Source organism: Sphingomonas arvum (genome assembly GCF_026013565.1).
In the GTDB taxonomy this organism is placed as follows: Bacteria; Pseudomonadota; Alphaproteobacteria; order Sphingomonadales; family Sphingomonadaceae; genus Sphingomicrobium; species Sphingomicrobium arvum.
Map to the genome: position 1 here is coordinate 991,643 of NZ_JAPDOB010000002.1, position 109,252 is coordinate 1,100,894.

Genomic DNA, 109,252 nt, shown 5'->3' on the forward strand with positions numbered 1-109,252 from the left:
GGACCTCATCGTTCTGAGTTGTGACGCATTGCCTTCGCTGGCCGAAGGCGAATGGGTAAGCATCGACTTTGCATTGGAACAGGCCGCCCAGCGGAGCGGCATGTCGCAATATGAACTGCTGACGGGCCTCGGCCGCCGCTTCAACCGGGTCTGGCACTAGCGTGTCGGGGCGGGGGTCTTTGAGCGGTAGCGGCAGAGGTCCCTAACCGGGCAGCGCCAGCATTCTGGCCGGCGTGACTTGCAGACGTAGCGTCCGTGAAGGATAAGCCAGTGGTGCGCGTGCGACAGGAATAGCTCGGGGACTACCTTGAGTAGCGCGAGTTCGACATCGAGCGTCGTTGCCCCCGGAGCGAGGCCGGTACGATTGGCAACCCGGAAAACATGGGTATCCACCGCAATCGTCGGTTGCTCGAATGCGATATTCAGGACGACATTGGCCGTCTTTCGGCCCACGCCGGGCAATCTCTCAAGCTCTTCTCGCTGCTGAGGGACTTCCCCGCCATGCTGCGCGATAAGCTGCTCCGCCATCGCCATGACGTTCTTGGCCTTGGTATTGAACAGGCCAATTGTCCTTATGTGCTCTCTGACGCCATCTTCGCCGAGGGCAAGCATCTTCTCGGGTGTGTCGGCAACCGCAAACAATTTGCGAGTAGCCAAATTGACGCTGACGTCAGTAGCTTGTGCAGATAGCGCGACCGCAACCAGCAGCGTGTAGGGCGTCGTCCACTCTAGCTCCCCTTCAGGATTGGGGTTCAGTTCGGCAAGGCGCCTGAAGAACTCGAATGTTTCAGCTTCCCTCACAGCGCGGCGATGACGTCGCGCATGGTGTAAAGCCCGGGCATCCGCCCACGAAGGAAGTTCGCCGCAGCAAGGGTTCCCCGTGCAAAAACCTTCCGGCTTTCGGCCCGGTGGGAAAGAATCAGGCGCTCCTCGGGTCCAAGGAACATCACGTCGTGATCCCCGGCAACCGAGCCGCCGCGGAGTGCAGCGAAACCGACCGTGCCCCGCTGGCGCTCAAGGCCAGTCCCGTCGCGGGCGCGTTCGGCTCGCAGTGGGTGAGATCGGCCCCGTGCCGCGGCTTCACCAAGGGCAAGCGCTGTGCCCGATGGTGCATCGGCCTTGTTGCGGTGATGGACTTCCGCGATCTCGATGTCCCAATCGTCGCCGAGCACGTGAGCGGCGCGCTCGACCAAGTCGGCCAACAGCGCTACCCCGAGCGACGTATTGGAGGCCTGCAGCACAGCGACCTTCTTTGCCGCACCCTCAAGCGCAGCCTTTGCGTCACTTTCCAGCCCAGTAGTCCCGACCAGGACCGGAGTTTGGGTGTTCATCGCACGCTCCAGCGTTGCCGACAGGGCTGACGGAGCCGAGAAGTCAATCAGCACGTCTGCATCATTCTGGTCGAGAGCGAAGCGGCTGTCCTCGGCCACCGCAAGGGCGATTGCCTTTCCCATTCGCCCATCGGGCGCAACCAGGGCCAGGCGGATCGGCGCGTTGTTGACCATCATGCCGCCTGATGGCCGACAGCTCAGCCGATGCCAAGTCGTTGCTGCAAGCTCCGAGCGGCCGCGGGCGCTCGCACCTTAGCGCCGTTGATCATGAAAACATAGGCGTCTCGCCCCTTGCTCTGCCATCCCCTCACACGGTCCCCGAAGCGGTCCAGCGAGTCTTCATCATAGCCGGTAGGGCATGCCTCGCGCATGCGCTGCAACCGCGCATAGACGAAGTCGGCGGTGTCCGCCTCGATGCAGGGAAATTCGTCGGCGTCGCCGAATACAACCGCCACGTTGTTGTCACGACAGAGGTCAAAAAAGGTCTGGTCGCGGAAACTCTCGTGGCGCGGCTCGATGGCATGCCTGAGTGGAAGGCCATCGAGCTCCCGAGGCAGCAGCTCCAGAAAACGTGCAACGTCCTCCGGGTCGAACGATCGCCTGGCCGCGAACATCCAGAGAATCGGACCGAGCTTCGGGCCCAACACACTTAGCCCCTGCGCCAAGAAGGTCGTGACACCTTCCCCCGCGTCGCCAAGGTTCGGCCGGCTGACGCAATATCGGCTTCCCTTCACCGCGAACTGGAAGTTGTCGGGCACCGCCCGACCCCACTTCTCCCAACTTTCATGACTCTGCCGGCCATAAAAGGTCGCGTTGATCTCGATCGCGCCGAATTCTTGCGCCGCAAACTCCAGCTCACGCGATTGGGGCAGCTTCGCTGGGTAGAAGGTCTTGCGCCACGGCGGGAACGTCCATCCGCCGATACCGACCCGGACCTTTGCCGTCATTCGGCCTGACTGGGTGGCAGAAAGCGACTGGTGATGTCGTTCGCCAGACGGGCCGGCCGCTTGGAGACCGCGTCGAGGCAGCACCAAGTGCTTCTCACCTCCGCCAGCACATCCTCACCCCGACGGATAACGGTCGTGAAAAACGCCTTGGCGCCCGATACATGCTCCGCAATCACGTCCGCGACGACCTTGTCCTCAAGAAAGGTCGGCCGGCGAAACTCGATCTCGTGCTTCAGCGCGACCCACAGGTGCTTGGCGACGGCGTCGGTCGGCGCCACCTTCTCCCAATAGCGCACCACAGCCTCCTGAACCCACTTCAGGTAGACGCTATTGTTGACATGACCCATGTGGTCGATGTCGGCAGGTTCAATCCCAATCGCATGGCGGTACATCGTGGCTTCCATGTCGGCAGCCTGTCCGCTGCTGACAATAGTGTCAACACTCGGTTCAGCGGATGGTTGCGTCCGCCTAACGAGCGGGACCGAGCGCAAGCGCCCGCACATGATCAGTCCGCCCAATCCAGCCCGATCTCCCGATAGAGAGCGCGGTCCTCGTCCCACCTTGCGTTCACCTTGACGTGCAGGAACAGGTGGACCTTGCGGCCGATGTGCTCGCCGATGGCCTGGCGCGCGGCCGCGCCGATCGCCTTGAGCTTGGCGCCGCCCTTGCCGAGCACGATTGCCTTCTGGCTGTCGCGCTCCACCAGAATCTGCTGATGGATGACGGTGGAGCCATCATCTTTGCGGTCTTCCCACTTTTCGGTCTCGACGGCAGACGCGTAAGGCAACTCGGCATGCAATTGCAGGTAGAGTTGCTCGCGGGTCAGTTCAGCGGCGACCATCCGATCGGTGGCGTCGGACAGCTGGTCCTCCGGGTAGTGCCATGGGCCCTCCGGCATCCCAGCCGCGAGTTGCCGCTTCAGGTCGGCCACGCCATCACCGGCCGTCGCGGATATCATGAACACGGCTTCGGGTTGCAGGCGCTCCGACAGCTTCGCGGCGATCAGCAGCAGATCTTCCTTCCTGGCTAAGTCCACCTTGTTGAGGACCACGATGCGCGGCTCGGGGCGCTGTTCCACCCCTTGCAGCACCTGCTCCACCCGGTCCCCGAGCTTAGCGGCCGCGTCGATCACCAGCAGGACCCGGTCGGCGTGCTCGGCACCTTCCCAAGCAGCCTTGACCATTGCCCGATCAAGCCTACGCCGCGGAGCGAAGATGCCGGGCGTGTCCACCAGCAGGATCTGGCTCGACCCTTCGATCGCGATCCCCATCAGGCGCGCGCGCGTGGTTTGCGCCTTGGGGCTGACGATCGCCACCTTCTGTCCGACAAGCGCATTGACGAGGGTGGATTTGCCGGCATTCGGCGCGCCCAGAACGGCGACGAGTCCGCAGCGGTTGGTCACGATATCTTCTCCAGCATGGCCTTGGCCGCGGCCGTTTCGGCCTCCTGCTTGCTCGATCCTTCCGCCTCCACTTCGCCGACGCCGGTCAGCGCGACCTTGACCCGGAAGGTCGGCGAATGGTGCGCTCCGGATCGCCCGAGCATCTCGTAGGCGGGCGGGCGCAGGCCGCGCTCAGCGGCGACCTCCTGTAGCTGCGACTTGGGATGCTGAGGCGCGCGCTTCTGGCTGTTGAGATACGGTGCCCAACTCCGGCGAACAAACGCGTCCGCGTGATCCAGCCCGGCGTCGATCAGCAGCGCGCCGAGCAGCGCCTCGACCACATCACCCACGACGTTGTCGCTGCCCGTGGCGCCATCCTCTCGCGCCTGCTTGCCCAGCCGAATGAGCGCCGGCACCTCCAGGTCGCGGCCGATCTGAGCGCAGGTCTCCCGGGCGACCAGCACATTAAGGCGGCGGCTCAGCTTGCCCTCCGGCTCGTCCGGGAAGCGTTCGAACAGCCAGCGCGCGACCACCAGCCCGAGCACCCGGTCGCCCAGGAACTCCAGCCGTTCGTAACTGTCCCGGCCCGCGCTGCCGTGGGTCAAAGCCCGCTCGAACAGCTTGAGGTCGCCCGCCTTGTGCCCCAGCCGGCGCTCGACCCAGGTTGCCAGCTCGCTCAATGCGCGTCCCCGAGCCGGTCGGTCCGCAGCGCCGTGAACCAGGTCCAGGGCAGCAGCCAAGACGCGCTTCCGTCGGTCGACCAGAAAGTCACCAGAGCGCGCCCGACCAGCGCCTCGACCGGCACGAACCCCATGCCGCCCTCTGCCGGAGCGAAGCGGCTGTCCGCGCTGTCGTCCCGATTGTCGCCCATCAGGAACACCGTCCCAGCCGGCACCGTGACCGGCCCGAATTCGTCCGCGACCGGATTGTTGACCTGGTCCAGCACCACGTAGCTGCGCCCATTGGGCAGCGTTTCGCGGTAAGCGGGATAACGGCACTCGCCAGCCCGCACGTCCGGCACTGCCGGCGGAACGGTCCGGCACGAGGTGTTCGGCGACAATGGTATGCCGAGCGGGCCAAGCGACACCCGCGGCACCGGCCGGCCGTTCAGCACGAGCTGCCCGCCCGACGTCGCCACCGTATCGCCAGGCAATCCGATCACCCGCTTGATCACGTCCTCGCCGGTCGGCCCCTGGAACACGGCCACGTCGCCTCGCTCCGGCAGGTGCGAGAACAGCCGACCGCTGATCGGCGGAAAGCCGAACAGGAAGCTGGACCGGCTGTAGCCGTAAGGCCATTTGGCCACGAGCAGATAGTCGCCGATGTACAGTCCCGGCAGCATGGAGCCGGACGGGATGCTGAACGGCGCCACCACCAGGCTCCGCAGCAGCCAGGCGAACAGCGCCAGCCACAATATCCCGCGCCAGCCGCTACCTTTGGCTTCCGCGCTCCGCTTCTTCAATTTTTCCACCGGCCCGCTTTGTTCGGGCCGACGCCATCAGGTCAAGCAAGTCCTTGCGAGAACTTGGCCGGGATGGCTTTTGCCGGCTGCACGCTTATGTAGCCGTCATGTCTCCGCCCATTACCGAAAGCGGGATCGGCGCGGCCGATCTCCCCTCGCTCAACAACCTGTTCGCCGACCATCCGGACCGCACGTCGCGGCTGTCCGTGGCCGTTGCTGGGCTGACCTTCGACTGGTCTAAGACCCACCTGACCCCGGACCTGCTCACCGATTCCATGGGACAAGCTGGCCGCAGCACCTACCGCGATGCGCTCGGGCGGCTGTTAGCTGGCGAGGTCGTCAACCCCACGGAAGGCCGCGCGGCCGAGCATTTGGCCGAACGGGGCAGCGGCTCGGACGATTCGGTCGCTCTCGCAGCCCACCGGCGGCAGCGGATGCGCGGGCTGGTCGACGCAATCGAGGCCGGTGCCTTTGGCGACGTCACGGGTGTGCTCCACATCGGCATCGGCGGATCGGCGCTCGGGCCGCAGCTGCTGGTCGATGCGCTCGGCCGGCGCGAGCGCCGCTATAAGGTCGCGGTGCTGTCCAACATCGATGGCCAGGCGTTCGACGCCGCCGTGGCGGAGCTCGATCCCGCGACCACCCTGGTCGCCATCGCCTCCAAGACCTTCACCACCGCCGAAACCCTCCGCAATGCGGAGGCGGCGCTGGCCTGGCTGGGCGAGCATGGGGTTGGCGATCCCTACGGCCGGTTGATCGCCATCACCGCCGCCCCCGAGCGTGCCGTCGAGTTCGGCATCGATGAGACTCGCGTCCTGCCCTTCGCGGAAAGCGTCGGCGGCCGCTACTCGCTCTGGTCCGCCATCGGCTTCCCGGCTGCGCTGGCCCTCGGCGTTACCGCATTCGACGAACTGCTCGAGGGCGCCGCGGCGATGGACGATCACGTCCGCACCAGCCCGCCCGAGCGCAACGTCGCGCTGCTCGCCGCTACCGCCGACCGCCTCTATGCCGAGCGCTTCGGCGCCTCGACCCGCGCCGTCTTCGCCTATGAAGAGCGTCTGCGCCTGCTGGTCCCCTACCTTCAGCAGCTCATCATGGAGTCGAATGGCAAGTCGGTCCGGGTCGACGGCAGCCCGCTCGACGTGCCCAGCTCCGCCATCGTCTGGGGCGGAACGGGCACGGACGCCCAGCATGCCGTGTTCCAGCTCCTCCATCAGGGTACGCACCTCGTGCCCGTCGAGTTCGTGGCCGTAGCCGAGGGCGACGACGACCAGGATCCGCAGCATCACCGTGAGCTGCTGCTCAATGCCTTTGCGCAAGGCGCCGCGCTGATGGCCGGCAAGGACAGTGACGATCCGCACCGCCGTTATCCCGGCAACCGCCCGTCCGCGACCATCCTGCTCGACCGGCTGGACGCCCGCACGCTCGGTGCGCTGATTGCCTTCTACGAGCACCGCACGTTCGCCGAAGCCGCCCTGCTCGGCATCAACCCGTTCGATCAGTTCGGCGTCGAGCTCGGCAAGAGCATCGCACGGGCCATCGATGACCCCACCCAGCGCGACAGCTTCGACCCGTCCACCCGCGCCCTGATCGAGAAGGCCGGCCTGTGAGCGACTACGACTTCGACCTGTTCATCGTGGGTGCCGGCTCCGGCGGCGTCCGCGCGGCCCGCATCGCGGGCGGCTATGGCGCCCGCGTCGCCGTGGCCGAGGAGCACCGCGTCGGGGGCACCTGCGTGATCCGCGGCTGCGTGCCCAAGAAGCTGCTGGTCTATGGCGCCCACTTCGCCGAGGACCTCGACGACGCCGCCATGTTTGGCTGGGACGTGCCCGAAAAGCGCTTCGACTGGACCGTGCTGCGCGACAACGTCATGGCCGAGGTCTCCCGTCTCGAAGGCCTCTACGGCGAGACCCTCGGCAACCACGACGTCACCGTGTTCAAGGAGAGGGCGGTCGTCACTGGCCCCAACCAGCTCCGTCTGGCCAGCGGCCGCACCGTCACCGCGGGCAAGATCCTGATCGCCGTTGGCGCTCGCGCCGCCCTGCCGGAGATCCCCGGCATCGAGCACGCCATTACCTCCAACGAGGTCTTCCACCTCGAGCGCATGCCCAGGCGGGTGGTCATCGCCGGCGGGGGCTACATCGCCAACGAGTTCGCCGGCATCTTCCACCAGTTCGGCGCCCACGTCACCCTGGTGAACCGCTCTGACACTATCCTGCGCGGCTATGACGAGCAGATCGTCGACCGCTTGGTGAAGATCAGCGTCGCCAAAGGCATCGACATGCGGTTCAACTCGGGCTTCTCCGCCCTCGAGGAGCGCGACGACGGCACGATCCTGTGCCGGATGAAAGGTTGCGACGACATCGAGGCGGACGTTGTCCTGTTCGCCATTGGCCGCCTGCCCAACACCGACGAACTCGGCCTGGAAAACGTCGGCGTCGAACTGACCGAGCGCGGCGCGATCAAGGTCGACGCCGATTATCGCTCCACTGTTCCGTCCATCTTCGCCGTCGGCGACGTTACCGATCGGATTCAGCTCACCCCCGTCGCCATCCGCGAAGGCCAGGCGTTCGCCGACACCCAGTTCGGCGGCAAACCAGCTCGGGTCGATTATGGCTGCGTGCCGTCCAGCGTCTTCTCTCACCCGCCGATCGCCGCGGTCGGGCTCACCGAAGGACAAGCCAAGAACAAGCTCGGCGTGGTCCGCACCTACACCTCCGACTTCCGGCCGATGAAGAACGTGCTGGCCGGCCGCAACGAACGCTCGCTCTACAAGCTGGTGGTGGACGACGGCTCGGACGAGGTGGTCGGCGTTCACCTGATCGGCCCCGACGCGCCTGAGATCATGCAGGCCGCCGCCGTCGCGGTGAAGGCGCGCCTCAAGAAATCCGACTTCGACGCCACGGTTGCCCTTCACCCGACCATGGCCGAAGAACTGGTGCTGATGCGTTAGCAGCGGCGAGGCGGCGAGGGTGACGTGACGTACGACGCGATCATCATCGGTGCCGGCCACAACGGCCTCGTCTGCAGCTTCTATCTCGCGCGGAAGGGGCTCAAGGTTGCGCTGCTGGAGCGCCAGGGCACCGTCGGCGGCGCCGCGGTCACCGACGAGTTCCTGCCCGGCTTCCGCAACTCCGCCGCCAGCTACACCGTCAGCCTGCTCCAGCCCAAGGTCATCCGCGACATGGCGCTGGAGCGGCACGGCCTGAAGGTCGTCCTGCGCCGACAGGACAACTTCCTCCCGGCCGACCACGGCTACCTCCTCGCAGGCCGCGACGGCCTGACCCGGCGCGAGCTCGTGCGCCACCATGCCGCCGACGGTGAAGCCTACGACCGCTATCTGGTCGAGCTCGACACGGTGGTTCCGCTGATCCGCAAGTGGCTGCTCAGGAGCCCGCCCGAGGTCGGCGCCGGAGTCCGCGGCCTGCCGGCGCTGCTCAGCCTGGCGGGCGACCTCAAGGGCCTCTCCGCCGACGAGGTCCGCACCCTCCACGACTTCGCCACCCGCTCGGCCGGCGACATCCTCGACCGCCACTTCAAGGATGACCTCGCCAAGGCGTTGTTCGGCTTCGACGGCGTGGTCGGCAACTTCGCGTCGCCCTACACGCCCGGCACCGCCTACGTTCTGCTCCACCACCTGTTCGGCGAAGCGGCCGGCGTGCCGGGCGCATGGGGGCACGCGATCGGCGGGATGGGCGCGATCACCCAGGCCATGGCCGCCGCGGCACGCGAGGCCGGCGTCGACATCGTCCTCAACACTCCGGTCGAGGAAGTCATCGTCGAGCGGGGCAGGGTGGCCGGCGTGGTTGCCGGCGGCCGCACCTGGCGCGCGCCGCAGGTCGCCGCGGGCGTCAACCCGCGCCTGCTGTTCGAACGGCTGGTCCCGAGCGCCGCCGTTCCGCCCGCCGCCGAGCGCCACTTCCGCCATTGGGCATGCGAGAGCGCCACCTTCCGCATGAACGTGGCCCTGTCCGAACTGCCCCGCTTTACCGTCCTGCCCGAAGCCGGCGACCACCTCACCGGCGGGATCATCATCGCGCCCAGCCTCGACTACATGGACCGCGCCTACCTCGACGCCCGCCGCGACGGCTGGTCGGCCCAGCCGATCGTGGAGATGCTCATCCCGTCGACCCTCGACTCGAGCCTCGCTCCCGATGGCAGGCACGTCGCCAGCCTGTTCTGCCAGCACTTCCGCTACCAGCTTCCGGATGGGCGCAGCTGGGACAAGGTCCGCGACCGAGTTGCCGACCAGGTCATCGCCACCGTCGACGCGCACGCGCCCGGCTTCGCCGCCAGCGTGATCGGCCGCCAGATCCACTCGCCGCTCGATCTCGAGCGCCGCTTCGGCCTCATCGGCGGCGATATCTTCCACGGCAAGATGGGATTGGACCAGCTGTTCAGCGCACGGCCGATGATCGGCGCCGCCGACTATCGCATGCCGCTACCCGGTTTGTACCTGTGCGGCTCCGGCGCGCATCCCGGCGGCGGGGTCACCGGCGCCCCCGGGCACAACGCCGCCCGCGCCATCCTCGCCGACCGCAAGCCCTGGCGCCGCTCCCGCCTGTCCTGAGCGGAGCGCAAAGCGCGCAGTCGAAGGGTCCGTCCTGACCGAGGCGCAAGGCGGCAGTCGCAGGGCCTGTCCTGAGCGAAGCGCAAAGCGCGCAGTCGAAGGGCCTGTCCTGAGCGGAGCGCAAAGCGCGCAGTCGAAGGGCGCTCCCCAATGCGCTAAGCGCGCCTCATGACCAAACCCCTCCAAGGCATCCGCGTCCTCGACCTCTCCCGAGTCCTCGCCGGCCCCTGGTGCACGCAGCTCCTCGCCGACCTAGGCGCTGACGTCATCAAGATCGAGCGGCCGGACGTGGGCGACGACACTCGCCACTGGGGCCCGCCCTGGCATGGCGACGGCGAGACCCAAGTCGCCGCCTATTTCCTCAGCTGCAACCGCGGCAAGCGTTCGGCCGCCATCGACTTCTCCCAACCGGACGGCGCCGACATCGTCCGCCGTCTGGCCGACACCTGTGATGTCGTGGTCGAAAACTTCAAGGTCGGCGGCCTCGCCAAGTTCGGCCTCGACGCCGCTACCTTACGCGCCCGCAACCCGCGCCTCGTCTACGCCAGCATCACCGGCTTCGGGCAGGACGGCCCCTACGCCGAGCGTGCCGGCTACGACTACATCATCCAGGGCCTGAGCGGCCTGATGAGCATCACCGGACTGCCCGATGGCGAGCCCGGTGGCGGGCCGATGCGGGTCGGGGTTGCCGTGGTTGACCTGTTCACCGGCATGTACACCGCCAACGCCATCCTCGCCGCCCTGGTCCGCCGCGGGGTGACGGGGGAGGGGGCGACCATCGACAGCGCCCTGTTCGACGTCAGCCTGGCCGTCCTCGCCAACCAGGCCAGCAACTACCTCGTCAGCGGCGCCGACCCGGGCCGAACCGGCGCCGGCCACCCGAACCTGGTGCCCTACCAGCCCTTCCGGACGGCCGACAAACCGCTGATCATCGCCGTCGGCAACGACCGCCAGTTCGCCCGCCTGGCGGAGATTGTCGGTGCGCCGGAGTGGGCCACGGACGAGCGCTTCGCCACCAACGCCGCCCGCGTCGCCCATCGCGCGGAGCTCGTCCCCTTGCTCCAGGCCCGCCTCGCCCAACGCTCCGCCGCTGCCTGGACCGAAGCGCTCGACGCCGCCGGCATCCCGGCCGGCCCGATCAACACGATCAGCCAGGCCCTCAGCGACCCGCAAGCCGCCCACCGCCAGCTGGTCCGCGACATGGACCGCTTCCGCCTCGTCACCTCACCCCTGCGCCTCGATGGCGCGCCCACCACCACCGACCGCCCGCCACCCCGCCTGGGCGAGCATACGGGTGAGGTGCTGGCGGACTTGGGCTGATGGGCATGGCCGAAGAGCACAAAGGGCTGCCGATCATCGCCTTTCCCTCGCTGAGCGCCCTCGAAGACTGGCTTGCGGCCCAGCCGGCCAACTCACCCGGGCTGTGGATCAAGCTTGCCAAGGCAGGTTTAGAAGTGGCCAGCGTGTCCAAGTCGGACGCAATCGACGCCGCGCTGTGCCACGGCTGGATAGACGGCCAACTTGACAAGTACGACAGCTCATACTGGCTTGTTCGCTTCACCCCGCGGAGCAAGCGCAGCAAGTGGTCGCAGGTCAATCGTACCCGTGCAGGCGAGTTGATCGAGGCTGGGCGTATGCGGCCCTCCGGCCTGGCGCAAATAGAAGCGGCGAGAAACGACGGCCGCTGGGAAGCGGCTTACGCGCCTGCCAGCACCGCCGAGATCCCGGCGGACCTGCAGGCCGCGCTCGACCGGAGCCCGACGGCCGCAGCTTTCTTCGCCACGCTTGGCGGCGCCAACCGCTATGCCATCCTGTATCGCATCGGATCAGTGAAGAAGGCGGAGACCCGCGCCCGCAAGATCGCCGATTTCGTCGCCATGCTGGAGCGCCACGAGACGGTCCACGGGTAAGCGCACCATCGCAAGCCTTGCACAACAGGACTGCGCCTGCTCCGCCTTTTCTCAAGTGCGGTGGACCGAACCGCAACATCTTGTGCGCACAAGTATGGCTGCACTAAAGTTTAGGTGTCGCCTTTGTAGCCCTCCAGGCTGATCGGCGGTTAGGCGGGTCCGTCCTCGCCGCCGTACTTGGACGTGATAAATCGCCCCTGTGTCTGAAACGCGTCCATGTCCCGCTTGGCCAACCGCTCGTTGACCTCGCCCAGCGCCGACCGGCTTGCCTCCAGTCCCTCAACCAGCCGCTGGTCCACGGTCTTGCCTTCCGCATCCGCCTCGGCCCGGTACGCCGTCGGCACGTTGGCATAGCGCTCGATCAACCCGGGCAGGTGGACGCTCATCAACCGCCGGGCGTCCTGCGCGTCGGGGTCAAGGGTGTCGACCCGCTCCAGCGTCTGCTTGAGTGTCCCCAGCTGCTCGCTGATCCCGTCGACCACGGTCTGCGCCGGGGCGGGCAGGGCGCGGCGGCTCTTGTAGAGAAAGCTGTCGAACCGCTGCACCATCTCGCCATTGGGCAGGTCGGTTGGTACCGTCGGCGCCGCTACCTCTTGCAGCACATCGTGGAAGAACAGCATGGCGGCGATCCCGCCGGCCAGCGCGACCGCCGCCACGAAGCCCATGATCCCGATCGGCACGAACAGACCGACCAGGATGGTCAGGACGCTGACCACCAGCACCACCAGCGCCGCCTTGCTGAGCGCTCGCCCATAGGTTGCCAGCGACCGCTGCCGTTGCCGGCGGGCCTGCGTGGCGACCGGGCCTTGCTTCTCGTCGACCACCGCCATGACCCGGTCGAACCGGGCTAGCGCGCGCCCGACCTTGTCGTCGACCTCGCTCACTGCACCTCAAGCGGCGATAGCGGGGAGGGCCCGTCCAGCCGGTTCTGCTGCGCGCCTTCGGCCCGCGCGATATAGCCCCGCGACTTCTCCACCTCGTTGCCTAGCGTGTTCACCGTCTGCTTCATGTTCTCGAGCGCCTTGATCTTGAACGCGTCGATCGAGTCCATGGTGTCATAGATGTTCTGGAACGCCCGCTGCAGCGTTTCCAGCGGAATGGTCGAGCTCGCCGCCTGCTCGTGGATCGCGGCCGACTGCGTCTTCAGCATCGACCCGGTCGAGTCGATCATGTTCGCGGTGGTCGTGTTCAGCGCCCCGATCTGCTCCAGCACCAGCCGCTGGTTGGTCAGCGCCTGCGCCACCGTCACGGCCGTCCGCAAGGCCGACACGGTCGTGGTCGAGGCCCGATCGACGCCCTTCACCAGCTCGACATTGTTCTTCTTGACGAGGTCCAGCGCCAGGTAGCCCTGCACCGTCACCGCCATCTGCGTCAGCAGGTCGGTCGTCCGCTGCCGCGTGTAGAACAGCGCCGTTTCACGGATCGCCTTGGCCTTGGCCGGCTCCGTCGCGTCCAGTTCGTTCGCCTTGTCCTCCAGCTTGGCGTCCAGCGCCTTGGATATGTGGATCATCTGCTCCAGCCGGTGCATGGTCTTCCACAGGTTGGCGCGCTCGGTGTCGATCGCAGCATTGTCCATCAGCAGCTCGTCCTTGCCGGACTGCAGCCGGCTGAGGATCTGCGCAATGTGGGTCTGGCTGCTCTGGTACTGCCGGAAATAGTTGCCGATCTTGTTGCCGAACGGGATGATCCCGAACAGCTTGCGGGCCGGGTTCATTGCTCCGTTCCGCTTGGGGTCGAGCGCCTCCACGGTGCGGCGAAGCTCCGTCAGGTCCGCCCCGATGCCCGTGTCGCTGTCGATCGCCTTGACCGGCCGGTCGAGGAACCGGTTGGACGCGCCGGCGGCTTCCGCGATCTCCTTGCGGCCCATGGCGGTCAGCTGGTCGACCTTCTTGCCGAAGTCCGGGCTGTTCGCGTCCAGCGCCACCAACTCACCGACGAACTGGTCGACCTTGCTTTCCAGCTGGCTCTGCTCGCCGTCCTTCAGCGGAACGAGCCCGGCGGCCTCCTGCGGCACCACCGGCTGCAGCACTTCGGGCGGGTCCAGCTTCAGCTTGGTCTCGGTGCCTTGGGTCGCGGTGGTCGCCATTCCTGTTGTTCCTCGCCGGGTGCTCTCGTCAGCATGGCCAGTGGCCCGGGCCAACGCAAGCCGATAGGGTGTATTGTAGAAACCATACACCTTGGCTTCAAGACCCGGCTCAGGACTCGGCTGAGGAACCGTTAACCATTCTCTTCAGCACTTTGCTCACCCTGTTGCGGCTAGCTGTCGCACCAAAGGCGCGTGGAACCGCGAACAGCAAGGGGAGCGAGCTTCCAGATGATGGGCTTTCTGAAACGGTTGCGGCGCAACCAACGCGGCAACACCCTGATCCTCACCGCCGCAGCCATGCCGCTACTCATCGGCTCGGCCGGCCTCGCCACCGACACCATCCAGTGGGCCTTATGGAAGCGCCAGCTACAGAAGGCCGCCGACTCCGCGGCAATCGCCGGCGTGTATGCCAGGATGGCAGGCCAGGATGCGACGGCAGCCGTCAACTACGACGTGGGCTACCCCAGCCAACCCGCAACGGGACCAAACAATAACCGCACCGGCTACACGCTGCTTAATGCGCCGGCCGTGAACACCGCACTTCCGACCACGGCCGACTACATCAACCCGGTCCAGGTAACGCTGAAGATGGAGCACACGCTTCCATTCAGCTCCATGTTCCTGACGACCACCCCCACGATCACGGCCAGCGCAACGGCAGCGGCCATCGAGACCGCAGAATATTGCGTCACCGGCCTGGTGAACACCAACGCCACCGGCATCACCGTCGGCGGCACGGTGAAGGTCAACCTCAAGTGCCCGATGATCACCAACTCGACGTCGATGGACGCGGCCGTCGCTTTTGGTAATTCAAAGGTGACGACCACCGCAGTAGCCGCGGTGGGCGGCCTGGATACGACGGACAATTGGGGCGCGGGCACCACGCTTCTGCCGTTCACCACAGCTCAGCCGGACCCATTTGCGGATGTTAATCCGCCGGCGATCCCGTCTGACTGTAACAAGCCGTTCGACGACAAGCCAGGCGACGATCAAACGTGGCCCGCGACGCGACCCGCAAGCGGCATAGTCTGCGTGACGAATTGGACCAGTCAGGGGACGGTGAACCTTCAGTCCGATACCACATACATCATCACCGGGAACATGAACGTGAACAGCAAGGCGGTCGTTAACTGCGCCCGCTGCACATTCGTTATGACGAACAGCACGCCGTCGGAGACTGGAACAGTCGACCTGAATGGTGGAGCGACGATGAACCTCACGTCCCCCGCGACTGGCCCGTATCAAGGCATCCTATTCTACTCGGATCGAGGTGCCAGCACTTCGAAGACAAGCAAGATCAACGGAGGCAGCAGTTCCATCTTCCAGGGCGCATTCTACTTCCCGCACCAGCAGCTAGAATACACCGGTAACTCAACTGTCAGCTACGAATGCGTGAAGCTCGTCGCATGGACGCTCAAGTTCATGGGCAATGCGGATTTGGAGAATACGTGCCCGAAGGACTTGTACGGCGATCGCTTTAAGGGGCGGCAAGTCCGCTTGGTGGCGTGATGGCTGTGCGACCCATGCTTGCTCGCTTGAAGGGCGACCAGCGCGGCACGGCCGTGATGGAACTCGGCCTGGCGATTCCGATCGTATTCGTCCTGCTCCTTGGTTTGATCGACATCGCCCGCGGCTACTCAATCAAGCTTCAGCTTGAACAAGTTGCGCAGCGCGCCATCGAAAAGGTGATGAACGGTCAGGCCGACCGCTCGACCATTGCTGCAATCAAGACTGAGGCCGCCACGGCAGCGGATGTGCCCGAAACGAGCGTGACCACGTCGGCCTGGCTCGAGTGTCGCACTGGCACGGGCACTCCGACCTTCTACTACTACCCGAACGAGCAAGACCAGATGTGCGGCTCCGGACAAACCTATCGGCGCTACCTTCGAGTATCGATCAACAAGACCTTCTCTCCGATCTTCGATTTCCGCTGGGCAGGAACGGACGCCAACGGCAACTACACGATCCAGGGTGCCACCTCGGTGAGGACGCAATGACCAAGCGCAAGCTCCTGCAGGGTCAGCTGATCCACCACGAGGACGGTGCCGCCGCGGTGGAGTTCGCATTCGCGCTGCCCATCCTGATCATGTTTATCTGGGGTATCGCACAGTTCGGCATGATCCTCGCGGCCGACGCCGGCATGCAGCACGCGCTCGGCGAAGGCGCCCGCATGGCAACGCTCTGGCCTCAGCCGACGAACGCCGCCGTTAAGCAGCGCATTCAGGACAATGTCTTCGGCAACTTCCTCGGCAGCTATACGGTGAGCGATCCGGTTGCGAGCACCAGCACGGCAGTGAACAACCAGTACGTCGACTTGCAGGTAACCTACACGGTGACGCCGGATTTCCTGTTCTGGCAGGGTTCACCAATCAATTTCGTCCGTAGCAAGAGGGTGTACGTGACCAAGCTTGTGACCGCTAGCTCAACGAGTAGCTGCGGCTCCACTTCAACGGGCGGCACGAGCACGAGCTGCACCACCAGCCCCAGCACGCCGTCGAGCTGACGCGCACGGCTCATTGCCGTCGGGGCACTCGAAGATAGGTTGGCTAGCTAAGCTCTTGTTCGTGCAAAGAAGGCGGCGATCGCGCCCTTGACTTCGTCCGAGGTCAAGCGCTCGGAGAAGTGCCCGTTTTCCAGCTCCATGCGCTGGAGCAACGCCTCGTGATCTGTGCCCCGGAGCAGCCGTTGGGTCAGGCGCACCGCCTCCGGCGGTTTGGCGAGCAATGAGGTGATGACCTCTTCCAGTCGCCCGGTCAGCGTACCTTCGCCAGCGCGATGGCTGACCAGGCCATAGCGCTCGGCTTCCTCGACCCCGAACGGCTCGCCGAGCAGCAGGTGCCGCGCGGCCACCCGCCGCCCCGCCATTTGCGGCAGCAGCAGCGAGCTCGCCGCCTCGGGTACCAGCCCCAAGTCCGTGAACGGCATGCGGAAGCGGGTGCCTTCCTCCGCCACCACCAGGTCGCAATGGAACAGCATGGTGGTGCCGATGCCCACCGCATTTCCGTGCACCGCCGCAATCAGCGGAACCGTGTTGCGGGCCAATCCCCGTAGCAGCCGCCACACCGGGATGTCCGCCTCTCGGTCCTGCGGCATCGCCTGCATAAAGTCCGCCAGATCGTTGCCAGCCGTGAAATCCTGGCCGGCCCCCTCCAGCGTTATAACCCGCACCGCCGGGTCCGCGGCGGCGCTTTCGACAGCGTCGGCCAGCGCGGCGTACATGGCGACCGTAATTGCGTTGCGCCGCTCGGGCCGATTCATGAGAAGCCGCAGGCGCTCGCCCTGGCGCTCAACAAGGAGGTGCTCGGTCATGGACGCTCTTGTGCCGGGCGGCTAAGCGCCATGCAACATCCCCCGACGACCGTAACGGAGCGCCGCGAGCCATGAAGTTCTTCGCCGACACCGCCGACATCAACGAGATCCGCGAACTGGCGGAGACCGGCTTGCTGGACGGCGTAACCACCAACCCAAGCCTCATTCACAAGGCCGGTCGTGACTTCGTAGAGACGGTGCGGGAGATCGCCGCCGTCGTCCCGGGTCCGGTCAGTGCCGAAGTCGTGGCGCTCGACCAGGCCGAGATGATGCGCGAGGCCGAGGTGCTGCGGAAGATCGCGGACAATGTCGCCATCAAGGTGCCGCTCACCCCCGACGGTCTCAAGGTCTGCCGCGCGCTCACCAGCGACGGCACCATGGTCAATGTTACCCTGTGCTTCTCAGCCGCCCAGGCGCTGCTCGCCGCCAAGGCCGGCGCGACCTTCATCTCGCCGTTCGTCGGCCGTCATGATGACGTCGGTTTTGCCGGAATGGAGCTGATCGCCGACATTCGCCTGATCTACGACAACTACGACTTTGCGACCCAGATCCTGGTCGCGAGCGTACGCCACCCGATGCACGTCGTTGAGGCCGCCAAGCTTGGCGCCGACGTCATGACCGCACCGGCGAAAGTCATCACCCAGTTGTTCAAGCATCCGCTGACCGACCTCGGCATCGCCGGCTTCCTGAAGGATTGGCAGGCGACCGGACAGACGATCGCCTAGGCCGGCACTGGAAATTAACCTTCGGCTGCGACATCCTGCAGCCATGGCACGGGTGATTCCCTTCCAAGACCATGCACTGGCCCGGCTCCGGGCCCGAGTCGCGGCCGCGGAAGAGGCCAACCAGGACCTGATCGCCTTTGCCCGCGGGCATTCGGGCGCGGTGTCGTCCATTCATTCGGCCGCGCTGGCGGCGATGGAAGCGGACAGCTTTGACGCGCTACTGCACGTCGTCACGCAGGAATGGCCGCTCATCCTCGGCCTTGATGCCGTGGCTCTGGCGCTGATTGTTGGCGACCGTGGTTTCCGGGTCGACACGGGCGGTGTTCAGCTGGTCGACCCGGCAATGCTCCGCCGCTTGCTCAACCAGGTCGATGCGGTGGTCCTTCGCACCGTCGAGCGCGGACACCCGTTGTTCGGCCCCGCTTGCGACCTCATTCGGGCCGAGGCGCTGATCCGGCTGGAAGGTGACGCCCCGGCGGGCCTGATCGCGCTAGGGCAGCGTACGGAACAGCCGCTGGACGGTCGGCACGGCTCCGAACTGCTGATGTTCCTCGGCCGCTGCCTCTCGGCTATGATTGGCCGGTGGAGCAGCCAAGCCTAGCCGACCTCGCCGCCCGCTTCGGCGCGCACCTCGCTCATGATCGCCGGCGCAGCGCGCATACGGTGCGCGCCTATGTGGCGACCGCTCATCGCTTCCTCCACTTCATGCACGAGCATCGCGGCGAGCAGATCGGTCGCTACGCCTTGCTCACCATTCAGCCGACCGACTTGCGCGGTTTCCTCGCCCGACGGCGCGGGGAGGGGCTGGGCGCCGCGTCCGCGGCGCGCGAACTGTCGGCCGTCCGGGCGTTCCTCAAGTTCGCGGCCGAGGACAGCGGCGAGCAGCCGCAACTGCCCCGCACACGGGCCCCGCGCCGCCCGCGCACGCTGCCTCGGCCAGCCTCCCCCGGCGATGCCATGGCGCTCGCCGAAGACGCGGGCGAGGCGGCCCTGCAACCCTGGGTTGGTGCCCGTGACCTCGCCATCCTGCTGCTGCTCTACGGCGCTGGCTTGCGCATGGCGGAAGCGCTCTCCCTTACTGCGCGGGTGCTGCCGCTGGGGCCGACCCTGCGAGTCGTCGGTAAGCGCGCCAAGCCACGGGTCGTCCCGCTGGTGCCTGCCGCGCGCGAGGCAATCGAAGCCTATGTCCGGGACTGTCCCTGGCCCCTGAAGGGCGACGTCCCGCTGTTCGTGGGCGTGCGCGGTGGTCCGCTCAACCCGGACCTGGTCCGCCGCGCGGTGCAGGGCGCGCGCCGCCGCCTCGGCCTGCCCGACACCCTCACGCCCCATGCCCTGCGCCACAGCTTTGCCACTCATCTGCTGGCGCGCGGAGCCGACCTCCGTTCGCTACAGGAGCTGCTTGGCCACGCGAGCCTGTCATCCACCCAGATCTACACGGGCGTGGATGCGGCCCACCTGCTGGACGTCTACCGCCACGCGCATCCGCGCGCCTAGCTGCGCTCCGCCGGCTTGTAGGTGACCAGTCGCCATACATAGCCGAGCACAAGCGTCACCAGGATGGCATTGCTGATCGGGCCCAGCCACTGGTCGACCTCCGTAAACCGCTCCCGCAGCTTGTAACCAGCCACTGCGATCGCCGCCGTCCACCCGGCGGTACCGAGGGTCGAGAAGAAGAAAAACGTCCGGAACCGCATGCGCAAGAGCCCGGCCGGCACCGACACCAGGCTCCGCACGGTCGGCAGCATGCGGCCAAGGAAGACGAAGAAGGTCCCATAGTGCCGGAACCAGCCCTCGGCGCGCTCCACCTCGCGCCAGGTCAGGGTCAGCCAGCGGCCGTGCTGTTCGATGAACGGCCGCAAACGGATGATGCCGAGTGCGCGGGCGACCAGATACCAGAAGATGTTGCCCAGCATCGCGCCGGCCGTGCCGCTGACGATTGCCCAAGCGAGCGACATCTGGCCCTTGGCGGCGGTCACGCCAGCGACCGACATGATCACTTCCGACGGAATGGGCGGAAATACCGTTTCCAGGAACATCAGAAAGGCGACGCCGAGGTAACCGGCATCCTCGATCAAGCGGATGACCCAGTCCGACATGGTTCAGGCGGCCAGCTTGCGTTCGATGGCGTCCCAGATCAGCGCCGCGCTGTTGGTCCGGTTGAACCGGTCAAGCGCAACGATGCCGGTCGGCGAGGTGACATTGATCTCCGTCAGGTGGCCCCCAATGACGTCGATGCCCACGAACAGCAGCCCGCGCGCCTTCAATTCCGGCCCGAGCGCAGCGCAGATCTCCTGCTCGCGCGCTGTCAGGTTAGTCTTCGCAGCCGTGCCACCAGCCGCCAGGTTGGACCGAATCTCGCCTTGGCCTGGTATCCGGTTGATGGCGCCGATCGGCTCGCCGTCCACCAGGATGATGCGCTTGTCGCCTTCGCTCACGGCGGGAAGAAAGGCCTGGGCGATATAGGGTTCCTTCCACACCTCGCCGAACAGCTCGGCCAGCGCGCGAAGGTTGGCGCCGTCTCGCCCGATCCGGAACACCGCTGCACCCGCGTTGCCGTGCAGCGGTTTCAAGACGATCTCGCCATGGCGCGTGTGGAACGCGGTCAGCTCGTCCAGGCTGCGGGTGATCATGGTCGGCGGCATGAAGCGCGCGAAGTCGAGCACGAACAGCTTCTCGGGCGCGTCCCGCACTGAGCGCGGATCGTTGATCACCAGCGTCTTTCCACGCAGCCGCTCCAGCAAGTGCGCGGCGGTGATGTACGCGATGTCGAACGGCGGGTCCTGCCGCATCAGCACCACGTCGACCTCCTCCGCAAGATCGAGCGGAGCAGGCGAGGCGGCGGTGAAGTGGTCACCCTCGACCCGCCGGACCTCGACCTGGCGGGCCAGCGCTCTGATCGCCCCGTCCTCATAGGTCAGCTGGTCGGCCGGATAGTGGAACAGCCGGTGTCCGCGCTCCTGCGCTTCCAGCATCAGCGCGAACGTCGAATCGCCGGCGATGGCGATGCTCTCCAGCGGGTCCATCTGCACGGCTATGGTCATGGGCATGCGCTCGCGCCTAGTGGAGCCCGTACGGATTGTCACCCGCGCCAGACGTCGGGAACGTGACGCGGCAAGCGCCGGGGGACGACATAGAGAGCATCGATCCGGATGATGTCGCAGCCGTGGCCGTAGCGCGTCGCCAGCCGCTCGGCCGCAACAGCTACCCGGCGCAATCGGCTGCGGTCGAGGGCCATGCCAGCTGCGCGCTCGTCGGCACGCGCCTTGACCTCGACAAAGGCCAGCGTGCCGCCCCGCCTGGCCACCAGGTCGACCTCACCCCCAGGCACTCGCGCCCGCTGCGCCAGGATGCGCCAGCCGTGCAACCGTAGCCACCAGGCGGCGATCGTCTCGGCGCGGCGGCCCTGACGCTCGGCTCTGGCCCGGCGGTTCAGCGGGACAGCTCCAGGGCCCGGGCGTAAGCTCGCTTGCGCGGGACGCCCAATTGCTCGGCGACCAGCGCGGCAGCGCGGGAGGGCGACTCGTCGACCATCGCGGTACGCAAGGCCTCGTCGAGCGCGTCCGCTCCGGCCGGCTCGGCCGCTGCCGGAGGAGCGACCACGATCACGATTTCGCCACGGGGCGGGGTTTTGCGGTAACGATCCGCAAGCTCGGCGAGAGTGCCGGTAACGCATTCCTCATGAAGCTTGCTGATCTCCCGGACGACGGCGGCATCGCGCTGTCCGAGGCGCTCCGCCAGTTCGGTCAGCGCATCGCCCAGGCGCGATCCGCTTTCATAGAAGACCAGGGTGGCCCGAAGGCTTGCCAGCTCCGCCACCGCCTCTGCCCGCGCCTTGGCCTTGGCCGGCAGAAATCCCGCAAACAGGAAACGGTCGGTTGGCAGGCCCGCCAGGGTCAGCGCCGCGATCGCCGCGGACGGGCCCGGCAGGGTATGCACGGAAAGCCCCGCGGCGCGGGCCGCCCGGACCAGCTTGTACCCGGGATCGGAGATCAGCGGCGTGCCCGCGTCACTGACCAGCGCCACGGCTTCGCTGCCCAGCCGCGCCAGCACCCGGGCCCGGTCGGTCTCACTCGAATGGTCGTGGTAGACCTGCATGGGGGCGGTCGCGCCGATGTGGGCCAGCAGCTTGGCGGTGACGCGCTTGTCCTCGGCGAGGATCAGGTTCGCCCGGCGCAGCACGTCGGCCGCCCGAACGGTGAGGTCGCCCAGATTGCCGATCGGCGTAGCGACGATGTACAAACCGGGGGGAAGAGGATCGTCCATGAGGTGGGCTGCGTGATGGCATTCTCCCCCGAGCTCCGGCAAGGCCGCCGTGCCTTTCTTCTCACCCTTGTGTCCGCGCTGGCGGTGGTTGCCTGCTCCACCGGACCTCACCGCGGCGCTCTGCCGCCGGTGCCGCAGGGCCCGGCGCGTAACCGGGTCGCCTTGCTGGCGCCGTTGACCGGCCAGGATGCGGCGCTTGGCCAGGCGCTGGCCAACGCCGCCCGGCTGGCCCTGGCTGACACTGGCAACCAGTCAATCGAGCTGAAGGTGTACAATACGGACGCGGGCGGAGCAGCGGCAGCCGCCAATCGCGCGCTCGGGGAGGGTGCGCAGCTGATCCTTGGTCCGCTGCTCAGCGACCAAGTCCGCGCTGTTGCGCCCATTACGCGGCAGGCGCGGGTGCCAGTTCTGGCGTTCAGCAATGACGAGACGGCGGCGGGCAGTGGTGTCTATATCCTGGGTTTCGTGCCGAGCCAGGCCGTGAGCCGTGCCGTTCGCCAGGCGCGGACCAGTGGCGCAGGTCGCTTCGCCGCCCTGGCGCCCGCCACGACCTACGCCCAGCGCGCAACGGCTGACCTGCCGAGGACGGTGGAACGAGCCGGCGGGCAACTCGTCGGCATGCAGAGTTATGGCAGCCTTGCCGAGGCGCGGGCCGGCCTGCGCCGGCTCAACGCCGCCGGCTACGACGCGCTGCTGATCGCCGACTCGGCCCGCACGGCTGCCACCATCGCTCCACAGGTGCTCGCAGGCGCCCGCATCGTTGGTCCGGACCTGTGGGCCGGAGAACGCGGGCTCGGCCGCACGCCGCGGCTCCGCCGCGCAGTGTTCGCAGCGCCGTCCGACGTTCGCTTCAACCAGCTCGCAAGCCGCTATCGAGCTCGCTACGGCGCCAATCCCCCGCGGCTTGCCAGCCTCGGCTACGACGCGGTGCTGCTGGGCGTTCGTGCCACCAAGAATTGGAAACCGGGGCGTCGCTTCCCCGTGGATGCCCTGAAGGAGAACGAGGGCTTCGTTGGAGTCGATGGCGTGTTCCGCTTCACCGCGGAAGGCGTGGCCGAGCGCGGTCTGGAAGTGCGTCAGGTGTCGGCTAGCGGTACCACGGTAATCTCTCCCGCGCCCGCTCATTTCTAGGGGCAAGCCCCTATGGTCAAACGATCTATTTGGAGTCATTCTTCACCCGTAACGGGAGGAGAACGGCCATGTTGTCACTGGTCTTGTTGATTGCTGCTGCCCCGGCCGCAGCGCCCAACACAGCCGCAATCGACCGCAGCCGAAGTGCGTTTGTTGCGTGCCTCAAGCAAGCAGCTACCGCTGCCAAAGCACCCGAGGTAACCGCCGACAGCTTCGCAGGTTACGCCCGCTCGCACTGCGCGGCGCAGCAGACCGCGCTGGTTGAGGCGATGGTCGCCTTTGATGTGCGCAACGGCGCGTCGCGCAAGTCCGCCGTCGAGGGAGCGGACATGGCGGTCGACGATTACCTGGAGACGGCCAAGAACAACTGGGCCGCGCGCCTCAGCAACTAGGCGGCAATCTCCGCGAGCACCCGGTCGAGCAGCAGGCGACCGGCAGGCGTGGTGCGCAAGCGCCCGGGTGATCGCTCGACCAGGCCAAGGGCAGCCAGCCGCTCGGTTGCACGCGGGTCGATCAATGGACGCCCGAACCGGCGTTCGAGCCGCTCCGGGTCGACTCCCTCCGCCAGGCGCAAGCCCATGACCAGCGCCTCGTCTGCACCCTCCTGGGCGGAAAGTGGTGCTTCCTCGACCATGCCGTGATTGTTCCGGGCAATGCCGGCCAGGAAGTTCTCCGGCTTACGGTGGCGGACGGTCCGCATGCCCAACCGCCGCCCATGGGCGCCCGGCCCGATTCCGGCATAATCGCGATAGCGCCAGTAAGTGAGATTGTGACGGCTCTCCTGGCCAGGCCTGGCGTGGTTGCTGATCTCATAGGCGGGCAGGCCCGCCGCGCCCGTCAACTCCGCCGTAGACTCGAACAGGTCGGCCGCGGCATCGGCGTCCAGCGGCTCGAACTTGCCGGCAGCATGGAGCGCGGCGAAGCGGGTGCCGGGCTCGATCGTCAGCTGGTAGAGCGACAGGTGCCCCGTCCCGAAGCCCAGCGCCCGCCCCAGCATCGCCGACCAGTCTTCCGGTGTCTGGCCGGGCAGCGCGTAGATAAGGTCGAAACTGACCCGGCCGAAGTGTCGCTGAGCCGTTTCCAGCGCACTTAGGGCTTCGTCCACACCATGCGCCCGTCCAAGAAAGCGAAGCGCCGCGTCGTCGAGTGATTGAACGCCAAGGCTCACCCGGTTGACCCCAGCCGCGGCGAGGTCGGCGAAGCGGGCGGCTTCGACTGAGCTGGGGTTGGCCTCGAGGGTAATCTCCAGGCCGTCGACGACCTGCCAATGCCCCGCCGCCGCTTCGATAACCGCTGCCGCCGTGGAGGGCTCCATCAGCGACGGAGTGCCGCCGCCGAAGAAGATGCTGGTCAGCCGGCGGCCAGGCAGCAGCCGCGCCTCGTGCGCCAGGTCGGCCAGCAGGGCGTCGCGCCATGCTTGCTGGTCGACGCGGTCGCGGACGTGGCTGTTGAAGTCGCAGTAGGGGCACTTGCTGACGCAGAACGGCCAATGGACGTAGAGCGCCAGCGGCTCGCCAGGCGACGATTTCTTAACGGTTGTGGCGGCAGTGTCCGGGGTCATGATCCGGGTCGTCCTTAGCCTTCTGCTCCTTGCCGCACCATGCACGGCCGCGACGGTTGTCGTTCCGATTCCGCCGGCGCGCCCCAACCCCAACTGGCCGGCGGCTGCCGACCGCAGCGACGGGCTGCTACGGACCACCGCCCTGGCACTGCACAACCAGACTCGTCGGGAGTTCGGGGTCGGGCCGGTCGTCTGGAACGACTGGCTGGCGAGCGAAGCGCGGGCCTACGCCGAGCGAATGGCCGCAACCGGCGTCTTCCGGCACGATCCGACGCCGGGACGTCGATCCAAGATGGGTGAAAACCTGTGGCATGGCACTCGCGGGGCCTTCTCCTATCAAATCATGCTCGGCCAGATGGTGGACGAGCGGCAGCATTTCCGTCCGGGCGTGTTCCCGGACGTCAGCGCCACTGGCGAGTGGGAGCAGGTTGCCCACTATACCCAGATGGTCTGGCCCTCCACCACGGAGGTGGGCTGCGCCGTCGCGTCGAACGCCAGCGACGATTATCTCGTTTGCCGCTACGCGCCGACCGGCAACATGGACGGCGTCGCGTTGATCCCGGCGCGCGGCGACGTGAAGCTAGCCCAAGGCCGCGACTAGTTTTCGGAACGCCTCGGCGCGGTGGCTGATCGCGTGCTTGGCGGCCGGCTCCATCTCACCGAACGTCTGCCCGCCGCCAACGGGCAGGAACATGGCGTCATAGCCAAAGCCATTAGCCCCGCGTGGAGGCCACACCAGGGTACCGTGGGCCTTGCCTTCGAAGCTCTCCGCGGTGCCGTCCGGCCACGCGAGCGACAGCACGCAGGTGAAATGCGCGTCGTGCCCGGCGTCGGGCCCAGCGGCTCCCACCTCCTGCCAGACCCGCTCCATCGCCCGGCCGAAGTCGCGCTCGCCACTCTCGTTCTCGGCCCAGCGCGCCGAGTGGATGCCCGGCTTCCCGTGCAGCGCATCGACGCTGAGGCCGCTGTCATCGGACAGGGCTGGCAAGCCGGTCAGGTCCGCCGCCGCGCGAGCCTTCAGCTCGGCATTGTCGACAAAGGTGACCCCGGTCTCCTCGGGCTCGGGCAAGTCCAGCTCGGCCGCGCCGACGCAGTCGATCCCGAACGGCGCCAACAGCTCGCGGATTTCCCGCAGCTTGCCGCTGTTGTGGGTCGCGATGACCAGCCGGGGGCCGATCGCCTTCACCGGCCGACCGCCTTCAGCTGCGCCTCGAAAATCTGCGCGCAGCCGATCCGCGCGAGGCGAAGCAGCCGCAGCAGGGCTTCCTCGTCGAACAGCGCGCCTTCGGCCGTGAGCTGGGCTTCGACGATGTTGCCGTCGCCCGTTAGCACGAAGTTGCCGTCGCTGTGGGCATTCGAGTCCTCGAGGTAGTCGAGGTCGAGCACCGGCGTGCCCTCATGGATGCCGCAGCTGACCGCGGCCACCTGGGTCTTGATCGGGTCGCCCGACAGCTGGCCCATGAAGCCGTTCACCGCCAAGCGCAGGGCGACCCAAGCGCCCGAGATGGCGGCGGTGCGGGTGCCGCCGTCGGCCTGGATCACATCGCAGTCGAGCACGATCTGGCGCTCGCCGAGCAGCTTGAGGTCGGTCACGGCGCGCAAGCTACGGCCGATCAGCCGCTGGATCTCCTGCGTCCGGCCCGACTGCTTGCCCTTGGCCGCCTCGCGCGCGCCGCGAGTGTGGGTGGCACGGGGCAGCATGCCATATTCGGCGGTGACCCAGCCAGAGCCCTTGCCCCGCAGGAAAGGCGGCACCTTCTCCTCAACGGAAGCGGTGACCAGCACGCGGGTGTCGCCGAAGCTGACGAGGCAGCTGCCCTCGGCATGCTTGGTGAAGCCGGGCTCGAACGCAAGCGAGCGCATCTGGTCGGGGGCGCGGCCGCTGGGGCGCATTGAATTTCTCCTCAGATCGAAACGGCGGCCTGCCTAGCGGCGGCGGGTGCGGTCGTCACCCCGTTGCGGCCGACGGGAAACGGAGAAAAACATACCACTGTCCACTTCGTCCACTTCGCTTCCGGAACGATCTTGTGCGGTTCGAAGGACCGGCGGAAGATCCCGGCGATGCTGCCACATCGATTGGGCAGTAGGACAGCCTTCCGTTGCCGAGGCACCCGGATTGAACGGACGGCACGGCACGCCCTACATGGGCGGCATGACCCTGCCGATCACCGAACTGACCGACCGCATGCGGGCGATCTTCGGCCTGGTGGTGGAAGCCTATCTGGAGCGCGGACAGCCGGTCGGCTCCCGGGCGCTGGCCGGCACCGTGAACCTTTCGCCCGCCTCCATCCGCTCGGTTCTGGCCGAGCTGGAGGAGCGCGGACTGCTGACCCATCCGCATACCTCGGCCGGGCGGATGCCGACCGAGACCGGGCTCAGGCTGTTCGTTGACGGGATCATGCAGTCGCACTTGCCCGGGCGCGAGGAGCGGGCGGCGATCGAAGGCCGGCTGCGCGACCGGCCGCTGGAAGAAGCGCTTGCCAACGCGACGGCGGCGTTGTCCGGCCTGTCGGCGTGCGCCGGCGTGGTGGTCGCGCCCAAGCTGGAGCCGCGGCTGAAGCAGCTCTCCTTCGTGCCGCTGGGGCAGGCGCAGGCGCTGGCGGTGCTGGTCGGCACGGACGGCAGCGTCGAGAACCGGGTCGTGAACCTGCCCGCGGGCACAACCGCCATGGCGCTGGCCGAGGTAGCGAACTTCGTCTCCGCCCGCTTGTCCGGCCTGACCCTTGGCGAAGCCGAAGCGCGGCTGCGCCGGGAAATGGCGGACCGCCGCGAAGCGATCGACGCCGCCGCGGCCGAGCTGGTGGCGAGCGGGCTGGCGGAGTGGCGCCAGGATGCCCGGTCGCGCCCGGTGCTGATCGTCCGCGGCCAGGCCAACCTCATCGATGAGAGCGCCGCCGCCGACCTCGACCGGGTCCGCCGGCTCCTCGAGGAACTGGAGGACCGGCAAGAGATCGTCCGCCTGCTTGAAAGTGCGCGGGAAGGGCAGGGCTGCCGCATCTTCATCGGGTCGGAGAACCGGATGTTCGCACTGTCGGGCTCCAGCGTCATCGCCGCGCCTTACCGCGACACGGCCGGCGAGGTGGTCGGCGTGGTCGGCGTGATTGGCCCGACGCGGTTGAACTATGCGCGGGTGGTGCCCATGGTGGATTACACAGCACAAGCACTGACGAGATTGATGGGATGATGCAGGACGATCTTCACGACCAGGCCGAGGAACTACGCGAGGACACGGCCGCCGACTCGCCCGAATTGCAGGAGCACGACCGCGTGGCCGAGCTCGAGAAAGCGCTGGAGGAGGCCAACAACAAGGCGCTCTATGCTGCTGCCGAGGTCCAGAACGTCCGGCGGCGGCTTGAAGGGGAGCGCGACTCCGCCGCGGCCTACGCCTCGACGGGCTTTGCTCGCGACATGCTGGCGGTGCGCGATCACCTGGACCGGGCGCTGGCCCATGTGCCCGTCGGCAGTGACGAGAACTTCGTGTCAGGCATCCAGGCGACGCTGCGCGAGCTCGACTCCGTCTTCGCGCGGCACGGCATCGTGCGGGTGGAGTCCAAAGGCCAGCCGCTCGATCCCAACAAGCACCAGGCCATGATCGAGATTCCGTCGGCCGACGCCGAGCCGGGAACGATCGTGGAAGAAATGCAGGCCGGCTACATGCTCAAGGACCGGCTGCTGCGGCCGGCGCTGGTTGGGGTGGCGAAGGCCGACTGAGGCTTTCGCCCCGCTTCACCGGCAATCCGGCGCGAAAGAGGAACTGCCGACGTTGGCGGCGATTAGCTTTGCCACCATCCACCCGGGAGAGTTCACCGCCATGTCCATGCTCGACGCCCTCATGCAGCAGGGTGCTGCCAATTCTATCAGCCGTGACCTCGGCGTCGACCAGCAGACCGCGCAGACCGGCCTGGCGGCGCTGCTGCCGGCCGTGCTCGGCGGCATGCAGAACCAGGGGCAGGCGCATCCGCAGGGCCTTGGCGGTCTCGCGGGCATGCTCGGCGGCCTCGGCGGCGGCGGCCTGCTCGACAACGCGCTGGGCCAGCAGCCGACCGATGTGAACCAGGGCAATCAGGTGCTGGGCCAAGTGTTCGGCAGCAAGGACACCAGCCGCACGGTGGCGACGCATGCCGCCCAGCAGACCGGCCTGTCGCCCGACCTCCTGAAGCGCATGCTGCCGATCGTCGCCATGCTGGCCGCGGGCTACTTCGCCAAGCAGGCCGGCGGCCAAGGCGGCGCGATCGGCGGGGGCGGCGGCATGGGCGGCATGCTCGGTTCGCTGCTCGGCGGCGGCGCGGGCGGGGCCAACCCGCTGAACAGCATTCTTGGCGGGCTGATGGGCGCGGGACGTTAATCCTGCCGGACGCCGGCGCTGACGACGGGCTGCCGCTACCTCGCCGCTACTGGGCGGCAGCTGCGATCTGGCTGGCGTTGGCGATGGCCGTGCTCGACGGCTCCATCGCCAACGTCGCCCTGCCGACCATCGCGCGCGAGATTGGCGCCTCGCCCGCGACCAGTATCTGGATCGTCAACGCCTACCAGCTGACCATTACCGTCCTGCTGCTGCCGCTGGCGGCATTGGGCGACCAGATCGGGTACCGCCGCGTCTACATCCCGGGGCTTGTGCTGTTCACCCTGGGGTCGCTGGGTTGCGCGGCGGCAGGCGGGCTGACCGCCCTGATCGCCGCACGGGTCTTTCAGGGTGTCGGCGCGGCCTGCATCATGAGCATGAACGCGGCGCTTGTCCGGTCGATCTATCCCGCCACGATGCTTGGGCGAGGAATTGGCTACAATGCGATGGTGCTGTCGGCTTCGGCGGCGGCAGGACCAACTCTGGCGGCCTTCATCCTCAGCGTCGGATCGTGGCCTTGGCTGTTCCTGATCAACCTGCCAATCGGCATCGCGGCTGTCGTCGTGGGCCTGAAGGCGCTGCCGAACGCGCGCGGTCAGGGCGGCCGGCTGGACGGCGTGTCGGCGCTGCTGAGTGCGCTGATGATGGGCTGCACGGTGTCCGGCGCGGAGCTGGCGACGCGGTCGAACGGAGCGCTTGGTGCAGCGCTGGTCGCAATCGGCGTGGGTTCGGGCGTCCTGCTGGTCAGGCGCGAGTGGGGCGACCCGGCGCCGCTCTTTCCTGTCGACCTGCTGCGTAGCCGCATCTTCAGCATGTCGATCGGCACCTCCACCGTCTCCTTCGCCGCGCAGATGCTGGCGTTCGTGACCTTGCCTTTCCTGTTTCAGGCGGTGCTGAACCGGAGCGCATTTGAGACCGGGCTGCTGATGACGCCCTGGCCGCTTGCACTCGGGGTGGTCGCACCGATCGCCGGGCGGCTGGCGGACAAGGTGCGGGCGGGGCTGCTCGGCGGCATTGGGCTGACCATCTTCGCCGCTGGCCTGTTCGCGCTGTCGCGGATGGGCACGGAGCCGCAGACCTGGGACATCGCCTGGCGCATGGCGCTGTGCGGCATCGGCTTTGGCCTGTTCCAGTCGCCCAACAACCGCACCATCGTCAGCGCCGCCCCGCGCGAGCGGTCGGGCGCGGCCGGCGGCATGCTGGCGACCGCGCGGCTGCTGGGCCAGACCACCGGCGCGGTGATCGTCGGCGCCGCCTTCCACCTGGCCGGCGTGCGCGCCGGGCCGGGGCTGCTGCTTGCGGCGAGCATCGCGGCGCTCGCGGCCGCCGGGCTAAGCTTGCTGCGGCTGCGAGCACCGCGAACGACGCATCGCTTGCCGGAGGCCGCGCTGGACTGAATTCGGCAAGGTTACTGACCGCGAGAAGACGCAAGCGGCTTCAGCTGATCGGTTGCCGGCTATTCGCGGGAGGGGCATGGCGCTCCAATGCATCACGCGGTCAGCCACTGGGTCGAGCAATATGGGGTGCTCGGCGTGTTCCTGGCGGCGTTCCTTGAGGGCGAGCTGGGCGTGGTGGTGGGCGGTGCGATGGCGCACCTCGGCCGGTTGAGCGGGCTGCACGTGCTGCTCGCGGCATGGAGCGCGGCGGTCATCTCGGCGCAACTGTTCTTCGTGGCCGGCCGCTCGCAGCGGGACGCGCGCTGGGTGCACAAGGTCACCGACAAGCGCGCCTTTGCCTTGGCGATCCGGTGGATCGACCGCCACCCGCGGCTGTTCTGCCTGGGCTATCGCTTCGTGTATGGCATGCGGGTGGTTGGGCCGGTGGCGATCAGCCTGAGCCACATGCCGGCGAGGACCTTTCTGCTGTTCAACCTGTGCACCGCGCTTGTGTGGGCGTGCGTCGGCGTGGGGCTCGGCTGGTGGTTCGGGCCCGAGCTGGCGCATCTGGTGCGGCGCTGGTTCACGCTACAGCGTTTCGCGGTCGCAAGTGCGGTGGCGCTGATGCTGTTCGTCGGGCTCATCGCCTGGCGTGCGCGGCGCGCCGCCCGGCGCCGGGCCGAGGCGCTGGCGGTGGCCGAGTTGCTGGATTGAATAGGCCGCGTGGTCAGGCGCGGCCTTGCCGAATGTACTCGTCGACGTTCAGTGCCAGCACGTCCATCGGCACGTTGCCGCCCAGCACCACCGCATCGTTGAAGTCGCGTAGGTCATAGGCCGCGCCGAGCGCCGCCTTGGCCTTGTCGCGCTGACGGTTGATCTCCTGGTGGCCAACCTCGTAGCCGCAGGCCTGGCCGGGCCAGCTGCAGTAGCGGTCGACTTCCGAGGCGACTTCCAGCGGGTTGGAGCCGTTGCGCTCGACGAAGAACTGAACGCCTTGTTCTCGGGTCCAGCGCTTGGCGTGAATGCCGGTGTCGACCACCAGCCGGCACGCGCGGAAGCCGATGGACTGGAGATAGCCGAGCCGACCGACCGGGAAGTCGTCGAACACGCCCAGCTCATCCGCCAGCTGCTCGGCATAGAGCGCCCAGCCTTCCGAATAAGCGTTGAAGGCGAGCAGGGTGCGGATCAGCGGCAGGTGAAAGGTGTACTCGCCCTGCCAGACGTGGCCGGGGATGGCTTCATGATGGGCCAGATCCGGCAGGCTGTACCTGCTGTGCAGGTCGGTGGTGCGCAGATTGATCCAGAATTTGCCCGGGATCTTCCCATCGGGCGAGCCAGGCCCGCCGTAGGCTCCAGGTGCGCCCGGCTCTTCTTCGGGCGGCAAACGCTTCACCTCCAGATTGCCCTTCACCAGCGTGCGGAAGCCGCGCGGCAGCTGGGCGCGGATGATGCCGAGCCGTTCCTGGATGAAGGCCATGATCTCGGCCCGGCCCTTATCGCCGGGGCTGAACTGATACTTAGGGTCCTTGGCGAGCGCCTGCATCCGCTGCCCAACAGTGCCTTTGGTGTAGCCGAGCTGGCGCAGGATCGGGTCCATTCGCCCGTGCAGCTGGTCGAGCGTGCGAAGGCCCAGCTGGTGGATTTCCTCCGGGCTCATGTTCGTGGTCGTGCTCGCCCGCAGTGCATAAGCGTAGTAAGCGTCACCGCCCGGCCGCGCCCACATGCCGGCGGCGTCGGTGGCCTGCGCGCGCTGGCGCTGCAATTCGGCGATCTGCCGCTGCAGGGCAGGGGCGACCTCGCGAGTGGCGATGGCGCGGGTGCGCGCGTCCCAGCCGCCGGAGATGTTCTTCTCCCGCGTGCGGCGGACAAGCGACTCGACCAGCCCGCCGCCCTTGGCGGCATCAGTGGCAGATTGGGTCAGTTGCTTGACGGCCTTGTCGATCAGGAAGCCGGGCGGGATCAGGCCCTTGGCGGCGGCGGCCTGCATCCGGCCGGTCTCGCCATCCAGCTGCGCCGGATATTGCGCCAGGCGCGCGACATAGGCCTCCGCGTCCGCCGCGTTCTCGATCAGGTGATCGGTGTCGAGGAACTTGGGGGTATCGAGATAGGCGCCGACATTCTGGATCACGACATAAGGCGTGTTGCGCCACCCGCCGACGGCGACGTCGCCGTAGGGCTGCGAAAAGCCAAGCAGGCCCGTCCGGTACGCGCTCTTGATTACTTCCAGCGTGGTGCGGGTCGAGTGGCTCAGGGCCGACAGGTCGTAGCCGTCGATCTGGCCAAGATCGTTGCGGATGGTCGCGGCGAAGCGCTCCTGGCCGGCCTGGCTGCGGTCCGACAGCTGGCTGCGCAAGGCCGCATATCGGCCCTTGTCGACGTTGTTGCCGGTGGCGCTCTCCGGCGAGAGCCGGAGGAGGTGGTCGGTGACGGTGTCGATCAGCCGCTTGGCGCCCGCCTCGTCTAGCGGCGCCTTGCCCGTGGCGGTCGCTGCCACAGCCGACACGGGCGAGGGAGCGGTGGCAGTGGTGCAGCCGGCGGTGGCAGCGGACGAGGCGAGGAGGCCGAGGGTCTGGCGACGGGTGAGTGCGTTCATGCGCTCAGCCTAGGCGCACCCTCCACCCGCAGGCAATTGCCTTCAGCGCCGACCACTCGCACCAGTTCGCCAGGCTGAGCAGGGCCGCCGCGCGCGGACCACTCGCTGTCGCCGACCCGAACCCGGCCGCCATGCTCGTCCACGGTCGAGACCACCGCCACCGAGCGCCCGATCAGCCGGGCGGAGCGGTCGTTCAGCAGCGGGTCCGGGCTGTCCACGATGCGATTGGCGTAGACCTTGCGCCCGATCGCAACGGCCAGGGCGGTGTAGATGGCGAACAGGACCAGCGCGGGCCCGACGCCAAGGTCGAACAGCAGCACGAAAGCGCCGGTGACCATCGCCGCGGCGCCGATGAACAGCAGGAACACGCCGGGCGCCACCAGCTCGGCCATCAGCAGCAGCAGGCCGCCGATCAGCCACCACCAACCGGGCGCAATTTCGCCCAGGTTCATTCGGCCGCTTCCTGTCGACCTGTGCGGGGCAGTCCTGCGCGGCCTGCCGGCGAGCGCAGCTCCAGCGGTGGTTCGGCGTCCTGCCCAAGCGCGGCTTTCGCCAGCTCACCGATACCGCCGAGGCTGCCGATCAGCTGGGTCGCCTCCACCGGGAACAGGATCGTCTTGGCATTGGGCGACGTCGCGAATTGGCTGACCGCTTCGACATACTTCTGGGCGATGAAGTAGTTGATCGCCTGCGCATTGCCGCCCGCAATGGCGTCCGACACTAGGGTCGTGGCCTTGGCTTCCGCTTCCGCTCCGCGCTCGCGCGCTTCGGCCTCGCGGAAGGCGGCTTCGCGCAAGCCTTCGGCTTGCAGGATCTTGGCAGCCTTTTCGCCCTCCGCTCGCAGGATCTCGGACGCGCGCAGGCCTTCGCTTTCCAGGATGTTGGCACGCTTCTCGCGCTCGGCCTTCATTTGCCGGGTCATGGCGTTGACGATGTCGGCGGGCGGGCGAATGTCCTTCAGCTCGACCCGGGTGATCTTGACGCCCCACGCCTCGGTGGCGTGGTCGACCACCTGCAGCAGGCGGACGTTGATCTCGTCCCGCTTGGACAGGGTCTCGTCCAGGTCCATCGAGCCCATCACAGTGCGCAGGTTCGTGGTCGAAAGCGCCATGATGGCGGTGTAGAGGTCGCTGACCTCGTAGGCCGCCTTGGCGGGCTCCAGCACCTGGAAGAACACCACGCCGTCGACCGCGACCATGGCGTTGTCCTTGGTGATGATCTCCTGCCCCGGGATGTCGAGCACCTGCTCCATCATGTTGATCTTGCGGCCGACCCGGTAGAAGAACGCCGGCACGAAGTTGAAGCCCGGCTCCGCCACCCGCATGAAGCGGCCGAAATGCTCGATGGTGTAGCGATAGCCCTGGTGGACGATCTTGATGCTCATCATGGTGTAGAGCACCACCAGGATCGCAACGAACAAGGTGAACGTGGTCAGCATGGTATTCCCCGCTAATTCGTCGGTTTGTTATGCCCCGTCCGTGCGGCCAAGCGAAGCGGAATCGAGATGAGCGTGAACCTGTTCGGCAGACGGTCGGCGCTGTTTCTTCCCGCGAGCAATCCACGCGCGGTCGCCAAGGCGCGGGAAGCGGGGGCGGACCTGGTCATCCTCGACCTGGAGGACGCGGTGAAGGAGGCCGACAAGGACGCGGCGCGGGTCGCAGCGGTGGCGGCGGTCGCGACCGGCTGGCCATGCCCGGTGGCGATCCGGGTGAACGGCTTCGTCACCGACTGGCACGGTGCTGACGTGGAGGCGGTCGCCGGCTCCAGCGCGGATTTCGTGGTGGTGCCACGAGTGGATGGGCCGGCCGTGCTGCAGGAGGTGCTGGCTCTGACCGGGAAACCGGTGGCGGCGATGGTTGAAACCGCGTTGGGCGTCCGGCGCGCGTGGGAGATCGCGGAGAGTGCGGCGGCGCTGATCGCTGGCACCAACGACCTGGCCGCGGACCTGCGGCTGCCGACCAGCGGCCGCCGGCCGGCGCTGCAGACGGCGTTGCAGACAATCGTGCTGGCGGCGCGCGCAGCGGGGAAGCCGTGCTTCGATGGTGTCTACAACCGGCTCGACGACCCGGACGGCTTCAGTGCGGAGGCGGGCGAAGGGCGTTCGCTCGGCTTCGATGGCAAGACCCTGATCCACCCGAACCAGGTCGCGCCGTGCCATGCCGCCTTCGCGCCTTTACCCGAGGAGGTTGCCCGCGCAGAACGGCTGGTCGCCGCGGCGAGCGGCGGAGCGCAACGGTTCGAGGGTGAGATGATCGAGCGGATGCACGTGGAGGCCGCCGAGCGGTTACTGGAGCGCGCCCGCTAGCCCTTGCCGAATCACGCCGGTCCGGCCAAAGGCGCGCATGGCCGACCTCCTCAACGCTCCTGACATCCCGCTGGGCCTGACGTTTGACGACGTCCTGCTGCAGCCGCTTGAATCCAGCGTGCTGCCGAGCCAGGCGGAGACTGCCACCCGCTTCACCCGCGACATTCCGCTGCGCATCCCCTTGCTGTCCAGTGCGATGGACACTGTGACGGAAACGGACATGGCGATCGCCATGGCGCAGCTGGGCGGCATCGGCGTGCTCCACCGCAACCTCGACGTCGAGGCGCAGGCCGCTGCCGTGCGGGCCGTGAAGCGCTTTGAAAGCGGCATGGTCGTCAACCCGATCACCATGACTCCCGATCAGACGCTGGCCGAAGCGCTGGAGCTGATGCGCTTCCACAAGATCAGCGGCATCCCGATCGTGCAGGCATCGGGCAAGCTGTGTGGCATCCTCACCAACCGCGACGTCCGCTTCGCCGAGAACCCGCGCCAGCCGGTATCCGAGCTGATGACGCGCGAGAACCTGGCGACGGTGCCGGCCGGGACAGGCCAGGAGGAGGCGCGTAGGCTGCTGCACCAGCGGCGGATCGAGAAGCTGCTGGTGGTGGACGACGGAGGCCACTGCGTCGGCCTGATCACCGTCAAGGACATCGAGAAGGCCGTCGCGACGCCGGACGCCACCAAGGACCCGGAAGGTCGCCTCCGTGTCGCCGCTGCCAGCACCGTCGGCGACAAGGGCTGGGATCGCAGCCAGGCGCTCATCGACGCCGGTGTCGACTGCATCGTGATCGACACCGCCCATGGTCACAACACGGACGTCGCCCGCGCCGTTGAGCGGGTGAAGACCGCGTCCAACCGCGTTCAGGTGGTGGCCGGCAACGTCGCTACGGCCGACGCCGCCAAGGCGCTGATCGATGCTGGCGCGGATGCCATCAAGGTCGGGATCGGCCCGGGCTCCATCTGCACCACCCGGATCGTCGCCGGGGTCGGCGTGCCGCAGCTGACGGCGGTCATGAACGCCGCCTCGGCCGCGCGGGGCAGCAGCGTCCCGGTGATCGCCGACGGCGGCGTCCGCACCAGCGGGGACATGGCCAAGGCGTTGGCGGCGGGCGCGTCGACCGTGATGGTCGGCTCGCTGCTGGCCGGCACGGAGGAAGCGCCGGGCGAGGTGTTCCTCTACCAGGGCCGCGCCTACAAGAGCTATCGCGGCATGGGTTCAGTCGGGGCCATGGCCCGCGGCTCGGCCGACCGCTATTTCCAGCAGGACATCAAGGACCAGATGAAGCTGGTGCCGGAGGGGATCGAGGGGCAGGTGCCGTTCAAGGGTCCGGCCGCGACGATCGTCCACCAGCTGGTCGGCGGTGTGAAGGCGGCGATGGGCTACACCGGCTCGCGCTCGATTGCCGAGTTGCAGGAGCGGGCCCGCTTCATCCGCATTACCAACGCTGGCCTCAGCGAAAGCCACGTCCACGACGTCGCGATCACCCGCGAGGCGCCCAACTATCCGGCCCGCTAGGTCGTGACTCCGGCCGCGCGCGCCCAGGCAGCGATCGAGATCCTGGACGAGGTTATCGCCTCGGCGCGCAGCGACGGGCCGCCGGCGGACGCGATCGTCACGGCCTACTTCAAGACGCGGCGCTATGCCGGCTCCAAGGACCGGCGCGCGGTGCGCGAGCTGGTATTCCAGGCGGTGCGCCACTCGGCCGAGGTGCCGGCGACCGGCCGCGCGGCGCTGCTGCCGATTGCCCGCGAGCTGTTCGACGGTTCGCCGCATGGTCCTGCGTCGGCCGCGAGTGAGGAGCCCGAAGCCAAGCCGGGCATCGTTCCGGCCTGGTTGCTGCCCGAGCTTTCACCACTGGCCGAGGTCACGTCCGCGTTGGTCGAACGAGCGCCGCTCGACCTGCGCGCCAAGCCGCCGCGTGAGCCGCTGCTGCCCGCGCTGCCGGATGCGGAGCCGACGCCGCATAGCCCGTGGGGGCTGCGGCTGCCGCCCGACACGCGCATCTCCGACCACCCGGCGTATCTGGAAGGCCGCGTCGAGGTGCAGGACGAGGGCAGCCAGCTGATCGCGCTCGCCTGCGCGCCCATTGCCGGTCAGCGACTCGTCGACCTATGTGCCGGCGCCGGCGGCAAGAGCCTGGCGCTCGCCGCGGCCGCCCCCGGTGCCCAAATCATCGCCTGTGACATCAGCCTGCCGCGCCTGCGGCAGCTCGGGCCCCGCGCGGAGCGGGCAGGGGCGACGATCGCGACCCGCTTGCTCGATCCGCCGCGCGAAGCCGATGGCCTCGCCGACCTCGCGGGGAGTGCTGACGTGGTGCTGGTCGACGCGCCCTGCTCCGGCTCGGGCACGTGGCGGCGCAACCCGGAGGGGCGCTGGCGACTGACGCCCGAGCGGCTGGAGCGATTGCTTGGCACCCAGCGTCGCGTGCTCGACCTCGCCGCACCGTTGGTGAAGCCCGGCGGCCGGCTGGTCTATGCGGTTTGCTCGCTGCTGGCGCGCGAAGGCGCGGGGCAGTCCGCGGAGTTCCTCAGCCGCCATTCATCGTTCGAAGCCGAGGATACAGGCATCGCCGCCGGGCGTTGTGACGGGGTGGGACGGCTGCTCACTCCCGCGCATGACGGTACGGACGGCTTTTTCATGGCGCGGTTCCGGGTTAGACCATGACCCGGGCCGAGTGGCTGGAGACGATGATGCGCGTGTTGCCGATTGCGGGTGCCTTGGGGATCATGACGGCGCTGATGGCCAGTTCGGGCCAGAGCCAGGTGCCGGATGCGCAGCTCAATCCGCTCTCCGTCCAGCTGCTGAAGCAGGGCGAAGCGGCGCTGTCGGCGGGCAACTTCCAGGCGGCCGACGATGCGCTGGAAACCGCGCTTGCGGTCGACCCGCGCAACCGGCAGGCGTTCGTCTCGCTGGCTCGGGTGGCCTCGCGCCAGAAGCTCTACGGCCAGGCGATCCGCTACACCAACAAGGCGCTGCTGCTGGAGCCGAACGACGTCAACGCGCTGGCGGTGCAGGGCGAGGCGCTGGTCGACATGGGCGCTGGCCCGCGTGCGCAGCAGACGCTGGCGAAGGTCAAGCAGCTGTGCGGCGCCAATGCGTGTCCGCAGGCGACACAGCTCGCCGCCGCCATCGCCCGCGGCCCGGCCGTTGCCGCGACCACTCCAAGGCCGGCGCCGACCACCAAGACGAATTAACTCAGCGCGCGGGCGAGGGCGACAAACTCGTCCACGCTGACGGTTTCGGCCCGGCGTTCGCCGGCAATGCCGAGCTGCTCGAGCGCATTCAGCGCACCGGGTACCCCCTTGAGGCTCTGGCGCAGCATCTTGCGGCGCTGTCCGAACGCGGCGGCGGTGACGCGTTCGAGAACGTTTGGGTCCACGCCGTCGGGCTGATCGGCGGGGACGAGATGGACGACGGCCGAGGCAACCTTGGGCGGCGGGGTAAAGGCGCTGCGATGGACCGGCAGGGCGAGACGCGGCCTGGCCCGCCACTGCGCCGCTACCGAAAGCCGGCCGTAATGCTCGCTGCCGGCGGCAGCTACGATCCGCTCCGCGACCTCCCGCTGGAACATCAGTGTCAGGCTGCGCCACCAGGGTCGCCAGGGACCTTCCAGCCAGCGCAGCAGCAGGGCGGTGCCGACATTGTAGGGCAGGTTCGCGACGACGTGGCCGCCATCCCCCACCACAGATTGTTCATCAATCTTGAGCGCGTCCTCCTCGATCACCGTCAGGCAACCGGGGAAGGCGGCTTCCAGTTCGGCCAGCGCGGGCAGGCAGCGGCGGTCTCGCTCAACGGCGATCACCCGCGCGCCGGCCGCCAGCAGCGCCGACGTCAGGCCGCCCGGGCCGGGGCCGACCTCGTAAACCGTCTGGCCCTCGAGCGGACCGGGGATTGCGGCGATCCGGCCGAGCAGCTGCCGGTCGAGGATGAAGTTCTGCCCCAGCGCCTTGGACGCGCTGAGGCCATGTCGGGCGATGACCTCGCGTAAGGGCGGCAGGCTCACAGCCCGGGAACGGGCGAGTTGGCCGCACGGTGGGCGGCGCAATCCGCCGCCATGCGCATCGCCGCCGCCATCGCCCGCGGATCGGCCCGGTCCTCACCGGCGATGTCGAACGCCGTGCCATGGTCGGGTGACGTGCGGACGATAGGCAGGCCCAGTGTCAGGTTGACGCCTTCTTCGAAATGCAACGCCTTCAACGGGATCAGCGCTTGGTCGTGGTACATGCACAACGCGGCGTCGTAGCGGGCGCGGGCGGCGGCATGGAACATGGTGTCTGCCGGGTAAGGGCCGCTGACCTGCCAGCCTTCCGCTTGCAGCGTCTCGATTGCGGGCTGAATCACCTCGATCTCCTCGCGGCCGAGGGCGCCGCCTTCGCCGGCATGCGGGTTGAAGCCGGCCACGGCCAGACGCGGCTCGGCCAGCCCGAAGTTGCGCTGCAAACCGCGCAGGGTCGCCCGCGCGCGTGCCTCGATCAAGCCGGGCGTCAGCCGGTCCGCCACCTCGCGCAGCGGCAGGTGCGTAGTGACCGGCACCGTGCGCAAGGTCGGCCCGGCAAGCATCATCGCGACATTGCCCGGCGACACGCCGCAGCGCTCGGCCACGAACTCGGTCTGGCCGGGGTGGGTGAAGCCGATGGCGTAGAGCTGCTGCTTGCTGACCGGGCCGGTGACTACCGCGGCGACCGAGCCCGACCTGGCGAGCCCGACCGCCAGCTCCAGGCTGTCGAGCGAGCAATGCGCGCCGGCCATGGTCGGACAGCCGGGCACACTGCTGCCCGCCGCCGGCACCGCCAGCAGCGGCAGGCCATGGGCGAAGGCGTCCGCGGCGTGGCGGGGATCATCGATGACAGCGATGTCGCCGTCCCAGACCTGGGTCAGGCTACGTGGATCGCCAACCGCCACGAAGGGCGGCAGGCCGAGCGCGCGGCGTCCGTCCCAGCACTTGGCGACGACCTCAGGCCCAACGCCGGCCGGATCGCCAAGCGATACGGCTAGTGGGAGCAGCAGGGGAGACGCCATCGGCTAGGCCGTTAGCCCACGCCCGGGCTGACGCGCAACGATGCGGCCGGCCCTAGCGGAAGTCGATCACGGCATCGCGCCGCAGGTCGCGCAGGAAACGGCGGGCACGCAGGTTGACGCGCTCCTCCGTCAGCTGGGCGGCAACCTGCTCGCGGTTGGGCGCGCTCGCGTCCGTCGGCTCGTCGCGACCGCAGATGACCAGCACCCGGACGCCCTCGTCGATGTTGCCGAACGGCTGGGTGGCTTGGCCGACCTGCATCGGCAGCATCATCTGCTGCAGCACCGGCGGCAGGTCGCGCAGCTTGACCGCGTCGCTGGTCACCACGTCGCCCCGGAAGTCAGCTGCGAGCTTCTCCGCGCCGCCGCAACCGCCGACGCTGCGCGCCGCTGCTGCGAAGCGCTGCACCGTCGGCTCGGCCGCGGTCCGGGCAGTGCCCTTGGGAAAGCTGATCGACACCTGCTTGAGGCTCAGTTCTGCATCGCGCGGGTCGGCGGTCAAAACCTTGCGCGTGTCCTGCACCGCGATGATCGAGAAGCCGCCCGGTACCCGGATCGGCTGGCTCAGCGAGCCCGGCTGCATCTGACGCAGCACGGCCGACAGCTGGTCGGGCAGCTGCTCGGGCCGTACCCAGCCGAGGTCGCCGCCAACCGAGGCGGTGGTCGCCACCGAATATTGCCGGGCATAGCCGACGAAGCTGCCGCCCTGCTGGATCGCCGCCACGATCTTCCGGGCGTTGGCCAGCACCTCGGCCTCGTTGGTCGGGTTCGCCTCTAGGTAGATTTCGCCGACGCGGTACTCAGCCGCGCCCTTGGACGCATTCAAGCGATCGATCACCGCCTTGACCTCGTCGTCGCCGACGTTGACCTGGCTCTCGATCTTCTGCCGCTGCAGCCGCTGCCAGGCAATCTCACCTTCGACCTGCCGCCGCATGGAGCGGATCGAGCTGCCATTGGCCTTGAGGTAGGTGGCCATCTGCTCCGGCGTCTGCTTGATGTTCTGGGCGACGCGGGCGATCGTGCGGTCCACGTCGGACTGCTTGACCTCGATTTCCGCCGCCTTGGCCGCCTGCATCTGCAGCGTCTCGTCGATCAGGTTGCGCAGCACCTGCACGCGCAGCCGCTCGACTTCGTCCTGCGGGATCTGTCCGCCCTGAGAGATCGCCAGCAGCGCCAACCTCTGGTCGATGTCGGTCTGGGTGATCACCTCGCCGTTGACGATGGCACTGGCCTTCACGACCGACGGCATGGCCGAGCCGAAAACGGTGACGTTGGTTGGGATCCGCAGGCCGGCGGTCGTGTTCGGACCCGCCGCGGCGCTCGGGGACGGCCGCTGAATGGTCTGGGCCGGCTGAGTGGTCTGGACCCGCTGAGCGGTCTGGGCCGGCTGAGTGGTCTGGGTCCGCTGAGCGGTCTGGGCCGGACGAGGTGCTGCCGCTCGCGAACGAGGTTGCGCAGCCACTGCGGCCATGCTCGCTCCGGCGATCATCGCCGCGGTTGCCAGAAACTTGATGCGCGCTGCCACTTGGCGGTAATCCCTTGTTATTGCTGAATACGCACTGCGCGAGGACCGCTGAACCGCCGATGAGCGGCGCCTAGCGGTCCAACCCCTTCAGGGTTAGGCGGAACTGGAACGTGCTGCCTTCCTTGAGGAAATTGACGCGGTCATAGTCGCGCCGCCACGAGATGCCAATTGCGAGGCAATCGTCCTCATAGTCGAGGCTCACGCGGTGGCGGACCGGTTCGAACCCGTCGGCCAGCGATAGCGGGTCTTCCTCGGTGTCCGTGAGGTCGAGCACCGTGGCGGCGAATACCGACCAGTAGCGCTTGAACTGCCAGCGTCCGGCGAGCCGCAGCTCCTCCTTGTCGCGCAGGTCCTCCGTCGTGGTGTCGATGTCGCGGTTCAGGCGCAGGTAGCCGATCCGGGCGTAGGTCTGGTCGGTGCCGACCGTCAGGTCGACTTCGTTGCGGCGGACGGCGAACGTGTCCTTGTCCACCCGGAAGCGGTGGGTGAGGTCGAGGAAGCGGCCATATTGCACGCGGGTGCGCCCGACGATGTCCGACCAGCGGTCGGTCAGGCCCGTGCCCTCCGGGTAGATGCGCTCGTCCCGGTTCAGGCGATAGCTTTGGCCGACCGTAGTGGTGATCGCCAGGCGCGGCCGGTCGAACGACCAGTCGACGCCATAGGTGACTCGGCTGCCGTCTTCCCACCGGTCGTAGCCGGGAAAACGGTTGAGCGCGAACAGGTTGCTCGCCTCCAGGTCGACCGCCCGGCTGTCCTCGTTGGGGATGGAGAAGTTGCTCGTGGGCGGCGTCAGTACCAGCTGCAGGCGCGGAACCAGCCGCTGGATGCCGCCCGCCAGCGGCCCGATCAGCGGCCAGCGCGCCTCGGCGGCGGCGGCGGCGATGGTCCGGCCATGCCAGCCCTCCTCGCCGCGGTAGATCAGGCTGGCGGTCTTCTCGACCTCGTCCGTATGGTAGACGTCGCCGCGCAGGTAGCCGGTCAGCTGCAGCTCCTGGCCGAACGACGTCAGCCAGCGTCGGTCCCAACGGGCGGCGGCGAACGCCCGCTGCGTGTCCTGTCCATCGCGGCGGAGGATGGCGAGGCTGTTGGCCTGCAGCTCGACCCGGCCGCCGATCGCCGGTGGCTCCAGCCGGAAGCGGGCGTCGATGGCGGGCAGGGCGAGCGGGATCGCCGCCTGCCGGTCGGTGGAACGCAGGCCCTGAAAGGACCAGGCGGCCAAGCTGACGTAGCTGTCGAGGTCGATCCGCTCCAGGTTCAGGAACGAACGGAGCTTGTCCTCGCGGGTGATGTCATACCGGCGGGTCAGCGTCTTGTCGGTCGATCGGCGGATCTGTCCGGTCAGGCTCCACAGCGGGTCGAACTGGAATTTGCCATTGGCGTCGACATAGGCGCGGATGCCGTTGTCGCTGTCGGGATCCGAGGCCTGGTTGTCGCCCACGGTGGCGAAGCCGCTGACCTGGAACGCGCCCAAGCGGTCCAGCTCGCGATACTTGGCCTCGATCGACGGCAGGGAACCGGTGTAGAGCCGCGGCGTGATTGTCAGGTCGCGGTTGGGCGCAAACGAGAGGTGATAGGGAACGCCCAGTTCGAACCCGTTGCGGCCCGACAGCTTGATCTCCGGGAACAGCACGCCCGATGCGCCGCCGCTGCCGCCACCCGTGCTGAGCGCGAAGATCGGCAACAGCGGGAGGGGAATGCCGAGGATCTCCAGCCGGCCCCGGCTGAAGCGGACGCGGTTGCGCACCGCATCATAGCGAACGCGGGCGGCCGTGACCTTCCAGCTCGGCCGGCGGGGGGTGCAGCCATCGTCCCGGGTGACCGGACAGGGCGAGTAGACCGCGTCGCGCAGCGTGGTGACGTCGCCCGTGCGGGTGGCGCTGCGCGCCGCCAGCCGGCCGCCATTCTCGAACACGACCAGCAGGTTCTCGACCGTGGCGTCCTTGAGTTCGTCCGTCAGGATCGCCCTGTCGCCAACGAACTTGTCGCCCTGCGGATTGAGCAGCACCACCTTGCCGGTGGCGACCACCTGACCGGTCTGGCGATTCCACACGACCTGGTCGGCAGCGACATATTGCCCATCCCGCGACGCCCGCACGCGGCCCGCGGCGGTGACCGTCTCCGCCTCGTCGTCGTAGGTGACAATATCGGCGCTGAAGTCGACGTCCTGCGCACTCGGCACCACGGACACGGGGACGGCCGTGGTTGGGGGCGCGTCCTGCGCCGCCGCCGGGACGGCGAGCGCAAGGATCAGCGGCAGCGCCGTCCAGCCCAACTTCCCCACCCTCAACGTCCTGACGCCCGCTCGCCTGTTTTGTCCTGATGCCCGGCCTATCGCACCTCACCCGAGTGGCGGCAATGCCTTGCATGGTGCGCCCCAGCGCTTAAGAGCCCGGGCCGACACGGCTTACCGACAAGGACGCTCCCCCATGCAGATCCGCTTCTCCGCCACCCGTCCCGAAGGCAGCCACGCGCTGGTCCTGCCCGTCGCCGGCATCGATCGCGCCGGCCTTGGCGTGCTCGGCGCGGCCCGGCAGTCGGTGGAGGCGGCGGCCCGGCTGCAGCGGTTCGAGGGCGAGGCGGGCGGCTCGGCGGAAAGCTTCATCGACGAGGGCGGCACCGCCCGGCGCGTCCTGCTGGTCGGCCTGGGAGCCAGCGGCGAGGATGCTGCGGAAAAGCTCGGCGGCACGGCCGTCGCCAAACTGCTCCTGTCGGGCGAGACGAGCGCGGTCATCGACCTGTCCGGGGCCAGGTTCGGCGCCGATGCCGCCGCCAAGGTCGCGCTGGCAGCGTCCCTCCGCGCCTGGCGGCATGACCGCTATCGCACGCGCCTCAAGGAACGGCAGAAGCCGACCCTTACCGAGCTCGTGATCGTCGGTGCGGCGGACGGCGCCGAGGCACGCTGGACCGAGCGCTACGAGCCGGTGCTGAAGGGCGCGTGCCTGACCCGCGAGCTGGTCGCCGAGCCTGCCAACATCATCTACCCCGAAAGCTTCGTCGAGCGCTGCCGCGCCGCCATGGACGGCACCGGCCTCGAGATTGAAGTGCTCGATGGCCCGGCCATGGAAGAGCTCGGCATGGGCGCGCTGCTCGGCGTGGCGCAGGGCTCCGTCCGCGAGCCGCGGCTGCTGGTCATGCGCTGGAACGGCGGCGGCGAGGGTGGCCAACCGATCGCGCTGATCGGCAAGGGCGTGACCTTCGACACCGGCGGCATCTCGATCAAGCCGGCCGCCGGCATGGAATCGATGAAGTGGGACATGGGCGGGGCTGGCGCGGTGGCCGGCGCCATGCTCGCCATCGCCGGGCGGAAGGCCAAGGCCAACGTCGTCGGCCTGTGCGGGCTGGTCGAGAACATGCCCGACGGTAATGCCCAGCGCCCGGGTGACGTGGTCACCAGCATGAGCGGCCAGACGGTGGAGGTGATCAATACGGACGCCGAAGGCCGCCTCGTGCTCGGCGACGTGATGACCTACGCGCAGCGGACGTACCAGCCGAAGCTGATGGTCGACCTGGCGACTTTGACCGGCGCGATGGTGATCAGCCTCGGCCATGAATATGCCGGCGTCTTCTCCAACGACGACGGCCTCGCCAACGACCTCCTCGCCGCGGGCCAGGCGACCGGCGACAAGCTGTGGCGCATGCCGATCGGCGAAGCCTACGACCGGCTGATCGACTCGCCCATCGCCGACATCAAGAACGTCGGTCCGCGCGAAGGCGGCTCGATCACCGCCGCGCAGTTCCTCCAGCGCTTTGTCGAGAACGGCACCAAGTGGGCGCACCTGGACGTCGCCGGCGTGGTGTGGAGCGACAAGCCCGGCACTACCTACGACAAGGGCGCGACCAGCTTTGGCGTGCGCCTGCTCGACGCCTTCGTCGAGGCAACGGCCGAGCGCTAAGCCGGCCGGGCATGCGCGTCGACTTCTACCAGCTGGGCGGAACACCGGCCGAAAGCATCATCGCCACGCTGGCCGGCAAGGTGGTGGGCGATGGCGGGCAGCTGCTGGTGGTGGCGGCGGACGAGGGCACGCTCGCCCGGCTCGATCGTCTGCTGTGGGACCAGGGCGACACCAGCTTCCTGCCGCATGGGATCGCCGGCGGCTCGGACGATGCGCGCCAGCCGATCCTGTTGTCCATCACGCCCGACGCACCCAATCGCGCCCGCAACCTGCTAATCGCCGACGGGGAGTGGCGCGAAGCGGCGCTGACCTTCGATCGGGCCTTCTACCTGTTCGACGAGGAGCATCTCCAGGGTGCCCGTCTCGCCTGGAAGCTGCTGAGCGGCCGCGACGGCGTGGAGCGCCACTACCACGCCCGCGAGGACGGGCGCTGGGCCCTGAAGGCCAGCGGCTGAGCTTGCCTGTCCGCCCCCGTCCGTCTAGGGGCGCGGCCAATCCCAACCCTTTCTAGCAGGAGCACCGCGACGCCATGGCCGTGACGCGCACCTTTTCGATCATCAAGCCCGACGCCACCCGCCGCAACCTGACCGGCGCGGTCACCAAGATGCTGGAGGACGCCGGCCTGCGCGTCGTCGCGTCCAAGCGCATCCAGATGAGCCGCGAGCAGGCCGAAGGCTTCTACGGCGTCCACCGCGAGCGGCCGTTCTTCAACGACCTGGTCACCTTCATGACCAGCGGCCCCGTGGTCGTGCAGGTGCTGGAAGGCGAGGACGCCGTGAAGCGCAACCGCGACATCATGGGCGCGACCAACCCGGAGAACGCGGAAGCCGGCACCATCCGCAAGGAGCTGGCGGAGTCGATCGAAGCCAACTCGGTCCACGGTTCGGACAGCGACGAGAACGCCCGGATCGAGATCGACTTCTTCTTCCAGCCGGAAGAAATCGTCGGCTGATCACCGCGCATTGCTGTTGTGAGAAAGGCCGTCGGAGCAGTCCGGCGGCCTTTTTCATGCGCGACTGAATGTCCGCAGTGGGTGAGAAGCGGACACGAGCGACGTGTCGCCCCTTCATAGGGCTTTGTCGGGGTGACTAACGGCTAGCGCCGCGCGCCGTCAGTCATCTTGCCCATATCCTTGCAGCAATCGCATCCTTCACCCTTGGCCATCTTCTCGCAGCAAGCCATTTTCTTCTCTGCCTCATGGGCCGGAGCGGATGTGGTCTGCGGTGCGGGGGCCGGCTGTGTCGATAGGATTGCCGCAAGCAAGGTTGATACAATCATGGTTCGCACTCCTTGGGATCGGTAAGTTAACGAGGTTACGAGCAAGGCCCATTGTCCGCAATGCGTCGAAAGCGGACGTCAGAACTCCTCCGCCGCCCGCATGAGCTTTGTCAGGCGCGGCGGGGCGCAGGCGCGCCAGCTGCGCTCCAGCCACTGCTCGACCTGGCTCCAGTCCACGTCCCGGCGGTTGAGCTTGAGGCCGAGCCAGCCGCTCGCGCCATAATATTTCGGCCAGTAGTAGATCTCGGGCTGCGCGTCGATCAGGCCGGTCATCTCGTCCGCACCGCTGGCCTTCACCAGCAGGCCGACGGCCTCCTCGCCATGGTGGTGATCGGCGATGATCGCGAACAGCTTGGCGGTTTTCTCGGGTCCCACTGCCCAGCCGTGCGAGCCGTGCGAGGTCTTGCGGGTGACCTCCGGCAGGGCGGCGGCCAGCCGGTCCACCTGCGCTTCGATCCACTCCGCGTCGAACGGGCGGGACACGTACCCCGCCAGCACCCGCGGGTAGAGCTGGTGCTCGGCCAGCCGCACCCGTTCGGCCAGGCTCGCAGGGGTGTCGCCCGGGTGGATCGCCACCGCCAGCTGGCCCAGCACCTCGCCCGCGTCCACTTCCTCGGTGACCAGGTGAACCGAGCAGCCGGCGTGCGAGTCGCCATTGGCGAGCGCCTGCGCATGGGTGTCGAGCCCGCGGTACTTGGGCAGGAGGCTCGGATGGATGTTGAGCATGCGGCCGGCCCATTTGCCGACGAACCCGGGCGTCAGCAGGCGCATGTAGCCGGCCAGCGCGACGGTGTCAGCGCCGACCGCCTCGAGTTCCCGGTCGATCAGCGCATCGTGCGCCGCCCGCGTGAGCCCGACGTGCGAGTGGGCGAAGGTTGCAATGCCTTCAGCGGCGGCCAGCGCCAGCCCCGGCGCGTCCGGCTTGTTTGAGCCGACGGCCACGACCTCGAACGGCGCGCCAGACAGGCGCGAGGCGTAGAGCAGGGCGGCCATGTTGGTCCCTGCGCCGCTGATCAGGACGGCGACCCGGGCCTTGTCAGCCATGGTGATGGGTCGCGGTCCAGGGCTCCCGCGCGCTCCAGGTATCGGCGGAGCCGTGCACCGTGCAGCCGCGAGTCCCGGCCTCGATCCGGCCGATCGCGAAGACCTGTTCCCCCGCCGCCGTGAGGTTGGCCGTGACGGCATCAGCATGGGCGGCCGCGACGATCGCGACCATGCCGATCCCGCAATTAAACGTTCGCGCCAGCTCGCCCGGCTCGATCGCGCCACCGGCCTGCAGCCAGGCGAACAGCCGCGGCAGGTCCCAGCTGTCCGCATCCACCACGGCGTGCGCGCCATCAGGCAGCACGCGTGGAATGTTCTCCAGCAGCCCGCCGCCGGTGATATGCGCCAGCCCTTTGATCCGCCCGGCGCGGACCTCCGGCAGCAGGCTCTTCACATAAATGCGTGTCGGCGCGAGCAGGGCGTCGCCGAGCAGCACGTCGGGATCGTAAAGGGCAGGGCGGTCCAGCTTCCAGCCATTGTCCGCGATCAGCCGCCGGACGAGGCTGAACCCGTTGGAATGAACACCCGAGCTGGCCAACCCGAGGATCACGTCGCCCGCGGCGATGTCGGCGCCGGTCAGCTGCTGCCCGCGCTCGACGGCGCCCACGCAGAAGCCGGCGAGGTCGTAATCGCCCGCGGCGTACATGCCGGGCATCTCGGCCGTTTCGCCGCCGATCAGCGCGCAGCCGGCCTGCCGGCAGCCGTCGGCGATGGACGCGACCACCTGCTCGGCGACCGGGTTATCCAGCTTTCCGGTTGCAAAATAGTCGAGGAAGAAGAGCGGCTCGGCGCCCTGCACGACCAGGTCGTTGGCGCACATGGCGACGAGGTCGATGCCGACGCCGCCATGCTGGCCCGTGTCGATCGCCAGCTTGAGCTTGGTGCCCACGCCGTCATTGGCGGCGACCAGGATCGGGTCGGTGAAGCCGGCCGCGCGGAGGTCGAAGAAGCCGCCGAACCCGCCCAACTCCGCATCGGCGCCGGGCCTGCGGGTACTCTTGGCCAGTGGCCCGATCGCCTTCACCAGCGCATTGCCCGCGGCGATGTTCACGCCGGCCTGTTCGTACGTCAGCCCCATGGGCGGATGCCGTAGACCAGTTGCCGCTTGGAAATCCACCGAACAGTCGCCAGAAGGCGCTTCATGTTGCGCCGCGGCCGTCTGCCTTCCGCCCTGCTCGCCCTCTTCCTGCTGGTCGGGGGCGGGGTCGGCTATGCTCAGCTGGAAAGCGGCGACCGCGGCATCCTTCCGCTCGACAGCTCCAACACGCTGGAAATGGGCGGCATCAAGGTCGACGTCGGCGGCAAGACGGCAGACGAAGCGCGCTACAACGGCTGGCGCATCGCCCAGCGGGAGGGCTTCAAGGCGCTGTGGGCCAAGGCCCACGGTCGCCCGATCTCCGAAGCGCCGACGCTGCCGGACGGCACGCTCGACCAGCTGGTCAGCTCCATCATCGTCGAATCAGAGCAGATCGGGCCCAACCGCTATGTCGCGACCCTAGGCGTCCTGTTCGACCGCTCGCGCGCCGGACAGTTGCTCGGCGTGGCCGGCCAAGTCAACCGCTCCGCGCCTATGCTGCTGATCCCGATCGTGGTGACCTCCGGCGCCGCGACCAGCGTCGAGCAGCGCAACGCCTGGCAGCGCGCCTGGGCGGAATATCGCACCTCGCAGAGCCCGGTCGATTACGTGCGCGTGTCGGGCCTGGGCATCGACCCACTGCTGGTGAACGCCGCGCAGACCGCTCGCCCGGGCCGCGGCATGTGGCGCAACATCCTCGATTACTATGGCGCCGCCGACGTTCTGGTGGCCGAGGTGCAGCTGCGCCGGGTCTATCCCGGCGGCCCGGCGACCGGCACCTTCAGCGGCTACTTCGGCCCAGATCGTCGGCCGCTCGGCAGCTTCACCCTGACGGCGCAGAACAGCGCCGCCATCCCCGAGATGATGACCCGGGGCGTGCAGCAGATGGATGCGCTGTTCGGCCGCTGGCAGGCGGCAGGCCAGCTCAGCCCCGACCCGAGCCTGATCGTGCCCGAGCCGCCGGTGATCGACGAGCCCGTGGAGGAGGAGGAAGCGCCCAAGCCGGTCGAGCAGGCCCCCGCCAGCTTCATCCAGGTCTATGTGACCAGTCCCTATTCGCCGGTAGGCTGGCTGCGCTCGATCCCGGGCGTGCTGGAGGTGCGCGAGTTCGGCAACGCCATCCTGTCCGTCCGCTACCGCGGTTCGCCGGCGCAGCTTTCGGCGGCGCTCAACGCGCGCGGCTGGCGGACCGACACGTCGGGCACCGTGTTCAAGATCATCGGCTATGCTCCGACCCAGCAGCCAACGCCCGCACCATCGCCTGCGCCGCGGCCCCCGGCGCCGCAGCCCGCCCAACCGGCCACCAACACGGTCGAGCCGGCCCCGGGAGGAGCCGAAGACTGATGCGCCCGCCCGACCAGATCGCGCTTCCGCTCGACTGGCCGCAGGGCAGCGACGACAGCCGGTTCATCGTCGCGGATGCCAATCGCGACGCGTTCGAGCATCTGCGCCGCTGGAGCAGTTGGCCGGTCAAGGCGACGATCCTCACCGGTCCGCGCCGCTCGGGCCGTTCCCTGCTCGCCCGCGGCTTCGTTGCGCGGGTCGGCGGACGCCTGTTCGACGATGCGCACCGCCATGACGAGGAGGTGCTGTTCCACGCCTGGAACCACGCGCAGGAGAGCGGTCGTCCGCTGGTGCTGGTCGCCGACGATGTACCGCCCGCCTGGAGCCCGGCGTTGCCCGACCTGCGGACCCGGCTGGCGGTGACGCCGGTCACCCGCATCCTGCCGCCCGACGATGCGCTGTTCGGCGCATTGATCCAGCGGCTGTTCGCCGACCGCGGTCTGCATCTTCCGGACGACGCTCTGCGTTATGTCGTCATGCGGGTGATGCGCGATTATTGGACGGCCGAGCGGGTGGTGGAGGCGATCGATCGCTTCGCCATTGCCGAGCGGGCGCGCCTCACGATCCCGACCGTCCGCCGCGCGCTCATCAGCGCCGGGCTGATCGACGGAGCCAGCGAATGAACGCGCCGGTCGAGATCAGGGTCGACGCCCCTGTCCGGGCCGACCGGCGGTACTTCAACCGGGAGTTGAGCTGGCTGGCCTTCAACCGCCGGGTGCTGGAGGAGGCCGCCAATCCCAAGCACCCGCTGCTGGAGCGCCTCCGTTTCCTGTCGATCAGCGGGAGCAACCTCGACGAATTCTTCATGGTTCGGGTGGCCGGCCTGAAGGAGCAGCAGCTCGAGGGAGTGGAGGAGCTCAGCTACGATGGCCTGACCCCGGCCAAGCAGCTGGAGCTGATCGGGGCGGAGGCTGACGCGCTGGTCGCCGAACAGCAGCGCATGTGGCTGGAGCTTGCCAAGTTGCTTGCTGGCGAGCACGTCGAGGCGGTCACTCCGGCGGACCTGACGGAGCGGGAGCGTGAGTTCCTGCGTGATCACCTCAGCGAACAGATCTTTCCGGTCCTGACGCCCCAGGCGATCGACCCGTCCCACCCGTTCCCGTTCATCCCCAACCTCGGCTTCAGCCTGGTGTTCGCCATGGTCGACACGGCCGACGGCGAGGCGGTCAACGAAGTGCTGATGATCCCCGCGTCGATCCCGCGCTTCATTCGCCTGCCCGGGAAGCGTGCCCGCTTCGTCACGATCGACGAGGCGCTGGCGGCCAACCTCGACCTGCTGTTCCCCGGCTTCGAGTTGCTCGGTGCCGGCGCCTTCCGGATCCTGCGCGACAGCGAGATGGAGATCGAGGAAGACGCCGAGGACCTGGTCCGGACCTTCCGCACGGCGATCAAGGAACGGCGGCGCGGCCGGGTGATCCGCCTGGAGTTCTCTAGTGGCACGCCGGAAGATCTGGAGAACCTCGTCCGTGCCGGTCTCCATGCCGAACATGCCATCATCGCCGAAAGCGGCGGCTTCATCGGCATCGCCGACCTTGGCCAGCTGGTCGAGGTGGACCGGACCGACCTTAAGTTCGCGCCCTATAGCCCGCGGCTGCCCGAGCGCATCCAGGAGCACGGCGGCGACTGCTTCGCGGCGATCCGCGACAAGGAAATCCTGGTCCACCACCCTTACGAAAGCTTCGAGGTGGTGGTCGCTTTTCTGCGCCAGGCGGCCGCCGACCCTGACGTGATCGCGATCAAGCAGACGCTCTATCGCGCCGGCAAGCAGTCCGCGATCATCGATGCGCTGGTCGCCGCCGCCGACGCTGGCAAGTCGGTCACGGCCGTCGTGGAGCTGAAGGCCCGCTTTGACGAGGAGCAGAACCTGCTGTGGGCCTCCCGTCTGGAGCGGGCCGGGGTGCAGGTCGTCTACGGCTTCATGGACCTGAAGACCCACGCCAAGGTGTCCATGGTCGTCCGGCGCGAAGGCGCGGTGTTCCGCACCTACTGCCATTTCGGGACGGGCAACTACCACCCGGTGACCGCCCGCCTGTACACGGACCTCAGCCTGTTCACCGCGTCCCGCCGGGCCGCGCGGGACGCGGGCAAGCTGTTCAACTTCATCTCTGGCTATGTCGCGCCCAAGGGGCTGGAGCTCATCACGCTGAGCCCGCGTGGACTGCGCGAGAAACTGGAAGGGCTGATCGACGCGGAGGTCGCGAACGCCCGCGCCGGCAAGCCCGCCGCCATCTGGGCCAAGATGAACAGTCTGGTCGACCCGCGGATCATCGACCGGCTCTATGCCGCAAGCGAGGCGGGGGTCAGCATCGACCTTATCATCCGCGGCATCTGCTGCCTGCGACCGGGCGTGCCGGGCATGTCGGCGAACATCCGGGTGAAGTCCATCGTCGGCCGCTTCCTGGAGCATAGCCGCATCTGGGCCTTCGCCAACGGAGCCAAGATGCCGCACCGCAAGGCGAAGCTCTTCATCTCCTCGGCGGACTGGATGCCGCGCAACCTCGACCGACGGGTCGAGGTGGCGGTGCCGATGGAGAATGCCACCGTCCACGCGCAGGTGCTGGACCAGGTGATGGTCGCCAACCTGATCGACAACGAGCAGAGCTGGACGCTCGACGCCGAGGGCCGCTACACCCGCGTCAAGCCGGGCAAGAAGAGCTTCAACCTGCATACCTACTTCATGACCAACCCGTCGCTGTCCGGCCGCGGCCAGGCGCTGGAGGGCAAGAAGGTGCCCAAGCTTCAGCTGGACCAGGGCGGCTGATGGCCGAACGTCCCTTCGGTCCCGTCGGGATCATCGACATCGGCTCCAACAGCGTGCGCCTGGTCGCCTATGGCGGCTCGGAACGGGTGCCCAGCATGCTGTTCAACGAGAAGGTGATGGCCGGGCTCGGCCGCGGGTTGGCCGAAACCGGGCGGTTGAGCGAGCCGGCCATGGCGCTGGCGCTGGAGGCGCTGGCCCGCTTCCGGCTGCTCGCCAGGGAGATGAAGCTCAAGAAGCTGCACGCGGTCGCCACTGCCGCCGTCCGCGACGCGACCAACGGGCCGGAGTTCCTGGAACGCGCGGCGGCGGCCGGGATCACGCCCGAACTGATCCCGGGAGAGGAGGAGGCGCGGCTATCGGCGCTGGGAGTGATCAGCGCCATTCCGCATGCCCGCGGCGTGGTGGCGGATCTGGGCGGCGGCAGCCTGGAGCTGACCCCGGTGGCGGATGGCGCGCCCTCGCCGGGCGTGTCGCTGCCGCTCGGTGTGCTGCGCGTCGGCGAGCAGGCCAGTGCCAAGGCGCTCGCAGCAACCGTTCGCAAGGGCGTGACGCCCGAGCTGCTCGGCGCGGCGCGCGACGGCAACCTCTACCTGGTCGGCGGCTCCTTCCGCGCCTTTGCCCAACTCGACCTGCTGCTGGCCGATCACCCGCTGCCCATCGTTCACCAGCACAGCATGGACCCCGCGCGCGTCCGCGACCTGCGCAACCTGGTCCGCGCGACCTCGACCGACGACCTGCGCAACCGCGTCGGCCTGCAATCGGGCCGCCTGCAGACACTTCCGGCGGCCGCCGCCATCCTCGATGCCTTGTGCCGGGTGCTCGGGGCACGCCGGGTGGTGACCAGCGCCTTTGGCCTGCGCGAGGGCATCCTGTATGACAATCTCAGCGCGGAGCGCCGGAGCGAGGACCCGCTGCTCGCCGCCGCGCTGGAGGTCGGCGAGCGGCTCGGGCGGTTCGGTGACCATGGCGCCTTGCTCGATCGCTGGATTGCGCCGCTGTTTCCGGACGACACGCCGCTTGCCCGCCGGCTGCGCCGCGCGGCGTGCCTGCTGGCCGACGTCGCCTGGAACGCGCACCCCGATTTCCGTGCCGAATGGGCCGTCGACATGGGGCTGCACGGCAACTGGGTGGGCATCGACGCGGAAGGCCGCGCCATCCTCGGCCGAACCCTGTGCAGCGCGTTTGGTGGCGATGGCGCCTATGACGACGAGGTCGGGGCGCTGGTCGAGGCGCGGGTGCTGGAACATGCGGGATATTGGGGCCGCGCCATCCGTCTGGCTCAGCGGCTCAGCGGCGGGACCGCCAGCCTGCTAAAGCGAACAACCGTGGAACAGGACGGTGAACGCCTGCTGCTGCGCATGAAGAAGCGCGACTCCGGGCTATATTCGGACACCGTGCGCAAGCGGCACAAGCAGCTCTCCGCCGCCCTCAAGCTGCGTGCGGAGCTGGCGCTCGACTAGCCGCAGCTAACGGACGCGACCTTGTTGTCGGGGCCGAGCTTCACCCGCAAGCGGTCGGAACGGAAATCCATGGTGACCATCTGTCCGGGCTGGATCCACTGAAGCACCTTGGACCCGGACGCTTGCATCATTTCCTCGCCCAGCTTGGCCGTCGCCGGCCGCCCGGCGTAGTCGGCCAGTTCGTCGGCCGAGCAGCTGCCCTTTCCGGCTACCCGCGGGCTCATGGTGGCACAGCCGGATAGCAGCAGTGGCAGTGCAAGCAGGGCAGGGCGGATCATTCGGCGGTCTCCAGCGTGCGGGTCATCTTCAGCTTGCCGTTCTCGATCGCGAACGCCAGGCGGCCCTCGACGAGGTCCAGCGCGTCGCGCCCGAACTGCTCGAACCGCCAGCCGGACAGGATCGCAAGGTCAGAACGCACACCGGCCGCCAACGACTCAAGTTCGTCGGAACGGGCGATGAGCTTGGGCGCCACGCCCGTCTCCTTTGCCCGGATCTTGAGCAGCAGCTTGAGAAGGTCGCTGACCAGCGCGCCGTCCTTGGTCAGGCCCGGGCGGCGCGGCTCGCGGTCCGGCAGCTCATCCGCGGACAGGGGCGCGGCATTGCCCAGCGCTTGCATCAGCCGGGCACCGATGTCGTTGTTGCGCCATCCCGCGGACAGGCCGCGGACCTTGGCCAGGTCCTCCTGTGTCTTGGGCGGGTGGGCGACGAGGTCGCTCAGCGTGTCGTCCTTGACGATGCGTCCGCGTGGCAGGTTCTTGCCGCGAGCTTCCACTTCCCGCCAGGCGGCGAGCGCCTTGAGGCGACCCAGCACCGCGGGGTTGCGGCTCGGCAGCTTCAGCCGCTTCCACGCATCCTCGGGCGCGAAGGCGAAGGAGGATGGATCGGCCAGCCGCTCCATCTCCTCGTCCAGCCACTGGCCGCGATTGGTGCGCTTCAGTTTCTGAACCATCTTGGGAAAGATGGTGGCCAGGTGCGTGACGTCGCCGATCGCATAGTCGATCTGGCGCTTGTCGAGCGGCCGCCGGCTCCAGTCGGTGAAGCGCGCGCCCTTGTCGAGCGTGTGGCCGAGCATGGACTCGATGAGGTTGGAGTAGCCGACCTGCTCGCCGTAACCGAGCGCCATCGCCGCCACCTGCGTGTCGAACAGCGGGTGCGGCGTCTTGCCGGTCATGTTGTAGACGATCTCGAGGTCCTGGCCTCCGGCATGGAAGACCTTCAGCACGTCCTCGTTGTTGACCAGCAGGTCCCATAAGGGAGCGAGGTCGAGGCCGTCCGCCTTCGGATCGATCGCCGCCGCCTCCTCCGTGGACGCGATCTGCAGCAGGCACAGGTCGGGCCAGTAGCTGTTCTCGCGCATGAACTCGGTGTCGACGGCGACGAAGTCGTGGGCGGAGAGGCGCTCGACCAGGGCGGCGAGGGTAGCGCTGTCGGTGACAAGTGGATGAATCTGCATGTTCCGCCAGCCTTAGCGAGGGGCGCCGCGCTTGACAAAGCGAAGAGGGAAGGGGAAGCGCCGCCCCGCTTTTTCCACCACTTTCCAGCCCAAGCGAGCTCCCCATCATGCACGCCTATCGCACCCACACCTGCGGCCAGCTCCGGGCCGACAACGTCGGCGACGCGGTTCGCCTGTCGGGCTGGGTCCACCGCAAGCGCGATCACGGCGGCGTGCTGTTCATCGACCTGCGCGACCATTACGGCATCACCCAGGTGGTCGCCGACACCGACAGCCCGGCGCTGCCGGTGCTCGACCGTTTGCGGGTCGAGTCGGTGGTCACCATCGATGGCGTCGTGAAGGACCGCGCGGCGGGGACCACCAACGCCAACCTCGCCACTGGCGACATCGAGGTGTTCGCCCGCGAGATCACCGTCCAGAGCCAGGCCGCCGAGCTGCCGATGCCAGTGGCGGGCGAGCAGGAGTATCCGGAGGATATCCGGCTTACCTATCGCTACCTCGACCTGCGTCGCGAGCGCCTGCACCGCAACATCATGCTGCGCTCCTCGGTTATCGCCTCCATCCGCCGGCGCATGATCGAGCAGGGCTTCACCGAGTTCCAGACGCCGATTCTCACCGCCAGCAGTCCGGAAGGCGCGCGCGACTATCTCGTCCCCAGTCGCGTCCACCCCGGCAAGTTCTACGCGCTCCCGCAGGCGCCGCAGATGTTCAAGCAGCTGCTGATGGTCGCCGGCTTCGACCGCTATTTCCAAATCGCGCCCTGCTTCCGCGACGAAGACGCCCGCGCCGACCGCTCGCCCGGCGAATTCTACCAACTCGACTTCGAGATGAGCTTCGTCACTCAGGACGACGTGTTCAACGCGATCGAGCCGGTGCTGGCCGGCGTCTTCCGCGAGTTCGCTGACGGGCGGTCGGTGACCGAGGGCGGCTTCCCGCGCATCCCCTACCGTGAGTCGATGCTGAAGTACGGCAACGACAAGCCGGACCTCAGGAACCCCCTGGTCATCGCCGACGTCGGAAACCACTTCCGCGGCTCGGGCTTCGGCCTGTTCGCCAAGATCGTCGACGGCGGCGGCTTCGTCCGCGCCATCCCGGCCCCGAACACGGCCGACAAGAGCCGCAAATTCTTCGACGACATGAACGACTGGGCGCGTGGCGAAGGCTTCGCCGGCCTCGGCTACGCCACCCGCAAGGGCGGCGAGTGGGGCGGTCCCATCGCCAAGAATCATGGCACCGAGGGCATGGACCGCCTCGCCGCCGAGCTCGGCCTTGGCCCGGACGACGGCATCTTCTTCGCCGCGGGCAAGGAAGCGGAAGCGGCCAAGCTCGCCGGCTTTGCCCGCACCCGCGTCGGCCAGCAACTCGGCCTCATCGACGAGAACAAGTTCGAGTTCTGCTGGATCGTCGACTTCCCGATGTTCGAGTATGACGAGGACGCGAAAAAGGTCGATTTCAGCCACAATCCGTTCTCCATGCCGCAGGGCGAGCTGGAGGCGCTGGAGACCAAGGACCCCTTGGACATCCTCGCCTGGCAATATGACATCGTCTGCAACGGCGTGGAGCTCTCCTCCGGCGCGATCCGCAACCACCGTCCCGACATCATGTACAAGGCGTTCGAGATCGCCGGCTACACCAAGGAGCAGGTGGACGAGAACTTCTCGGGCATGATCAACGCCTTCAAGTTTGGCGCGCCGCCGCACGGCGGTTCGGCCCCGGGCATCGACCGCATCGTGATGCTGCTCGCCGGCGAGCCCAACATCCGCGAGGTGGTGGTCTTCCCGATGAACCAGAAGGCCGAGGACCTGATGATGAACGCGCCTGCGCCGGTCTCGATCAAGCAGCTGCGCGAGCTGTCGATCCGCGTGGTTGGGGAGCATGCGGTCCAGGCGACCGGCTAGGCCGAGGGCGCCGGTCCGATGCAGGTGATGAAGGGCCGCTTGCTCGATCATGTGCACCTGCGCGTGAGCGACGTGGCTGCAAGCCGCCGTTTCTACGAGGCCGTTCTTGGGGCGCTGGGTCTCGCCATCAGCGGCGGCGACGAGGGCCACTTCTGGAGCGACGAGCTATACGTCGACCAGGCTTCGGACCGGCTGTCGAGTATTCACATCGCCTTTCAGGCGTCCGACCGCGCCGCCGTGCAGCGCTTTCACGCCGCCGGTGTGGCGGCGGGAGGCCGGGACAATGGCGCGCCCGGCGAGCGGAACTATCATCCAGGCTACTACGGCGCCTTTCTAATCGATCCGGATGGCAATAACATCGAAGCGGTGTTCCACGGGCCGGTGAAGCGCTCCGTCGACGCCGTCATCATCGATCGCCTATAGTTCGGGTGGCGTCAGCTCGGATAGCTGATCGCCATCACCTGATAGCCCTTCTCGCCCGCTGGCAGCCGCACCGTCCGCTCGTCGCCGACCCGCGCGCCGACCAGGGCGCGGGCGAGCGGGGAGGCCCAGCTGATGCGCCCCGACGACGCATCCGCCTCGTCCTCGCCGACCAGGGTCAGCACGCGCCGGTTGTCGTCCTCGTCCGCCAGTTCGACGGTCGCTCCGAACCGCACCTGGTCGCGCCCCCCTTGGCTCGCGGGGTCGACCACCTTCGCCGTCTTCATCACCTTGGCCAGGTAGCCGAGCCGCCGGTCGATCTCGCGCAGGCGCTTGCGGCCATAGATGTAATCGCCGTTCTCCGACCGGTCGCCGTTGCCGGCCGCCCAGCTGATCGTTTCGACCAGCTTCGGCCGCTCCTCCCCGAACAGTTGCTCATACTCCGCGCGGATGCGCGCGAAGCCCTGGGGCGTGATGAAGCGCGGCGGTCTGGAGTCGGCCATGCCCGGCTCTAGCCGAGCCGATCCTTGCCGAGGAAGTAGCTGAGGTGCCGCGGCTGCGTGGTCGGGCGCGGGTTCAGCCGATCGTAAACCACCGTGTTCTCCAGCACGCGCTGCACATAGCCCCGCGTCTCGCTGAACGGGATATCCTCGATCCAGGCGACCATGTCGCCGCCCGGCCGCCGCGGATCGCCGTTGCGATCAATCCACTTGCGCACGTTGCCCGCCCCGGCGTTGTAGCTGGCGATCGCCAGCGGATAGCTGCCGCTCCACTGGTCGAGCAGCCGCCGGAAATAGGCCGAGCCGAGCATCACGTTGTAGGCCGGGTCCGAAGTCAGGCGAGTCGGATCATAGCCGTAGCCCATCTTGCCGGCCTGCTCCGCCGCGGTGCCCGGCATCAGCTGCATGAGGCCACGCGCGCCAGCGCCGCTGACGGCACTGCGGTCGAAGCTCGATTCCTGCCGGGTGATGCCGTGCGACAGGCTCCACAGCGCCGGATCGGCCAGCGGCTGCGACAGGTTGGGATAACCCTGGCGGACGAAGAAGGCCGCGCCGTCGTTGCGGGCGGAGCGGGCGGTCCAGACCGCCAGGTCCTGGCGGCCGATCTGGTTGCCCAGCTCCATCGCCAGCATCCGGTCGCCGTCATTGTGCACCGACTCGCTCAGCGCACGGACGAACAGGGCCGCTTCCTGCCGGTAGCCGCCGGCGTTCAGCGCCTGCAGCGCCCGCACCAACCGCCGCGACTGGAACGCCTGGCGTTGCAGCGGCGTCGGCAGGACGGCAGTTGCGCCCGGGATCGGCACCGGCCGACCGAGCCGCTCCAGCGCGAGCTGGCCGTAGAACAGCTCCGGATAGGCCGCGGCCCGGCTGAAATAGCTCGTCGCCTCGGCGTAACGGCCAGCCTGGCTCGCCGCCCGGCCCGCCCAGTAGGCGCCCTTGGCCACCACCTGCAGCGAACGGCCGCCGCGGGCGTAGCGGTCGAACATCGGCACCGCGTCGGCGGGACGGTTCAGCCCGCGCAGCGCGCTGACACCCGCCAGCCAGGTCAGCGAGGTATAATCATCGCGCACGCCGTAAGGCTGCAGCGCGGGCTGAGCGCCCGCGGGCAGGGCATCATCGACTTGCCGCGCGATGTTGTAGGCCAGCGTATATTGCCGCTCGGCCGCCGCGCCCTGCGCCGCCGACAGCAGCAGCTCGTACCACTTCTCGGCGTCGACCGGCCGGTAGGCGAAGCTGTGCGGCCGGGCGAGCAGCTGGCGCATGGCCGAGTCCCAACCCGCTTCGCGCAGGTAGCGGGCGCGGTCCTGCATCAGGCCGGAATCGGTCGTCACCTGGCCCATCACCAGGTTGTACCGCTGCTCGACGTCGGGCGAGCGCAGCTGCATGGCGATGCGCGCGGCGAACGCCGGGCGGCGGACGGGGCTGGTGGACACCAGCAGGCGCTGGGCGTTCGTCGGGTCGCGGTCGATCAGCAGCCGGTCGACCCGTTGGTCATGATCGGCGGTGGTGAACTGCGCCCCGAACCGCTGGTACAGCGCCAGCTCGTCGGTGCCGGAGAGGCCGGACGCGGCCCAAGCCTCGCGTGCTGCTGCCAGCGCCTCGACGCTGCGGCCCTGGGCGGCCAGGCTCTCGGCAAACCGCGCCCAGCCATTGCCGGTGGTCGGCTTGTCCGTCTGGAAGAAGGCCAGCACGGTGGCCGGATACTCGCCCGGCCGCATCTGCTTCTCGGCCGCACGGCGCATGGCGGTCTCGCCCGGCCAATCGGGATTGGCGATCAGGAACCGCGCATAATCGGCGAAGGCATAGCCGGTCGATTGGCGCAGCCGCCGCCAATCCTGGATCGCGCCGTTGACGTCGCCAGGGTAGGCGGCCGGGCTGACCGTCGGCCGCGGCTGGGCAGGCACCAGCAGCTGCGCCGAGCTGGCGATGGCGGCCGACCCGAGCAGGCCGGTCAGGAGCAGTGCCACTCGTCTCATACTGGACATGTTCGCCCCCCGGTCCTTATCAAACGCTGAACATCGTTAATTGCTGTTGTACATGTCCGGGTGAATCCCGGTGAAGAGGGATACCCATGTTTTCCGGTTCAATCCCCGCGCTGGTGACACCGTTCACCGCTAACAAGGTCGACGAGGCTGCGTTCCGTGACTTTCTCGATTGGCAGATCGCCGAAGGCACCCACGCGCTGGTCGCCTGCGGCACTACCGGCGAATCCGCGACGCTGACCGATGCCGAGCACCGGCGCGTGATCGAACTCACGCTCGAAGTGGCGAACGGGCGGGTGCCGGTGATTGCCGGGTGCGGTGCGAACGACACGGAGCACGCCGTCGCCCTGACCCGCACGGCGCAGGAGCTGGGCGCGGCGGCGGCACTGCACGTTCCGCCTTATTACAACCGCCCCAACCAGGACGGCATCTATCTCCATCTCAGCCGGGTGGCCGAGGTCGGCATTCCCATCATCCTCTACAACGTGCCCGCCCGCACGGTTACCGACATCGCGGTTGAGACCATGGCACGGCTGGCGCAGCTGCCGAACGTGGTCGCGGTCAAGGACGCGACGGGCGCCATCGCCCGGGTCTCGGCCCAGCGCGCCGCCTGCGGGCCCGACTTCGTCCAGCTGTCGGGCAACGACGACATGGCGCTGGCCTTCAACGCCATGGGCGGCCGCGGCTGCATCAGCGTCACGGCCAACGTCGCCCCGCGCCTGTGCGCCGAGTTCCAGGAGGCGACCCTGCGCGGCGACTACGCCCGCGCACTCGAACTGCAGGACCGGCTGTTCCCGCTCCACGCCGCCCTGTTCACCGACGCCTCGCCCGGCCCGGTCAAATACGCGCTCGGCCGGGTCCGCCCCGGCTTCCCGCAGGAGTTGCGCGCGCCCATGACCGCCGCCGGCGAAGCGAGCCGCCGCGCGGTGGATGCGGCGCTTGCGCACGCCGGGCTGGTCTAACCGCTGGCAAAAGGCGGAGCGGGCCTCTACTTGCCGGCGCACATGGCCAAACCGCCCGCAGCCCCGTTCGACAAGCAGAAGGTCGTCGCCGAGAACCGGCGCGCCCGTTACGACTATTTCGTCGAGGAGCGGTTCGAGGCGGGTATTGAGCTCAAGGGCACGGAGGTGAAGGCGCTGCGTGCGGGCGAGGGGTCGATCGCCGAAAGCTACGCAACCATGCACGGCGAGGAAGTGGTGCTGATCAACAGCCACATCCCCGAGTACAAGAGCGGCAGCTGGATGAACCACGAGCCGCGCCGCCAGCGCAAACTGCTGCTGCGCAAGCGCGAGATCGACAAGCTCAATGGCGCGATCACGCGGCAGGGCCTTACGCTGGTCCCGCTTTCCATCTATTTCAACGGCAAGGGGCGGGCCAAGGTCGAACTGGCGCTCGCCCGGGGCAAGAAGGTGCACGACAAGCGCGAGACCATCAAGGAACGCGACTGGAAGCGTGAGCAGGGGCGTCTGCTCCGCGCCCATGGCTGAGCGCGCGTCATTCCTTCACCGACTCGCTGCGAAGGCCACGCCGTCCCGCGAAGAGGTACTGGAAAGCCGTTGGCTCAAGCCATTCGGCCGCCGCATTCGCCATTCCGAACTGTGGCGTTTCACCCGCCGCTCCGTACCGCGGGGCGTGTTCGCGGGCCTGTTCATCGGCATCTTCCTGATGATCCCCGGCCTGCAGATCGTCGGTGCGGCGCTGCTGTGCATGCCGCTGCGCGGCAACGTGCCGATCGCCGCCGCCATGACCTTCCTGTCCAATCCGGCGACCACGCCCTTCTTCCTCGCCGCGTCCATCTACGTCGGCAACCGGTTCGGCTTTCATGCCGACATCGCCACCTTCGACGCGCTGCTGTCGCGGGGTGCAAGCCTGGGTGATTGGATGGCCTGGTTGCTGTCGGACGCCGCGCCGGCCATGATCACCGGCCTGTTCGTGATCTCCCTGGTCGTGGCGTTCGTCGGCTGGGCCCTGTCGATTGTCGTTTGGCGCTGGTGGGTCGGGGCCAAGTGGCGCAGGCGCACGCGACCTGAATTGTTCCGTCATCACAGTTGAACTGGAGGCCGTAAGTCCATGAAGCACATGATGATCCTGCTTGCCGCGAGCACTGCCCTCGCAGCTTGCGCGACCACTCCCTCGGCGCGCGACGAGGCCGCCGCTGCGGCCGAAGCGGCCGCCACTGCCACGCCCGCGGCCACCCCGGCCGAAGCCGCTCGGCCCAAGCCGCGCTTCGGTGAGTTCGGCTTTGATACCGCCGGCATGGACCGCACCGTGCGTCCGGGCGACGACTTCTACGCCTTCGCCAACGGCACCTGGGCCAAGAACACGCCGATCCCCGCCGACAAGCCCGGCTACGGCTCGTTCAACCTGCTTGACGACCTGTCCAAGGAGCGCACCCGCGGCATCATCGAGGAAGCCGCCAAAGACCCCAACAACAAGATCGGCGCCGCTTACGCCAGCTTCATGAATGAGCAGGCGATCGAGGCCAAGGGCCTGTCGCCCCTGCAGCCCCTGATGAACCAGATCAAGGCCCTGAATAGCAAGGCCGCTTATCCCGACCTCGTTGCCCGGACCAGCCGCGTCGGCGTGTTCGGCCCGGTGGTGGGCTTCGTCGGCGTCGACGACAAGATCAACACGCAATACGCGCTCAGCCTCTACCAGGGCGGCATCGGCCTTCCGGATCGCGACTATTACCTGAAGAACGACGCCCGTTTCGCCGACATCCGGGCCAAGTACGTCCAGCACATGACCAACATGTTCCAGCTGGCCGGCGAGCCGAACGCGGCCGCCCGGGCAAAGGCGATCCTCGACTTCGAGACCCAAATCGCGCGCGCCCACTGGACCCAGGTCGAGAGCCGCGACGCGACCAAGACCTACAACAAGATGACCCTGGCCGCGCTCAACCGCTCGGCCCCGGGCTTCGACTTCGCGCGGATGCTCAAGGCCGAAGGGGTCAACGTCGACGAGGCGATCGTCGCCCAGCCGAGCGCCATGACCGGCATCGCCCGGGCGGTGTCGCGCGCGCCCTTGGGCGTGCTCAAGGACCAGCTGCTGATCCGAGCGCTGGACGGCTACTCCGACTACCTGCCCAAGAAGTTCGACGACGAGAACTTCGCCTTCTACGGCACCACCCTGTCGGGCACTCCGCAGCAGCAGGCGCGCTGGCGCCGCGCCGTGTCCTTCACCACCGGAGCGCTCAGCGACGACGTCAGCAAGCTCTATGTCGCCCGCTACTTCCCGCCCGAGACCAAGGCCGCGGCCGACGAACTCGTCAAGAACGTGGTTGAGGCGATGGGCCGGCGGATCGACGGGCTGACCTGGATGGCCCCGGCGACCAAGACCCGCGCCCGGGCCAAGCTTGCCAACTTCACCACCAAGATCGGCTACCCGACCCAGTGGCGCGACTTCTCCGGGCTGCAGATCAGCGCCGACGACGTGCTCGGCAACGCCATGCGCTCGGCCGAGTTCGAGACCGCCGACAACCTTAGCAAGCTGGGTGGGCCGGTGCGCAAGTGGGAATGGGGCATGACCCCCATGACCATCAATGCCTATGCCAACTTCGGAATGTCGGAGATCGTGTTCCCCGCCGCCATCCTGCAGCCGCCGTTCTTTGACCCGAACGCGGATCCGGCGATCAATTACGGCGGCATCGGCGCCGTGATCGGCCATGAGATCAGCCACCACTTCGACGACCAGGGCTCCAAGTATGACGAGACCGGCCAACTGAAGGACTGGTGGACGCCGCAGGACGTCGCCGCTTTCCAGGCCGCGACCAAGAAGCTCGTGGCCCAGTACGACGCCTACGAGGTCTTCCCTGGCGCCAACGTTCAGGGCGCGCTGACGCTCGGCGAGAACATTGGCGACCTTGCCGGCCTGACGGTGGCCTACGACGCCTACCATCACGCGCTCAACGGCCAGCAGGCGCCGGTGATCGACGGCATGACGGGCGACCAGCGCTTCTACCTGGGCTGGGCGCAGGTGTGGCGCTCCAACATCCGCGAGGCGAGCATGCGGCAGCGGCTGATCACCGATCCGCACTCGCCGACCATCCAGCGCACCTGGGTCGTGCGCAACCTCGATCCCTGGTACGGCGCCTACAACGTGCAGCCGGGCGAGAAGCTGTATCTGGCGCCGGACCAGCGCGTACGCGTATGGTAGGCTGATGCTGCACACCAGGCTCGCCGCGCTCGACGCGCAACCGCTCGACAGCGGCGAGTCCTGGCTCGTCCCCGCGCTGCTCGCCGCCGCCCTGGCCGGCAGCGCGGTCCTGGCGCTCGTCGCCCGGCATCCGCTGGTCGCCGCGGCGCTGCTGCTCAGCACCGCGGTCGCCGCTGGCCTGTCCTGGGCCGCGCGGCGCCGCTCCGCCCGGCTGGTGCCGGTCACCGTCAGCACTCCCGATATCGCCCTGGTCGGCTCAGCGCTCGCGCTGTCGCCGGACCCTGCCGCCCTCACGGACGGCGAAGGCAGCCTCGTCACCGCTAACGAAGCCTATGGGCAGCGCTTCGCCGGTGCCCCGCGGCCCCTCGACCTCGGCGCGAACGAAGCGGCGCTGGCGGAGCTGGGCTCGGCCCGCGCCCTGGCCTGGCGCGATGGTCAAGGCTCCATCGACGACGTCGCCACCCCCAGCGGACCGGCCCGGGTCGAGGTGCAGCGGGTGGGCGCGCTCGGCGACCTGCTGTTGTGGCGCTTCCCCCGGCCGCAGCGCGACTTCCTCGCCGTGCTCAAGGGGCGGGCGACCGGACCGGAAGGCGAGATCCTCGGCCGCAATGGCGTGCTGTCGGCGGTCACTGGTCCCCACGGGGAGCTGCTGGCCGCCAACCGCCTGCTGCGCGAGCGCGCCGGCGTCGCCGACGACTTCGCCGGGCTTACCCTGGGCGAATTGCTGCAGCAGGATGACGATGGGCGCGTGCGGCTGTCGACCGAGCTGGAGGCCAATCGTCCGCTTCGTCTGCTGCATATTCCGATCGACGCCGAGCGGTCCGGGCAGGCGGGCCTCAATCTGCTGTTCGACACGCCGGAGGCGGCCTCGCTCAGCAACGGGGCCAACCTCCAGGCACTGCTCGACATCCTGCCCGTCGGGCTGGCGCTGGTCGACCGGGACCGCCGCTTCCTGACCACCAACAAGGCGTTTCGTACCGCCGGTGGGCTCGGGGATGGCGGCATCCCCGCCTACCCGGGCGACCTCGTCGTCAAGGAGGACAAGGCGGCGGTCGCCGATACCGTTCGGCGCAACACCCGCGGGCCGGCCATGTCCAGCGATCTTGCCGTGCGGCTGGTCCACAATCCGGGCGAGCCGGTCGCGCTGACCATCGCGGGCCTGCGCGGCCTCGGCGATCCGGTGGTGCTGCTGCTGCTCAAGGACAATAGCGAGGAAGCCAAGCTCAAGCGCCAGATCGCCCAGGCGACCAAGATGCAGGCGGTGGGCCAGCTCGCCGGCGGCGTCGCGCACGACTTCAACAATATCCTGACCGCCATCATCGGTCATTGCGACCTGATGCTGATGCGGCACACGCCCGGCGACAGCGACTATGACGACATCCAGCAGATCAAGTCGAACTCGAACCGAGCCGCCGGCCTGACCCGCCAGCTGCTTGCCTTTTCCCGTCAGCAGACGCTGCGCCCCCAGGTGCTGCAGCTGCCCGACGTCGTTTCCGAAGTATCGCACCTCCTGAAACGGCTGCTTGGCGAAACGGTCACCCTTCACGTCAAGCATGGCCGCGACCTTGGCCCTGTGCGGGCGGACCCGGGCCAGCTGGAGCAGGTGATCGTCAACCTCGCCGTGAATGCCCGCGACGCCATGCAGGACACGGGCAACGGCCAGCTCACCATCCAGACCTATTCGGTGCCCGCCAACCAGGTGGCCGAGCTGGGCAGCGAGATCCTGCCGGTCGCCGATTATGCGGCGCTCAGCATCGCCGACACCGGCTGCGGCATTCCGGCCAACGTGCTGGGCAAGATTTTCGAGCCCTTCTTCACCACCAAGGAAGTCGGCAAGGGCACGGGCCTTGGCCTGTCCACCGTCTACGGCATCGTCAAGCAGTCGGGCGGCTACATCTTCGCCGATTCCAAGGTCGGGCAGGGCACCACCTTCGTCATCTACCTGCCCGTCCATCGCGAGGAGGCCGGCGCCGAAAAGGCGCCCGCCGCACCCAAGGCGCCTCAGGAGGAGACCTGGGGGAGCGGCACCGTCCTGCTGGTCGAGGACGAGGCCATGGTCCGCACGGTCGCGGAACGGGCGCTGACCCGCCAGGGCTACACCGTGGTGACCGCCAACAACGGCGAGGAAGCGCTGGAGATCATCGAGCGCGGCGATCCGATCGACCTGCTGATCAGCGATGTGGTCATGCCCGCCATGGACGGCCCGACCATGGTCCGCCACGCCCGGACCCTGCGCCCGGACGTGCCGGTCCTGTTCATGTCCGGCTATGCGGAGGAACAACTGCGCAACTCGATCGACATCGACCACGTCGCCTTTCTCCCGAAACCCTTTTCGGTTCAGGAGCTTGCCGAAGCCGCCCGTAAGGTATTGGCGCAAGAATAAATTTGCGCCCCGCGGAACTCGCCCGTATGCAGCGGCCGGTGAATACGGGGCGCGCCATACTCGTCGTTGAGGACGAGCCGCTGATTGCAATGATGCTCGAGGACTTCCTCGAGACACTCGGCCACAGCATCCACGCCAGCTGCGATTCCGTCGGCGACGCGCTCGCCAAGGCGGAAGAGGGCGGGTTCGACTGCGCCATCCTCGACGTCAACCTGAAGGGCGAGGCCGTTTGGCCGGTGGCCGAGAAGCTTCGGGAAAAGGGCGTGCCGTTCATCATCGCGACGGGCGGCCATGTCGAGCCGCCGCCGGCCGCGTTCGCGCAGGCGCCGATGCTTGAGAAGCCCTACACCATCGACCGCATCACCCCGGTGCTGGAGCGCGCGGTCAATTAGTCTGGCTCAACCGGCGTCCGCCAGGTTCGCCGGTCCGAAACCATGCGGGATTAGGTCGCCGATCCGGTGCATCTCCACCTGCTGACCATCACCGCTGGCGCAGACAATCTCCACCTCGCGGCCGCTTAAGTGTGCGGCCTCCAGGATCGCCTGGCGGCAGCCGCCGCACGGGGTGACCACGCTCCCCCCGGCCAGCTCACCGTCACCCGCCGCTCCACCGGCAACGACGATCTTGGCCACCTTGCCGAGCCCGAACGCATGCTGCGCCGCCGCAAGGCCGCTCTGCTCCGCGCAGATGCCGAGGCGATAGCAGGCATTCTCCATGTTCGCGGCGGTGACCACCTCGCCGTCGGTGCTGACGATGGCGCAACCGACATGAAAGCGGGAGTAGGGCGCATAGGCCTTGAGGGCGGCGGCGCGGGCAAGGGCGATCAATTGTTCGTTGGTCATGAGGGCGCCTTAGCGTAAGCCGCGCCCATGACCGAGGGGGTAAGAAAGGTCGAGGCGCACGTCCTGCACGGGCGGTCCTTGCGCTGGTACGACCTGACCATGGCGGCGTTCGTCGCCATCCTGTTGCTCAGCAACGTACTTGGCGCCGGCAAGGTGGCGACCGTGACCCTGCCCTGGCTCGGCGCCTGGCCGTTCGGGGCGGGCATCCTGTTCTTTCCATTGTCCTACGTGATCGGCGACGTGCTCACCGAGGTGTACGGCTATGCCCGCGCCCGTCGCTGCATCTGGGTCGGGACGGCGGCGCTGCTGTTCATGGCGTTCATGAGCTGGGTGGTGGTGGCGCTGCCGCCGAGCCCGGAGTGGACCGGCCAGGCCGCCTATGAGCAGGTGTTCGGGCAGGTCCCGCGCATCGTCTTCGCTTCCATCGCCGCCTTCTGGGCCGGCGAGTTCGTCAACAGCTTCGTGCTGGCGCGCATGAAGGTATGGACCGCGGGCAAGCACCTGTGGATGCGCACGATCGGCAGCACGGTGGCCGGTCAGGGAATAGACAGCCTGATCTTCTATCCGCTCGCTTTCTGGGGCGCGGCGGGCTTCACGCACGATCTGGTCATCCGGCTGCTCCTGACGCAATGGGCGCTCAAGGTCGCATGGGAAGCGCTGCTAACGCCCGTCACCTACGTCGTGGTGGGCGGCCTCAAGCGCGCCGAAGGATTGGATGTATATGACGAGTCTACCGATTTCACGCCGTTCGCTGCTCGCGTGTAGCGCCGGGCTCCTGCTCGCCGGTTGCGCCACGACGCCGCAGCCGCGCACGGCCCCCACCGGCTTGGTTGAAGTGCAGATCCTCGGTCTTAACGACTTCCACGGCAACCTCGAAACCCCGGCCGCCCCGGTCGACATCGCGCGCGGCGATGGCAGCAAGCTCACCACCCGCGCGGGCGGCGCGGCGGCGCTCGCCGCCACCCTGCAACGCCTGCGCGCCGGGCATCCGAGCGTCACCGTCGCTGCCGGCGACCTGATCGGCGCCAGCCCGCTCACCTCCGCCTACTTCCTCGACGAACCGTCCATCCGCGCCCTATCCATGGCCGGCCTGGAGGTCGCGTCCGTCGGCAACCACGAGTTCGACAAGGGCGCCGCCGAGCTGACCCGGATGCAGCGCGGCGGCTGCGACAAGCACACCAGCCGCGTGCCTTGCCGCCTCGAGCCGTTCGCCGGCGCCGGCTTCACCTACCTCGCGGCCAATGTGGTTACCGAACGTGGAACGACGCTGTTCCCAGCGACCACCGTTAAGCAGGTCGGCCCGGTCCGCGTCGGCTTCATCGGCATGACGCTCAAGGAAACGCAGACGCTGGTCACTCCAGCGGGCGTCGCCGGGCTGAGGTTCACCGACGAGGCCGCCACCGCCAACGCGCTGGTGCCGACGCTCAGGGCGCAAGGAGCGGACGTCATCGTGCTCCTGTTTCATCAGGGCGGGCGCGTGCCCGACGTCTATCGGGAGCACGGCTGCAACGGCTTGTCGGGCGACCTGCTGCCGATCCTGGACAAGCTTGACCCGAGTATCTCGATCGTCGTTTCCGGCCACACGCACCAGGCTTATGCCTGCCAGCTGCAGGCCGGCGGCGCCCAGCGGCTGGTCACCAGTGCCGGCAAGAACGGCTATCTCGTGACCGACATCCGCCTGACTTACGACCCGAGCGCCAAGCGCCTACTCAAGGCAACAGCCGAAAACGTGCCCGTTGTCGGCGAAGCGGCCGATCCTGCAATCACCGCGTTGGTGAATCGCTATGCCGCCGCCGCTCGTCCAGCCGCGGAGCGGCCGGTCGGCAAGCTCGCCGGACCCGCGCTCAAGGATGCCGAGGATGGCGAGAGCCCGGCCGCGGCGCTGATCGCCGATGCGCAACTCGCCGCCACCCGCCCGGCCGGCCGCGGCGGCGCGCAGCTTTCCTTCATCAACGCCAGCGGGGTGCGCACCGACCTCAAGCCTCGCGCCGATGGCACGATCACCTACGGCGACATCTTCGCGCTGCAGCCGTTCGGCAACAACCTGGTGGTGAAGACGCTCACCGGCGCCCAGCTCAAGGCGCTGCTGGAACAGCAGTTCAAGGTCGAGGGCGGCAAGATCCGCGTCGGCAGCCTGCTGGTCCCCTCCGCCGGCTTTGCCTTCGCCTACGACCTGGCACGACCGGACGGCCAACGCATCACGGCCGCGACGTTGAACGGCCGCCCGATCGATCCGGCCGCCCGATACCGGGTGACGGTCAACAACTTCCTCGCCAGTGGGGGCGATGGCTTTTCAGTCCTGGCGCAAGGGACCGACGCGTTCGACGCCGGGCTCGACCTGGACGCGCTCGAAGCCTGGCTGGCGACCAACCCGCCTCTGCCGAAGGTCGGCCGGGTGCGGACGGCAGCAACCGCTGGCTAGCAGCGCCGAGCCTGCCTAAGGCCTGCACCGCCGGATCCGTTATCACCTGCGGAGTTGCCCCATGCGCGCCCACTTGCTGCCGATCCTCGCCTTGCTGTCCGGCTGTGCCGCGCAACCTCCGGTCCGGCAGCCGACGGCGCAGGTGATACCGCCAGCGTTGGCGGTGCTCGCTGCGGCAGACGCCGCCCCGAACGGCGTGCCGGGGCGGTTCGGCTTCGTCGTTCAGCGGGCCGAGTGGGTCGGACCCCGGCTGTTCCTGAACAGCCAGCCCGACTACCGCGACCAGCGCAATCTCTCCATCAGCATCGACCCGGCCGCCATCGGCGGCCTCCGCCAGATGTTCGGCGACGATCTGCGCAGTGCGCTCCTGCACAAGCCGATCATCGTCGACGGCGTCGCCCGCCGCATCCAGATCGACTTCATCGCCAATGGGCGGCGTACGGACAAATATTATTACCAGACCCACGTGATCGTGACCGACCCGGGTCAGCTGCACGTCGGAGCCTAGCGGAATGGCGGCTCGTCGAAGCTCCTGAGCTTGCGCGAGTGCAGGGCATCGCCCTCCTCGCGCAGCAGTTCCAGCGTCTGGATGCCGATGCGCAGGTGCTGGCTGATCGCCCGCTCGTAGAAGGCATTGGCCTGGCCCGGCAGCTTGAGCTCGCCGTGGAGCGGCTTGTCCGACACGCACAGCAGGGTCCCATAGGGCACGCGGAAGCGGTAGCCCTGGGCCGCCACGGTCGCCGATTCCATATCGATCGCCACCGCCCGGCTCTGGTTGAAGCGCAGGGCCGACTGGGTGTAGCGCAGCTCCCAGTTGCGGTCGTCGGTGGTCACCACCGTGCCGGTACGCAGGCGCTTCTTGACGCTGTCCTCCGTCTCGCCCGTGACCCGCAGCGCCGCGTTGAACATCGCGGTCTGGACCTCGGCGATGGCCGGAATCGGAATCTCGATCGGCAGCACGTCGTCCAGCACATGGTCGTCGCGCAGGTAGGCGTGGGCAAGGACATAGTCGCCGATCGTCTGGCTGGGGCGCAGGCCGCCGCAATGCCCAATCATCAGCCACGCCTCGGGCCGGAGCACGGCGACATGGTCGCAAATCGTCTTGGCGTTGCTGGGGCCGACGCCGATGTTGATCAGCGTGATGCCGTCGTCGCCGTTGGGCCCGATCAGGTGATAGGCCGGCATCTGGTAGCGCCGCCAGCTGCCCGACGAGATCTCCGCTTCCGCATTCTCCAGCATGCCGCGATCGTAATGGCCGCCCGGCACCGACAGGCCCTGGTAGGGCGTGTCCGTCTGCCGCAGCGCGTCCGCCGCAAAGCGGACGAACTCATCGACGTAGCGGACGTAGTTGGTGAACAGGACGTAGCGCTGGAAGTGGGCCGGCGGCGTGCCGGTATAGTGCCGCAGCCGGGCCAGGCTGAAGTCGGTGCGCGGGGCGTCGAACAAGGCGAGCGGCCGCCCGGCATGGCTGGCGAAGTCCCAACTGCCGTCCGCGATCTCGTCGCCGATGTGGACCAGCTCGGTGGTCGGGAACCAGCGGCCGAGTTCGGCCGAGGCGATGCCGCCCAGCTGCAGGTCCTCGGACCCGTCGAGCACATAAGGGTAGGGGATCTCGCTCGCCGAGCGGCCCACCGAGATCTCGACCTGGTAATCGCGCAGCAGGTGCTCGAGCTGGGTCGTCAGATAGTCGCGGAACAGGGCCGGCCGGGCGATCGAGGCGGTGTAGATGCCGGGCTGGTTGAGCCGGGCGAAGGCGCGGTTCGGAAGCGACGGGGGCGTGTCCGGATCATAGGCGATCCGCAGCTCGGGATAGGAAAAGCGGCCGGACGCCCGCGCGTTCGGATCGGGCCGGGTACCATCGCGCACATAGGCGCCGATCGCGCGGCGGAGGTTGGCAACGGACTCGTCGTAGATGGCGGCGAGCTGGTCGAGGATGCGGGGAATGTCGTCAATGTGGGTCATTGACGGAAAGTCCTTGGGCCAGACCGGCCACCCTGGCAACCCCCGGTTGCGGCTCGCTTGGCGCTGCGCCACAAGGCCGGCGGGGCATAGCGGGGGGCAAGTGATGGCGCGTAGGCCGAAACGGCGGGGCTCGGGTCTGGCATGGGCGGCGCTGCTGGAGGCGCTGGCGGCGCTGGCCATGGCTGGCGTCGTTGGCCTGGGCGCGCAGCGAGGGTGGTGGACCTCGCAGGGCGGCGCCGACGCTCTGCCGGCAATCGCCGTCATCGCTGCTGGAGCGACCCTGCTCGGGCTTTATGCCCGGGTGTTCCGTCGCGACGGGCAGCTGATTGCCGTTGCCGCCTTCCTGCTCGGGATCGCGTTGGTCGGGGCCATTGCGCAGGGCTGGTGGCGCGATACGCAGGCGGCGCAGCTGGTCGACGTCACCACGGACCTGGAAACCCCTCCGGCGTTCACGCACCTGATGGTACGGCCTGACCGCATTACCGGCGTCCCGGTCCCAAATCGTCCCGGCTACGCCTCCCTGTCGCCCGAGGAGCGGTGGCGGGCGGTGCACACCGACGCCTATCCGGCCTTGAAACCGGTCGTGACTCGAGCCTCCCCGGCCAGCGTCGTTGCGCGGGCCCGTCGCGCTGCCGAGGGCGAGGGCTGGCAGGTGGTTGCCGCCGACCCCGGGCATGGCCATCTCGAACTGACCGCGACGAGCCGTTTTCTCGGCTTCAAGGATGATCTGGTGCTGCGAGCGCAGCCCGTGCCCGGCGGCAGCCGGGTGGACGTGCGCGGAGTCGCCCGGACCGGCACCAGCGATCACGGCCGGATCGCACGGCTGATCGGGCGCCTGCAGCAAGCCGTTCGCTAAGGTTCCGCCGAAACCATCCGCGCGGTCGAGCGTTGAAATACTAAGCACGCTTACTATATGCGGACTCTATGGAACAGCTGGGTTGGGAAATCGGCGAAACGTCGCACGCGCTGCGCCGCGCCTTCGACCGTAAGGCGGCGGAGCTTGGCGTCACGCGCGCGCAGTGGCGCCTGCTGGCGCATCTCAGCCGCACGCCCGGTGGCCGACAGGTGGAACTGGCGGAGCGAATGGACATTGAGCCCATCACGCTTTGCCGGATCGTCGATCGGCTGGAGGAAAGCGATTTAGTTGAGCGGCGGCGTGATCCCGCCGACCGCCGCGCCTGGCAGCTGTACCTGACCGACAAGGCCGGACCGCTCGTAGAGCGGCTGCACGGGCTTGCCGACGAGCTGTCCGACGACGCCTTCGCCGGCATCGACGACGCCGAACTCGCCACCGTCCGGACCGCGCTGGCCCGGATCCGCAGCAATCTCCTTTCTGCCCCGAAGGGTAGGGTGACCGCATGAACAAGATGAACAGTGAGCCGCTGACGGGCGAAGAGGTCCAGGCGACGTCCAAGCCGAAGCGCAACTGGTTGCGGCTGGTGCTGATGCTGATCGTGCCGCTGCTGCTGGTCGGCGTCGGCGGCTACTGGTGGCTGAACAGCGGCAAGACGGTGTCGACCGACAATGCCGCGGTGAAGCAGGACATCACCTCCGTCGGCGGGCAGGTCAGCGGGCCGATCTCCGAAGTGTTCGTGAAGGAAGGCGACCGGGTCAAGCCCGGTCAGTTACTGTTCCGCATCGATCCCGCACCCTATCGGGTGGCGCTGGCCACGGCCGAGGCGCAGCTTGCGGCGGCCCAGCTGGCCAAGCGGCAGGCGGTGACCCAGGCCGCCGGCACCGGCGCCGACATCACCGGCGCGCAGAACCAGCTCGCCATCGCGCAGCGGGCGCTCGGGCGTCAGTCGCAGCTGCTCGGTCGCGGCTTCACGACCCGCGTCAGCTATGACGAGGCACTGGCCAACGTGCGCCAGGCCGAAACGGCGCTGGCCGACGCCCGCGCGCGGGCCGCCAACGCCCAGGCAGCGATCGTCTCCACGGGTGAGCAGCCGGGTGAGGCCGCGGCGCGTGCCGCCATCGCCAGGGCCAAGCTCGACCTGTCCCGCACGGACGTCCGCGCTCCCGCGGCCGGGGTCATCTCCAACGCCGACCGGCTGCTGGCCGGGCAGCAGGTGGTGCCCGGCGTCGGCATGGTCAGCTTGGTGGGCGGCGAGGCCGCGTGGGTAGAAGCCAACTTCAAGGAAAAGGACCTGGCGCGCATGGTTCCGGGCCAGCGGGTCGAGATTGAGATCGACGCATATCCGGGCCGGACCTTTACCGGCCGGGTGGAAAGCATCGGCGCCGGCACCGGCAGCGAGTTCGCCATCCTTCCGGCTCAGAATGCCAATGGTAACTGGGTCAAGGTGACGCAGCGCGTGCCCGTGCGGGTCCGCTTCGATCGCAAGCCCGACAAGCCGATGATCGCCGGCCTCTCGGCGACCGTCACCGTCGAGCTGAACGACTAAAGGAAGTCCTGCCATGGCCGGTCCCACGGCCCCCACCACGTCCAACGTGCTGCCCCCGGGCGAGCGCCTGCTGGTCACGGTCGCCGTCATGCTGGCGGTGCTGATGCAGGTGCTCGACACCACGATCGCCAATGTCGCGCTGCCGCACATGCAGGCGAGCCTCGGCGCCACCCAGGACAGCATCAATTGGGTGCTGACCAGCTACATCGTCGCCAGCGCCATCGCGATCCCGATCGCCGGCTGGCTGAGCGAGCGGATCGGCCGCAAGAAGCTGATGCTGATCGCGGTGATTGGCTTCACGGCGGCCTCGCTGCTGTGCGCGATCGCGACCTCCTTGCCGGAAATGGTCCTGTTCCGCCTGGCGCAGGGCGTCAGCGGCGCCTTCCTGGTCCCGCTCGCCCAGGCGACCATGTTCGACATCAACCCGCCAGAGAAGCACGGCCAGGCAATGGCCCTGTTTGGCGGCGGCATTATGATCGGTCCTATTCTCGGTCCGGTTCTCGGTGGCTGGCTCACCGACAGCTTCGACTGGCGCTGGGTGTTTCTGGTTAACCTGCCAGTTGGCGTGCTGGCCTGGCTGATGCTGGTCCGGACCATGCCGAAAACCGAGCCATACCGGCGCAAATTCGACCTGCTCGGTTTCTTTCTGATCGCGGTGGCGCTTGGCTCGCTTCAGATGTTCCTGGACCGGGGCGAAACCAACGACTGGTTCGAGAGTTGGGAGGTGACGATTGAGGCGGGACTGGCGATCGGCTTCTTTTGGATGTTCGTGGTTCACACGCTGACCTCACGCGCGCCGATCTTTGAGCGCTCGATGTTTGCCGACCGCAACTTTGCTACTGGCCTGCTGTTTATGGCGGTCACCGGCGTGCTGCTGCTGGCCGGCCTCGCTCTGCTGCCCCCGCTGCTGCAGCGGCTTTATGGCTATTCGGTTCTCCAGTCCGGTTTCCTGACCGCCCCGCGCGGCATTGGAACGCTAATCTCCATGCTCGCGGCCGGCCGGCTGATCGGCAAGATCGACCTGCGCATCCTTATTGCCGCGGGCATCAGCCTGATGGGCATCAGCCTGTGGATGATGACCGGCTTCGCACTGGACCAGCCGTCCGGACCGGTGGTGTGGAGCGGCCTCGTCCAGGGGCTGGGCCTGGGGCTCATCTTCGTGCCGATGCAAGCGCTGGCCTTTGCCACTCTGGCACCGCCGCTCAGGACTAATGCCGCCAGCCTCCTCAACTTGTCACGCAATATCGGCGGTTCGGTCGGCATTGCCGTGGTCGGCTCGCAGCTGGTCCGCAACACCCAGATCGCCCATGCTGACATGGCCGCGCACGTCACCCGCAATGACATCCCGGCGCTCGATCCGAGCTTGCTGGAGCGGATCGGCCAGCAGGGCGACATCGCGCTGCAGGTCATCAATGCGGAGATCAACCGGCAGGCTCTGTTCATCGCCTACCTCGACGACTTCAAGCTGATGATGATCGTTACGTTCGCCGCGCTTCCGCTCATCTTTTTGATGAAGAAAGCTTCGGCACCAGCGGGCGGGCCGCCCGTTCACGCCGACTAAGCACTATACCGGAGAAAACCCATGCAGCGCCGCCGCCTTGGCCCTAACGGCCCCGAAGTTTCCGCGATCGGGTTGGGGTGTATGGGGATGAGCGAGTTCTATGGCTCCGGTGAAGAGACCGAAAGCATTGCGACCATTCACCTGGCGCTCGAGCGGGGTGTGGATTTGCTCGACACGGCGGACATGTATGGCCCGTTCACGAACGAGGAACTGGTCGGCCGCGCGATCGCCGATCGGCGCGACAGCGTGTTCCTGGCCACCAAGTTCGGTAACGTGCGCGGACAGAACGGCGAGTTCCTGGGCGTGCGCGGCGACCCGGCCTATGTGCGCGAGGCGTGCGAGGCGAGCCTCCAGCGGCTCGGTATCGAGACCATCGACCTCTACTACCAGCACCGGGTCGACCGGACGGTACCGATCGAGGATACGGTGGGGGAGATGGCACGTCTGAAGGGGGAGGGTAAGATCCGCTTCCTCGGCCTCAGCGAGGCCTCGCCCGAGACCATCCGTAAGGCGCATGCAGTTCACCCCATCACCGCCCTGCAGACCGAGTTCTCGCTGTGGAGCCGCGACGCGGAGACGGAGGTGCTGCCGACCGTGCGCGAACTCGGCATTGGCTACGTAGCCTATTCGCCGCTCGGCCGCGGGTTCCTGACCGGGCAGATTACCAAGTCGGAGGATTTCCCGGAGGACGACTTCCGCCGCTTCCACCCGCGCTTCATCGGCGAGAACTTCGCCAAGAACATTGCCCTGGTCCACGAGCTGGAGCAGCTTGCAGCGGCCAAGGGCTGCACGGCGGCGCAGCTGGCGTTGGCCTGGGTTCTGGCTCAGGGGCAGGACATCGTGCCGATTCCCGGCACCAAGCGCCGCAAGTACCTGGAGCAGAACATCGCCGCGGCCGACATGACGCTGAGCGAGGAAGAACTGCGTCGCCTGGACGAGATTCTTCCGCCCGGCGCGGCCGCCGGAGAGCGTTACCATGCAACCGGGATGGCGACCATCAACGGCTAGCCAAGCCCTTGTCGTTGTTCGCCTAATCCGCCTGGCTGCAAACTTCGGTACTCGGTCGCAACGGCGGCAACGATCCGAGGGCTAGGACATTGGTCACGTTCCCCCGACAGGAGCCACGGCCATGTTCTTCCGCGTCAAAGAGACTGCCTTTCACTGCGTGCCCGACAGGCCCGACCCGATCTTCGCGCGCCAGCTGCAGGAGGTGCTGGGCGGCCAGTGGGGCGAGATCAGCGTCATGCTCGGTTACCTATTCCAGGGCTGGAACTGTCGCGCGCCGGGCAAGTACAAGGACATGATCATGGACATCGGGACCGAGGAGATCGGTCACGTGGAGATGCTCGCTACCTGCATCGCGCGGCTGCTGGAGAAGTCGCCGGTCGAGACGCAGGAAGGAGCGGCCAAGGACGGGCTGGTCGGCGCGGTGCTTGGCGGCGCCAAGATCCAGGACGTGATCATGGCGGGTATGAACCCGCACCATGCGATCGTGTCCGGCGGCGGCGCGACCGCGTCCGACAGCAACGGCAATCACTGGTCAGCCAAGTATATCGTGTCGAGCGGCAACCTGCTGGCCGACTTCCGCTTCAACGTGGCGGCCGAGAGCCAAGGGCGGCTGCAGGTCGCGCGCCTGTACAACCTGACGGACGATCCGGGCGTCAAGCAGATGCTGTCCTACCTGCTCGCCCGCGACACCATGCACCAGAACCAGTGGCTCGCCGCCATTCGCGAGTTGGAGGAGGACGGCTTGGAGATGACTCCATGTCCTTCCAACTTCCCGCAGGAACTGGAGAATCAGGAGTTCAACTACGCTTTCCTGAACCACTCGGAAGGCAACGAAAGCTCCCAGGGGCGCTGGGCGTCAGGGCCGTCGATGGATGGCAAGGGCGACATCAAGTACGTCGAGCAGCCGCCCGCGATGGGTCAGGTGCAGGACCTGAGCCAGGTGGATCCTCGGTTGTTCGGAACGCCGAAAGCGGCACTCACCGACAAGGAGCGCGGCCTGATGTTCCAGGACGAGCAGCGCTAGGCGAGCGCCTGGGCGAGGTCGGCAATCAGGTCAGCCGGGTCTTCCAAACCGATGTGCAGGCGGACGGTTGGCCCCTCTGGGGGCTGACCGACGCTGCGCAGGCCGGTGAGGTCGACCGGGCTGGCGAGGCTCTCGTAACCGCCCCAACTCCAGCCGATGCCGAACAAGGTGAGCCGCTCGATAAAGGCGTCGCGCGCCGCCGTGGTGCCGTCGAGGACGATTGCGAACAGGCCGGTGGAACCTGCGAAGTCGCGAGCAAAATGCTCATGGCCGGGGCACGAGGGCAAGGCTGGGTGCAGCACCCGTTGCACCCGTGGTTGTTCGGCCAGCCAGCGGCCGACTTCCAGCGCGTTTTGCTCGTGCCGGCGCAGGCGGACGTCCAGGGTACGCAGGCCGCGTAGCGCGAGCCAGGCATCGTCCGGGCTGACCGCGGTGCCCCATTGCCGAACGGCCCGGTTCAGCGCTTCCCACGCGGCCGGCGAAGCGGTCACAGCGCCGAGCATCACATCCGAATGGCCGCCGATATATTTGGTGCAGGCAGTGATCGAGAGGTCGACACCGCGCGCGATCGCCGGGAAGAACAGGGAGGTCGCACAGCTATTGTCCAGCAGGGTCACGAGGCCAAGCTCCTTCGCGGCCGCGGCAAGGCCGGGCACGTCCTGGACCTCGAAGGTCAGCGAACCCGGGCTCTCCAGGAACAATGCACGGCTGTGCGGGCCGACCAGGTCGCGCAGCTGTTCCGGGGTGATGAGCGGGTGGTAGTAACGCGTGGTCACGCCCAGGCGCTTCAACTCGCCCTCGCAGAAGAAGCGGCTGGGTGCATAAGCGCTGTCCACCATCAGCAGCTCGTCGCCGGGCCCCAGCACGCTGATCAGCGCCATCGCCACCGCCGCCGCGCCGGATGGAAAGAGGCGGGTGCCGGCGGCGCCCGGTTCCAGCGCCGTCAGCGCGTCGCACAAGGCCCACTGGGTCGCCGTGCCGTTGCGCCCGTAGCTGTAGCTGCCGTCCCGGGGCGGGTAGGCGCCGCGCAGTTCCGCCAAGTTGTCGAACAGGACGGTGGAGGTCCGCTCGACCGGCACGTTGACCAGCTTGCCGCGCCACTCGCGCCGCCGGCCGCCGTGCACCAGCCGGGTCAGCGGCCCCAGTTCCTCATCGCTCATGCCGACCGTCTAGCGGCGAGGCGCCACCGCCTCAACGCCGCGTCGGCGGCTGCGCCAATAGTCCAGTGCCGCATCGGCCTTAAGCGGGCGGGCGTAGAAGAAGCCCTGACCCTGGTCGCACCCCAGCGCCGCCAGCGTCGCCGCAAGCTCGCGGGTTTCGATCCCCTCCGCGGTGGTCTTCATCGATAGAGCTTCCGCCAGGCTCAGGACGGCGCGAACGATGGCGACGCTGTCGGGATCGACCATCAGCGCCGAAACGAAGCTGCGATCAATCTTCAGCACGTCAATAGGCAGGCGCTGAAGGTAAGCGAGGCTGGAGTAGCCGGTGCCGAAGTCGTCCATCGCTAGGGTGGTGTCGAGGCTCTTGAGCGCGTCGAATACCCGCGTTGCGCGGCCGGGGTCCTGGACGATGCAGCTTTCCGTCAGCTCCAGGCTCAGCCGCTCGCCGCCGATGTTGGCCGCACGCAAGGCGTCGTCGACGACAGCGGCGACGTCGTCGCGGGCGACCTGGATGGCGGACAGGTTGACGGCGACACTTATCGGCAGCTTGTGCCCGGCCTGCTCGTCCCACTGCGCCAGGCTGGCGGCGGCACGGTGCATCGCCCATCGCCCGAGCGACAGGATCAGCCCGCTCTCCTCGGCCACCGGGATGAATTCGTTGGGGCTGATCTCGCCCCGGTCGGGGTGGACCCAGCGGGCCAGCGCCTCGAACCCGGATACCTCGCCGCTGCGCAGGTCGATGAGCGGCTGGTAGGCGAGGTCCAGTTGGTCGCTGTCGAGGGCGCGGCGAAGCTCGGTCTCGATGGAGAAACGACGGCGGGCGGCGCTGGCCTGGCTTTGCTCGTACACTTCCGCCCGTCCGCTGGCCTTGGCCTGCTTGCAGGCGAACTGGGCGTTGCGGAACAGCTCCTCGGCTTCCGACGTACCGGTCATCAGCGCGACCCCGACCGCGCATTCGACCCGGATCTCCAGCTCGGACAGGCGGAACGGGGAGGAGACGGTCTCCAAGATGCGATCAGCCGCGCGCATGGCGTCCGCGACTCCTCGGCGCAGTGACACGATGATGCCGAATTCGTTGCCGCCGGTCCGGGCGAGCCGGTCGCCCGCGCGCAACGCGGAGATCAGCCGGCGCGCGAAGGTGATCAGCAGCTCGTCGCCGGCGAGACTGCCCATGCTTTCGTTGATGCGCGAGAAGCGGGACAAGTCGACGACCAGCACCGCATGGCCGCCCTTTCCGTCGCCCTTGTCCAGCGCGGCAGCCTCGATCATTTCCGTAAACGCCAGGCGATTGGGCAGCCCGGTCAGGCTGTCGCGCAGCATCTCCTCGCGCAAGGAGCGCTCCGCCCGCTCTTCCACGGTCCTGTCGATGACGGTCAGCAGCAGCCGGCGGTTGCCGCTCACCAGCGCGGGAAGCTTCGCCAGGCGGAGCCGATAGTAGCGCGCATCGATGCCGCTGCCGTCCCGGAAGTCGAGCTCATCGGATTTCTGCCCGTCGAACCAGCCCTGGAGATGATCGTGCAGCAGGCCCGCTCGCAGGCAGGTTTCCGTCAGTTTGGAAAAACCGGGGACGGTTGATTGCTCAATCGCGGCTTCGAAATTCCGGTTGTGCGCGCCCAAGTGCAGAATGCCTGCCGGGTCTTGGCTGATGACCGCCGCGGCAATCGGCAGCGCGTCCAGCAGGGTGCTGTCCTCTGCAAGATGCTTTGCGGGCCCGAGTTCGGCCGCTGCACGTGGCCGGGGTGAAGCGGCGGTTGCCATGATGCGCCTATGCCGCGGCAGGCGTTAATCTTCTATTGCGGTCCTTGCCGGCGCACAAAGCGGGTTCTCACGCCGTTCATGCGCAAGGTAGAATAGTCGCGCCATGCTTAAGCTCACCCGCCTTGCACTGATCCTTGCCGCAGCTGCTGCGCCATTCCCGTCCGCCGCAAGCGTGCCGGGCGCCCCGGATGATCCTTATTCGCTGCCTGCCGGCGGTGAGCAGGGGTTGGACATGGCGGTGGTGGACGCCGATGCCATGCCGCAGGAGCCGGAACAGGCCAGCGATGATGCGGCGGCGGCGATGCCGGCCGAGCAGTGGAGCGGTGCGCCGGTAGATTTGATGCGTCCCGTGCATCCGCTCTATACCGAGTTGCGGCGCGCGCTGGTCCGTTATCAGCTTGACTGGGGCGGCCTGCCCAAAGTGTTCGTGCCGGATAACGGCCCAATGATGGCCCTTGGCACGACCGATCGCCGGGCTTTGCTCCTGCGCCAGCGGCTTGGGCTTGGTGCGCCGGACCCGCTGGCGCCTACGTCGTCGCCGTTGTTCGACGGAGCCCTGGAACAGCGTTTGAAGAACTTCCAGGCGGCCCATGGCTTGCCCGTGGACGGCAAGGCAGGGGCTGCGACGCTCGCCGCACTGAACCGCGGCACGGATTATTATCGCCAGCGCATCCTGCTCAACATGGAGCGTGCGCGTCGGCTGCCGGCGCCAGGCACCGCCAATGCCGCCAAGTACATCCTGGTCGATGCCGCCGCCGCCCGGCTGTGGATGTACGAGGAGGGGCGGCCAGTCGGCTCCATGAAGGTGGTGGTCGGCACGCCGCAGTCGCCAACGCCGATGATGGCGGCGCTGATGCGCTACGCCAACGTGAATCCGTTCTGGAACATCCCGCCCGACCTCGTCCAGAAGACGGTGGCACCGAACGTCATCGCCCATGGGGTCAAGTATCTCGCCGACAAGCGCTACGAGGTGCTCGATACGTGGGAGAGCGACGCCAAGGTGATCAACCCTGCGACGGTTGATTGGAAGGCAGTCGCGGCGGGTACGCAGGAGCTGCGCGTGCGGCAGCTGCCCGGCGGCGCCAATTTCATGGGCGAGATCAAGTTCATGTTGCCCAACCACTATGGCATCTACCTGCACGACACGCCGGCTAAGGCGCTTTTTGGGCAGGACGAGCGGCACCTGTCGAACGGCTGCGTGCGGCTGGAGGATGCGCGGCGGCTGGCGCGGTGGGTGTTCGGCGACATGCCGCGGGCAAGCTCGCCGGATGCGGAGCAGCGCGTCGACCTCAAGCAGCCGATCCCCGTCTACATCACCTACCTGACCGCCGGGATCACGCCGGAGGGCAGGCTGGCGTTCGCGAGCGATACCTACGGGCGGGACGGGCAGCTGCTGGCGCGGTTTGATCCGCTTGGCCCGCAACCATCGGGCGGGGGCAGATGACGAACGGGGCTTGCGTCGCTATCTGCGACTTGTGACCTCGCTCCCGACCTTGTCCGTCATTTACGACGACTATGAACTGCTCGATGCCGAGGAGCGCTATCGATTGCTGATCGAGCTCGGCCGCGAGCTAGAGCCCATGCCCGACCCGCTCAAGACCGACGCGACCAAGGTGCGGGGCTGCAGCGCCTCGGTGTGGGTCTATCCGACACGGCTCGACGACGGGCGGCTCCACTTCCTGGCCGACAGCAATGCGGCGATTACCAAGGGGATTGTGGCGCTGGTGCTGGCGGCCGTTCAGGACCGCGCGCCCAGGGAGATCGCAGGCACGGACATCGCCGCCGAGCTGGCGCCGTTCGAACTTGGCCGGCAGCTGTCGTCCAATCGCACGCAAGGCATTCCCAACATGATCGCGCTGATCCGCGAGACGGCGGAGCGGCTGGCGGCGTGAGCGAGGGCGGGTTCGACACGGAAAGCTTCTTCAAGCTGGCCCGTCGGGTCGGGCATGGCCGGGCACTCGGCCTTGGCTACCGCGCGCATGGTGACGATTGGGTGGAGCTGGCGCTGCCGTGGCGACCGGAGCTGGTGGTCATGCCCGAGAGCGGGATCATGGCAACCGGCGCGATCGTGAGTCTGATCGATACCTGCTCGGGCGCGTCGGTGTGGCGCAAGCTGGGCGGCTTCCGCCACATCGTCACGGTGGACCTGCGGATCGACTATCTCCGGCCGGCCTTCCGCGAGGAGACGGTGATTGCCCGCTGCGAGTGCTACAAGCTGACCCGCAAGATCGCCTTTGTGCGCGGGATCGCCCACGGCGGGGACCCGGAGCATGCGGTGGCGCACGCCGCGGCCACGTTCATGATGGTCGACTAGGACGAAGCGGCCCGGCGCTCCTCGGCCTTGCGCAGGACCTCGTAGGCGGCCTGGATCTTCTGGAAAGCGTCGGCCGCCGCCTTGTCACCCTGCTTCAGGTCGGGGTGGTTCTCCTTTGCCAGGCGCCGATGGGCGGCCTTGATCTCGTCGAACCCGGCGTCGCTTTCCAGCTCCAGCACGTCCAGTGCCCGCATCTCCTCGCGTGAGCGGGTGCCGTCGCCCGGGCCGCCCCAGCTCCAATGGGCCGAGCTGCGGAAGCCATTGGCCTGGGCGCGTTCCGCGCGTTCGCGGTCGGCTGCCTCGCCGGTGCCGAGGTTGGCGAAATAGTCCCAGTTCTTGTTGTAGTCGGCCGCATGAGCTTCGCAGAAGTACCACCGTTCCGGGCTGTTCGGCGCCTTCGGGGCCGGCCGGTCGCCCGGCAGGTCGCAGCCCTCGCGGTCGCACAGCCGAACGTTCGCGGCCTCGCGCGACTTGGCGCCATAAGAGCGCCAGCGGGGGAAGCCCCAGTCATCGGATCGGGTCGGACGTGCCATGGAGATACGCTAACTAGTGACGACTGCCTTCAGATGCGAGTGCCAGAGGGCCTGTAAGCCGGGTTCTGTCCACCGCCATGAAGCGGATGGGCGGCCATTCCTCTAGGCCTGCGATTGCCCGCAGGCTCAAGCAACCAACCCGGGCGGCGAGCCGGAACAGGCCCATGTACCGCCCCTATTCGGTCTTGCACCCGGTGGGGTTTACCATGCCGGTCCCGTTGCCGGTCCCGCGGTGCGCTCTTGCCGCACCCTTTCGCCCTTGCCTGGCCGAAGCCGTGGCGGTCTGCTTTCTGTGGCACTGTCCCTGACCCGCTGTCGCCGAAGCTCTGGCGGGCCGCCGGGCGTTACCCGGCACCGTTGTTCCGTGGAGCCCGGACTTTCCTCGGCGAGCCGAAGCTCGACGCGGCCGCCCGGCCCTCTGGCGAGACGGCCCCTAGCCTAGTTCTTGAGCCGCGTCACGGCTCCCCCATCGGTCGCGGCAATAGCAGGGCGAGCAGCTTGGCGCGGCACTCACCGTCCACGATCCCGTCGATCCGGTCGGGGCGGAAACGACGCTGGAAGGCGATGGTGGCCTTTAGCGGGTCGCTGACATCATAGCCGAACCGCTCCAGCGCGAGATGGAAGGCGGCATCGGACCAGAAGGGGTCGATCAGGTTGCGGGTCGGGCTGGGCAGGGCGAGGCGGCGCTTGGCCAGCGCTTCCCACGGGAACAGCTCGCCGGGATCGTCCTTGCGGCAGGGCGCGATATCGGAATGCCCGACGACATTGCCGCGGCCGATGCCGTGCCGGTCCTTGATTTGCGCCACCAGCGGGATCAGTGCGGCGATCTGCTCGTCCGGGAAGTGGCGATAGCCGAACTCGTGACCGGGATTCACGATCTCGATGCCGATCGAGGCCGAGTTCACGTCTCGCGTTCCGCGCCAGTAGCTCTTGCCCGCGTGCCAGGCGCGGCGCTCCTCGTCGACCAGGTGGTAGACGGTCCCGTCCTCGTCGATGCAGTAGTGGGCCGAGACCTTGGCCTCCGGCGAAGTCAGCCGGTCGAGCGCCCCCTGGCAGTCCGGCATGCCGGTATAATGAAGGACGATCATGCTGATCGGCTGGGCGCGCTCGTCGTGGTTCGGCGAGGGAAGATGCACGGAGTTCACGGGCAGCAATGGGCCATGCGGCTCCGCTCCGGTCAAGCCATTCTCCTTAAACGAAGATCGTGACCGTCTGGCGGGCGGCGAACAGGCGGCGTCCGCTGTCGTCCCACAGGGTCATTGCCTGGCGCGAATAGCCGTCGCCGGTGTCCTCCGCCGTCGCCTGCTGCAGGAACCAGGCGTCGGCATCGGCAGGCAGGGCATCGACCTCGATGGTCCAGGTCATGGAGGAGATGATTCCGAACTCGGGAAAGCTGACCATAGCGGCAGGCGGCAGGGCGTCGGCGAGCGCCAGCACGGCGGTCAGCGGCTCTACGCCCTGCGGGCGAGTGTACCGGGTCCAGCAGGTGAAACTGGGCTCTCCGCCGGAGAACGGGCGATTGCCGGCGGCCAGCAGCATCTCGAAATTTCGGGCGAAGCTCGGGCCGGGGCCGCCGGGGAAGAGCGGGCCGCAGTCCGCCGGCCTGGGAACGCTCGGCGCGTTGGGTGAGCGATGCGCCACGCGGCTGTCGCGCGGTGCGCCGCAGGAGAACAGGCATTCGGCCGCGGCGCCGGCCTCGCCCGTCACCGAAGTCCGGACGAAGGCGGCCGACCGCCCGCGGCGGATCAGGGTCGGAACGATCTGCAGAGAGCCGGACGCCGGGCCGACAAAGGCGATCTGAGCCGAGCGGAGCGGCGGCAGGTCGGGCAGGGTGCGGACGGTGGCCGCCCAAGCGAGCGCGGCCGTCATGCCGCCGTAAAGGGTGCGGCCCTGCGCCCAGCTTTCCGGGGCCGTGCCGGTGAGCCCGGTACCGGCGGGAACGAACGCATCGAGGACCTGGTTGAGCGTCGGACTGTCAGACATGATCGCTTCCTAGTGCGACATGCGCGCAGGTCCAGCGCCGCGACGTTGCATGCGAGTCACGCCTGCGTGGTTACCGTCCGCAGAAGGCACGGTTCACTTGTCCGACAGGGCCATCGGCATAGATAAGACCACGATGAACTCGGTTAACGGGGTGTGTTGAGTGAACAAGTTCCTGCTTTCGGCCAGCATGGCCAGCCTGATCGCCGTTCCGAGTGTCGCCGATGCGCGCAGGAAGCCGCAGCCGGCGCCGGCGCCGGCGGTGGTGCGCGTGGCGCCGACCGATCCGGTTGAACTCTACTACTTCTCGCACCAGGACGCGCCCATCTGGACCCGTTCGGCGGATAGCCGTGCGGCGCTGCCGGTGCTGGTGGAGCTGCTCCGCCGGTCGCCGGCCGAAGGCTTGGCGAACGGGTCGCTGCTGGCCGCTTCGGTCGAGCAGGCCATGCAGTCGGGCAACACGCAGGCGCTCGAGTTCGCGGCCAGCAAGGCGTGGGTGTCGTACGTCCAGCTCATGAAGAAGGCGCCGGCCGGGATGCTGTTCGGCTACCCGCACCTGGCGCCGCAGGGCAACCGTCCGGACCAGATCCTGCTGACCGCCGCCGCCGCGCCGAGCCTGGCGCAGCACCTGCAGAAGGTCAGCACGCCTAACGCTTACTATGCGCAGCTGCGCGATGCGTCCTGGAAGGCCATGCAGGCGGCGCCGGGCAGCGCGCCCGACCCGCGCATTCTGTCGAACCTGGAGCGCGCCCGGGTGCTTCCGGCGGGCGGCCGGTACATCATGGTCAACACTGCCGAAGCGATGCTGACGATGTACGACAATGGCCAGCCGGTCGGCAGCATGAAGACGGTTGTCGGCATGACCAAGTTCCCGGACGGCAAGCCGAATTACCTGCCGACTCCAATGATCGCGAGCATGATCTATTACGTGACGTTCAATCCTTACTGGAACGTCCCGCAGAACCTCATCCTGAAGAACATCGGCCACAAGGCCCGCGACCAGGGCGAGTCCTACCTGAAGGGCCAGGGTTTCCAGGTGATGAGCGACTGGACCGAGAATGCGACTGTGGTTCCCTACGACCAAGTCGATTGGAAGGCGGTGGCGGCGGGCACCAAGATTGTCCGCATCCGCGAACTGCCCGGCGCGATGAATTCCATGGGCCGTTACAAGTTCAACTTCCGCAATGCCGAGGACATCTACCTCCACGACACGCCGATGCGGGAATACTTCAAGAAGGACGTCCGCACCCTGTCGAACGGTTGCATTCGCCTGGAGGATGCCAAACGGCTAGCAACCTGGCTGCTCGGCCGTGAGCCCGTGGCGCCGAATGACCAGCCCGAGCAGCATGTGGCAATTCCTACGGGAGTGCCGGTCTACGTCACATATTTGACGGCCAAGCCGCAGCCGGATGGGAAGATCGCGTTCCTCGATGACTACTATGGGTGGGATGGCCGCCCCGACCGGCAGCTTTCCGCTGTGCCGAGCTTGAGTGGCGCGCACGTCGCACGGTAGTCGCAAGGTTCAATAACTCAAGATAGCGCAAGAGGGCCGTCGCGGGAGGACCGCGGCGGCCTTTCTTATGGCCGAAAGGCTCCACCGTTGCGCAAACGAAAAGCCCACGGGAGCTAGTCCCGTGGGCTCTTACGTCGGTCCTGTCGATCTCGCAGCTTGAAGCAGCTCGCTCGCAGGCCGTCCGGCGTCGCACTCTTTCGCGTAAGGCGGAGGTTGCTGGAGCAACCTCCTTCTTACGCTGGAGCGCTATCGCTTAGCCGCGCTCGACCGTCGGCGGCGGCGGCGGCGGCGGCGGCGGCGGGACCGGGCAGGTGTCGGTCGCCAGGATCACCGAGCCGTCCGGGCAGGTCTGCGTCGCCGGGGGCGGCGGCGGAGGCGGCGGCGGGGGCGGCGGGGGCGGCGGCGGGGGCGGCGGCGGAGCGAAGTTGAAGATCACCGACGCGAGCAGCGAGTGCGAGCGGAAGCGACCATCTACGTCGAACGCCGAGGTGCCCGTGCTGATGCTGTCCTTGATGTTGCTGGCGTTGAAGAAGCGATACTTCAGGCCGAGGTCGACATTGCTGCTGACCGGAACGCGGACACCCGCAAGGATTTGCCAGGCAAGGCCGCGGTCGGACACGCTATCGCTGCCGCCCAGCCCCAGGTCGACGGTCGTCTTGACCCGGGCGACACCGATGCCGGCGCCGACAAAGCCGTTCAGACTATCGTCGTTGCCGAAGTCGAGCAGCGCGTTGCCCATCAGAGACACGGCCCGGCTCTTGCCGTCAGCGTCGACGGCATTCGGGCCAACGAAGTTGCCGCGATAGGTGTCGTGGTTGGCGCGCTTGTAGCCGAGCTCGGCCTCAAGCCGGACGAGGCCAAGATCGTAGCCACCGACAAGATCGACGTCGTAGCCGGTCTTGTGGTCAATGGTCAGATAGTTGTCCAGCAAGGCGCCGGTCGAGGTGGTGAAGTCGATGTCCGCGTCCTCGACGAGCATCAGGCCGCCCTCGACGCCGACGTACGGCGAACCATCACGAGCCATCGCCGGCGTCGCGAACGCGGCTGCCGCGGCAGCCGCCAGAAGATATTTGCGCATGCTTTCCCCTTTTCCCGAGTTTAATGGCGCCGCCAATATCTAGAGCATCAGCCAAGTTGCCGTCTAGGCGCGGGTGTCACCCGGCGGTGCATTATCGTTGCGTCAAAGACACATTCTCAGGCCTTGCCGCTGAAAAACGTGCCTTCTCATCATCGCGCAGTCGCTATGGCCTCTGTGGCGCGCCCTGCTAATATCGGGACGGGAAGGAAGGGACCGTGTTGGCTGAACGCTCCGACGAGCCATTGATCGACTGCGTGGGGCTGAGCCCGATACCCTATGTCGTGAGCAACCCTCGGCTGCCCGACAATCCGCTGGTCGTCGCGAACCCGGCTTTCTGCGAATTGACCGGGTATCGCGAGGATGAAGTGGTCGGGCGTAATTGCCGATTTCTTGCCGGTGACGCGACGGAACCCTGGCTGACCGAGCGGCTGCGGCAGGCGGTGCGCGACCGCCGGCCGGCCCTGGTGGACATCCTCAACTACAAGAAGGACGGTTCCCCGTTTCGCAACGCCGTCCTGGTCACGCCTCTTTTCGATGATGATGGGGAGTTGCAGTTCTTCCTGGGCAGCCAGGTGGAGCTGCCGGATGAGAGCTCATCGGCCAGTTTCACCGGGCGGCGCGAGAAAGCGGTCCTGGCGGTCAAGGGTTTGCCGAACCGCCAGCGCCAGGTGCTGGAGCTAATCGCCAAGGGCCTGCTGAACAAGCAGATCGCTTGGGAGCTGGGGATCAGCGAAAAAACCGTGAAGATGCACCGCGCGCTGCTGATGGAGCGCTTGAACGTGCCCACTTCGGCGGACCTCATCCGCCTGGCCGTCGAAGCAGGCTTCTAGAGACCACTACCGGCTCACGGCCGTATCGCGTGGGGCGTCGGCTGCATTACATCGGCGCACTTCCCTGCCGTTGGACCGAGTCCGGCGGTATGGCAGTCCGCTATCCCTGCTCAGCGGCTGCCTCGAGCGCCTCGCCCACCAGCTGGGCGAGGCGCTCCTTGCCTGGGAAGCCTTCCGCCACCCAGCGCCGCTCAATCGTCTGCAGAGTGCGGGCGACCGCCGGGCCGGGAACGAGGCCGCGACGGATGAGGTCGCCGCCTCCGACTGGCAATTTGTGCGGGACGAAGTGGCTCAGGGCGGCGGCGTCCTCCGCCTGGCCGGACAGCAGGAGGCGATCCTCGGCGCCCTCGCGTCCGATCCAGTAAGCGAGCGCTTGCGCGCTGCCATTCAGCTCCGGGGTGCTCGCAACCGCCAGCCGCTTGCGGGCCTTATTCGACAGCTTGAGCCGGGCGGCGACCCGCTCCGCCACCACCGGATCTGACGGCAGCAACGCGGCGAGCCTGCGCAGTGCGTCGGGGCTGATGCCTGCGACTGTTTCCGCCCGGATGAGCGCCGCGAGCCGGTCACAGCGATCGGCCGCAATCTCCGGCACGACCGGACGCAGGATGGAGTGCCGCACCATCAGTTCCACTGTCGCCGCAGGGTCGGGAATGGCTAGCAGCTTCAGCAGTTCGTCGGCGATCCGCTCGCGGGACAATGCCATCAGATCGTTGGCCCTGGCGATGCAGGCCGCCAGACTTCTCGAATCAGGCTCGACGCCCCCGAACCGCGCCTGAAAGCGGAAGAAGCGCAGAATGCGAAGGTGGTCCTCGGCGATGCGACGCAGCGGCTCGCCGATGAACCGCACCCGCCCGTCCGTAAGATCGCGCTGGCCGTCGAAGTAGTCGATCAACCGGCGCTCGGCCGGGTCCCAGTAGAGTGCGTTGATGGTGAAATCACGACGCTCGGCGTCGGATTGCCAATCATCCGTAAAGGCGACAGTCGCGCGGCGGCCATCCGTGCTGACGTCGGCGCGAAGCGTGGTGATCTCCACTGGTTGCCGGTGGATGACTGCCGTCACCGTGCCATGCTCGATGCCGGTCGGGACCGTCTTGATGTCGGCTGCCCCGCATCGCCGCATCACTTCGTAGGGAGTAAGCGTGGTGGCGAGATCCACATCTTGAACATCGAGGCCCAGCAGGCGATCGCGAACGGCGCCGCCGACGAAGCGGCTGGTGCCGGTCCCCAGCGCCCGCAGCAGCTCGGCAATCCCAGGCCGGGCCGCGAGTTCGTCGAGGGCGCTCAGCTCCATCCGAGCCGCCGGGTCAGGTTGACCAGCATGGCGGCGGTGGCGCCCCAGATGCGCCGCCCGCGCCAATCGATCTGATAGTAAGTGCGCATCTGCCCCTGGAATTCAGCCTCCACTGCGCGCTGATTGGCGGGATCGAGCACGAAGGCAAGCGGCGCCTCGAACCAGTCCGCGACCTCATGCTCATGTGGGGTAAGGGGTAGATCCGGAGCCACTTGTCCAAGCACCGGCGTGACGCAGTAGCCGGTGACCGTCCGGTAGGGATCGGCGACACCCCAGAGCTCCACCTGCGCGGGTGGGAGGCCGATTTCCTCATGCGCCTCGCGCAGGGCCGCCGCCGTTGCGTCCGCGTCCTCCGCGTCGATCCGGCCACCGGGAAACGCGATCTGCCCCGCATGGGTACGCAAGTGCTCTCGCCTGACCGTCAGCAGCAAGCCGGGCTCGGCGCGACGGGTGATCGCGACCAGGACCGCTGCCGGACGCAGTTCGCCGGTGGTTGCTTCGACCAGGTCCCCGGCCAGCAGATGGGCAGGAGCGGGTGTCGCCAGTGATGCCCGCACTTCGTCGACCAGGGTCATGCTTGGAGTGGAAAGAACAGGCCATCGCTCCAAACGCCGGGCTGCGCCGGGTCCTCGGCCAGGGCAACTTCGGCCAGCTCGTAATAGACCGGTCGCGCCAGGATGGCATTGAGGCCCGAACGCACATGCACCAGCGGGGCACCGTCTTGCAGACGAAGTTCGTGACCGGGTCCCAGCACCACCGCGTCGCCGCTGTTGATGCCAAAGGCGATGCGGCGCTCGCGCCCGGCGCCCTCCGTGACCATGGAAGTCGCCACTAACGGCGCCAGTTCGACTTCGATGGACAACTTTTCGCCCGGTGTGACCAGGACGAAGCTGCCGTCCGGCTCCCGACGCAGGATGCGCGAGAACTGCCGTACCAACGCCTCGCGCCCGATGGGAGCGCCCTGGTGAAACCAGCTGCCGTCTCGAGCGATGCGCATGTCACTCGATCCGCAATGACTTGGGTGCCACTGCTCGACGGGCGGGAACCGCCTAGCCGCGATCGCCTCCGCGACTTCCGCAATGCTTCGTCCGGCGACGTCGATTGGCACTAGCGTTTCGGGCATGACCCCGCATGTAAGCCGCAGCCCGTCAGACGCAACGGCGCGGCGCTTTTGCGCTTCGCCCGCCTGCCCGTTAAGGGCGCACGGTGATGAAACGAACGGCGATCGTGACCGGCGGCGGCAAGCGCGTGGGGCGGGTGTTGGCCGAGCGGCTGCTCGCAGACGGCTGGACGGTGGTGGCGCATGTCCACCACGAAACGGACGAGGTCCCTGCCGGTGCGATCAGGGCGGTTGCGGATCTCGCCTCACCAGATTGCGCAGAGCCGATCCTGGCTGCTTGTCCGGCACCCCCGCAGCTGCTGGTCAACAATGGCGCGCGCTTTGCGTCCGACGACCTCGGCGGCTTCAATCCGCAGGAGTTTGCGGCGCACATGGCCGTGAACGTCCAGGCACCCACACTGCTGACGCGGGCCTTCGCCGCGGCGGGCGGCACGGGCGACCGGCTCATCGTCAACATCCTCGATGCCAAGCTGGCGGCGCCCAATCCGGATTTCCTCAGCTATACGCTGTCCAAGGCGGCGCTTGCGGCGCTGACCGACGTCTCTGCCCGGGCGTTGGCCGGGCAGGGGATCAGGGTCAATGGAATTGCGCCTGCGCTGATGCTGCTGTCGGCGGGACAGACGAAAGGCAACTTCGACCGGGCCCATGGGCTGAACCCGCTTGGACGAGGGGTTACGCCCGATCACGTCTGGACTGCGCTACGCTTTCTGCTGGACTCGGATGTGACGACCGGCGAGGTGCTCACCATTGATGGCGGCCAGCGCTTCCTCGGCTTGTCGCGCGACGTTCAATTCCTCGACCTTTCGCCCACTGGAGCGCCATGAGCGACGTTGTTCCCTTCAAGCCGCGGCTGGACGGGCTGGTGCCCGAATCACTGGCCGTGCGCTCGGTCAAGATCCACCTCGACTCGCTGGAGGTGATGGCCGACATTGGCTTTCATGAGTTCGAGATCGGCGCTCCGCAGCGGCTCCTGATCAGCGTGGAGGTCTGGCTGGAGGACTGCTACCGGCCGACCAACGACGAGGCTGGCAACGCCTGGAACTACGATCATCTGCGGATCGAGGTGGAGCGGATCGCGCGCTCGCGTCGGTTCAACCTGCAGGAAACGTTATTGGCGGAAATCTACAGCTGGATTGCTGCGCGGGACGGAGTGAAGGGTCTTCGGGTGGCAAGTTGCAAGCCGGACGTTTACCCCAACGCTCGCGGAGTAGGGGTGGAGATCGCGTCGTTCGCCGGCGTGGCGCCATGAACCGACGTCCACATCTGTATCGTCGGTGGAACATTATGATTGCGCCGCCATTATGGGGTTATTAAGGAAGCGCGCCGGTTGCCGATGATATGTTGATACGTCGGCAAACCTTACCAGTCGGAATGGCGCACGACATCGCCGTTCTGAGTGGCGGGGAGCCGGAGCCCGCTTAAGGAGATTTGCGGCAGAATGTCTTACGCCAATCGCAGGCAGATGAGTGGCAACAGGACAGTGGCGATCGTAGTCGTCGCTCTGATCCATGTGCTCATCGGGTACGCTCTCATCACGGGTCTGGCGTACAGTGTCGTCAAGAAGGCCGCCGAGGACCTGAAGACGTTCGACGTCGAGGACGAGCCGCCGCCCCCGCCGGAGGAGCCGCCGCCCCCGCCGGAGCAGCCGCAGGTGGAAACGCCGCCGCCGCCGGTGGTTTCGCCGCCGCCGCTGGTGCGAACCAACACCCCGCCGCCCCCGGTATCCACGGCTCCCGTAGCCCCGCCGCCGGTGACCACCTACACCGCGACTCCGGCGCCGCCCGCGCCGCCGGCGCCTCCGCCTCCGCCGCCGCCGCCGCGGCCGGTGATCAGCCAGGCGGCCAAGGCGCGCGGCTCGCTGCCCGGCCTGTTCTCGACGGATGACTATCCGCAGGACGCGATCCGCAACGAACAGCAGGGCACGACGTCCGTTTCGCTGACCATCGGCACCGACGGTCGGGTAAGCGGCTGCACGGTGAGTGGTTCGAGCGGCTCTGCGTCGCTGGACAATGCGACTTGCCGGATCATCCGCTCTCGGGCGCGCTACACGCCGGCCAAGGATCAGAGCGGCAATCCCATCGCGGGCACGGATAGCGCCCGGATCCGCTGGGTTCTGCCGGAAGAGTAAGTTTGAAGCCCCTTCCAACGAGTTCTAACCAAGGAAACGCACTATGAACTTCGTGACTGTGATGGCCGCCGCCGCCGCTGCACCGGCCGGGGACAGCCCGTACGGCATCACCCAGGCCCTGAAGGAGGGCGGGGTCATCTCGATCGCGACCTTCACCATCCTGGTGGGCATGTCGATCTTCTCCTTCTACATCCTCTTCACCAAGCTGTTCGAGCAGCAGAAGATCATCAGCCAGGGCAAGAAGGTCCGCTCGGGCTTCTGGAACTCGCCGAATCTCAAGGATGCAGCGACGAAGCTGGACCAGCGCAGCGCTTACCGCGCCATCGTCGACGACGCGCTGGTTGCGCAGGACCAGCACGGCAAGCTGACCAACCCGATCGACCAGCATGACTGGATGGCGAACTCGCTGGCCCGTTCGCAGGGCTCGATTGGCGCCCGTCTCGGCGAAGGCCTGGCCTTCCTCGCGACCGTCGGTTCGACCGCTCCGTTCATCGGTCTGTTCGGTACGGTGGTCGGCATCTACCGCGCCCTGATCAAGATCGGCGCGTCGGGTCAGGCCTCGATCTCCACGGTCGCGGGTCCGGTCGGTGAGGCGCTGATCATGACCGCGCTCGGCCTGGTCGTCGCGGTTCCGGCCGTGCTCGCTTACAACTGGCTGATCCGTCGCAACAAGTCGATCATGGAGGACCTCGCTGCCTTCACGAACGACCTGCACGGCTACATCATGTCGGAAGGCAAGGTTAAGCCGAGCATGAACGCGTCGGGCGCCGCTGCCGCGGGTTCGTCCTCGGTCGCTCGGGGGGCGCAGACCCGCTCGGGCACTGCTCCGACCCCGGCCGGCACGCAGCCGCTGACCACCGGCCAGACCTCGACGGGTCAGCAGGCCGGCGGCACCGGCACGACCACTGTCGACCGCCGCTAACAGGGACTGGAAACGGACCGGCGGCGGGGCGCCGCCGGTCCAACCTCTCAAGCTGAAGAAAGCCGTAACCCGATGGCAATGAGCGTAGGCAAGGAAGAGGGCGACGACGTCCCCATGTCGGACATCAACACCACGCCGCTGGTCGACGTGATGCTGGTGCTCCTGATCATCTTCCTGATCGCCGTTCCGGTGGTGGTGCAGACTGTGCCCTTGCAACTGCCCAAGACCGTCTACGAACCGCGTGAGACCAAGCCGGAGAACGTCGAGCTGACCATCCGCGGCGGCCCTGGCGATACGTGCGAGGTCTACTGGGGCATGCAGCGGGTCAGCTCCCAGGAGCTGCTCGACCGTTCGGTCAAGAAGCTCGAGGATGCGGTTGCAGCCGCTGGCGGAGCGGAAAACCTGACGGAAGAGACCATGCCCGAAGCGCATCTGCGTGGTGACATCAACACGCCGTACAAGTGCATTGGCGGGGCGGTTTTCACCATGCAGCGTGCCGGTTTTGCACGCGTGGGCTTCGTGTCCGAGCCGCCGGCCGGCGCGACAGTCGCCCGCCTGTAAGCTTCGCAGCGCCAAGAGAAGGATCCGCCAACCATGGCGATGCAGACGACGAGCAACAACACCGACGGCGAACCGATGATGGAGATGAACACCACTCCGCTCATCGACGTCATGCTGGTGCTGATCATCATGCTGATCATCACCATTCCGCCGCAGACCCATGCCGTTAAGCTGGACCTGCCGCAGAACAGCAACAGCACGCCGCCGCCGATCGATCCGATCAAGAACAAGATCGTCGTGACGGCCAACGGTTCGACCCTATGGAACGGGACGCCCGTTAATCTGGTCCAGTTGCGCCAGTACCTAGACCAGACCCAGCAAATGAACCCGGAGCCGGAGCTGCACCTGCAGCCGGAGCCGAACGCCCGCTACGAGACGGTCGATGAGGTGCTGGTAGTGACCAAGCAGGCGAAGGTCAGCAAGATGGGCTTCGTCGGCAACGAGGCCTACGGCAACTTCTAACCGTTCGATCGGGACCATCCCGATTGCGACTAGGGGCGGCGCCACCCGGTGCCGCCCCTTCTTTTTGGCTGGCCCCAGCTCAACAGAAGTGCGGTCGTTGCGCGATCGGTCCTGCACCAAACGAGGAAAGGGATGGCTGCCTCTAAGGTCCCTAGCCCCGCTCGCCGCGTCGTGCGCGATGGACATCACCCCTGATGTGAGATGTCGCTCCGCAGTAGGTCCAATCGGGTGATCGACGGCCTCATCGGCCACCAGCCTTCATCACCTTAGAACAGGCGTCCGCCCAAGGGCACCTGCTGGTCGGGAGCGACTAGCACCACCCTGCCGTCCGCGTCGGGAAAGCCGAGCGTCAGCACCTCGCTCATGAACGGCCCAATCTGACGCGGCGGGAAATTGACCACCGCAGCCACGAGCCGACCGGGTAGGTCCTCGAGCGTATAACACTCGGCGATCTGCGCAGAGGAACGCCGGGTCCCAATCTCCGGCCCGAAGTCGATGGTGAGCTTGAATGCCGGCTTGCGCGCCTGAGGGAATGGCTCGGCGGCAACGATGCGGCCGACCCGGATGTCCACGGCCGCGAACTGCTGGAAGGTAATAGCGGGCGAGCTAGTCATGGCCGACGCATGGCGGAAGCGGCGTGACCAGGAAAGTGCCGTCGTCGTCCCATGACGTGACCGACTCCAATCAGAACGACGCCCGACGCCAGGAACAGCCAATCCCAAGCGGAGACGCCAAGGGTCTCGAGCACATGATGCAGTTGGAGGATGTGGTGATCGATGACGCCCTCGACCAGGTTGAACCAGCCCCAGCCCGCAAGCAGGTAGCCCACCAGTGCGAGACCCGATGGTGGAAAATCCCCTCGCTGCTTTAGAGCGTTCCACAGCAGGGCGATGCCGGCGATCGTCGCAAGCAGGCTGAAGGCATGAAAGAGGCCATCGGCCATCATGTTCGTCTTCATGTTGGCCATCGTGGTCGGGGGCAGCCTGGCGGACAGCATATTATGCCACTGCAGGATCTGGTGGAGCAGGATGCCATCGAAAAAGCCGCCCAGGCCGATCCCCAGGACGATGCCTGCCGGTGCAAGCGAGGCCCCGTGAACTTGTGTCCTTGCCATCGCTGAGCTCCTTGCGGGTGCAGCGCTCCCGAAGGCAGGCGGTTCCTGCGGCGGGCTTCGGCCTATGCGGCCTCACCCTGGAACTGGAGCCGAGCAAGCCGAGCGTAGAGGCCACCAGTGGCAGTAAGTTCCGCGTGGGTGCCCTGTTCGACGATCCGGCCGCCATCCATCACCACGATCCGGTCGGCGGCGCGAACAGTCGCGAGGCGGTGGGCGATCACGACGGTGGTGCGTGTCTTCATCAGCCGTTCCAAGGCCTGCTGCACGGCGGCCTCGCTCTCGGCATCGAGCGCGCTGGTGGCCTCGTCCAGCAGCAGCAGTGGGGCGTCGCGGAGCAGGGCACGGGCGATTGCGATACGCTGGCGCTGGCCGCCTGACAGACGGGCGCCGCCCTCGCCGAGGAAGGTGTCGTAACCATCCGGCAGCGCGCCGAGGAAATCATCGGCGTTCGCGGCCTTCGCGGCAGCCTCGATCTCCGCGTCCGTGGCCTCCCACCGACCGTAGCGGAGGTTGTCGCGGGCCGAGGCGGCGAAGATGACCGTTTCTTGAGGAACGAGGGCGATACGGGCGCGAACCGAGGAAGGGTCCGCGTCACGCACGTCCACCCCGTCGACCAGCACGCGGCCGCCCTGCGGATCGTAGAAGCGGAGCGCTAGCTGGAACAGGGTCGACTTGCCGGCGCCGGAAGGGCCGACCACCGCCACGGTCTCGCCGGGCGAGACGTGCAGGGTAACGCCATGCAGCGCCTTGTCGTCCGGCCGGGTAGGATAGCGGAACTCGACATCGTCGAACGCCAGGCTTCCGACGGCAGGCTGGGGCAGGGCGGTGGGGCGCTCCGGTGCCCGGATCTCGGCCTGCGCCGATAGAAGCTCGCTGATGCGCCCGGCGGCGCCCGATCCACGCAGCAGGTCCCCGTACACCTCCGACAAGGCAGCAAAGGCGCCGCCGACCAGTACTCCGGTAAACACGAAGGCCGCAATCTCACCGCCGGTCATCCGGCCGGCAGCCACGTCCCGCGCGCCTTCCCAGATGACCAGGACGATCGCGCCGAAAAATAGTGCGATCAGGACCACGGTCATGATGGCGCGCAGGCGCATGCGGGTCTTGGCGGTGGCAAAGGCGCGCTCGACAGTCGCGGCGAAGCGGTCTTCCTCGCGACGTTCCTGGCCAAAGGCCTGGACGATGCGCATCGCGCCAAGCACTTCGGAGACGTTTGAGCCGACGTCGGCGATGCGATCCTGGCTGGCGCGCGACAGCGCCCGGACCTTGCGCCCGAACAGGAGGATCGGCCCGAACAGCAGGGGGATGGCGACCAGCAGCATGCCCGCGAGCTTGGGGCTGAGCGCGAACAGGTAGACGATACCGCCGATGCCGGTCACCACGTTGCGCAGGGCAACGGAGACGGACGAGCCGACCACCTGTTCGAGGATGGCGGTGTCCGCGGTCAGGCGGGAGGCGATCTCGCTTGGCCGGTTCTCCTCGAAGAAGCGGGGCGGAAGGGTCAGCAGGTTTTGCTGCACCCGGCGGCGGAGATCGGCAACGGTGCGCTCGCCCAGCCAAGATACGAAGTAGAAGCGGAACCCCGTGGCGAGCGCCAGGACCAGCACGGTGACCAGCAGCAGCTGGAAGGCTTGGGTGACGGCAACGCCGCTGACCGACCCGCCGGCAAAGCCACGGTCGATTACCTGCTTGAAGCCATAGGGGATTGCGAGGGTGGCGGCCGAGCTGACGGCGAGCGCCAGCAGGGCACCGACGATCCGCCCGGGATAGCGCCCGGCAACGGCGTAGATGACCTTGAGACTGCCGAGATTGCGGCTCTGCTTGTCGGGTGTGTCAGGGGCGCTGGCCATGGCCGGCGGTTAGCAGGGGCAGCCACTGAAACAAAGCTGTTGCACCCGCTCCACGTTGGCGGATGTAGTTACGACCGCTTAACGATCGGTCTTGCCGGGCAACCTTTTCGCTCCCACACCGGTTTGCAAGGAAACGGATCGACGAGGTCGGATGCTCTACGACGCTTATGAAGTGCAGCGCTCCTGGCTGGCCGGCGCAAGCCAGCTGGCGAACTGGGGATCCACATGGCTCAATAGCCCGGGCAACCCCCTGCGCTACTCAGGCATGAGCCCGTACATCGCCGCCAGCCTGGACGTGTTCGCCCACGCCTCGGCGCCGCGTGGCAAGCCCGCGTTCGACATCTTCGACACGACGGTCGCGGGCAAGCTGCTGCCGGTCCGTGAGGAGATCGTGCTGCGCAAGCCGTTCGGGCAGCTGAAGCATTTTGTGAAGGACGGCGGGCCGGAGGGCCAGCCCAAGCTGCTGATCGTGGCCCCGATGTCGGGGCATTATGCGACGCTGCTGCGCGGGACGGTGGAGCGGATGCTGCCGGGCCACGAGGTGTTCATCACCGACTGGCAGGACGCCAAGCTGGTGCCGCTGGAGCGCGGACGGTTCGATCTCGACGACTACATCGATTACCTGATCGAGTTCCTGGCCGCGATCGGCCCCGGCGCGCACATGCTTGCGGTGTGCCAGCCGTCGGTGCCGGCCTATGCCGCGGTGGCGGTCATGAACGCCGATGCGCATCCGTGCACGCCGGCCTCGCTGACCATGATGGGCGGCCCGGTCGATACGCGGGAGGCGCCGACGGCCGTCAACTCGCTGGCGACCGAGCGGCCCCATGCCTGGTTCCAGAACAACGTCGTCGCGACCGTGCCCGGCATCTACCCCGGGGGCGGGCGCAAGGTGTATCCGGGCTTCCTGCAGCTCGCCGGCTTCATGACCATGAACCTCGGCAGCCACCTGATGAGCCACTGGGAGATGTTCAAGCATCTGGTGGTGGGCGACGAGGAGAGCGCCGACGCGACCCGCGACTTCTATGACGAATATCGCTCCGTCTGCGACATGACGGCGGAGTTCTACCTGCAGACGGTGGACGTCGTGTTCCAACGGCACCTGCTGCCGAAGGGCGAAATGACGCACCGTGGGCGCTCCGTCGACCCGGCGGCGATCACCCGGACGGCGTTGCTGGCGGTCGAGGGCGAGCGGGATGACATTTCGGGTATCGGCCAGACCAAGGCGGCACTCGATCTGGCGACCGGCCTGGCTGAGGAGAAGAAACACTACCTCATGGCCAAGGAGGTCGGCCACTATGGCATCTTCAATGGCCGCAAGTGGCGGGAGCGGATCGCGCCCGTGGTCGAGAAATTCATCGTCGATAACAACAAGCCCTTGAACTGACAGGCGAAAGGGCCATCTCCCGCTTACTGTTCAACAACTGAAAGGAGGTGGTCGAATGTCTCATTGTCCCAAGTCGGTGAGCGTCGCCTCCAACGAGGTTCACGCCTAAGCGTCGGCGCTTGCCGAACAAGACAATGCGGAAGGCCGCTCGGGTTCGTCCCGGGCGGCCTTCTTCTTTTCGGCGACCGTGAGCCACCCGGTCAGGCCGGCCGCGATGCTGATCGCGGCGCCTGCGATCAGCGCGACGTGGAAGCTCGCGATCAGCCCCTGTCCCTTGCTGGCCAGCACCGCGCCGAGCAGGGCAGTGGCGATCAACCCGCCGGTGCGGGCCACTGCGCTGTTGAGGCCGCTGGCCGTGCCGCTGTGGCGATCGTCGACGGACGCCAGCACCGTGCTGGTCAGCGGCGCGACCGCAAGCGCCATGCCGAAGGCGAGCAGCGTGACGGCGGGAAACACCGTGGTCCAATAGTCGGGGCCGCTTTCGATCCGGCGTGCGAGGAGCATGCCGGCGCCAACCACGCAGGGACCGACGGTGAGCGGCAAGCGGCCACCGATCCGCGCGGCAAGCTTGCCCATCAGCGGCGACGCGGTGGCGATCAGCACGGCCAGCGGCAGCATCGCCAGGCCCGCCTGGAGGGGGGAGAAGCCCTTGGCCTCGATCAGCACGTAGGGCAGCAACAGCATGACCGCGCCGAAGGCACCGTAGAGCAGGAAGGTGAGCCCGGTCAGGCCGACGAAGCTTGCGTTGCCGAACATGGCCAGCGGCATCATGGCCCGGTCGCCCCGCCGCCGCTCGGCCCACAGGAAGGCGGCAAGGCCGAGCAGCCCGCCGAGCAGCATGGCCAGCGACAGCGCGGTGAAGCGCAATTGCACCGACCATAGCGTGAGGCCCCAGGTGAGGGCGAGCAGTCCCAAGGTGGCGAGGATCGCGCCGGGATAATCGGTCCGGGCAGCGTCCTTGTTCGAACTTTCCGCGGCGAAGCGGGCGGCGAGCGCCATCGCTCCGCCGGCCAGCGGGAGGTTGAGGTAGAAGATCGACGGCCAGCCGACGTGATCGACCAGCCAGCCGCCGATCAGGGGAGCAACCGCCGCCGCCGCCGCACCGGCGGACGCCCAGATGCCGATCGCCCGGCCGCGCGCCTCACCTTCGAACGTGCTATTGAGCAGCGCCAGGCTGTTGGGCAGAAGCAGCGCCGCGCCGATCCCCTGCAGGACCCGTCCGGCGACCAGCAGGGCAAAGCCGGGCGCCAGCGCGCACAGCAGGGAGGCGGCGGCAAACAGCCCGGTGCCGATCAGCAGCAGGCGCCGGCGGCCATAATGGTCGCCCAATGCGCCGCCGAGCAGCAACAACGCCGACAAGGGCAGCAGATAGGCGTTGACCACCCACTGCACGTCGGTTGCGCCCGCGCCGAAGCTGTCCCGGATCGCGGGCAGGGCGACGTTGAGCACGGAGCCTTCGACGAAGCTCAGGCTGGAGGCGAGGATGCAGGCGGCGAGCGTCCAGCGGGGATGGCCGCCGCCGCCGCGGCTGGTCACTCGGCGTCGGCTTGCGCGTCGGCGATGCTGGCCTCGACCATCTGCATCCATACCTGCGGATCGCCCGCCGCCGCACCCGCCTGGTCGGTCTCGCGGATCGCGTGGAGCACGGCCAGCGCCTGGTTGCGATGCTCAGGCCAGACCTGGTCGATCTTCTGCCCGGCGGACGGGTCGCTGCCCTCCGCATTGCTGCTGTGCGCCGCGCCGGCGAGAACTCGGGCGATGCGTTCAATGAGGCTCGTGTGGCCGCCTTCGGGCATGGTCATGTCTCCTGTTTTGGAGACCCAACCCGTCAGGCGGCGGTTGGGTTCACGAAGCCGCTGCGGCCGGGCAGTTCGCCATGCGGCGCAGCGATTGTTCGATCCGCTGCCGAAGTTCCGGGCCTTTCATCTCGGCAAGCTGCTGCAGGTTGATTGAGCGATTGAGATCGGCCGCGACCCAGGCACCCACCAGATAACCGAAGCGCGGCGGCAGATGCGGCGACAGGCGGCTGAAGGTGAACAGCGCCTTGGCGTCGCGGTCGCCGTCGAGGCGCTCCACGACCGCACAGACGGCCTCCGTCCGGTGCGCCTCAACCGCCGGCCGGATCGGTTCGGGCACAGTCAGCAGCAGGTCGGCGTCACTCGCGCCAGGGTTGAGGGTCGCCGCGACATGGGTTGCCAGCCCTTCCTCCCACAGGCTGCACCAATTGTCCTTGCAGCCGGGGAACCGCTGCGCGTGATAGATGTGGAATAGTTCGTGCTGCACGAAGGCGCGGGCGTCGCCGTCGCCATGGTATTTGGCGATCATGTCCGCACCGAACATCAGCAGCGGCTTGTCGGAACCGGGGAGGGTGCGGGTCGCACCGTCGAACTCGCCAAGGGACACGACCAGGTAGATCTTCTGCCCCGGCGGAAGTGCGCCGACCTTGCGCTCGAAATCGGTGACGGCTGGGCCGATCATCGCGTTGAAGCGGGCGCGGACCCTGGTTGCGCCGGGGCGGGTGCTAGTGCGGTAGGTGCCGATCTCACGGGCGAGGTGGGCGCGATATTTGTCGGCTGGCGCCTCGATCCGGCGTGCGTCGTAGAAGCCGGGGAGCAACGTAGCGAAGCGCTGTTGCACGGCGTCGGCCTGCTGCGGCGGGGGAAGGGACGCGGTCTGGTCGACGACCTTGTCGAACTCGCCGACGAGGTCGACGACCTGCCAGGTTTGTGCGGGCTGGGTCGCGAGGAGGGCGGCGGCGAGGGCTAGCATGGTGACATGTTGAGCGAGGCCGTCACGGGAGTAAATCCCGTGACGTCGGTCCTGTCCAGCTGTGCTGGCAGGCCAGCCGGCCTTCGCCGTCTCTCAGCTAAGCCGCCCTCGCTTCGCTCCGTTTGGCTTAGCTTCGGCGGCTACAGGACTTCAAACAATCCCGCGGCGCCCATGCCGCCGCCGACGCACATGGTGACCACGACGTGCTTGGCGCCGCGGCGCTTGCCTTCGAGCAGGGCGTGGCCGGTCAGGCGGGCACCGCTCATGCCATACGGGTGGCCGATGGAGATGGCGCCGCCGTTGACGTTGAGCAGCTCGTCAGGGATGCCGAGCTTGTCCTGGCAGTAGAGCACCTGGACGGCGAAGGCCTCGTTCAGCTCCCACAGACCGATGTCCTCGACCTTGAGGCCGAAGCGGTTCAGCAGCTTGGGCACGGCGAAAACGGGACCGATGCCCATCTCGTCCGGCTCGGTGCCGGCGACCGCCATGCCGAGGTAACGGCCGAGCGGCTCCAGGCCCTTCTTCTCGGCGAGGCTCGCGTCCATGACGACGCAGGCCGAGGCACCATCCGACAGCTGGCTGGCGTTGCCGGCGGTGATCAGCTGTTCCGGGCCCATGACGGGCTGCAGCTTGGCCAGGTCCTCGAGCGTGGTCTGGGGACGGTTGCCCTCGTCCTTGGCGAGCGTGACCTCCTGCATGCTGGTCTCGCCGGTCTCCTTGTTCTTGACCGCCATGCGGGCGGTGACCTCGACGATCTCGTCGGCGAACACGCCGTTCGCTTGCGCGGCGGCGGTGCGCTGCTGGCTCTTGAGCGCATACTCGTCACAGCGCTCTCGGCTGATGCCGTAGCGCTTGCCGACGACCTCGGCGGTCTGGATCATCGGCATGTAGATGCCGTTGTGCATGGAGAGCAGCTCGGGGTCGGGGCCGACCCGCATCTCGGGGGTCTGGACGAGGCTGATGCTCTCGACGCCGCCGGCAACGCACACGTCCATGCGGTCGACGATGACCTGCTTGGCGGCAGTGGCGATCGCCATCAGGCCCGACGCGCACTGGCGGTCGATCGACATGCCGGCGACACCGACGCCCAGGCCGGCGCGGAGCGCGGCGGTGCGGCCGATGGTGGTCTGCACGCCCTGCTGGAGGGCGGCGCCCATGACGCAATCCTCGATCTCCTGCGGCTCGACCTTGGCGCGTTCGACCGCGGCGCGGATGGCGTGCGCGGCGAGGGTGGGAGAGGGCGTAGCGTTGAACGCGCCGCGGTAGGCGCGGCCGATCGGGGTGCGGGCGGTGGAGACGATAACGGCGTCGCGGGCGGCGGTGGGCATGGTGGCTCCTTAGGTGCTCAGGTGGCGGACTTAGGCGAAGACCTGGCCGATCCAGGTGGCGGACAGCGCGGGCTTGTCCTCCCCCTCGATCTCCACGGTCACGTCATGGGCGAACTGGTACTGGCCCGGGCGCTTCTCTTCGAAGCTGACGAGCGTGAACCGGCCGCGGACTTTGCTGCCGGCGCGGACCGGGGCAAGGAAGCGAACGCGGTCGAAGCCATAATTGACGCCCATCTTGGTCGTCTCGGGCACCAGCATGACGTCGGCAGCCATCCGGCTCAGAAGCGACAGCGACAGAAAGCCGTGGGCGATCGTCCCGCCGAACGGCGTCTGCTTCGCCAGCGCCTCATCCACGTGGATGAACTGGTGGTCCTCGGTGGCGTCGGCAAAGACGTTGATGCGGTCCTGGCCGACGGTGATCCAGTCGGACACGCCGAGCTCCTGGCCGACCTTGCTCTTGATCTGGTCAATGGGTGCGATTGGCATGGGTTTTCTCTAGCGACTGGAGTGGCGCCTGCAAGCGCCAGCGTGGGTCCACGTAGACACGCGAGGCGGCTCGGTGCCCACGATGCCGCTCGCCGCGCGTCAATTGACGCTGCGTCCAGCGGCGTCCACCGTGCGGCCGAACGGGGGCTAGCGATGACCAATATGGATAAGGGCTGGCGTGGCCTGGGCCGGCTCTTCTTGCTTGCTACGGCGCTCACGCCCGTGACGATCCTCCTCCATGAGTTCGGTCATTTTGCGGTGGCCGTGCAATCAGGCCGGCCGGTCCAGCTCCACCTAACTTCGGTTACGGGTGGCGCTTCTGTCACGGACCCGGCGTGGCTGCAGGCCGCTCAGGCGGGCTCCGGACCGCTAGTAACCTTGATCCTGACCGGTGTCGGCTTGGCTGAACTGAGGCGCGGAGGTCATTTGTGGGGGCTGGCGCTCGCCGGTGCAGCAGTCAGCCGCCTCTTCACTGACCTTGCCTACCTCTGCGTGCGCTTGCTCCTGTTCGCACTCGGCAAGCCGTTTGGCGGCACTCCAAGCTTCGACGAGTTCGATTTTGCGAGGATCGTCAAACTGAACGACATCCTCGTTTCGGCCATCGCGTCCTCCGTCCTAATGCTGACGATCTGGCTGATGTGGCGGTGGACCGATCGCGCGCGACGAGCGGTTCGCCTGGCGGAGGTCCTCCTGGGGGTTGGGGCCGCCTACGTTCCCATGATGCTGTTTGGATCCGTGACGATCCTCAGCGTCTGAGTGCCTCCTCGGCTCGGCACTGCGTTTCCAGCCATTCAGCCGTTCCGGTCTGCGGCGATTGCATACGGCATCACCAGCTTGCCGTCCGGCGCGGCGGTGAAGGTGGTCTGGGTCGGGTAGGCGAACTCGATGCCCTCGTCGGCGAAGCGGCGGAGAAGGTCGATCACGATTGCCTGGCGCTTGGCAAACAGAGCTTCGGCGTCGAGGCCCTCGTGCACGAAGATGAGATCGTGATCGAGGCTGGACGCGCCAAAGCCGGTCAGGACGCAGCGGATCAGGCGACAGCCGGGCTGAGCTTCCACGACGGCGCGGACAATCGTCGCCACTCCTTCCAGCTTGTCGGGCGCAGTCTGGTAGACCAAGCCGAAGCGCAGCGTCTCCTGCCGGTCGTCGCCGGCCGCGAGGTTGCGGACCTCGCGTTCCAGCAGCTTGGTATTGGCCATGATCACCTGCTCGCCCGTCAGGCTCCGGAGGCGAGTGGTCTTGAGGCCGATCCGCTCCACCGTGCCAGTGGTGGTGTCGAAGCGAATGGTGTCACCGCGGCGGAACGGGCGGTCGAACAGGATCGACAGGGCGGCGAACAGGTCGGAAAAGATGCCTTGAGCAGCGAGGCCGATGGCGATGCCGCCGATGCCCAGACCGGCGATCAGGCCGGTGACGTTGACGCCGAGGTTGTCGAGGATGACCACCAGCGCAATGCCGAACAGGGCGACGCTGACCAGGACGCGGATGACGCCGATCGCGTTGCCGATGGCCGTTTCGCCGGGCTTCTCACCGACCTGTTGGCCGATCACGCCGAGGATCAGCTCGCGACCCCAGACCGCCCCTTGCAAGGCGGCAGCGACGGTGAAGAAGATGTCGAACAGCCGCTCGATCCGGGCCGGCGGCTGGGCGTAGTTGACGACGATGTTCAGCGCTGCGGCGGCCATGAACAGCACACCCGTCTTGGCCAGCACGCGGCCAATTACCGCCTTCCAGGTCAGGCAGGTCGGATCGGAGCGGACGATCCGTTCCCCGGCATAGCGCAGAATCAGCATCAGGCCGACCAGCCCAAGCGCGACCAGGCTGCCGACTACCAGCGCGTCGAGGTTGAGCAGCAGCCAGTCGAGGAGGCGGGTGAGTTTCGTGGGCATGTTGGCGATGAGATGGCGGGGGAGGGGAGAAACGGTCAAGCCCGCTCCGTTCAGACCACCGCCAGCTTGCCCGCTTCGACCTTGTCCGCCACTGCGTCGACCTGTTCCGGTCCGACTTCGGCAGCCTGAACCGCCGCTTCGACGACCGCAGGCACGATCGGCGCTGCCGCCTTCGTCCGTCGCCGCTTGCGCTTACCCTTCAGCAGAAAGTCGAGCAGCCCGACTTCTTCGCTGGACAGGTACTTTCGGGCGCGGGGGCGCTGGAAGTCGCCGAGCGGCTGCTTCGGGTCGTCGCGCGCAGCCTCGATCAGCTTGGGGTGGACGTAGCTCTTGCGGCTGATTGCCGGCGTGTTGCCCAATGCCTCGGCCACCGGTTCCAGCACGGTTTTGAGGCTGATCTTGCGCCGATCCTCCTCCTGCGATTCCAGCATCTGTTCGAACGCGATCACGCTGGCGCCCCAAGTGCGGAAGTTCTTGGCAGTGAAATCCCCGCCGGTCGCCTCGCGGATGTAATCGTTCACGTCGGCCGAGCTGATCGGGCAGGCCTCGCCATTCTCGTCCACGTACTGGAACAGGTTTTGGCCGGGCAGCTCCTGACATTTTGATACGATCCGCTTCAGCCGGCTATCGCCGATCGGCAGTTCATGGGTGATGCCGTGCTTGCCCTTGAACTTGACCATGAGCTTGGTGCCGACCTTGCGGACGTGGCGGTTGCGCAGGGTCGTGGCACCGAAGCTCTTGTTGTCCTTGGCATATTGCTCGTTGCCCACCCGGATGAAGTTGGTGTCGAGCAGCTGCACGACGGCAGCCAGGACGGCCTCGCGGCTAGACGCTTTCTTCTTCAGGTCCGATTCGACCTTGCGGCGCAGCTTGGGCAGGGCGGCGCCGAACTCCAGCGTGCCGCTGTACTTCTTCTTATCCTGCCGGGCGCGGTAGTCGTCGTGGTATCGATACTGCTTGCGGCCCTTGGCATCGCGGCCGGTCGCCTGGATGTGGCCGTTCGGGTACGGGCAGTACCAGGCGTCGGTGTAGGCGGGCGGAAGCGCGATCTTGTTGAGGCGGTCGATCTCCTCCCGATCGGTGATGCGGTTACCGTCCGGATCGAAATAGCCCCACTTGCCCTTGATGAGCTGCCGCGTGATGCCGGGCTGATCGTCGCTGCAGTGCCGAAGCTGGGCCATTGCATGCTTGACGCGCCGTGGTGCAGGGCGGTTCCCGTGACGAAACGAATCCTCATTATGGCCAGCGATGGCTTCGAGCAGGATGAATTGTTCGTGCCACTGGAGGTTCTGCGCGGACAGGGGTGCGAAGTGGCGGTGGCGGCGCCGTCGCTTAGCCCCATTCAAGCGACGGTGCTGGACCATCCGGGGCGAACAATCCGGCCCGACCTGATGATCGGCCAAGCGCGCGCGGAAGAGTGGGATGCACTGCTGATCCCCGGCGGGCTGATCAATCCCGATCATTTGCGGACCCGGCAAGACGCGGTGGCATTGGTGCGCGCGTTTGCGGAAACGGGCAAGGTGCTGGGCGCCATCTGCCATGGGCCGTGGCTGCTGGTGGAGGCAAACCTGCTCCGCGGGCGGCGGGCAACGGGCTGGCGCTCGATCCGCACCGACCTGCGCAACGCGGGTGCCCAGGTAGTGGACGAGGCGGTGGTGAGCGATGGGACGATCGTAACAGCCGTTGGTCCACGGGATGCGGCGGCATTCGCGCTGGCGCTGCTGCAGGCAACCGACCGCTAACCATTGCCAAGCTACAGTTGGCCGATGAACGACGACGGCGAGAGCGGCACAGGATTGGTCGAGTTTGCGGTAACGGCGCTGGTCGGTTCCGCCGCAGCGTGGAGCGCGGCCCAGGTCGAGTCTGCCTGGGTGGCAGCGGCCGCCGCGCTAGCGGGCGTGCTGCTGGCCCTGGCGGGCTTCGGCTTGGCGGCACGCGGACGGCGCCGCTTCCGTTTGCCTAGCTTTGCAGTTCCGTCCTTTCCCCCCGCCGACCCGATCCGAGATCCAGGAGTAGTGGTTCCGCTGCGCCGCACGCCGCGCTTGCCTACGCCCGGCGAATTGGACCAACGTATCCGCGCG

The 109,252-nt window shown here is 67.6% G+C and carries 114 protein-coding genes and 1 other RNA gene (2 of these 115 cut by a window edge); 63 read left to right on the top strand and 52 right to left on the bottom strand.

Features of this window, described 5'->3' with window-relative positions:
- Positions 1-160 carry the final stretch of an alanine racemase gene (alr, locus tag OMW55_RS12520; protein ID WP_264883570.1) on the top strand. It extends 869 nt beyond the left edge of the window, so only the last 160 of its 1,029 coding nucleotides appear in the window; its start codon lies beyond the left edge, outside the window; it ends in the stop codon at positions 158-160.
- Here the strand turns inward: alr and nth are convergent.
- The 7 genes from nth to lepB all read right to left on the bottom strand — a co-directional run bounded on the left by nth (position 157) and on the right by lepB (position 5,130).
- Positions 157-801 (bottom strand): endonuclease III, encoded by a 645-nt coding sequence (gene nth, locus OMW55_RS12525; RefSeq protein ID WP_264883572.1) that lies wholly within the window; start codon positions 799-801, stop codon positions 157-159. The two genes, alr and nth, sit on opposite strands and share 4 nt — an antisense overlap.
- Entirely contained in the window at positions 798-1,508 is a 711-nt protein-coding gene (gene dapB / locus OMW55_RS12530; protein ID WP_264883574.1) for a 4-hydroxy-tetrahydrodipicolinate reductase, read from the bottom strand. Before dapB ends, nth begins: the two co-directional genes overlap by 4 nt.
- A 20-nt stretch (positions 1,509-1,528) precedes the next feature.
- Positions 1,529-2,278: a DUF72 domain-containing protein gene (locus tag OMW55_RS12535; RefSeq protein WP_264883576.1), complete on the bottom strand. Its 750-nt coding sequence runs from the start codon at positions 2,276-2,278 to the stop codon at positions 1,529-1,531.
- Entirely contained in the window at positions 2,275-2,682 is a 408-nt protein-coding gene (locus tag OMW55_RS12540; RefSeq protein WP_264883578.1) for an acyl-CoA thioesterase, read from the bottom strand. The genes OMW55_RS12535 and OMW55_RS12540 overlap by 4 nt, the downstream gene beginning before the upstream one ends.
- A 101-nt stretch (positions 2,683-2,783) precedes the next feature.
- The gene (era, locus tag OMW55_RS12545) at positions 2,784-3,680 is read right to left on the bottom strand and encodes a GTPase Era (protein ID WP_264883579.1); all 897 of its coding nucleotides are present in this window, start codon (positions 3,678-3,680) and stop codon (positions 2,784-2,786) included.
- On the bottom strand, positions 3,677-4,339 hold the full coding sequence (gene rnc, locus OMW55_RS12550) for a ribonuclease III (RefSeq protein WP_407822145.1): 663 nt from the start codon (positions 4,337-4,339) through the stop codon (positions 3,677-3,679). The genes era and rnc overlap by 4 nt, the downstream gene beginning before the upstream one ends.
- On the bottom strand, positions 4,336-5,130 hold the full coding sequence (gene lepB, locus OMW55_RS12555; protein ID WP_264883580.1) for a signal peptidase I: 795 nt from the start codon (positions 5,128-5,130) through the stop codon (positions 4,336-4,338). The genes rnc and lepB overlap by 4 nt, the downstream gene beginning before the upstream one ends.
- 98 nt (positions 5,131-5,228) lie before the next feature.
- On the opposite strand from lepB, the gene pgi reads away from it, so the two are divergent.
- The 5 genes from pgi (at position 5,229) to OMW55_RS12580 (ending at position 11,601) form a co-directional block, all read left to right on the top strand.
- Positions 5,229-6,731: a glucose-6-phosphate isomerase gene (gene pgi / locus OMW55_RS12560; RefSeq protein WP_264883582.1), complete on the top strand. Its 1,503-nt coding sequence runs from the start codon at positions 5,229-5,231 to the stop codon at positions 6,729-6,731.
- A complete protein-coding gene (gorA, locus tag OMW55_RS12565; protein ID WP_264883584.1) occupies positions 6,728-8,074 on the top strand; it encodes a glutathione-disulfide reductase in 1,347 nt (448 codons plus the stop codon). Before pgi ends, gorA begins: the two co-directional genes overlap by 4 nt.
- 24 nt (positions 8,075-8,098) lie before the next feature.
- Entirely contained in the window at positions 8,099-9,691 is a 1,593-nt protein-coding gene (locus OMW55_RS12570) for a phytoene desaturase family protein (RefSeq protein WP_264883586.1), read from the top strand.
- 168 nt (positions 9,692-9,859) lie between these two features.
- A complete protein-coding gene (locus OMW55_RS12575; protein WP_264883588.1) occupies positions 9,860-11,011 on the top strand; it encodes a CaiB/BaiF CoA transferase family protein in 1,152 nt (383 codons plus the stop codon).
- Between the two features lie 5 nt (positions 11,012-11,016).
- On the top strand, positions 11,017-11,601 hold the full coding sequence (locus tag OMW55_RS12580) for a YdeI/OmpD-associated family protein (RefSeq protein ID WP_264883589.1): 585 nt from the start codon (positions 11,017-11,019) through the stop codon (positions 11,599-11,601).
- Between the two features lie 149 nt (positions 11,602-11,750).
- Here OMW55_RS12580 and OMW55_RS12585 read toward each other — a convergent pair whose 3' ends face one another.
- Together OMW55_RS12585 and OMW55_RS12590 are read right to left on the bottom strand one after the other, a co-directional pair.
- Entirely contained in the window at positions 11,751-12,485 is a 735-nt protein-coding gene (locus tag OMW55_RS12585; protein ID WP_264883590.1) for a hypothetical protein, read from the bottom strand.
- Entirely contained in the window at positions 12,482-13,687 is a 1,206-nt protein-coding gene (locus OMW55_RS12590) for a toxic anion resistance protein (RefSeq protein WP_264883591.1), read from the bottom strand. The genes OMW55_RS12585 and OMW55_RS12590 overlap by 4 nt, the downstream gene beginning before the upstream one ends.
- 228 nt (positions 13,688-13,915) lie before the next feature.
- On the opposite strand from OMW55_RS12590, the gene OMW55_RS12595 reads away from it, so the two are divergent.
- From OMW55_RS12595 to OMW55_RS12605, 3 genes are read left to right on the top strand one after another with little or no spacing between them, the layout of a single operon-like run.
- Entirely contained in the window at positions 13,916-15,196 is a 1,281-nt protein-coding gene (locus tag OMW55_RS12595; protein ID WP_264883593.1) for a TadE/TadG family type IV pilus assembly protein, read from the top strand.
- Between the two features lie 14 nt (positions 15,197-15,210).
- Positions 15,211-15,684: a TadE/TadG family type IV pilus assembly protein gene (locus OMW55_RS12600; RefSeq protein ID WP_264883595.1), complete on the top strand. Its 474-nt coding sequence runs from the start codon at positions 15,211-15,213 to the stop codon at positions 15,682-15,684.
- Positions 15,681-16,190: a TadE/TadG family type IV pilus assembly protein gene (locus OMW55_RS12605; RefSeq protein WP_264883597.1), complete on the top strand. Its 510-nt coding sequence runs from the start codon at positions 15,681-15,683 to the stop codon at positions 16,188-16,190. The genes OMW55_RS12600 and OMW55_RS12605 overlap by 4 nt, the downstream gene beginning before the upstream one ends.
- A 47-nt stretch (positions 16,191-16,237) precedes the next feature.
- Here the strand turns inward: OMW55_RS12605 and OMW55_RS12610 are convergent, their stop codons facing one another.
- Positions 16,238-16,996: an enoyl-CoA hydratase gene (locus tag OMW55_RS12610; protein ID WP_264883599.1), complete on the bottom strand. Its 759-nt coding sequence runs from the start codon at positions 16,994-16,996 to the stop codon at positions 16,238-16,240.
- A gap of 71 nt (positions 16,997-17,067) precedes the next feature.
- Between OMW55_RS12610 and fsa the strand changes: the two genes are divergently transcribed.
- The 3 genes from fsa to OMW55_RS12625 are packed head-to-tail and all read left to right on the top strand — an operon-like array spanning position 17,068 to position 19,215.
- Positions 17,068-17,721, top strand: coding sequence for a fructose-6-phosphate aldolase (gene fsa / locus OMW55_RS12615; RefSeq protein ID WP_264883601.1), 654 nt, complete (start codon positions 17,068-17,070; stop codon positions 17,719-17,721).
- A 43-nt stretch (positions 17,722-17,764) separates the two neighbouring features.
- Entirely contained in the window at positions 17,765-18,322 is a 558-nt protein-coding gene (locus tag OMW55_RS12620) for a DUF484 family protein (RefSeq protein WP_264883603.1), read from the top strand.
- Positions 18,304-19,215, top strand: coding sequence for a tyrosine recombinase XerC (locus OMW55_RS12625; RefSeq protein WP_264883604.1), 912 nt, complete (start codon positions 18,304-18,306; stop codon positions 19,213-19,215). The genes OMW55_RS12620 and OMW55_RS12625 overlap by 19 nt, the downstream gene beginning before the upstream one ends.
- On the opposite strand, the gene OMW55_RS12630 is transcribed toward OMW55_RS12625, so the two are convergent.
- From OMW55_RS12630 to rsmI, 4 genes are read right to left on the bottom strand one after another with little or no spacing between them, the layout of a single operon-like run.
- Positions 19,212-19,817 carry a DedA family protein gene (locus tag OMW55_RS12630; RefSeq protein ID WP_264883606.1) on the bottom strand — a complete coding sequence of 202 codons (606 nt, stop codon included), beginning with the start codon at positions 19,815-19,817 and terminating at the stop codon, positions 19,212-19,214. The two genes, OMW55_RS12625 and OMW55_RS12630, sit on opposite strands and share 4 nt — an antisense overlap.
- Positions 19,818-19,820: 3 nt before the next feature.
- Positions 19,821-20,768, bottom strand: a complete 948-nt coding sequence (gene gshB, locus OMW55_RS12635; protein ID WP_264883608.1) for a glutathione synthase — start codon at positions 20,766-20,768, stop codon at positions 19,821-19,823.
- 32 nt (positions 20,769-20,800) lie between these two features.
- Positions 20,801-21,154: a YraN family protein gene (locus OMW55_RS12640; protein ID WP_264884004.1), complete on the bottom strand. Its 354-nt coding sequence runs from the start codon at positions 21,152-21,154 to the stop codon at positions 20,801-20,803.
- Positions 21,151-21,984, bottom strand: coding sequence for a 16S rRNA (cytidine(1402)-2'-O)-methyltransferase (gene rsmI / locus OMW55_RS12645; protein WP_264883610.1), 834 nt, complete (start codon positions 21,982-21,984; stop codon positions 21,151-21,153). The genes OMW55_RS12640 and rsmI overlap by 4 nt, the downstream gene beginning before the upstream one ends.
- Positions 21,985-21,999: 15 nt before the next feature.
- On the opposite strand from rsmI, the gene OMW55_RS12650 reads away from it, so the two are divergent.
- The gene (locus tag OMW55_RS12650; RefSeq protein ID WP_264884005.1) at positions 22,000-23,115 is read left to right on the top strand and encodes a penicillin-binding protein activator; all 1,116 of its coding nucleotides are present in this window, start codon (positions 22,000-22,002) and stop codon (positions 23,113-23,115) included.
- Positions 23,116-23,183: 68 nt separating this feature from the next.
- Entirely contained in the window at positions 23,184-23,507 is a 324-nt protein-coding gene (locus tag OMW55_RS12655; protein WP_264883612.1) for a hypothetical protein, read from the top strand.
- On the opposite strand, the gene hemW is transcribed toward OMW55_RS12655, so the two are convergent.
- On the bottom strand, positions 23,504-24,676 hold the full coding sequence (gene hemW / locus OMW55_RS12660) for a radical SAM family heme chaperone HemW (protein ID WP_264883613.1): 1,173 nt from the start codon (positions 24,674-24,676) through the stop codon (positions 23,504-23,506). The two genes, OMW55_RS12655 and hemW, sit on opposite strands and share 4 nt — an antisense overlap.
- Here hemW and OMW55_RS12665 point away from each other — a divergent pair.
- On the top strand, positions 24,675-25,277 hold the full coding sequence (locus OMW55_RS12665) for a CAP domain-containing protein (RefSeq protein WP_264883615.1): 603 nt from the start codon (positions 24,675-24,677) through the stop codon (positions 25,275-25,277). The two genes, hemW and OMW55_RS12665, sit on opposite strands and share 2 nt — an antisense overlap.
- Here OMW55_RS12665 and rdgB read toward each other — a convergent pair.
- Positions 25,257-25,862 (bottom strand): RdgB/HAM1 family non-canonical purine NTP pyrophosphatase, encoded by a 606-nt coding sequence (gene rdgB, locus OMW55_RS12670; protein WP_264883617.1) that lies wholly within the window; start codon positions 25,860-25,862, stop codon positions 25,257-25,259. The genes OMW55_RS12665 and rdgB overlap by 21 nt on opposite strands.
- Positions 25,859-26,569 (bottom strand): ribonuclease PH, encoded by a 711-nt coding sequence (gene rph / locus OMW55_RS12675; RefSeq protein WP_264883619.1) that lies wholly within the window; start codon positions 26,567-26,569, stop codon positions 25,859-25,861. Before rph ends, rdgB begins: the two co-directional genes overlap by 4 nt.
- 259 nt (positions 26,570-26,828) lie before the next feature.
- On the opposite strand from rph, the gene hrcA reads away from it, so the two are divergent.
- The 5 genes from hrcA to OMW55_RS12700 all read left to right on the top strand — a co-directional run bounded on the left by hrcA (position 26,829) and on the right by OMW55_RS12700 (position 31,108).
- A complete protein-coding gene (gene hrcA / locus OMW55_RS12680; protein ID WP_264884006.1) occupies positions 26,829-27,860 on the top strand; it encodes a heat-inducible transcriptional repressor HrcA in 1,032 nt (343 codons plus the stop codon).
- Positions 27,857-28,387, top strand: a complete 531-nt coding sequence (gene grpE, locus OMW55_RS12685; RefSeq protein ID WP_264883620.1) for a nucleotide exchange factor GrpE — start codon at positions 27,857-27,859, stop codon at positions 28,385-28,387. Before hrcA ends, grpE begins: the two co-directional genes overlap by 4 nt.
- 52 nt (positions 28,388-28,439) lie before the next feature.
- On the top strand, positions 28,440-29,021 hold the full coding sequence (locus OMW55_RS12690) for a DUF937 domain-containing protein (RefSeq protein WP_264883621.1): 582 nt from the start codon (positions 28,440-28,442) through the stop codon (positions 29,019-29,021).
- Between the two features lie 77 nt (positions 29,022-29,098).
- Positions 29,099-30,415, top strand: coding sequence for an MFS transporter (locus OMW55_RS12695; RefSeq protein WP_264883622.1), 1,317 nt, complete (start codon positions 29,099-29,101; stop codon positions 30,413-30,415).
- An 87-nt stretch (positions 30,416-30,502) separates the two neighbouring features.
- Positions 30,503-31,108, top strand: a complete 606-nt coding sequence (locus OMW55_RS12700) for a DedA family protein (RefSeq protein ID WP_264883624.1) — start codon at positions 30,503-30,505, stop codon at positions 31,106-31,108.
- Between the two features lie 13 nt (positions 31,109-31,121).
- On the opposite strand, the gene OMW55_RS12705 is transcribed toward OMW55_RS12700, so the two are convergent.
- From OMW55_RS12705 to OMW55_RS12715, 3 genes are read right to left on the bottom strand one after another with little or no spacing between them, the layout of a single operon-like run.
- Positions 31,122-32,987 carry a DUF885 domain-containing protein gene (locus tag OMW55_RS12705; RefSeq protein WP_264883626.1) on the bottom strand — a complete coding sequence of 622 codons (1,866 nt, stop codon included), beginning with the start codon at positions 32,985-32,987 and terminating at the stop codon, positions 31,122-31,124.
- A complete protein-coding gene (locus OMW55_RS12710) occupies positions 32,984-33,439 on the bottom strand; it encodes an NfeD family protein (protein WP_264883628.1) in 456 nt (151 codons plus the stop codon). The genes OMW55_RS12705 and OMW55_RS12710 overlap by 4 nt, the downstream gene beginning before the upstream one ends.
- The gene (locus OMW55_RS12715; RefSeq protein ID WP_264883630.1) at positions 33,436-34,425 is read right to left on the bottom strand and encodes an SPFH domain-containing protein; all 990 of its coding nucleotides are present in this window, start codon (positions 34,423-34,425) and stop codon (positions 33,436-33,438) included. The genes OMW55_RS12710 and OMW55_RS12715 overlap by 4 nt, the downstream gene beginning before the upstream one ends.
- A gap of 66 nt (positions 34,426-34,491) precedes the next feature.
- Here OMW55_RS12715 and OMW55_RS12720 point away from each other — a divergent pair, with 66 nt between their 5' ends.
- From OMW55_RS12720 to OMW55_RS12735, 4 genes are read left to right on the top strand one after another with little or no spacing between them, the layout of a single operon-like run.
- Positions 34,492-35,292 carry an HpcH/HpaI aldolase/citrate lyase family protein gene (locus tag OMW55_RS12720; RefSeq protein WP_264883632.1) on the top strand — a complete coding sequence of 267 codons (801 nt, stop codon included), beginning with the start codon at positions 34,492-34,494 and terminating at the stop codon, positions 35,290-35,292.
- A 37-nt stretch (positions 35,293-35,329) separates the two neighbouring features.
- Positions 35,330-36,808: an IMP dehydrogenase gene (guaB, locus tag OMW55_RS12725; RefSeq protein ID WP_264883635.1), complete on the top strand. Its 1,479-nt coding sequence runs from the start codon at positions 35,330-35,332 to the stop codon at positions 36,806-36,808.
- Between the two features lie 3 nt (positions 36,809-36,811).
- On the top strand, positions 36,812-37,957 hold the full coding sequence (locus tag OMW55_RS12730; RefSeq protein ID WP_264883637.1) for an RsmB/NOP family class I SAM-dependent RNA methyltransferase: 1,146 nt from the start codon (positions 36,812-36,814) through the stop codon (positions 37,955-37,957).
- Entirely contained in the window at positions 37,954-38,487 is a 534-nt protein-coding gene (locus OMW55_RS12735) for a hypothetical protein (RefSeq protein ID WP_264883639.1), read from the top strand. The genes OMW55_RS12730 and OMW55_RS12735 overlap by 4 nt, the downstream gene beginning before the upstream one ends.
- Here OMW55_RS12735 and rsmA read toward each other — a convergent pair.
- From rsmA to OMW55_RS12755, 4 genes are all read right to left on the bottom strand, one after another.
- A complete protein-coding gene (gene rsmA / locus OMW55_RS12740) occupies positions 38,484-39,296 on the bottom strand; it encodes a 16S rRNA (adenine(1518)-N(6)/adenine(1519)-N(6))-dimethyltransferase RsmA (RefSeq protein WP_264883641.1) in 813 nt (270 codons plus the stop codon). The two genes, OMW55_RS12735 and rsmA, sit on opposite strands and share 4 nt — an antisense overlap.
- On the bottom strand, positions 39,293-40,312 hold the full coding sequence (gene pdxA / locus OMW55_RS12745; RefSeq protein ID WP_264883642.1) for a 4-hydroxythreonine-4-phosphate dehydrogenase PdxA: 1,020 nt from the start codon (positions 40,310-40,312) through the stop codon (positions 39,293-39,295). Before pdxA ends, rsmA begins: the two co-directional genes overlap by 4 nt.
- Before the next feature lie 52 nt (positions 40,313-40,364).
- Positions 40,365-41,834: a peptidylprolyl isomerase gene (locus OMW55_RS12750; protein WP_264883644.1), complete on the bottom strand. Its 1,470-nt coding sequence runs from the start codon at positions 41,832-41,834 to the stop codon at positions 40,365-40,367.
- Between the two features lie 70 nt (positions 41,835-41,904).
- Positions 41,905-44,115, bottom strand: coding sequence for an LPS-assembly protein LptD (locus tag OMW55_RS12755; protein WP_264883646.1), 2,211 nt, complete (start codon positions 44,113-44,115; stop codon positions 41,905-41,907).
- A 145-nt stretch (positions 44,116-44,260) separates the two neighbouring features.
- Here OMW55_RS12755 and OMW55_RS12760 point away from each other — a divergent pair, with 145 nt between their 5' ends.
- The 3 genes from OMW55_RS12760 to ndk all read left to right on the top strand — a co-directional run bounded on the left by OMW55_RS12760 (position 44,261) and on the right by ndk (position 46,679).
- Positions 44,261-45,727, top strand: a complete 1,467-nt coding sequence (locus tag OMW55_RS12760) for a leucyl aminopeptidase (RefSeq protein ID WP_264883648.1) — start codon at positions 44,261-44,263, stop codon at positions 45,725-45,727.
- 11 nt (positions 45,728-45,738) lie between these two features.
- Positions 45,739-46,182, top strand: a complete 444-nt coding sequence (locus OMW55_RS12765) for a DNA polymerase III subunit chi (protein ID WP_264883650.1) — start codon at positions 45,739-45,741, stop codon at positions 46,180-46,182.
- Positions 46,183-46,256: 74 nt separating this feature from the next.
- Entirely contained in the window at positions 46,257-46,679 is a 423-nt protein-coding gene (ndk, locus tag OMW55_RS12770; RefSeq protein WP_264883652.1) for a nucleoside-diphosphate kinase, read from the top strand.
- Between the two features lie 404 nt (positions 46,680-47,083).
- Here the strand turns inward: ndk and purN are convergent, their stop codons facing one another.
- Together purN and purM are read right to left on the bottom strand one after the other, a co-directional pair.
- Complete coding sequence (gene purN / locus OMW55_RS12775) at positions 47,084-48,049, bottom strand: phosphoribosylglycinamide formyltransferase (protein WP_264883654.1); 966 nt, start codon at positions 48,047-48,049, stop codon at positions 47,084-47,086.
- Positions 48,042-49,127: a phosphoribosylformylglycinamidine cyclo-ligase gene (gene purM, locus OMW55_RS12780; protein WP_264883656.1), complete on the bottom strand. Its 1,086-nt coding sequence runs from the start codon at positions 49,125-49,127 to the stop codon at positions 48,042-48,044. The genes purN and purM overlap by 8 nt, the downstream gene beginning before the upstream one ends.
- 63 nt (positions 49,128-49,190) lie before the next feature.
- On the opposite strand from purM, the gene OMW55_RS12785 reads away from it, so the two are divergent.
- The 4 genes from OMW55_RS12785 to OMW55_RS12800 are packed head-to-tail and all read left to right on the top strand — an operon-like array spanning position 49,191 to position 54,689.
- Entirely contained in the window at positions 49,191-50,468 is a 1,278-nt protein-coding gene (locus tag OMW55_RS12785; RefSeq protein WP_264883658.1) for a heavy-metal-associated domain-containing protein, read from the top strand.
- Positions 50,468-51,091, top strand: coding sequence for an HdaA/DnaA family protein (locus tag OMW55_RS12790; RefSeq protein ID WP_264883660.1), 624 nt, complete (start codon positions 50,468-50,470; stop codon positions 51,089-51,091). The genes OMW55_RS12785 and OMW55_RS12790 overlap by 1 nt, the downstream gene beginning before the upstream one ends.
- Positions 51,088-53,229 carry an RNA degradosome polyphosphate kinase gene (locus OMW55_RS12795; protein WP_264883662.1) on the top strand — a complete coding sequence of 714 codons (2,142 nt, stop codon included), beginning with the start codon at positions 51,088-51,090 and terminating at the stop codon, positions 53,227-53,229. The genes OMW55_RS12790 and OMW55_RS12795 overlap by 4 nt, the downstream gene beginning before the upstream one ends.
- On the top strand, positions 53,229-54,689 hold the full coding sequence (locus OMW55_RS12800) for a Ppx/GppA family phosphatase (protein ID WP_264883664.1): 1,461 nt from the start codon (positions 53,229-53,231) through the stop codon (positions 54,687-54,689). Before OMW55_RS12795 ends, OMW55_RS12800 begins: the two co-directional genes overlap by 1 nt.
- Here the strand turns inward: OMW55_RS12800 and OMW55_RS12805 are convergent.
- Both OMW55_RS12805 and rnd read right to left on the bottom strand, forming a co-directional pair.
- Positions 54,686-54,967, bottom strand: a complete 282-nt coding sequence (locus OMW55_RS12805; RefSeq protein ID WP_264883666.1) for an I78 family peptidase inhibitor — start codon at positions 54,965-54,967, stop codon at positions 54,686-54,688. The genes OMW55_RS12800 and OMW55_RS12805 overlap by 4 nt on opposite strands.
- Positions 54,964-56,142 (bottom strand): ribonuclease D, encoded by a 1,179-nt coding sequence (gene rnd / locus OMW55_RS12810; RefSeq protein ID WP_264883668.1) that lies wholly within the window; start codon positions 56,140-56,142, stop codon positions 54,964-54,966. The genes OMW55_RS12805 and rnd overlap by 4 nt, the downstream gene beginning before the upstream one ends.
- A gap of 107 nt (positions 56,143-56,249) precedes the next feature.
- On the opposite strand from rnd, the gene aspS reads away from it, so the two are divergent.
- Positions 56,250-58,040 carry an aspartate--tRNA ligase gene (gene aspS, locus OMW55_RS12815; RefSeq protein ID WP_264883670.1) on the top strand — a complete coding sequence of 597 codons (1,791 nt, stop codon included), beginning with the start codon at positions 56,250-56,252 and terminating at the stop codon, positions 58,038-58,040.
- Positions 58,041-58,058: 18 nt separating this feature from the next.
- Complete coding sequence (locus OMW55_RS12820) at positions 58,059-58,463, top strand: VOC family protein (protein WP_264883672.1); 405 nt, start codon at positions 58,059-58,061, stop codon at positions 58,461-58,463.
- Between the two features lie 11 nt (positions 58,464-58,474).
- Here the strand turns inward: OMW55_RS12820 and greB are convergent, their stop codons facing one another.
- Entirely contained in the window at positions 58,475-58,963 is a 489-nt protein-coding gene (gene greB / locus OMW55_RS12825; protein ID WP_264883674.1) for a transcription elongation factor GreB, read from the bottom strand.
- 8 nt (positions 58,964-58,971) lie between these two features.
- A complete protein-coding gene (locus OMW55_RS12830) occupies positions 58,972-60,945 on the bottom strand; it encodes a lytic transglycosylase domain-containing protein (protein WP_264883676.1) in 1,974 nt (657 codons plus the stop codon).
- A gap of 86 nt (positions 60,946-61,031) precedes the next feature.
- On the opposite strand from OMW55_RS12830, the gene dapA reads away from it, so the two are divergent.
- Genes dapA through OMW55_RS12860 form a run of 6 tightly spaced genes read left to right on the top strand, consistent with a single transcriptional unit; the run spans position 61,032 to position 67,872 of the window.
- Positions 61,032-61,904: a 4-hydroxy-tetrahydrodipicolinate synthase gene (gene dapA / locus OMW55_RS12835; RefSeq protein WP_264883678.1), complete on the top strand. Its 873-nt coding sequence runs from the start codon at positions 61,032-61,034 to the stop codon at positions 61,902-61,904.
- A gap of 42 nt (positions 61,905-61,946) precedes the next feature.
- Entirely contained in the window at positions 61,947-62,429 is a 483-nt protein-coding gene (smpB, locus tag OMW55_RS12840) for an SsrA-binding protein SmpB (RefSeq protein ID WP_264883680.1), read from the top strand.
- Positions 62,422-62,994: a DUF2062 domain-containing protein gene (locus OMW55_RS12845; RefSeq protein WP_264883683.1), complete on the top strand. Its 573-nt coding sequence runs from the start codon at positions 62,422-62,424 to the stop codon at positions 62,992-62,994. Before smpB ends, OMW55_RS12845 begins: the two co-directional genes overlap by 8 nt.
- Before the next feature lie 18 nt (positions 62,995-63,012).
- On the top strand, positions 63,013-65,097 hold the full coding sequence (locus tag OMW55_RS12850) for a M13 family metallopeptidase (RefSeq protein WP_264883686.1): 2,085 nt from the start codon (positions 63,013-63,015) through the stop codon (positions 65,095-65,097).
- A gap of 4 nt (positions 65,098-65,101) precedes the next feature.
- On the top strand, positions 65,102-67,480 hold the full coding sequence (locus tag OMW55_RS12855; protein ID WP_264883688.1) for a hybrid sensor histidine kinase/response regulator: 2,379 nt from the start codon (positions 65,102-65,104) through the stop codon (positions 67,478-67,480).
- 2 nt (positions 67,481-67,482) lie between these two features.
- Entirely contained in the window at positions 67,483-67,872 is a 390-nt protein-coding gene (locus tag OMW55_RS12860; RefSeq protein ID WP_319950672.1) for a response regulator, read from the top strand.
- 6 nt (positions 67,873-67,878) lie between these two features.
- Here OMW55_RS12860 and OMW55_RS12865 read toward each other — a convergent pair whose 3' ends face one another.
- Positions 67,879-68,322: a cytidine deaminase gene (locus OMW55_RS12865; RefSeq protein ID WP_264883690.1), complete on the bottom strand. Its 444-nt coding sequence runs from the start codon at positions 68,320-68,322 to the stop codon at positions 67,879-67,881.
- Positions 68,323-68,349: 27 nt separating this feature from the next.
- Between OMW55_RS12865 and OMW55_RS12870 the strand changes: the two genes are divergently transcribed.
- The 3 genes from OMW55_RS12870 to OMW55_RS12880 all read left to right on the top strand — a co-directional run bounded on the left by OMW55_RS12870 (position 68,350) and on the right by OMW55_RS12880 (position 71,252).
- Positions 68,350-69,087, top strand: coding sequence for a queuosine precursor transporter (locus tag OMW55_RS12870; RefSeq protein ID WP_264883692.1), 738 nt, complete (start codon positions 68,350-68,352; stop codon positions 69,085-69,087).
- The gene (locus OMW55_RS12875; RefSeq protein ID WP_264883694.1) at positions 69,044-70,744 is read left to right on the top strand and encodes a bifunctional metallophosphatase/5'-nucleotidase; all 1,701 of its coding nucleotides are present in this window, start codon (positions 69,044-69,046) and stop codon (positions 70,742-70,744) included. The genes OMW55_RS12870 and OMW55_RS12875 overlap by 44 nt, the downstream gene beginning before the upstream one ends.
- Before the next feature lie 61 nt (positions 70,745-70,805).
- The gene (locus OMW55_RS12880) at positions 70,806-71,252 is read left to right on the top strand and encodes a hypothetical protein (RefSeq protein ID WP_264883696.1); all 447 of its coding nucleotides are present in this window, start codon (positions 70,806-70,808) and stop codon (positions 71,250-71,252) included.
- Here OMW55_RS12880 and OMW55_RS12885 read toward each other — a convergent pair.
- Entirely contained in the window at positions 71,249-72,706 is a 1,458-nt protein-coding gene (locus OMW55_RS12885; protein ID WP_264883698.1) for an AMP nucleosidase, read from the bottom strand. The genes OMW55_RS12880 and OMW55_RS12885 overlap by 4 nt on opposite strands.
- A 103-nt stretch (positions 72,707-72,809) precedes the next feature.
- Here OMW55_RS12885 and OMW55_RS12890 point away from each other — a divergent pair, with 103 nt between their 5' ends.
- From OMW55_RS12890 to OMW55_RS12915, 6 genes are all read left to right on the top strand, one after another.
- A complete protein-coding gene (locus tag OMW55_RS12890; RefSeq protein ID WP_264883700.1) occupies positions 72,810-73,562 on the top strand; it encodes a DUF1499 domain-containing protein in 753 nt (250 codons plus the stop codon).
- Between the two features lie 68 nt (positions 73,563-73,630).
- On the top strand, positions 73,631-74,068 hold the full coding sequence (locus OMW55_RS12895; RefSeq protein ID WP_264883702.1) for a MarR family winged helix-turn-helix transcriptional regulator: 438 nt from the start codon (positions 73,631-73,633) through the stop codon (positions 74,066-74,068).
- Positions 74,065-75,108: an HlyD family secretion protein gene (locus OMW55_RS12900; protein WP_264883704.1), complete on the top strand. Its 1,044-nt coding sequence runs from the start codon at positions 74,065-74,067 to the stop codon at positions 75,106-75,108. The genes OMW55_RS12895 and OMW55_RS12900 overlap by 4 nt, the downstream gene beginning before the upstream one ends.
- 13 nt (positions 75,109-75,121) lie before the next feature.
- Positions 75,122-76,669, top strand: coding sequence for a DHA2 family efflux MFS transporter permease subunit (locus tag OMW55_RS12905; RefSeq protein ID WP_264883706.1), 1,548 nt, complete (start codon positions 75,122-75,124; stop codon positions 76,667-76,669).
- Positions 76,670-76,690: 21 nt separating this feature from the next.
- Complete coding sequence (locus OMW55_RS12910; protein WP_264883708.1) at positions 76,691-77,677, top strand: aldo/keto reductase; 987 nt, start codon at positions 76,691-76,693, stop codon at positions 77,675-77,677.
- A 121-nt stretch (positions 77,678-77,798) separates the two neighbouring features.
- A complete protein-coding gene (locus OMW55_RS12915; protein ID WP_264883709.1) occupies positions 77,799-78,701 on the top strand; it encodes a manganese catalase family protein in 903 nt (300 codons plus the stop codon).
- Here the strand turns inward: OMW55_RS12915 and metC are convergent.
- Both metC and OMW55_RS12925 read right to left on the bottom strand, forming a co-directional pair.
- A complete protein-coding gene (metC, locus tag OMW55_RS12920) occupies positions 78,698-79,861 on the bottom strand; it encodes a cystathionine beta-lyase (protein WP_264883711.1) in 1,164 nt (387 codons plus the stop codon). The genes OMW55_RS12915 and metC overlap by 4 nt on opposite strands.
- 9 nt (positions 79,862-79,870) lie before the next feature.
- Positions 79,871-81,619 carry a putative bifunctional diguanylate cyclase/phosphodiesterase gene (locus tag OMW55_RS12925; protein ID WP_264883713.1) on the bottom strand — a complete coding sequence of 583 codons (1,749 nt, stop codon included), beginning with the start codon at positions 81,617-81,619 and terminating at the stop codon, positions 79,871-79,873.
- A 103-nt stretch (positions 81,620-81,722) separates the two neighbouring features.
- Here OMW55_RS12925 and OMW55_RS12930 point away from each other — a divergent pair, with 103 nt between their 5' ends.
- The 3 genes from OMW55_RS12930 to OMW55_RS12940 are packed head-to-tail and all read left to right on the top strand — an operon-like array spanning position 81,723 to position 83,933.
- Entirely contained in the window at positions 81,723-83,063 is a 1,341-nt protein-coding gene (locus OMW55_RS12930) for a L,D-transpeptidase family protein (RefSeq protein ID WP_264883714.1), read from the top strand.
- 10 nt (positions 83,064-83,073) lie between these two features.
- Positions 83,074-83,511 (top strand): SufE family protein, encoded by a 438-nt coding sequence (locus OMW55_RS12935; protein ID WP_407822146.1) that lies wholly within the window; start codon positions 83,074-83,076, stop codon positions 83,509-83,511.
- Entirely contained in the window at positions 83,508-83,933 is a 426-nt protein-coding gene (locus OMW55_RS12940) for a PaaI family thioesterase (RefSeq protein ID WP_264883715.1), read from the top strand. Before OMW55_RS12935 ends, OMW55_RS12940 begins: the two co-directional genes overlap by 4 nt.
- Here OMW55_RS12940 and OMW55_RS12945 read toward each other — a convergent pair.
- The 4 genes from OMW55_RS12945 to OMW55_RS12960 all read right to left on the bottom strand — a co-directional run bounded on the left by OMW55_RS12945 (position 83,930) and on the right by OMW55_RS12960 (position 86,449).
- A complete protein-coding gene (locus OMW55_RS12945; protein WP_264883717.1) occupies positions 83,930-84,466 on the bottom strand; it encodes a J domain-containing protein in 537 nt (178 codons plus the stop codon). The genes OMW55_RS12940 and OMW55_RS12945 overlap by 4 nt on opposite strands.
- A 38-nt stretch (positions 84,467-84,504) precedes the next feature.
- Positions 84,505-84,888: RNase P RNA component class A (gene rnpB, locus OMW55_RS12950), an RNA gene on the bottom strand.
- 33 nt (positions 84,889-84,921) lie between these two features.
- Positions 84,922-85,647 carry an N-acetylmuramoyl-L-alanine amidase gene (locus OMW55_RS12955; RefSeq protein ID WP_407822147.1) on the bottom strand — a complete coding sequence of 242 codons (726 nt, stop codon included), beginning with the start codon at positions 85,645-85,647 and terminating at the stop codon, positions 84,922-84,924.
- Positions 85,648-85,657: 10 nt separating this feature from the next.
- A complete protein-coding gene (locus tag OMW55_RS12960; protein WP_264883719.1) occupies positions 85,658-86,449 on the bottom strand; it encodes an acyl-CoA thioesterase in 792 nt (263 codons plus the stop codon).
- A gap of 160 nt (positions 86,450-86,609) precedes the next feature.
- Here OMW55_RS12960 and OMW55_RS12965 point away from each other — a divergent pair, with 160 nt between their 5' ends.
- Positions 86,610-87,959, top strand: a complete 1,350-nt coding sequence (locus tag OMW55_RS12965) for a L,D-transpeptidase family protein (RefSeq protein ID WP_264883720.1) — start codon at positions 86,610-86,612, stop codon at positions 87,957-87,959.
- Between the two features lie 253 nt (positions 87,960-88,212).
- Here the strand turns inward: OMW55_RS12965 and OMW55_RS12970 are convergent, their stop codons facing one another.
- Positions 88,213-89,037, bottom strand: coding sequence for an outer membrane protein (locus OMW55_RS12970; protein ID WP_264883721.1), 825 nt, complete (start codon positions 89,035-89,037; stop codon positions 88,213-88,215).
- Positions 89,038-89,291: 254 nt separating this feature from the next.
- On the opposite strand from OMW55_RS12970, the gene OMW55_RS12975 reads away from it, so the two are divergent.
- Complete coding sequence (locus tag OMW55_RS12975) at positions 89,292-89,867, top strand: LuxR C-terminal-related transcriptional regulator (protein WP_319950673.1); 576 nt, start codon at positions 89,292-89,294, stop codon at positions 89,865-89,867.
- Positions 89,868-89,967: 100 nt separating this feature from the next.
- On the opposite strand, the gene OMW55_RS12980 is transcribed toward OMW55_RS12975, so the two are convergent.
- From OMW55_RS12980 to OMW55_RS12990, 3 genes are read right to left on the bottom strand one after another with little or no spacing between them, the layout of a single operon-like run.
- Positions 89,968-91,158 (bottom strand): CCA tRNA nucleotidyltransferase, encoded by a 1,191-nt coding sequence (locus OMW55_RS12980; protein ID WP_264883722.1) that lies wholly within the window; start codon positions 91,156-91,158, stop codon positions 89,968-89,970.
- Positions 91,149-91,733 carry a CoA pyrophosphatase gene (locus OMW55_RS12985; protein WP_264883724.1) on the bottom strand — a complete coding sequence of 195 codons (585 nt, stop codon included), beginning with the start codon at positions 91,731-91,733 and terminating at the stop codon, positions 91,149-91,151. The genes OMW55_RS12980 and OMW55_RS12985 overlap by 10 nt, the downstream gene beginning before the upstream one ends.
- Positions 91,730-92,281 carry a DUF1285 domain-containing protein gene (locus tag OMW55_RS12990; RefSeq protein ID WP_264883726.1) on the bottom strand — a complete coding sequence of 184 codons (552 nt, stop codon included), beginning with the start codon at positions 92,279-92,281 and terminating at the stop codon, positions 91,730-91,732. The genes OMW55_RS12985 and OMW55_RS12990 overlap by 4 nt, the downstream gene beginning before the upstream one ends.
- Before the next feature lie 86 nt (positions 92,282-92,367).
- On the opposite strand from OMW55_RS12990, the gene OMW55_RS12995 reads away from it, so the two are divergent.
- The 6 genes from OMW55_RS12995 (at position 92,368) to OMW55_RS13020 (ending at position 96,351) form a co-directional block, all read left to right on the top strand.
- Positions 92,368-93,102 (top strand): SDR family oxidoreductase, encoded by a 735-nt coding sequence (locus tag OMW55_RS12995; RefSeq protein ID WP_264884012.1) that lies wholly within the window; start codon positions 92,368-92,370, stop codon positions 93,100-93,102.
- Positions 93,099-93,527, top strand: a complete 429-nt coding sequence (locus OMW55_RS13000) for a dihydroneopterin aldolase (protein WP_264883727.1) — start codon at positions 93,099-93,101, stop codon at positions 93,525-93,527. Before OMW55_RS12995 ends, OMW55_RS13000 begins: the two co-directional genes overlap by 4 nt.
- Positions 93,528-93,716: 189 nt before the next feature.
- Entirely contained in the window at positions 93,717-94,406 is a 690-nt protein-coding gene (locus OMW55_RS13005; RefSeq protein ID WP_264883728.1) for an energy transducer TonB, read from the top strand.
- A gap of 43 nt (positions 94,407-94,449) precedes the next feature.
- On the top strand, positions 94,450-95,328 hold the full coding sequence (locus OMW55_RS13010; protein WP_319950674.1) for a MotA/TolQ/ExbB proton channel family protein: 879 nt from the start codon (positions 94,450-94,452) through the stop codon (positions 95,326-95,328).
- A gap of 72 nt (positions 95,329-95,400) precedes the next feature.
- Entirely contained in the window at positions 95,401-95,889 is a 489-nt protein-coding gene (locus OMW55_RS13015) for an ExbD/TolR family protein (protein ID WP_264883730.1), read from the top strand.
- Positions 95,890-95,928: 39 nt separating this feature from the next.
- Positions 95,929-96,351: an ExbD/TolR family protein gene (locus tag OMW55_RS13020; RefSeq protein ID WP_264884014.1), complete on the top strand. Its 423-nt coding sequence runs from the start codon at positions 95,929-95,931 to the stop codon at positions 96,349-96,351.
- A 266-nt stretch (positions 96,352-96,617) separates the two neighbouring features.
- Here OMW55_RS13020 and OMW55_RS13025 read toward each other — a convergent pair whose 3' ends face one another.
- From OMW55_RS13025 to OMW55_RS13035, 3 genes are all read right to left on the bottom strand, one after another.
- Entirely contained in the window at positions 96,618-96,965 is a 348-nt protein-coding gene (locus tag OMW55_RS13025; protein ID WP_264883731.1) for a tRNA-binding protein, read from the bottom strand.
- Positions 96,962-97,465, bottom strand: a complete 504-nt coding sequence (locus OMW55_RS13030; protein WP_264883733.1) for a DUF2243 domain-containing protein — start codon at positions 97,463-97,465, stop codon at positions 96,962-96,964. The genes OMW55_RS13025 and OMW55_RS13030 overlap by 4 nt, the downstream gene beginning before the upstream one ends.
- Positions 97,466-97,527: 62 nt before the next feature.
- Positions 97,528-99,315 carry an ABC transporter transmembrane domain-containing protein gene (locus OMW55_RS13035; protein WP_264883735.1) on the bottom strand — a complete coding sequence of 596 codons (1,788 nt, stop codon included), beginning with the start codon at positions 99,313-99,315 and terminating at the stop codon, positions 97,528-97,530.
- A 151-nt stretch (positions 99,316-99,466) separates the two neighbouring features.
- On the opposite strand from OMW55_RS13035, the gene OMW55_RS13040 reads away from it, so the two are divergent.
- Positions 99,467-100,699, top strand: coding sequence for a polyhydroxyalkanoate depolymerase (locus tag OMW55_RS13040; protein ID WP_264883736.1), 1,233 nt, complete (start codon positions 99,467-99,469; stop codon positions 100,697-100,699).
- A 105-nt stretch (positions 100,700-100,804) separates the two neighbouring features.
- On the opposite strand, the gene OMW55_RS13045 is transcribed toward OMW55_RS13040, so the two are convergent.
- From OMW55_RS13045 to OMW55_RS13065, 5 genes are all read right to left on the bottom strand, one after another.
- Positions 100,805-102,235: an MFS transporter gene (locus tag OMW55_RS13045; protein ID WP_264883738.1), complete on the bottom strand. Its 1,431-nt coding sequence runs from the start codon at positions 102,233-102,235 to the stop codon at positions 100,805-100,807.
- Positions 102,232-102,501: a hypothetical protein gene (locus tag OMW55_RS13050; RefSeq protein ID WP_264883740.1), complete on the bottom strand. Its 270-nt coding sequence runs from the start codon at positions 102,499-102,501 to the stop codon at positions 102,232-102,234. The genes OMW55_RS13045 and OMW55_RS13050 overlap by 4 nt, the downstream gene beginning before the upstream one ends.
- Positions 102,502-102,544: 43 nt before the next feature.
- Positions 102,545-103,468, bottom strand: a complete 924-nt coding sequence (locus tag OMW55_RS13055) for a hypothetical protein (RefSeq protein ID WP_264883741.1) — start codon at positions 103,466-103,468, stop codon at positions 102,545-102,547.
- A gap of 140 nt (positions 103,469-103,608) precedes the next feature.
- Positions 103,609-104,796 carry an acetyl-CoA C-acyltransferase gene (locus OMW55_RS13060; RefSeq protein WP_264883743.1) on the bottom strand — a complete coding sequence of 396 codons (1,188 nt, stop codon included), beginning with the start codon at positions 104,794-104,796 and terminating at the stop codon, positions 103,609-103,611.
- Positions 104,797-104,826: 30 nt separating this feature from the next.
- Positions 104,827-105,282 (bottom strand): MaoC family dehydratase, encoded by a 456-nt coding sequence (locus OMW55_RS13065; protein ID WP_264883745.1) that lies wholly within the window; start codon positions 105,280-105,282, stop codon positions 104,827-104,829.
- 153 nt (positions 105,283-105,435) lie between these two features.
- Here OMW55_RS13065 and OMW55_RS13070 point away from each other — a divergent pair, with 153 nt between their 5' ends.
- On the top strand, positions 105,436-106,038 hold the full coding sequence (locus OMW55_RS13070) for a hypothetical protein (protein WP_264883746.1): 603 nt from the start codon (positions 105,436-105,438) through the stop codon (positions 106,036-106,038).
- 35 nt (positions 106,039-106,073) lie between these two features.
- On the opposite strand, the gene OMW55_RS13075 is transcribed toward OMW55_RS13070, so the two are convergent.
- Positions 106,074-107,210, bottom strand: a complete 1,137-nt coding sequence (locus OMW55_RS13075) for a mechanosensitive ion channel family protein (RefSeq protein WP_264883748.1) — start codon at positions 107,208-107,210, stop codon at positions 106,074-106,076.
- Between the two features lie 11 nt (positions 107,211-107,221).
- Positions 107,222-108,352, bottom strand: a complete 1,131-nt coding sequence (locus OMW55_RS13080) for a DNA topoisomerase IB (RefSeq protein ID WP_264883749.1) — start codon at positions 108,350-108,352, stop codon at positions 107,222-107,224.
- Positions 108,353-108,388: 36 nt separating this feature from the next.
- On the opposite strand from OMW55_RS13080, the gene OMW55_RS13085 reads away from it, so the two are divergent.
- Complete coding sequence (locus tag OMW55_RS13085; protein ID WP_264883751.1) at positions 108,389-108,913, top strand: type 1 glutamine amidotransferase domain-containing protein; 525 nt, start codon at positions 108,389-108,391, stop codon at positions 108,911-108,913.
- 24 nt (positions 108,914-108,937) lie between these two features.
- Positions 108,938-109,252: the 5' portion of a hypothetical protein gene (locus OMW55_RS13090; protein ID WP_264883753.1), read on the top strand. 105 nt of this gene lie beyond the right edge of the window; the window shows 315 of its 420 coding nt (coding positions 1-315); the start codon lies at positions 108,938-108,940; the stop codon falls past the right edge of the window.

What these genes read in the sequence shown, in the direction of transcription:
- OMW55_RS12665 (WP_264883615.1), top strand. Translation starts at nt 24,675, where the DNA reads ATGATCCGGGTCGTCCTTAGCCTTCTGCTCCTTGCCGCACCATGCACG.
- OMW55_RS12870 (WP_264883692.1), top strand. Translation starts at nt 68,350, where the DNA reads ATGACCGAGGGGGTAAGAAAGGTCGAGGCGCACGTCCTGCACGGGCGG.
- OMW55_RS12590 (WP_264883591.1), bottom strand. Translation starts at nt 13,687, where the DNA reads ATGGCGACCACCGCGACCCAAGGCACCGAGACCAAGCTGAAGCTGGAC.
- OMW55_RS12650 (WP_264884005.1), top strand. Translation starts at nt 22,000, where the DNA reads ATGGCATTCTCCCCCGAGCTCCGGCAAGGCCGCCGTGCCTTTCTTCTC.
- rsmI (WP_264883610.1), bottom strand. Translation starts at nt 21,984, where the DNA reads ATGGACGATCCTCTTCCCCCCGGTTTGTACATCGTCGCTACGCCGATC.
- purN (WP_264883654.1), bottom strand. Translation starts at nt 48,049, where the DNA reads ATGGCTGACAAGGCCCGGGTCGCCGTCCTGATCAGCGGCGCAGGGACC.
- OMW55_RS13040 (WP_264883736.1), top strand. Translation starts at nt 99,467, where the DNA reads ATGCTCTACGACGCTTATGAAGTGCAGCGCTCCTGGCTGGCCGGCGCA.
- OMW55_RS13050 (WP_264883740.1), bottom strand. Translation starts at nt 102,501, where the DNA reads ATGACCATGCCCGAAGGCGGCCACACGAGCCTCATTGAACGCATCGCC.
- OMW55_RS13030 (WP_264883733.1), bottom strand. Translation starts at nt 97,465, where the DNA reads ATGGCAAGGACACAAGTTCACGGGGCCTCGCTTGCACCGGCAGGCATC.
- pdxA (WP_264883642.1), bottom strand. Translation starts at nt 40,312, where the DNA reads ATGGCGTCTCCCCTGCTGCTCCCACTAGCCGTATCGCTTGGCGATCCG.
- OMW55_RS12890 (WP_264883700.1), top strand. Translation starts at nt 72,810, where the DNA reads ATGGCGCGTAGGCCGAAACGGCGGGGCTCGGGTCTGGCATGGGCGGCG.
- gshB (WP_264883608.1), bottom strand. Translation starts at nt 20,768, where the DNA reads ATGCCCATGACCATAGCCGTGCAGATGGACCCGCTGGAGAGCATCGCC.
- OMW55_RS12710 (WP_264883628.1), bottom strand. Translation starts at nt 33,439, where the DNA reads ATGAACCTGGGCGAAATTGCGCCCGGTTGGTGGTGGCTGATCGGCGGC.
- OMW55_RS12735 (WP_264883639.1), top strand. Translation starts at nt 37,954, where the DNA reads ATGACCCGGGCCGAGTGGCTGGAGACGATGATGCGCGTGTTGCCGATT.
- hemW (WP_264883613.1), bottom strand. Translation starts at nt 24,676, where the DNA reads ATGACCCCGGACACTGCCGCCACAACCGTTAAGAAATCGTCGCCTGGC.
- OMW55_RS12905 (WP_264883706.1), top strand. Translation starts at nt 75,122, where the DNA reads ATGGCCGGTCCCACGGCCCCCACCACGTCCAACGTGCTGCCCCCGGGC.
- OMW55_RS12850 (WP_264883686.1), top strand. Translation starts at nt 63,013, where the DNA reads ATGAAGCACATGATGATCCTGCTTGCCGCGAGCACTGCCCTCGCAGCT.
- OMW55_RS12910 (WP_264883708.1), top strand. Translation starts at nt 76,691, where the DNA reads ATGCAGCGCCGCCGCCTTGGCCCTAACGGCCCCGAAGTTTCCGCGATC.
- OMW55_RS12990 (WP_264883726.1), bottom strand. Translation starts at nt 92,281, where the DNA reads ATGCCCGAAACGCTAGTGCCAATCGACGTCGCCGGACGAAGCATTGCG.
- OMW55_RS12790 (WP_264883660.1), top strand. Translation starts at nt 50,468, where the DNA reads ATGCGCCCGCCCGACCAGATCGCGCTTCCGCTCGACTGGCCGCAGGGC.
- OMW55_RS12610 (WP_264883599.1), bottom strand. Translation starts at nt 16,996, where the DNA reads ATGACCGAGCACCTCCTTGTTGAGCGCCAGGGCGAGCGCCTGCGGCTT.
- OMW55_RS12930 (WP_264883714.1), top strand. Translation starts at nt 81,723, where the DNA reads ATGCTTAAGCTCACCCGCCTTGCACTGATCCTTGCCGCAGCTGCTGCG.
- OMW55_RS12705 (WP_264883626.1), bottom strand. Translation starts at nt 32,987, where the DNA reads ATGAACGCACTCACCCGTCGCCAGACCCTCGGCCTCCTCGCCTCGTCC.
- fsa (WP_264883601.1), top strand. Translation starts at nt 17,068, where the DNA reads ATGAAGTTCTTCGCCGACACCGCCGACATCAACGAGATCCGCGAACTG.
- OMW55_RS12980 (WP_264883722.1), bottom strand. Translation starts at nt 91,158, where the DNA reads ATGGAGCTGAGCGCCCTCGACGAACTCGCGGCCCGGCCTGGGATTGCC.
- OMW55_RS13065 (WP_264883745.1), bottom strand. Translation starts at nt 105,282, where the DNA reads ATGCCAATCGCACCCATTGACCAGATCAAGAGCAAGGTCGGCCAGGAG.
- OMW55_RS12895 (WP_264883702.1), top strand. Translation starts at nt 73,631, where the DNA reads ATGGAACAGCTGGGTTGGGAAATCGGCGAAACGTCGCACGCGCTGCGC.
- OMW55_RS13080 (WP_264883749.1), bottom strand. Translation starts at nt 108,352, where the DNA reads ATGGCCCAGCTTCGGCACTGCAGCGACGATCAGCCCGGCATCACGCGG.
- OMW55_RS12760 (WP_264883648.1), top strand. Translation starts at nt 44,261, where the DNA reads ATGCAGATCCGCTTCTCCGCCACCCGTCCCGAAGGCAGCCACGCGCTG.
- OMW55_RS13010 (WP_319950674.1), top strand. Translation starts at nt 94,450, where the DNA reads ATGAACTTCGTGACTGTGATGGCCGCCGCCGCCGCTGCACCGGCCGGG.
- OMW55_RS12575 (WP_264883588.1), top strand. Translation starts at nt 9,860, where the DNA reads ATGACCAAACCCCTCCAAGGCATCCGCGTCCTCGACCTCTCCCGAGTC.
- aspS (WP_264883670.1), top strand. Translation starts at nt 56,250, where the DNA reads ATGCACGCCTATCGCACCCACACCTGCGGCCAGCTCCGGGCCGACAAC.
- rph (WP_264883619.1), bottom strand. Translation starts at nt 26,569, where the DNA reads ATGCGCCCCAGCGGCCGCGCCCCCGACCAGATGCGCTCGCTTGCGTTC.
- OMW55_RS12535 (WP_264883576.1), bottom strand. Translation starts at nt 2,278, where the DNA reads ATGACGGCAAAGGTCCGGGTCGGTATCGGCGGATGGACGTTCCCGCCG.
- hrcA (WP_264884006.1), top strand. Translation starts at nt 26,829, where the DNA reads ATGACCCTGCCGATCACCGAACTGACCGACCGCATGCGGGCGATCTTC.
- dapB (WP_264883574.1), bottom strand. Translation starts at nt 1,508, where the DNA reads ATGATGGTCAACAACGCGCCGATCCGCCTGGCCCTGGTTGCGCCCGAT.
- OMW55_RS12800 (WP_264883664.1), top strand. Translation starts at nt 53,229, where the DNA reads ATGGCCGAACGTCCCTTCGGTCCCGTCGGGATCATCGACATCGGCTCC.
- OMW55_RS12820 (WP_264883672.1), top strand. Translation starts at nt 58,059, where the DNA reads ATGCAGGTGATGAAGGGCCGCTTGCTCGATCATGTGCACCTGCGCGTG.
- OMW55_RS13035 (WP_264883735.1), bottom strand. Translation starts at nt 99,315, where the DNA reads ATGGCCAGCGCCCCTGACACACCCGACAAGCAGAGCCGCAATCTCGGC.
- OMW55_RS12925 (WP_264883713.1), bottom strand. Translation starts at nt 81,619, where the DNA reads ATGGCAACCGCCGCTTCACCCCGGCCACGTGCAGCGGCCGAACTCGGG.
- OMW55_RS12700 (WP_264883624.1), top strand. Translation starts at nt 30,503, where the DNA reads ATGCATCACGCGGTCAGCCACTGGGTCGAGCAATATGGGGTGCTCGGC.
- OMW55_RS12830 (WP_264883676.1), bottom strand. Translation starts at nt 60,945, where the DNA reads ATGTCCAGTATGAGACGAGTGGCACTGCTCCTGACCGGCCTGCTCGGG.
- OMW55_RS12595 (WP_264883593.1), top strand. Translation starts at nt 13,916, where the DNA reads ATGATGGGCTTTCTGAAACGGTTGCGGCGCAACCAACGCGGCAACACC.
- OMW55_RS12865 (WP_264883690.1), bottom strand. Translation starts at nt 68,322, where the DNA reads ATGACCAACGAACAATTGATCGCCCTTGCCCGCGCCGCCGCCCTCAAG.
- OMW55_RS12880 (WP_264883696.1), top strand. Translation starts at nt 70,806, where the DNA reads ATGCGCGCCCACTTGCTGCCGATCCTCGCCTTGCTGTCCGGCTGTGCC.
- OMW55_RS13025 (WP_264883731.1), bottom strand. Translation starts at nt 96,965, where the DNA reads ATGACTAGCTCGCCCGCTATTACCTTCCAGCAGTTCGCGGCCGTGGAC.
- OMW55_RS12915 (WP_264883709.1), top strand. Translation starts at nt 77,799, where the DNA reads ATGTTCTTCCGCGTCAAAGAGACTGCCTTTCACTGCGTGCCCGACAGG.
- OMW55_RS12995 (WP_264884012.1), top strand. Translation starts at nt 92,368, where the DNA reads ATGAAACGAACGGCGATCGTGACCGGCGGCGGCAAGCGCGTGGGGCGG.
- OMW55_RS12765 (WP_264883650.1), top strand. Translation starts at nt 45,739, where the DNA reads ATGCGCGTCGACTTCTACCAGCTGGGCGGAACACCGGCCGAAAGCATC.
- OMW55_RS12985 (WP_264883724.1), bottom strand. Translation starts at nt 91,733, where the DNA reads ATGACCCTGGTCGACGAAGTGCGGGCATCACTGGCGACACCCGCTCCT.
- OMW55_RS13060 (WP_264883743.1), bottom strand. Translation starts at nt 104,796, where the DNA reads ATGCCCACCGCCGCCCGCGACGCCGTTATCGTCTCCACCGCCCGCACC.
- OMW55_RS12655 (WP_264883612.1), top strand. Translation starts at nt 23,184, where the DNA reads ATGTTGTCACTGGTCTTGTTGATTGCTGCTGCCCCGGCCGCAGCGCCC.
- guaB (WP_264883635.1), top strand. Translation starts at nt 35,330, where the DNA reads ATGGCCGACCTCCTCAACGCTCCTGACATCCCGCTGGGCCTGACGTTT.
- OMW55_RS12540 (WP_264883578.1), bottom strand. Translation starts at nt 2,682, where the DNA reads ATGGAAGCCACGATGTACCGCCATGCGATTGGGATTGAACCTGCCGAC.
- OMW55_RS12620 (WP_264883603.1), top strand. Translation starts at nt 17,765, where the DNA reads ATGGCACGGGTGATTCCCTTCCAAGACCATGCACTGGCCCGGCTCCGG.
- OMW55_RS12960 (WP_264883719.1), bottom strand. Translation starts at nt 86,449, where the DNA reads ATGTCTGACAGTCCGACGCTCAACCAGGTCCTCGATGCGTTCGTTCCC.
- smpB (WP_264883680.1), top strand. Translation starts at nt 61,947, where the DNA reads ATGGCCAAACCGCCCGCAGCCCCGTTCGACAAGCAGAAGGTCGTCGCC.
- OMW55_RS12715 (WP_264883630.1), bottom strand. Translation starts at nt 34,425, where the DNA reads ATGCTGACCACGTTCACCTTGTTCGTTGCGATCCTGGTGGTGCTCTAC.
- OMW55_RS13000 (WP_264883727.1), top strand. Translation starts at nt 93,099, where the DNA reads ATGAGCGACGTTGTTCCCTTCAAGCCGCGGCTGGACGGGCTGGTGCCC.
- OMW55_RS12720 (WP_264883632.1), top strand. Translation starts at nt 34,492, where the DNA reads ATGAGCGTGAACCTGTTCGGCAGACGGTCGGCGCTGTTTCTTCCCGCG.
- purM (WP_264883656.1), bottom strand. Translation starts at nt 49,127, where the DNA reads ATGGGGCTGACGTACGAACAGGCCGGCGTGAACATCGCCGCGGGCAAT.
- greB (WP_264883674.1), bottom strand. Translation starts at nt 58,963, where the DNA reads ATGGCCGACTCCAGACCGCCGCGCTTCATCACGCCCCAGGGCTTCGCG.
- dapA (WP_264883678.1), top strand. Translation starts at nt 61,032, where the DNA reads ATGTTTTCCGGTTCAATCCCCGCGCTGGTGACACCGTTCACCGCTAAC.
- OMW55_RS12875 (WP_264883694.1), top strand. Translation starts at nt 69,044, where the DNA reads ATGACGAGTCTACCGATTTCACGCCGTTCGCTGCTCGCGTGTAGCGCC.
- rnd (WP_264883668.1), bottom strand. Translation starts at nt 56,142, where the DNA reads ATGCAGATTCATCCACTTGTCACCGACAGCGCTACCCTCGCCGCCCTG.
- OMW55_RS13020 (WP_264884014.1), top strand. Translation starts at nt 95,929, where the DNA reads ATGCAGACGACGAGCAACAACACCGACGGCGAACCGATGATGGAGATG.
- OMW55_RS12785 (WP_264883658.1), top strand. Translation starts at nt 49,191, where the DNA reads ATGTTGCGCCGCGGCCGTCTGCCTTCCGCCCTGCTCGCCCTCTTCCTG.
- OMW55_RS13055 (WP_264883741.1), bottom strand. Translation starts at nt 103,468, where the DNA reads ATGCTAGCCCTCGCCGCCGCCCTCCTCGCGACCCAGCCCGCACAAACC.
- OMW55_RS13005 (WP_264883728.1), top strand. Translation starts at nt 93,717, where the DNA reads ATGTCTTACGCCAATCGCAGGCAGATGAGTGGCAACAGGACAGTGGCG.
- ndk (WP_264883652.1), top strand. Translation starts at nt 46,257, where the DNA reads ATGGCCGTGACGCGCACCTTTTCGATCATCAAGCCCGACGCCACCCGC.
- metC (WP_264883711.1), bottom strand. Translation starts at nt 79,861, where the DNA reads ATGAGCGATGAGGAACTGGGGCCGCTGACCCGGCTGGTGCACGGCGGC.
- OMW55_RS12805 (WP_264883666.1), bottom strand. Translation starts at nt 54,967, where the DNA reads ATGATCCGCCCTGCCCTGCTTGCACTGCCACTGCTGCTATCCGGCTGT.
- OMW55_RS12885 (WP_264883698.1), bottom strand. Translation starts at nt 72,706, where the DNA reads ATGACCCACATTGACGACATTCCCCGCATCCTCGACCAGCTCGCCGCC.
- OMW55_RS12970 (WP_264883721.1), bottom strand. Translation starts at nt 89,037, where the DNA reads ATGCGCAAATATCTTCTGGCGGCTGCCGCGGCAGCCGCGTTCGCGACG.
- OMW55_RS12630 (WP_264883606.1), bottom strand. Translation starts at nt 19,817, where the DNA reads ATGTCGGACTGGGTCATCCGCTTGATCGAGGATGCCGGTTACCTCGGC.
- OMW55_RS12605 (WP_264883597.1), top strand. Translation starts at nt 15,681, where the DNA reads ATGACCAAGCGCAAGCTCCTGCAGGGTCAGCTGATCCACCACGAGGAC.
- OMW55_RS12580 (WP_264883589.1), top strand. Translation starts at nt 11,017, where the DNA reads ATGGCCGAAGAGCACAAAGGGCTGCCGATCATCGCCTTTCCCTCGCTG.
- OMW55_RS12945 (WP_264883717.1), bottom strand. Translation starts at nt 84,466, where the DNA reads ATGGCACGTCCGACCCGATCCGATGACTGGGGCTTCCCCCGCTGGCGC.
- OMW55_RS13070 (WP_264883746.1), top strand. Translation starts at nt 105,436, where the DNA reads ATGACCAATATGGATAAGGGCTGGCGTGGCCTGGGCCGGCTCTTCTTG.
- OMW55_RS12900 (WP_264883704.1), top strand. Translation starts at nt 74,065, where the DNA reads ATGAACAAGATGAACAGTGAGCCGCTGACGGGCGAAGAGGTCCAGGCG.
- OMW55_RS12845 (WP_264883683.1), top strand. Translation starts at nt 62,422, where the DNA reads ATGGCTGAGCGCGCGTCATTCCTTCACCGACTCGCTGCGAAGGCCACG.
- OMW55_RS12795 (WP_264883662.1), top strand. Translation starts at nt 51,088, where the DNA reads ATGAACGCGCCGGTCGAGATCAGGGTCGACGCCCCTGTCCGGGCCGAC.
- OMW55_RS12855 (WP_264883688.1), top strand. Translation starts at nt 65,102, where the DNA reads ATGCTGCACACCAGGCTCGCCGCGCTCGACGCGCAACCGCTCGACAGC.
- pgi (WP_264883582.1), top strand. Translation starts at nt 5,229, where the DNA reads ATGTCTCCGCCCATTACCGAAAGCGGGATCGGCGCGGCCGATCTCCCC.
- OMW55_RS13015 (WP_264883730.1), top strand. Translation starts at nt 95,401, where the DNA reads ATGGCAATGAGCGTAGGCAAGGAAGAGGGCGACGACGTCCCCATGTCG.
- grpE (WP_264883620.1), top strand. Translation starts at nt 27,857, where the DNA reads ATGATGCAGGACGATCTTCACGACCAGGCCGAGGAACTACGCGAGGAC.
- OMW55_RS12600 (WP_264883595.1), top strand. Translation starts at nt 15,211, where the DNA reads ATGCTTGCTCGCTTGAAGGGCGACCAGCGCGGCACGGCCGTGATGGAA.